Annotated in this window: 77 protein-coding genes and 2 pseudogenes (2 of these 79 running past the window's edge); 46 read left to right on the top strand and 33 right to left on the bottom strand. The window is 69.0% G+C overall.

Going from position 1 to position 115,343, the window contains the following annotated elements:
- On the bottom strand, positions 1-65 hold the start of the coding sequence (gene ribA / locus AB0F41_RS04080) for a GTP cyclohydrolase II RibA (RefSeq protein WP_357421215.1). It extends 583 nt beyond the left edge of the window; the window shows 65 of its 648 coding nt (coding positions 1-65); its start codon is at positions 63-65; its stop codon lies beyond the left edge, outside the window.
- 237 nt (positions 66-302) lie between these two features.
- Entirely contained in the window at positions 303-1,796 is a 1,494-nt protein-coding gene (locus AB0F41_RS04075; RefSeq protein ID WP_357421214.1) for a carbohydrate kinase family protein, read from the bottom strand.
- Positions 1,797-2,167: 371 nt separating this feature from the next.
- Here AB0F41_RS04075 and AB0F41_RS04070 point away from each other — a divergent pair, with 371 nt between their 5' ends.
- On the top strand, positions 2,168-2,545 hold the full coding sequence (locus tag AB0F41_RS04070) for a hypothetical protein (protein WP_357421213.1): 378 nt from the start codon (positions 2,168-2,170) through the stop codon (positions 2,543-2,545).
- A 22-nt stretch (positions 2,546-2,567) separates the two neighbouring features.
- Here the strand turns inward: AB0F41_RS04070 and AB0F41_RS04065 are convergent, their stop codons facing one another.
- Genes AB0F41_RS04065 through AB0F41_RS04055 form a run of 3 tightly spaced genes read right to left on the bottom strand, consistent with a single transcriptional unit; the run spans position 2,568 to position 4,977 of the window.
- Entirely contained in the window at positions 2,568-3,644 is a 1,077-nt protein-coding gene (locus tag AB0F41_RS04065; protein ID WP_357421434.1) for a quinone-dependent dihydroorotate dehydrogenase, read from the bottom strand.
- A 5-nt stretch (positions 3,645-3,649) separates the two neighbouring features.
- The gene (locus AB0F41_RS04060; protein ID WP_357421212.1) at positions 3,650-3,916 is read right to left on the bottom strand and encodes a DUF5703 family protein; all 267 of its coding nucleotides are present in this window, start codon (positions 3,914-3,916) and stop codon (positions 3,650-3,652) included.
- Positions 3,916-4,977 (bottom strand): hypothetical protein, encoded by a 1,062-nt coding sequence (locus tag AB0F41_RS04055; protein ID WP_357421211.1) that lies wholly within the window; start codon positions 4,975-4,977, stop codon positions 3,916-3,918. The genes AB0F41_RS04060 and AB0F41_RS04055 overlap by 1 nt, the downstream gene beginning before the upstream one ends.
- 124 nt (positions 4,978-5,101) lie before the next feature.
- Between AB0F41_RS04055 and AB0F41_RS04050 the strand changes: the two genes are divergently transcribed.
- From AB0F41_RS04050 to AB0F41_RS04040, 3 genes are read left to right on the top strand one after another with little or no spacing between them, the layout of a single operon-like run.
- On the top strand, positions 5,102-5,449 hold the full coding sequence (locus AB0F41_RS04050) for a hypothetical protein (protein ID WP_357421210.1): 348 nt from the start codon (positions 5,102-5,104) through the stop codon (positions 5,447-5,449).
- 21 nt (positions 5,450-5,470) lie between these two features.
- On the top strand, positions 5,471-6,025 hold the full coding sequence (locus tag AB0F41_RS04045) for a hypothetical protein (RefSeq protein WP_357421209.1): 555 nt from the start codon (positions 5,471-5,473) through the stop codon (positions 6,023-6,025).
- 17 nt (positions 6,026-6,042) lie between these two features.
- On the top strand, positions 6,043-8,136 hold the full coding sequence (locus tag AB0F41_RS04040; RefSeq protein ID WP_357421208.1) for an MMPL family transporter: 2,094 nt from the start codon (positions 6,043-6,045) through the stop codon (positions 8,134-8,136).
- Between the two features lie 16 nt (positions 8,137-8,152).
- On the opposite strand, the gene AB0F41_RS04035 is transcribed toward AB0F41_RS04040, so the two are convergent.
- From AB0F41_RS04035 to AB0F41_RS04020, 4 genes are read right to left on the bottom strand one after another with little or no spacing between them, the layout of a single operon-like run.
- Positions 8,153-9,049 carry a heme ABC transporter ATP-binding protein gene (locus tag AB0F41_RS04035; protein ID WP_357421207.1) on the bottom strand — a complete coding sequence of 299 codons (897 nt, stop codon included), beginning with the start codon at positions 9,047-9,049 and terminating at the stop codon, positions 8,153-8,155.
- The gene (locus AB0F41_RS04030; protein ID WP_357421206.1) at positions 9,046-10,128 is read right to left on the bottom strand and encodes an iron ABC transporter permease; all 1,083 of its coding nucleotides are present in this window, start codon (positions 10,126-10,128) and stop codon (positions 9,046-9,048) included. Before AB0F41_RS04030 ends, AB0F41_RS04035 begins: the two co-directional genes overlap by 4 nt.
- Entirely contained in the window at positions 10,125-11,219 is a 1,095-nt protein-coding gene (locus AB0F41_RS04025; RefSeq protein ID WP_357421205.1) for an ABC transporter substrate-binding protein, read from the bottom strand. Before AB0F41_RS04025 ends, AB0F41_RS04030 begins: the two co-directional genes overlap by 4 nt.
- Before the next feature lie 50 nt (positions 11,220-11,269).
- Positions 11,270-12,244: an aldo/keto reductase gene (locus AB0F41_RS04020; protein ID WP_357421204.1), complete on the bottom strand. Its 975-nt coding sequence runs from the start codon at positions 12,242-12,244 to the stop codon at positions 11,270-11,272.
- Between the two features lie 323 nt (positions 12,245-12,567).
- Here AB0F41_RS04020 and AB0F41_RS04015 point away from each other — a divergent pair, with 323 nt between their 5' ends.
- From AB0F41_RS04015 to AB0F41_RS03990, 6 genes are all read left to right on the top strand, one after another.
- Positions 12,568-13,503 (top strand): undecaprenyl-diphosphate phosphatase, encoded by a 936-nt coding sequence (locus tag AB0F41_RS04015; RefSeq protein ID WP_357421433.1) that lies wholly within the window; start codon positions 12,568-12,570, stop codon positions 13,501-13,503.
- A gap of 67 nt (positions 13,504-13,570) precedes the next feature.
- Complete coding sequence (locus tag AB0F41_RS04010) at positions 13,571-14,272, top strand: histidine phosphatase family protein (RefSeq protein ID WP_357421203.1); 702 nt, start codon at positions 13,571-13,573, stop codon at positions 14,270-14,272.
- A 123-nt stretch (positions 14,273-14,395) separates the two neighbouring features.
- On the top strand, positions 14,396-14,980 hold the full coding sequence (locus AB0F41_RS04005) for a DUF3090 domain-containing protein (RefSeq protein WP_357421202.1): 585 nt from the start codon (positions 14,396-14,398) through the stop codon (positions 14,978-14,980).
- Between the two features lie 2 nt (positions 14,981-14,982).
- Entirely contained in the window at positions 14,983-15,783 is an 801-nt protein-coding gene (locus tag AB0F41_RS04000) for an SCO1664 family protein (protein WP_357421201.1), read from the top strand.
- A 168-nt stretch (positions 15,784-15,951) separates the two neighbouring features.
- The gene (mshC, locus tag AB0F41_RS03995) at positions 15,952-17,193 is read left to right on the top strand and encodes a cysteine--1-D-myo-inosityl 2-amino-2-deoxy-alpha-D-glucopyranoside ligase (RefSeq protein ID WP_357421200.1); all 1,242 of its coding nucleotides are present in this window, start codon (positions 15,952-15,954) and stop codon (positions 17,191-17,193) included.
- A gap of 170 nt (positions 17,194-17,363) precedes the next feature.
- A complete protein-coding gene (locus AB0F41_RS03990; RefSeq protein WP_357421199.1) occupies positions 17,364-17,927 on the top strand; it encodes a TetR/AcrR family transcriptional regulator in 564 nt (187 codons plus the stop codon).
- Between the two features lie 13 nt (positions 17,928-17,940).
- Here AB0F41_RS03990 and AB0F41_RS03985 read toward each other — a convergent pair whose 3' ends face one another.
- Positions 17,941-18,519 carry a helix-turn-helix domain-containing protein gene (locus tag AB0F41_RS03985; protein ID WP_357421198.1) on the bottom strand — a complete coding sequence of 193 codons (579 nt, stop codon included), beginning with the start codon at positions 18,517-18,519 and terminating at the stop codon, positions 17,941-17,943.
- 117 nt (positions 18,520-18,636) lie between these two features.
- Here AB0F41_RS03985 and AB0F41_RS03980 point away from each other — a divergent pair, with 117 nt between their 5' ends.
- Together AB0F41_RS03980 and AB0F41_RS03975 are read left to right on the top strand one after the other, a co-directional pair.
- Complete coding sequence (locus tag AB0F41_RS03980) at positions 18,637-19,302, top strand: class I SAM-dependent methyltransferase (RefSeq protein WP_357421197.1); 666 nt, start codon at positions 18,637-18,639, stop codon at positions 19,300-19,302.
- Positions 19,303-19,397: 95 nt separating this feature from the next.
- Positions 19,398-19,754, top strand: coding sequence for a hypothetical protein (locus tag AB0F41_RS03975; RefSeq protein WP_357421196.1), 357 nt, complete (start codon positions 19,398-19,400; stop codon positions 19,752-19,754).
- 48 nt (positions 19,755-19,802) lie between these two features.
- On the opposite strand, the gene AB0F41_RS03970 is transcribed toward AB0F41_RS03975, so the two are convergent.
- Genes AB0F41_RS03970 through AB0F41_RS03955 form a run of 4 tightly spaced genes read right to left on the bottom strand, consistent with a single transcriptional unit; the run spans position 19,803 to position 23,506 of the window.
- Positions 19,803-21,413 carry an acyl-CoA synthetase gene (locus AB0F41_RS03970; protein ID WP_357421195.1) on the bottom strand — a complete coding sequence of 537 codons (1,611 nt, stop codon included), beginning with the start codon at positions 21,411-21,413 and terminating at the stop codon, positions 19,803-19,805.
- 42 nt (positions 21,414-21,455) lie between these two features.
- On the bottom strand, positions 21,456-22,706 hold the full coding sequence (locus tag AB0F41_RS03965; protein ID WP_357421194.1) for a hypothetical protein: 1,251 nt from the start codon (positions 22,704-22,706) through the stop codon (positions 21,456-21,458).
- Positions 22,707-22,711: 5 nt separating this feature from the next.
- Positions 22,712-23,263, bottom strand: a complete 552-nt coding sequence (locus tag AB0F41_RS03960; protein WP_357421193.1) for a nuclear transport factor 2 family protein — start codon at positions 23,261-23,263, stop codon at positions 22,712-22,714.
- Positions 23,264-23,302: 39 nt separating this feature from the next.
- Positions 23,303-23,506, bottom strand: coding sequence for a ferredoxin (locus AB0F41_RS03955; RefSeq protein ID WP_357421192.1), 204 nt, complete (start codon positions 23,504-23,506; stop codon positions 23,303-23,305).
- 423 nt (positions 23,507-23,929) lie between these two features.
- On the opposite strand from AB0F41_RS03955, the gene AB0F41_RS03950 reads away from it, so the two are divergent.
- The 5 genes from AB0F41_RS03950 to AB0F41_RS03930 all read left to right on the top strand — a co-directional run bounded on the left by AB0F41_RS03950 (position 23,930) and on the right by AB0F41_RS03930 (position 28,326).
- Positions 23,930-24,334, top strand: coding sequence for a carboxymuconolactone decarboxylase family protein (locus AB0F41_RS03950; RefSeq protein WP_357421191.1), 405 nt, complete (start codon positions 23,930-23,932; stop codon positions 24,332-24,334).
- Between the two features lie 73 nt (positions 24,335-24,407).
- The gene (locus AB0F41_RS03945; RefSeq protein ID WP_357421190.1) at positions 24,408-25,283 is read left to right on the top strand and encodes an LLM class F420-dependent oxidoreductase; all 876 of its coding nucleotides are present in this window, start codon (positions 24,408-24,410) and stop codon (positions 25,281-25,283) included.
- A 1-nt stretch (position 25,284) separates the two neighbouring features.
- Positions 25,285-26,553: a glycosyltransferase family 4 protein gene (locus AB0F41_RS03940; protein ID WP_357421189.1), complete on the top strand. Its 1,269-nt coding sequence runs from the start codon at positions 25,285-25,287 to the stop codon at positions 26,551-26,553.
- Positions 26,547-27,278 (top strand): class I SAM-dependent methyltransferase, encoded by a 732-nt coding sequence (locus AB0F41_RS03935; RefSeq protein ID WP_357421188.1) that lies wholly within the window; start codon positions 26,547-26,549, stop codon positions 27,276-27,278. Before AB0F41_RS03940 ends, AB0F41_RS03935 begins: the two co-directional genes overlap by 7 nt.
- The gene (locus AB0F41_RS03930; RefSeq protein WP_357421187.1) at positions 27,265-28,326 is read left to right on the top strand and encodes a prenyltransferase; all 1,062 of its coding nucleotides are present in this window, start codon (positions 27,265-27,267) and stop codon (positions 28,324-28,326) included. Before AB0F41_RS03935 ends, AB0F41_RS03930 begins: the two co-directional genes overlap by 14 nt.
- 30 nt (positions 28,327-28,356) lie before the next feature.
- Here AB0F41_RS03930 and AB0F41_RS03925 read toward each other — a convergent pair whose 3' ends face one another.
- Positions 28,357-29,223: an LLM class F420-dependent oxidoreductase gene (locus AB0F41_RS03925; protein WP_357421186.1), complete on the bottom strand. Its 867-nt coding sequence runs from the start codon at positions 29,221-29,223 to the stop codon at positions 28,357-28,359.
- Between the two features lie 85 nt (positions 29,224-29,308).
- Between AB0F41_RS03925 and AB0F41_RS03920 the strand changes: the two genes are divergently transcribed.
- The 14 genes from AB0F41_RS03920 to AB0F41_RS03855 all read left to right on the top strand — a co-directional run bounded on the left by AB0F41_RS03920 (position 29,309) and on the right by AB0F41_RS03855 (position 60,908).
- On the top strand, positions 29,309-29,776 hold the full coding sequence (locus AB0F41_RS03920) for an acyl carrier protein (RefSeq protein ID WP_357421185.1): 468 nt from the start codon (positions 29,309-29,311) through the stop codon (positions 29,774-29,776).
- Entirely contained in the window at positions 29,773-30,888 is a 1,116-nt protein-coding gene (locus AB0F41_RS03915; RefSeq protein WP_357421184.1) for an acyl-CoA dehydrogenase family protein, read from the top strand. Before AB0F41_RS03920 ends, AB0F41_RS03915 begins: the two co-directional genes overlap by 4 nt.
- Entirely contained in the window at positions 30,885-31,871 is a 987-nt protein-coding gene (locus AB0F41_RS03910) for a 3-oxoacyl-ACP synthase (RefSeq protein WP_357421183.1), read from the top strand. Before AB0F41_RS03915 ends, AB0F41_RS03910 begins: the two co-directional genes overlap by 4 nt.
- A complete protein-coding gene (locus AB0F41_RS03905) occupies positions 31,868-34,696 on the top strand; it encodes an amino acid adenylation domain-containing protein (protein ID WP_357421182.1) in 2,829 nt (942 codons plus the stop codon). The genes AB0F41_RS03910 and AB0F41_RS03905 overlap by 4 nt, the downstream gene beginning before the upstream one ends.
- Complete coding sequence (locus AB0F41_RS03900) at positions 34,693-39,057, top strand: condensation domain-containing protein (protein ID WP_357421181.1); 4,365 nt, start codon at positions 34,693-34,695, stop codon at positions 39,055-39,057. Before AB0F41_RS03905 ends, AB0F41_RS03900 begins: the two co-directional genes overlap by 4 nt.
- Positions 39,054-39,896, top strand: a complete 843-nt coding sequence (locus tag AB0F41_RS03895; RefSeq protein ID WP_357421180.1) for a 3-hydroxyacyl-CoA dehydrogenase NAD-binding domain-containing protein — start codon at positions 39,054-39,056, stop codon at positions 39,894-39,896. The genes AB0F41_RS03900 and AB0F41_RS03895 overlap by 4 nt, the downstream gene beginning before the upstream one ends.
- Positions 39,883-45,084: an amino acid adenylation domain-containing protein gene (locus AB0F41_RS03890; RefSeq protein ID WP_357421179.1), complete on the top strand. Its 5,202-nt coding sequence runs from the start codon at positions 39,883-39,885 to the stop codon at positions 45,082-45,084. Before AB0F41_RS03895 ends, AB0F41_RS03890 begins: the two co-directional genes overlap by 14 nt.
- Positions 45,081-53,948 carry an amino acid adenylation domain-containing protein gene (locus AB0F41_RS03885; RefSeq protein WP_357421178.1) on the top strand — a complete coding sequence of 2,956 codons (8,868 nt, stop codon included), beginning with the start codon at positions 45,081-45,083 and terminating at the stop codon, positions 53,946-53,948. Before AB0F41_RS03890 ends, AB0F41_RS03885 begins: the two co-directional genes overlap by 4 nt.
- Before the next feature lie 220 nt (positions 53,949-54,168).
- A complete protein-coding gene (locus AB0F41_RS03880) occupies positions 54,169-54,951 on the top strand; it encodes a GntR family transcriptional regulator (protein WP_357421177.1) in 783 nt (260 codons plus the stop codon).
- Complete coding sequence (locus tag AB0F41_RS03875; RefSeq protein WP_068035570.1) at positions 54,952-55,179, top strand: ferredoxin family protein; 228 nt, start codon at positions 54,952-54,954, stop codon at positions 55,177-55,179.
- Positions 55,180-55,190: 11 nt separating this feature from the next.
- Complete coding sequence (locus AB0F41_RS03870) at positions 55,191-56,570, top strand: ABC transporter substrate-binding protein (protein ID WP_357421176.1); 1,380 nt, start codon at positions 55,191-55,193, stop codon at positions 56,568-56,570.
- 47 nt (positions 56,571-56,617) lie between these two features.
- Positions 56,618-57,433: an ABC transporter permease gene (locus AB0F41_RS03865; RefSeq protein ID WP_357421432.1), complete on the top strand. Its 816-nt coding sequence runs from the start codon at positions 56,618-56,620 to the stop codon at positions 57,431-57,433.
- On the top strand, positions 57,430-58,194 hold the full coding sequence (locus tag AB0F41_RS03860) for an ABC transporter ATP-binding protein (RefSeq protein ID WP_357421175.1): 765 nt from the start codon (positions 57,430-57,432) through the stop codon (positions 58,192-58,194). The genes AB0F41_RS03865 and AB0F41_RS03860 overlap by 4 nt, the downstream gene beginning before the upstream one ends.
- The gene (locus AB0F41_RS03855; RefSeq protein ID WP_357421174.1) at positions 58,191-60,908 is read left to right on the top strand and encodes a fumarate reductase/succinate dehydrogenase flavoprotein subunit; all 2,718 of its coding nucleotides are present in this window, start codon (positions 58,191-58,193) and stop codon (positions 60,906-60,908) included. Before AB0F41_RS03860 ends, AB0F41_RS03855 begins: the two co-directional genes overlap by 4 nt.
- A 141-nt stretch (positions 60,909-61,049) precedes the next feature.
- On the opposite strand, the gene AB0F41_RS03850 is transcribed toward AB0F41_RS03855, so the two are convergent.
- Both AB0F41_RS03850 and AB0F41_RS03845 read right to left on the bottom strand, forming a co-directional pair.
- Positions 61,050-62,723, bottom strand: a complete 1,674-nt coding sequence (locus AB0F41_RS03850) for an FAD-dependent oxidoreductase (RefSeq protein ID WP_357421173.1) — start codon at positions 62,721-62,723, stop codon at positions 61,050-61,052.
- The gene (locus AB0F41_RS03845; RefSeq protein ID WP_357421172.1) at positions 62,724-64,082 is read right to left on the bottom strand and encodes a cytochrome P450; all 1,359 of its coding nucleotides are present in this window, start codon (positions 64,080-64,082) and stop codon (positions 62,724-62,726) included.
- 215 nt (positions 64,083-64,297) lie between these two features.
- On the opposite strand from AB0F41_RS03845, the gene AB0F41_RS03840 reads away from it, so the two are divergent.
- The 3 genes from AB0F41_RS03840 to AB0F41_RS03830 are packed head-to-tail and all read left to right on the top strand — an operon-like array spanning position 64,298 to position 67,304.
- Entirely contained in the window at positions 64,298-65,197 is a 900-nt protein-coding gene (locus AB0F41_RS03840) for an SDR family oxidoreductase (protein WP_357421171.1), read from the top strand.
- Positions 65,194-66,270, top strand: a complete 1,077-nt coding sequence (locus AB0F41_RS03835) for a TIGR03857 family LLM class F420-dependent oxidoreductase (protein ID WP_357421170.1) — start codon at positions 65,194-65,196, stop codon at positions 66,268-66,270. The genes AB0F41_RS03840 and AB0F41_RS03835 overlap by 4 nt, the downstream gene beginning before the upstream one ends.
- Positions 66,267-67,304: a phosphotransferase gene (locus tag AB0F41_RS03830; protein WP_357421169.1), complete on the top strand. Its 1,038-nt coding sequence runs from the start codon at positions 66,267-66,269 to the stop codon at positions 67,302-67,304. The genes AB0F41_RS03835 and AB0F41_RS03830 overlap by 4 nt, the downstream gene beginning before the upstream one ends.
- Before the next feature lie 68 nt (positions 67,305-67,372).
- Here AB0F41_RS03830 and AB0F41_RS03825 read toward each other — a convergent pair whose 3' ends face one another.
- Complete coding sequence (locus AB0F41_RS03825; protein WP_357421168.1) at positions 67,373-69,388, bottom strand: hypothetical protein; 2,016 nt, start codon at positions 69,386-69,388, stop codon at positions 67,373-67,375.
- Between the two features lie 134 nt (positions 69,389-69,522).
- On the opposite strand from AB0F41_RS03825, the gene AB0F41_RS03820 reads away from it, so the two are divergent.
- From AB0F41_RS03820 to AB0F41_RS03790, 7 genes are all read left to right on the top strand, one after another.
- Positions 69,523-70,158: a TetR/AcrR family transcriptional regulator gene (locus AB0F41_RS03820; protein ID WP_357421167.1), complete on the top strand. Its 636-nt coding sequence runs from the start codon at positions 69,523-69,525 to the stop codon at positions 70,156-70,158.
- Positions 70,159-70,273: 115 nt separating this feature from the next.
- Complete coding sequence (locus AB0F41_RS03815; RefSeq protein ID WP_357421166.1) at positions 70,274-71,434, top strand: LLM class flavin-dependent oxidoreductase; 1,161 nt, start codon at positions 70,274-70,276, stop codon at positions 71,432-71,434.
- A 72-nt stretch (positions 71,435-71,506) separates the two neighbouring features.
- Positions 71,507-72,040: a MarR family transcriptional regulator gene (locus AB0F41_RS03810; RefSeq protein WP_357421165.1), complete on the top strand. Its 534-nt coding sequence runs from the start codon at positions 71,507-71,509 to the stop codon at positions 72,038-72,040.
- Entirely contained in the window at positions 72,037-72,729 is a 693-nt protein-coding gene (locus AB0F41_RS03805) for a CE1759 family FMN reductase (protein WP_357421164.1), read from the top strand. The genes AB0F41_RS03810 and AB0F41_RS03805 overlap by 4 nt, the downstream gene beginning before the upstream one ends.
- Positions 72,730-72,778: 49 nt before the next feature.
- On the top strand, positions 72,779-73,225 hold the full coding sequence (locus tag AB0F41_RS03800; protein WP_357421163.1) for a helix-turn-helix transcriptional regulator: 447 nt from the start codon (positions 72,779-72,781) through the stop codon (positions 73,223-73,225).
- A 5-nt stretch (positions 73,226-73,230) separates the two neighbouring features.
- Positions 73,231-73,641: a VOC family protein gene (locus AB0F41_RS03795; protein WP_357421162.1), complete on the top strand. Its 411-nt coding sequence runs from the start codon at positions 73,231-73,233 to the stop codon at positions 73,639-73,641.
- Positions 73,642-73,773: 132 nt separating this feature from the next.
- Positions 73,774-76,167, top strand: a complete 2,394-nt coding sequence (locus AB0F41_RS03790; protein ID WP_357421161.1) for an excinuclease ABC subunit UvrA — start codon at positions 73,774-73,776, stop codon at positions 76,165-76,167.
- A 52-nt stretch (positions 76,168-76,219) separates the two neighbouring features.
- Here AB0F41_RS03790 and AB0F41_RS03785 read toward each other — a convergent pair whose 3' ends face one another.
- On the bottom strand, positions 76,220-77,815 hold the full coding sequence (locus AB0F41_RS03785) for a serine hydrolase (RefSeq protein ID WP_357421160.1): 1,596 nt from the start codon (positions 77,813-77,815) through the stop codon (positions 76,220-76,222).
- Positions 77,816-77,951: 136 nt separating this feature from the next.
- Positions 77,952-78,857 (bottom strand): phosphatidylinositol mannoside acyltransferase, encoded by a 906-nt coding sequence (locus AB0F41_RS03780; RefSeq protein WP_357421159.1) that lies wholly within the window; start codon positions 78,855-78,857, stop codon positions 77,952-77,954.
- A gap of 925 nt (positions 78,858-79,782) precedes the next feature.
- Here AB0F41_RS03780 and AB0F41_RS03775 point away from each other — a divergent pair.
- Positions 79,783-81,315: an amidase gene (locus tag AB0F41_RS03775; protein ID WP_357421158.1), complete on the top strand. Its 1,533-nt coding sequence runs from the start codon at positions 79,783-79,785 to the stop codon at positions 81,313-81,315.
- Between the two features lie 56 nt (positions 81,316-81,371).
- On the opposite strand, the gene AB0F41_RS03770 is transcribed toward AB0F41_RS03775, so the two are convergent.
- Positions 81,372-82,574, bottom strand: a complete 1,203-nt coding sequence (locus tag AB0F41_RS03770) for an epoxide hydrolase family protein (RefSeq protein WP_357421157.1) — start codon at positions 82,572-82,574, stop codon at positions 81,372-81,374.
- Between the two features lie 103 nt (positions 82,575-82,677).
- Here AB0F41_RS03770 and AB0F41_RS03765 point away from each other — a divergent pair, with 103 nt between their 5' ends.
- Positions 82,678-83,253 carry a CGNR zinc finger domain-containing protein gene (locus AB0F41_RS03765; RefSeq protein WP_357421156.1) on the top strand — a complete coding sequence of 192 codons (576 nt, stop codon included), beginning with the start codon at positions 82,678-82,680 and terminating at the stop codon, positions 83,251-83,253.
- Positions 83,254-83,301: 48 nt separating this feature from the next.
- Here the strand turns inward: AB0F41_RS03765 and AB0F41_RS03760 are convergent.
- From AB0F41_RS03760 to AB0F41_RS03725, 8 genes and pseudogenes are all read right to left on the bottom strand, one after another.
- Positions 83,302-83,920: pseudogene (locus AB0F41_RS03760) on the bottom strand (hypothetical protein).
- 27 nt (positions 83,921-83,947) lie between these two features.
- On the bottom strand, positions 83,948-84,922 hold the full coding sequence (locus AB0F41_RS03755; RefSeq protein ID WP_357421155.1) for a ketoacyl-ACP synthase III family protein: 975 nt from the start codon (positions 84,920-84,922) through the stop codon (positions 83,948-83,950).
- Between the two features lie 65 nt (positions 84,923-84,987).
- Positions 84,988-85,239 (bottom strand): acyl carrier protein, encoded by a 252-nt coding sequence (locus tag AB0F41_RS03750; RefSeq protein WP_357421154.1) that lies wholly within the window; start codon positions 85,237-85,239, stop codon positions 84,988-84,990.
- Positions 85,240-85,254: 15 nt separating this feature from the next.
- Positions 85,255-86,193 carry an acyl-ACP desaturase gene (locus AB0F41_RS03745; RefSeq protein ID WP_357421153.1) on the bottom strand — a complete coding sequence of 313 codons (939 nt, stop codon included), beginning with the start codon at positions 86,191-86,193 and terminating at the stop codon, positions 85,255-85,257.
- A gap of 52 nt (positions 86,194-86,245) precedes the next feature.
- A complete protein-coding gene (locus tag AB0F41_RS03740) occupies positions 86,246-87,946 on the bottom strand; it encodes an AMP-binding protein (protein ID WP_357421152.1) in 1,701 nt (566 codons plus the stop codon).
- A 237-nt stretch (positions 87,947-88,183) separates the two neighbouring features.
- A complete protein-coding gene (locus AB0F41_RS03735) occupies positions 88,184-89,425 on the bottom strand; it encodes a cytochrome P450 (protein WP_357421151.1) in 1,242 nt (413 codons plus the stop codon).
- 750 nt (positions 89,426-90,175) lie between these two features.
- Positions 90,176-108,220: pseudogene (locus AB0F41_RS03730) on the bottom strand (amino acid adenylation domain-containing protein); the annotation flags it as partial.
- Between the two features lie 1,051 nt (positions 108,221-109,271).
- Positions 109,272-109,634 (bottom strand): hypothetical protein, encoded by a 363-nt coding sequence (locus AB0F41_RS03725; RefSeq protein WP_357421150.1) that lies wholly within the window; start codon positions 109,632-109,634, stop codon positions 109,272-109,274.
- A 134-nt stretch (positions 109,635-109,768) separates the two neighbouring features.
- On the opposite strand from AB0F41_RS03725, the gene AB0F41_RS03720 reads away from it, so the two are divergent.
- Both AB0F41_RS03720 and katG read left to right on the top strand, forming a co-directional pair.
- On the top strand, positions 109,769-110,203 hold the full coding sequence (locus tag AB0F41_RS03720) for a Fur family transcriptional regulator (protein WP_357421149.1): 435 nt from the start codon (positions 109,769-109,771) through the stop codon (positions 110,201-110,203).
- Between the two features lie 22 nt (positions 110,204-110,225).
- Positions 110,226-112,409 (top strand): catalase/peroxidase HPI, encoded by a 2,184-nt coding sequence (gene katG, locus AB0F41_RS03715; RefSeq protein WP_357421148.1) that lies wholly within the window; start codon positions 110,226-110,228, stop codon positions 112,407-112,409.
- A gap of 350 nt (positions 112,410-112,759) precedes the next feature.
- On the opposite strand, the gene AB0F41_RS03710 is transcribed toward katG, so the two are convergent.
- The 4 genes from AB0F41_RS03710 to AB0F41_RS03695 all read right to left on the bottom strand — a co-directional run bounded on the left by AB0F41_RS03710 (position 112,760) and on the right by AB0F41_RS03695 (position 115,078).
- Positions 112,760-113,152 carry an SRPBCC domain-containing protein gene (locus AB0F41_RS03710; RefSeq protein ID WP_357421147.1) on the bottom strand — a complete coding sequence of 131 codons (393 nt, stop codon included), beginning with the start codon at positions 113,150-113,152 and terminating at the stop codon, positions 112,760-112,762.
- Between the two features lie 5 nt (positions 113,153-113,157).
- On the bottom strand, positions 113,158-113,757 hold the full coding sequence (locus AB0F41_RS03705) for a CGNR zinc finger domain-containing protein (protein WP_357421146.1): 600 nt from the start codon (positions 113,755-113,757) through the stop codon (positions 113,158-113,160).
- Between the two features lie 95 nt (positions 113,758-113,852).
- Entirely contained in the window at positions 113,853-114,392 is a 540-nt protein-coding gene (locus AB0F41_RS03700) for a hypothetical protein (RefSeq protein WP_357421145.1), read from the bottom strand.
- 38 nt (positions 114,393-114,430) lie between these two features.
- Complete coding sequence (locus AB0F41_RS03695; protein WP_357421144.1) at positions 114,431-115,078, bottom strand: DUF308 domain-containing protein; 648 nt, start codon at positions 115,076-115,078, stop codon at positions 114,431-114,433.
- Between the two features lie 197 nt (positions 115,079-115,275).
- Here AB0F41_RS03695 and AB0F41_RS03690 point away from each other — a divergent pair, with 197 nt between their 5' ends.
- Positions 115,276-115,343: the 5' portion of a TerC family protein gene (locus AB0F41_RS03690; protein WP_357421143.1), read on the top strand. The gene runs 1,150 nt beyond the window's last position; only the first 68 of its 1,218 coding nucleotides appear in the window; the start codon lies at positions 115,276-115,278; its stop codon lies off the right edge, out of view.

The raw sequence follows: 115,343 nt of genomic DNA, 5'->3' as shown, positions 1-115,343 counted from the left end.
TCCTGCCCGTTCCGGGTGAACCTGTGTCCGGTGTCGGACTCGGCGGCCCCCTCGGCTGCGGTCAAGGTCGGGACTCCTTCGATGGCTCGTCGGGATTCGCTGGTGTGGCAGGGTGGCGGCGGAGCGGCAGGGTATGCGGAGATGGTTCGCGCAGCGCTCGGCCCGCCGAGCGAGGGTGCGTTGTCCTGCGCCTCGGCGGGCCGGTAGCCGACTTTACGCCCGGCCTCCGTGTTCCGCACTCCGTGCGCGGCGCGTCGGTGAGATCGGCCGGATGGGTGGTGTGTTGCCGGTGGACGCACCGGTCAGTGTCTTTCGGCTGTGAGCCGGATGATCCGGTCCACATCGTCGGTGGTCGGCATGGCGCCGGGTACGTCGCCGGCAAAGGATTGGGTGGCGACCATGGCCGCGGTGGCCCAGCCGTAGTCCTGTTCGTCGGCGACGCGGCGGCCGGTTTCCGGGGTGGTGGGCCGGGACAGCAGCCGGTAGACGAGGGCGGCCGAGAAGGCGCCGCGGGAACCGGGGACGTCGGTGAGTGCTGCCGCCTGGACGCGGGGGATATCGAGGGCGAGCCGGTCGGAGCGGACCGTGCACCCGAAGTTCTCGACCACGCAGACCGCGCGAGCGCCGAGCATCTGTAGTTGCTCGGCGATATGGGGTGCGGATTGGGCGGGGACCTCGGGGACCATACTGTCGAGTTCTCCGGTGGATCCGATGACGTAGTCCACGCCGGACAGGTATCGGTACAGGGACTGGGGTGTCTCGGCCACCGCGGCGGCGACGAGTGTCGTCGGCCGGGACGGCAGTGCCTGTGCGGTGGCGAGAACCTGCTCGATAACGGGCATGGGTGGTTCGAGAGTGACCAGTACCGCGTCGCTGCCGGCCAGTGCGTCGCGCACCGCTGGACCGATCAGGTCGGTGGCGGCGAGGCGGATACGGTTGTCGTCGCAGAAGATGGTGCCGGTGGTACCGGTCCGGCTCACGATGAGCGCGGTGATGGGTGTTCCGGCCTGGGGTACGACGCGGATCAGCGAGGTGTCGACGTTTTCCGAATGCAGGTAGTCGAGGATCCGGTGGCCGGCGTCGTCGTCTCCGACGGCGGTGACGAGGCGGACATCGATGCCCAGGCGTGCGGCCGCGACGGCGCGGTTGAGTCCTTTGCCGCCCGGGTTGTCGCTGAAGCGGCCGCGGGCGAAGCCGCGGGCGTCGGGAATGCTGTCGACCTGATAGATGTGGTCGATCACGGCGTCGCCGACGATTGTGAGGGTGCCGACGGTGTCGTGCCGTGACGTTCTGCGGCCGATCCGGTCGTCGGTGTAGACGGCGCCGGTGACCAGGAGGGCGGCGAGGGCGGTGAAGGCCCGGCGTTCGGGGGTGGCGCGCAGGGAGCGGACGGTGGGTGCGGGGGGTATGGCGTCGGCTTCGGCGATTTCGTGGAGCCGGCGCCAGTGGGCGGAGAGGTATTCGCGGCGGGCGCCGAGGTCCTGGGAGTAGAGCCCGGTGGGTTCGATTCCGGATGGTTCGGCGTCGCGGAGTAGTCCGAGGGAGAGTTCGGCGTCGGTGATCACCCGGTGGGTGGCGGGCAGGCGGCGGGCGTGTTCGCGGACGACGGGTAGTACGGCGGCGGTGGGGGTGATGCGGTGGGTGTCGGCGTAGCGCCGGATGACCGGGAGGTCCAGTAGGGGGGTGATATCGATTTCGGTGGTGCTGAGGCGGTCGGGGCTGAGGCCGGAGCGTTTGCACAACCGCGTGAGGATATTGCGGATGGCGACGATGGCGGTGTCGTCGTGGGGGACCATGCGGCGCACCTTTCTGCTTTTCTGCCTCCGCCATGGGGTTTCGGCCGAAACGATTCTGGCAATAACCATAGTGCAAACGGCTTTTGACACGGGATTGACCCGCCGAACTGTCAAATGACACACTTGGAGCAGGTTTTTACCTCTATCAGAGGAACGGGAGGGCCTGGTGATGCCGATGACGACAGCCCGGTTCCGCGGACACCGATATCCCGCGCGTCGACCCGTCGTTTGCGCTGGTACGGACCCGGAGGCGTCCTCCGCGGTAGCGCTCTGAGCGCCCGCGTCCACGCCATTTTCCCGACGGCAACGATGCCACGCCGGCCGGCAGGTGCCGGCCCGGTCTCGGTGCCGAGCCCCCTGAGGAGGCAGCTGTGACCATCCACATCACCTACTGGCTGATGACCAGTGGTATTTCCCCCGAATTCGCCGAACGCGTGCAGACCCGTCACGGGTCGTCGTGGCAGCTGAGCTGGTTGCCGGGGCGCGCGCTGTCCTACGAGCAGGCCTACGCCGGGATGGAGATCGATCAGATCCTTTCGGCCCCCGAGCTGGTGGAGGATCCGGCCGCAATGGCGTACGCCGCGCGGCAGGTGGACCTGCTGGGCCTGCTGTGGGATCAGGTCGTGTACCTGCTCGCCAAGAGGGTGGAGGCGCGCCAGCTGGAGGCCCGGTTCCTGGACGAGCGGGGCCCGGGCCCGGTTCCCTCCCGGGAGGATCCCGGCGCGATCCGCAGCGGGTCCGCTGCCTGAGGTCGCGGCCGGACGCGCCGGATCAGCGGTGTGCGGCGTGTCCGGCACCCACGGCGTCGGACAGGGAGCGGTAGCCGCCGGCGCGGAGACGCTCGGCGATCCCCTTGTGGATGCGACGGGTCCACAAGGGCCCGCCGTAGATGAATCCGGTATAGCCCTGTAGCAGGGAAGCGCCGGCGAGGATACGTTCCCACGCCTGCTCGGGGGTTTCGATTCCGCCTACGGAGATGAGGACCAGCCGGTCGCCGACCCGCGCGTAGAGCCGGCGCAGCACGTCGAGTGAGCGTTCGGCGACCGGCGGGCCGGACAATCCGCCGGCGCCGAGGGCGGCGACTTCGCCGGGGTCACTGGCGAGGCCGGCGCGGCCGATGGTGGTGTTGGTGGCGACTATTCCGGCCAGCCCCAATTCGACGGCCAGATCGGCGACGGCGTCGATATCCTCGTCGGACAGGTCGGGGGCGATCTTCACGAGCACCGGTACCCGGACGCTGTTCAGGACCGCGGCCAGGACCGGACGTAGTGATTCCACGGCTTGGAGATCGCGCAGGCCCGGGGTATTGGGGGAACTGACGTTGACGACCACGAAGTCGGCGAGTGGGCCGAGCAGGCGGGCGCTGGTGGCGTAGTCGTCGGCGGCACGGTCGGGGGTGACGACCTTCGTTTTGCCGATATTGGCGCCGATCGGGACGGTGGTGGCGCGTCCGTGCAGGCGGGCTGCCGCGGCGGCGGCACCGTGGTTGTTGAAGCCCATCCGGTTGATCAGGGCACGGTCGGCGGGTAGCCGGAACAGGCGGGGTGCGGGATTACCGGGCTGGGCGGCGGCGGTGACGGTGCCGATCTCGGCGAAACCGAAGCCGAGTGCGCCCCAGGCGTCGGCGCCGGTGGCGTCCTTGTCGAAGCCGGCGGCCAGCCCGAGCGGTGCGGGGAAGTCGATGCCGAACGCGGTGGAACGCAGGATCGGGTCGTCGACGGCGAGTACGCGGCGCAGCAGCGCGCGGGCGGGTGTGAGGGCGGTGACGGTGCGGATGACGGCGAAGACGATGCGGTGGATCGTTTCCGGCGGCACCAGGAACATGAGGTTCAGCAGTAATCGGTACAGCACGTTCATAGCTCCGCGGCGGTGCCCGCCGGGCCGGTGAGGGCGGTTTTGCGGCGGCGTAACAGGACGCGCCGGCTCCCGTCGGTGTAGGCGCGGACCCGGGACAGTTCCCAGCCGCCGAATTCGGCCTGGATGGCGAGCCGCATCGAGGCGGTGACCCGGGTGACGTCGGGCGGTAGCCGCAGCGGTACGTACTCGTAGTCGTCGCTGCTGGTGTCCCAGGTCGCCGGGAGTGTTGTACGCGGGGTGGCCGCACGTGGAGTGGATGCCATCACTGCCCTCTCTTGCGCTGGTCCGCGGGTATCCGCTGCAGACCCGGTTCGGTTGCCGAGCCGATATAGAGATCGCCGGTGGACTCGTCGACGGTCACCGTGTTCGGCTGCCGGACGGTGGGGTAGCGGCCGACTTCGCGCGGTGATCCCGCCGACAGGTCGTAGCCGACGATCTCGTTGCTCTGCGTGCACGTCACCCATACGGTGTCAGAACGCCGGTCGTAGGCGAGTGCGTAAGGCGACGATCCTACCGGGTATCGCTGGCGCAGCACGAGCGGATCGGTGGTGAACACCAGCAGCTGGCCGCTGTCGGGGTCGGTGACGACGACCCGGTCGAAGGACGCTTCGACGAGGTTCGCGGCGCCCGCTCCGGCCCGTAGGGCCAGGCCGAGGTGTTCGTAGCCGGGTTCGATCTCGGTCAGCAGGGTCTGGCGGCGGTCCAGGACGGCGAGGGTGTCGCCGGTGAGGGCGAGCGCGTCGGCGGAGGCGAGCCCGGTCACGGTGTGGAGGCTCCGGCCGGTGCGGTCCAGGACGAGGACACGGCCGTCGGCGGTACCTGCGATCAGGGTTCCGTCGGGCCGGGACCGCACGGAGCGCAGATCCGCGCCGGCGGGGATCTCGGTGACGGCACGAGTGGCGGCGTCGATGCGCAGGATCACGCCGTCGGCGGCAGCCAGGATTTCACCGGGGGTGCCGGGGGAGAGTGCGACGGCGGGCGCGGGGAGGGCGACGCGGTGGCCGGTGGGCGGTTGGGTGGCGGTGGTGAACAAGGTGAGTGTTGTGCCGGCCGGGTCGAGCGCGGCCAGGTTGCCGCTGCCGGGGTCGGCGGCCAGGGCGCCGACGGGTGTGGGCGCAGGGTAGACCTGCCCGGCCGGTGCGGTGGTCGTTGCCGGGGAGACGGCGGGTGCGGCCGGTTCGCGGGTCGGGGCGTCGCCGGCGCCGGGTTCGGGGTCGTCCGAGCAGCCGGACAGGGCCAGCGCGGCCAGCAGCACGGCGATCAGGGCACGTGGTCGTGGGCGCCGAACTCGTGGCGCGGTGTCCGGGAACGACCGATGCTGCATTCGATTATCTGACCACGCCCGGGTAGGACGGTGTGGCAGCGGGGTATACGGGGGTGTCGACAGTGGGCGGTCCGGGCGCCGGACTACCGTACGAATCGGAAGGTGCGGAGGTCAGGAGACGACGATGCACGACGAATCGGGATTTTCCGCCGATGAGGTGACCACGGGGCCGTTCGCGCACGGGTTCGGCCGTACGGGGGACGGGCACCCGTACGCGTTCCGGACGGTGCGGGCGACGTTACGGCTGGAGATCTACCGGGCGGACCTGGATACGGAGGTGCCCGGCCCCGAGGATGTGGTGGCCGTGGCGGAAACCCGGATCACCGATATCGATCTCGACGATGCGCGCAGTGTGGTGGCGTTGGTACGGGATCTGCTGCCGGACGCGACGTCACCGCCGCGGGACCGTAATGTTCCGACCGTGCGCGCGCTGCTGGCGCGGCTGGGGTCGGTAATCGAGGGCAGGCAGTGAATGGTGGTTAACTAGTACGTGATGTGGTACACACCTGTTCTCCGGCCGTCCCGCGCGTGGCGCGCCGGCTCGGCCGCTGCGGCGCTGGTCGCGGCGGTCCTGGCCACCGGATGCGATTCCGGGGCCGATTCCGATGCGGTGGCGGCGGCGCGGTCGTCGGCCAAGGCGGCGTTGTCCGCGTCCGCGGCGGCGACGTCACAGCAGCTGGCGTCGCGAGCGCTGCCGACAGCGGCGGAGCTGGACGATCAGATCAAGCGGGCCCTGGATCCGGATCTGCCCGATTCGGAGCGCACGGCGTTGATCGAGGACGGGGAGGCGTTCCGCGAGGCGATTCCGGATATGTACCGGGCGCTGCAGGACAATCCGCGCGCGGTGTACGGGGTCACCGATCCGGTGTTCGATAATCACGACGGCACGGTGACGGCCACGTTGCGCCTGGACAAGGACGGTTCGGGTACCGCGGTCCGCACGACGGTGGTGCATTTCATCTATCTCGACGGTGCCTGGAAGTTGTCGCGGACGGATCTGTGCGGAATTCTGCGTTCGGCCGATTACCGCACCGCGGCCTGCGGGTAGGTGGCGGCCGGATAGTGATGGCCGCGCAGACCCATCGGTGGGGTCGTTTCGTGTTCCGGCACCGGATTGCGGTGCTCGTGGTGTTCTTGTTCGTGGTGGCGTTGTCCGGGCTGTACGGGCGGGATCTGGCGGATCGGCTGACCCAGGAGGGCTGGTTCGACGAGTCCAGTGAGTCGGTGGCGGCGTCGAAACTGGCCGATACCACGTTCGGCCGGGACACCGACAGTGATGTGATCGCCCTGTACACGGCGCCGCCGGGTAAGACCGTGGACGATCCGCAGGTGCGTGCCGAGGTCCGGGCGCAGCTCGCCGGGTTGCTGCGCGACCATCCCGATCAGGTGCTGCGGATCGACAGCTATTGGGACAGTGCCCTGTCCGGGCAGTTCGCCGACGATTCCCGGACACATGCGTTCGCGAGTATCGGCCTGCGGGGCGAGGGATCGGCGACGGTCGACAACTTCGCCGCGATCACCCCGGATCTGCGGGCCGGCCCGGGGGCCGGCCCTGCCGGGACGACGGTGGAGCTTGCGGGGTTGCAGCCGGTGGTGGAGGGGATCAACACCGGGATGCAGGACGATATCCGGCGCGCGGAGATGATCGCGTTACCGCTGGTCGCGCTGCTGCTGTATTTCGTGTTCGGCGGGGTGGTGGCGGCGTTGCTGCCGGTGCTGGTCGGCGGGATGACCATCCTGGGAACCCAGGGCATCATGCGGCTGCTCACCGGCCATATCGAGGTGAATGTGTTCGCCAGTGCGGTGGTGACGCTGGTGAGCCTGGGGTTGGCGATCGACTACGGACTTTTCACGGTGACCAGGTTCCGGGAGGAGCTGGCGGCGGGCCGGAGCGTGGAGGACGCGGTGGCCCGGACGGTCGCCACCGCGGGGCGCACGGTGTTGTTCTCGGCGGCGATCATCGCGGTGAGCCTGGGCGCGCTGTTCATCTACCCGAACGGAGTGCTGCGGTCGGTGCCCTATGGCGGTATCAGTTCGGTGCTCCTCGCGGCGCTGCTGTCGGTGACGGCGCTGCCGGCGTTGCTGGGGATCGCGGGTCACCGGATCGATCTGTGGCAGTGGCGGCGTTTCGCGCGGGCCAGTACCGAGGCCGAGATCGATCGCGGGATCTTCTCCCGGTTGGCGGTATGGGCGATGAAGCGGCCGTGGGCCGTGATCGTGGTGGTGCTGCTGGGGCTTTTGCTGCTGATGACGCCGTTCCGGCATATCGAGTTCGGGGGTTTGAGCGAGCGGTATCTGGCCGACGACAATCCGGCGCGGGTGGCGCAGGAGAAATTCGACGCGTTGTTTCCCGGTTTCCGGACCGAGCCGTTGCGGCTGGTGGTGACGGGCGCGGATGCCGCGCAGCTGAGCGATATCCGGGTGCAGGCGAACGCGACCCCGGGGCTGACGGGTCCGTTCGAGCCGGCGGCGCCGACCCGGGACGGGATCAATGTGCTGGAGGCCGGTCTGGTAGACGAGCGGGATGCCGATACGGCGATCGCGGTGTTGCGCTCGATCGAGGAACCGGGCGGCGTGCAGGTGATGGTGGCCGGTGTGCCGGCGCTGGAGCGCGACAGTATCAACGGGTTGCTGGACGGTCTGCCGCTGCTCGCGCTGCTGCTGATCGGGGCCGCGCTGGCGCTGATGTACGCGGCGTTCCGGTCGCTGGTGCTGGCGGTGAAAGCGGTGGCGATGTCGGCGCTGGGCCTGGGCGCCACGCTGGGCATCCTGACGTGGCTGTTCGTGGAGGGCCACGGGGCCGAGCTGTTCGATTTCACTCCGGGTCCGTTGATGTTCGCGGTGCTGGTGCTGATCGTGACCGTGGTGTTCGGGTTGTCCACCGACTACGAGGTGTTCCTGTTGTCACGGGTGGTGGAGGCTCGGGAGGCCGGCGCGGCGCCACCGGAGGCGATCCGCTACGGCATCGCACATACCGGCGGTGTGATCACCTCGGCGGCGGCGATCCTGATCGTGGTGACCGGCGCGTTCGGTTTCTCGGAGCTGGTGATGATGAAATACATCGCCTACGGAATGATCGCGGCGCTGGTGCTGGACGCGACGGTGATCCGGATGCTGCTGACCCCGGCGGTGCTGAAACTGATCTGGCGGCCGGAGTAGAGGACCCGCCTCCCGGTCAGGGCGCGGCCGCGGGATCCGGTGCGCGCACCGGCAACACCAGTTGCGCACCGGTGCCCGGGTGGTCGAGCACCTCGATCGGATACCGGTAGACGCGGCTGAGCAGTTCGCCGGTGAGCACGTCGCGGGGTGGTCCGGCGGCGGCGAGCCGGCCACCGTCGAGGACGGTGACCCGGTCGGCGTAGGCGGCCGCCGACGCCAGATCGTGCAGTACCACCACTACGGCGGCGCCCGCGGCCGCGCGGTCGGCGGCGAGGGTGAGTACTGCTTCCTGATGTCCGAGGTCGAGGGCGGCGGTGGGTTCGTCCAGTAGCAGAGTGGCGGTGTCCTGGGCGAGGACGCGGGCGAGGGCGACGCGAGCGCGTTCACCGCCGGACAGGCTGGGGAATGCCCGGTCGGCGAGATGGGTGCTGTCGGTGGCCGCCAACGCGGCCGTGATCGCTGCGTCATCGCCGGCGGCCCGGGGGGTGCGCTGCCAGGGGGCGCGGCCCATCGCCACCACCTCGGCGGCGGTGAAGGGGAAACCCACCGCGTGTGATTGCGGGAGGACAGCGCGGCGGCGGGCCATATCGATCGGCGTCCAGCCGGTGAGGGGGCGGCCGTCGAGTTCGACGGTGCCGTGTCCGGGGTCGAGTTCGCCGGCGAGGACCGCGAGGAGGGTGGATTTTCCGGCGCCGTTGGGCCCGACGAGGGCGACGACCTCCCCGGCGGTGACGTCGAAGTCGACAGCGTCGAGAACGCGTCGAGGATGCCCGCCGCCGCCGTGCCGGTCCAGGGTGACCGCGCGGGCGCGCAGTGTGACGGCGCCGGGTTCGTGGGGAGCGGGTAGCGCGTGGGAACGGTGTAGCAGGCCGCCGAGGCCGCGGCGCAGCGGGGCCGGGGTGGACGCGGTCATGCCCAGCCTCCCGCCCGGGCGCGGGTGCGCCGCAGCAGCCAGAAGAAGAACGGCCCCCCGATCAGTGAGGTGAGCATCCCCAGCGGCAGGTCGGCGTTGTCGACCAGGGAGCGGGCCGCGACATCGGCGGCGAGCAGCACGACGGCGCCGGTGACGGCGCTGATCGGGATGAGCGCGCGGTGGCCGGGGCCGACGATCATGCGGACGACGTGCGGAACGATCAGCCCGACGAACAGGATGATGCCGGTGAACGCGACTCCGGCGGTGGTGAGGATCGCGACGATCACGATCACGGCGCGCCGCAGCCGTTCCACGTCGACGCCGAGGTGGCGGGCCGCAGATTCGCCGAGTGCGAGCAGATCCAGCCGTGGGGCGACGACGATCGCGGCGGCGATTCCGGCGACGGTGAGGACGGCGACCACGGCCACGGCATCCCAGGTGGCGCCGTTGAGGCTGCCCAGCTGCCAGAACACGATCTGGTCGCGGGCCGCGGGGGAAGCGACGAACAGCAGGAACGCGATGAGGCCGCCGGCGAACGCGTTGATGGCGACACCGGTGAGGACGAGGGTCACCACTTCGGTGCGGCCGTTGGCGCGCGACAGGACATAAACCAGGACGGTGGTGATCAGTCCGGCGGCGAACGCCGCGGCCGCCACCGACCAGGCGGCGACGAAGGCGCCGCCGAATACGATCACCGCGCCGGCGCCGACGGCGGCGCCGGCCGACACCCCGATCACGCCCGGTTCGGCGAGTGGGTTGGCGAAAACGCCCTGTAGCAGGGCGCCGGCGGTGGCGAGGGCGGCGCCGACCAGGATCGCCAGCAGTACCCGCGGAAACCGCACTTCCCAGAGGGTGACCTCCCCGGCCGGGTGGGCCGGCAGCGGCCCCCAGTCCAGGCCGATGCGGTGGGCGATACTGCCGGCGACCTCCGCCGGGCCGGTGGGGACCTGGCCGATGGCGGCCGAGGCGAGGGCCAGCGCGATCAGTGCGAGCACGGCGACGGTGAGGGTGGTGAGGTAGCGGCGTTGCCGGCCGGCGGTGGCCGGGGGTGCCGGCGGACGGTCGAGGTCGGTGCTCATACGCCCGTCCGGCCGTACACCGCGCCGGACAGTGCGGTGATCACCCGGCCGGTGTTGGGACCGAAGGACAGCAGCACCGCGTCGGCCATATCGACAATGCGTTTGTTGCGGCCGGCGGGGGTCTGGGCGATGCCGGGGATCTGCGTGATGCCGTCGACCCCGCCGATGGAGTTCATTCCGTCGGTCATCACCAGCAGCACGTCGGGGGCGGCCGCGATCATCGCCTCGCTGGTGATGGCGGTGAACGGTTCGGTGAGTCCGGCTTCCTGCCCGGCGTCGTGGGCGCCGAGGGCGGCGATCAGCGCGTCGGCGCCGGAGCCCGGACCGGCGAGCATGGTGATGGCGCTGGACCGCAGGTACAGGAACGCGATGCGCAGCGGCGGGTCCTGGGCGGGGACCGCGGCCGAGGCCGCGGCGATCTCGTCGCTGGTGCGCTGGGCCAGAAGCTGTCCGCGCTGCGGGACGCCGAGGGCGGCGGCAACCGCTTCGATCTGCGGTACCACGCCCTCCATGGTGCGTTCGGGATCGAAATAGACGACGGTGATGCCGGTGGCGCGCAGTTGTTCGCGGACGGCGGGGGAGGCGCTGGTGGTGTCGGTGAGGAAGACGCTGGGACGCAGCGCCAGAATAGATTCCACGTTCAGCGCCCCGTTGCCCCCGGTGACGTTCGGCAGGTCCGAGACCGCGGGAAACGATGCGGCGGTGCTGCGTCCGACCAGGTTGTCGCCGAGGCCGAGCCCCCACACGATCTGGGCGAGGGTCCCGTACCGGTCGGCCGCGATGATACGGCTCGCGTCGGTGACGGTGACGTCGGTGCCGTCGAAGGACCGGACGGTCGCCGGCAGCGCCGGGGTGGGGGGAGGTGTGAGCGCTACCGGGTCGAGGTCGTCGAGGGCGGCGGTGGCCGGGCCCTGCTGTCCGGCGGGTTCGGAGCCGCCGCAGGCCGCGGTGAGCACGAGCAGACCGGCGGCCAGACCGGCCAGGAGTGCGCGCGCCGCACGGAGAGACCGCCCGCGATGCCTCCGGAGCCCGAGCGAGGGCCCTCCGTGGTTACGCTGCGCTACCGCCTCCGGGCCCGACTCGCTCGTCATGCAGGCAAGGCTAATCCGTGCCGCTGTGTGGGTCTCGCGCCCGCCCCCGGCTACGCGGTGGAGCTCACATCGTCGAGGGCGGCGGCGATCGCGCGTGGCAGTTCGAGGGTTTCGGCGGCCAGGACCCCGGTGAGTTGTCCCATATCGCGCGCGCCGACGAACATGCTCGCAACGCCGGGCCGGTCACGGACCCAGGCCAGGGCGACCGCCAGCGGTGAGGTCGCCAGGCCGTCGGCGGCGGTGACCAGGGCGTCGACGACGGCGGTGGCGCGGTCGTCGTCGAGCCGGCCGCGGATCTCGGCGGCTGTCGCCTCGTCGGCGGCACGGGAGTCGGCGGGCACACCGTCGCGGTATTTGCCGGTGAGGATGCCCGCGGCCAGCGGTGCGGTGGCGACGATACCGGCGCCGTGATGGGTGGCTGCCGGGACCGTGTCGTCCTCGGCGCCGCGGGTGAGCAGCGAGTACGGGGTCTGGACGGAGGTGATCGGGGTGATCGCGGCGAGGCTGGCCAGCTGCCAGGCGGTGAGGCCGCGGACCCCGGCGTAGCGGACGCGGCCCGACCGTACGGCGTGGTCGAGGGTCCCTGCGACCTCGTCGAGCGGGGTGACCGGATCCCAGGCGGTGACCTGCCACAGGTCGAGGTGGTCGGTGCCCAGTTCCAGCAGGGTGCGGTCGAGCTGGCGCAGCAGGGTACGGCGGGAACAGTCGATGCCGACCCGGGTGGGGTCGGGGGGTGGTGGGTCGCTGCCGGCGGGTACGGCGGGCAGATGCGGTACCAGCCCGGCGCCGGCGCACAGCACGAGTTCGTCGCGTGACACCAGATCTCCCAGCAGATCGGCCAGGATGCGCTGGGCCGCCCCGCCGGTGTAGGAGGGGGAGGTGTCGACGAGGGTGCCGCCGGCTTCGGCGAACGCGATCAGTTGCGCGGCGGCGGTATCGGCGTCGGTGTGGCCGCCCCAGGTATGGGTGGCCAGGCCGATCCGTGACACCCGCAGTCCGCTGCGGCCGACGGTGCGCTGTTCCATCACCGGGTCTCCGTGTCCGGTACGGGAGCGGCGGTAGCAGAGCGTGACCCGGCAGGGCCCTCGCTCCTGCGCAGAAGACACGGCACGGTTGGACGTTTCCTCACGGCGCCCAGCCTAGAGCGTGACCGCTCGGTGACCGTTCGCGGCGAACTCGTCGGTGTGGCGTGTCCGGCGGGGGAGGCGGTCCGCCGCGCGCGGCGCGCGGCGGGCATTGTAGGGTCGCTGCGGTCGATCGCCGTGCCCGTTCGCGGGCGGGATGCCGTAAGACCGAAGGCGGAGCGGGTTTTCGGCGTGGTTCAGGAGGTTGTGTGGTTGGCGAGTCGATGACCTGGGTGCAGGCGTTGGTGCTCGGGCTGGTGCAGGGTCTGACGGAGTTCCTGCCGGTTTCGTCGTCGGGGCATCTGCGGATCGTGTCCTCGGTGTTCTTCGGTGACGACGCGGGTGCTTCGTTCACCGCCGTCACCCAGCTCGGTACCGAGGCGGCGGTGTTGTTGTTCTTCGCCAAGGACATCTGGCGCATCGTCTGCGTGTGGTGCGCCACCGTATTCGAGAAGCTGACCGCGCGGTCCCGGGAGACCGTCCCGGTCAGCGAAATGGTCACCACCAAACTTCCGGTCGTCACCGGCTCGGGTCCGATCGGGTACGACCCCGGTGCCGAGGCGCAGCGCGAACTCGATTACCGCATGGGCTGGTATGTGATCATCGCCACCATCCCGATCGGGGTGCTGGGGTTCGTATTCAAGGACCAGATCCGTACCGGGGCCCGCAATCTGTGGCTGGTGGCGATCATGTTGATCGTATTCGCGCTGGTGATCGCGGCGGCCGAACATTTCGGCCGGAAAGAGCGGTCGCTGGAACAACTCACCACCCGCGACGGTCTGGTGATGGGTTTCGCGCAGTGCCTGGCGCTGATCCCGGGGGTTTCCCGGTCGGGCGCCACGTCCAGCGCCGGGCTGTTCCTCGGGTTGAAACGTGAGGCGGCGGTGCGGTTCTCGTTCCTGCTGGCGATCCCGGCGGTCACCGCGTCCGGACTTTTCAGTCTCCCGGACGCTTTCGAGCCCGCGGGTGACGGCCTGAACGCATCGGGGCCGCAGTTGCTGGTGGCGACCCTGATTTCGTTCGTGGTCGGCTATGCGTCGGTGGCGTGGCTGCTGCGGTTCGTGGAGAAGCATTCGTTCTACTGGTTCGTCGGCTACCGGATCGTGCTGGGGTTCGTGATCATCGGGCTGCTCGCGGGCGGGGTCGTGGCCGCGACATGACCGGTACCGGCGCCCGGCGCGGGTTCACCTGGAGACCGCGCGCGGCCGCGCCCATTAGGCTGGCGATATGACGGTGATCCTGCTGCGGCACGGTGTGTCGACGTCCAATACCGGTGGCACTCTTGCCGGACGATCCCCGGGGGTGGAGCTCACCGATCGCGGTGGTGAGCAGGCCCGGGTCGTCGCGGAGCGGCTGGCCGGGCTGCCGATCACCCGGATCGTCACCTCGCCGATGCTGCGCTGCCAGCGCACGGTGTCCCCGGTGGCGGCCGGGCTCGGCCTGGAACCGGTGGTCGACGACCGGCTCGCCGAGGTCGACTACGGCGAGTGGACGGGCCGCAAGATCAAGGACCTGCTGGCCGAACCACTGTGGCAGGTGGTGCAGCGGCATGCCTCGGCGGCGGTGTTCCCCGGTGGTGAGGGCTTGGCGCAGGTGCAGGCGCGGGCGGTGTCGGCGATCCGGGAACACGATCGCGCGCTGGCGGAGTTGCACGACGGTGACCGGCTGTGGGTGGCGTGCACACACGGTGACGTCATCAAATCGGTGCTCGCCGACGCGCTGGGCATCCATCTGGACGGTTTCCAGCGGATCATGGTCGAGCCGGCATCGCTCAGCGTGATCCGCTACACCCGCACCGCCCCGTTCGTGGCGCGGATGAACGACACCGGCGCGGACCTGTCGGGGCTGGCGCCCGCACCGGCGGCCGAATCCGGGACGTCCGGCCCGGTGCCCGGCGGGGAGATCGGGGCGGGAAGGAAAGACGGATAATGGGTATGCCCGATACCGGCGGATGCGCCACCTCTCGGCGGCTTCGGGCGAATCGGCGTCCGCGCCGGGATACGGCGCAGCGGAGCACCGCAGCCGAACAGGGTCACGTATCAGGAGGTGCATGTGTCACGCGCAATCCATGTTTTCCGCACCCCCGAACGTTTCGTCGCCGGAACTGTCGGTGAGCCGGGCGACCGCGCGTTCTATCTGCAGGCAGTGGAGGAACCCCGGGTGGTGAGCGTGCTGCTGGAGAAGCAGCAGGTGAAAGTTCTCGCCGACCGGATGGGGCTGCTGCTGGACGAAGTGCAGCGCCGGTTCGGTGCCGAGGTGCCGCCACAGGCCGATGCGGTCAACGACAACGACCCGCTGGTGACCCCTATCGATGCGGAGTTCCGGGTCGGCACGATGGGTCTGGGCTGGGACGCCGACGCGGGCGCTGTGGTGGTGGAGTTGCTGGCGATCACCGAGACCGAGGTCGACGAATCGGTGGTGCTCGACGACACCGAGGAGGGTCCCGACGCGGTGCGGGTGTTCCTGACCCCCGATCAGGCGCGGGAGTTCGCCTTGCGGTCCACGCGGGTGATCGCGGCCGGTCGGCCCCCCTGCCCACTGTGCGGGGAGCCGCTGTCGGCGCGCGGCCACATGTGTGTGCGGACCAACGGGTACAAACGCGGTGAACTGTTCGGCGCGAGTGATCTGGAGGAGTGAGCGTGCCCGATACCGGGGACGTGCTGTCCACCGGTGAACTGACGGTGCTGGGCCGGGTGGGGGTCGCCAGCAACGTCACCCTGGTCTGCGATCTGGCCACCGCGGAGGGGGCGGTGCGGGTGGTGTACAAGCCGGTACGCGGCGAGCAGCCGCTGTGGGATTTTCCCGATGGCACGCTGGCGGGCCGGGAGGTGGCGTCGTATCTCATCTGCGGTGCGCTCGGCTGGACGGTGATCCCGGAGACGGTGCTGCGGGACGGCCCGTACGGACCGGGGATGGTGCAGCGCTGGATCACCACCCGGGACCCGCGTGCGGCCGCCGATACCCGGCTGGATCTGGTGGATCTGTGCCCGCCGGAGCTGGTGCCCGATGGCTACCGGGAGATCCTGCGCGCCTATGACGGGGCCGGGGACGAGGTGGCGCTGGTGCACGCCGACGATCCGCGGTTGCGGCGGATGGCGGTGCTGGATGTGCTGTTGAACAATGCCGACCGTAAGGGCGGGCATGCTCTGGAGGCGGTCGACGGCGGGGTGTACGGCGTCGACCACGGAATCTGCCTGCATCAGGAGAACAAGCTGCGCACCGTGCTGTGGGGCTGGGCCGGGGACCCGGTTCCCGGGGATCTGCTCGCCGATATCGCGGCGTTCACCGAGACCCTGCCGGGCGAGTCGGCGGATCGCCTGGCCGAGTATCTGACAGACGCCGAGATCGACGCGCTGCTGCGCCGCGCCAAACGGCTGCTCGACGATCCGGTGATGCCGTTCCCGGAGACGCCGCGGCCGATCCCGTGGCCGGCGTTCTGACCCCGGCCCGGGCCGGTTCATCCGACCATTCGTTCTGCTCGAGGTGAACGGTTGCCTCCGCCGCGCGGCCGGGTTCGTGCAGGTCCAGGCCCCATCCGCAGCCGCGGTGGCGCGGCGGCGGGCGGGGCGGGCGGTGAGCGGACAGCGTCGACCTCTACTCTCGGAGGTATGCAGTCCTGGTCCGATACCCCGATTCCCGCGGTCCCCGGAGCAGGGCCTCCGTTGCGTCTGCACGATACCGCCGACTCCTGTATCCGCCCGGTCACACCGGGCACCACGGCAACCATGTACGTCTGCGGGATCACCCCGTACGACGCGACCCATCTCGGCCACGCCGCCACCTATCTGACGTTCGATCTGGTGAACCGGGTACTGCGTGATGCCGGGCACGATGTGCACTACGTGCAGAACGTCACCGATGTCGACGATCCGCTGTTCGAGCGCGCCGCCCGCGACGGCGTGGACTGGCGCGACCTGGGCAACGGCGAGATCGAACTGTTCCGCGAGGATATGGCGGCGCTGCGGGTGCTGCCGCCGCGCGACTATGTGGGCGCGGTCGAATCGGTGGACGAAGTCGTCGAACTGGTGGCCAAACTGCTGGCATCGGGCGCCGCCTACACCGTCGAGGACTCTCGCTACCCCGATATCTACTTCCGCACCGACGCCACCGATCAGTTCGGCTACGAATCCGGCTACGACCGCGCCACGATGGAGCGGCTGTTCGCCGAACGCGGCGGCGACCCGGAACGTCCTGGGAAACGCGACCCGCTGGACGCACTGCTGTGGCGCGCCGAACGCGACGGTGAACCGTCGTGGCCGTCGCCGTTCGGGCCGGGACGGCCCGGTTGGCATATCGAATGCGCCGCGATCGCGGTGAACCGGCTGGGTAGCGAATTCGATATCCAGGGTGGCGGCAGCGATCTGATCTACCCCCATCACGAGTACTCCGCCGCGCACGGTGAAGCCCTGGCGGCCGGGCGCCGGTTCGCCCGCCACTATGTGCACACCGGCATGATCGGCCTGGACGGCGAGAAGATGTCGAAGTCCAAGGGCAATCTGGTGCTGGTGTCGAAGCTGCGGGCCGGGGGCGTGGATCCGGCGGCGATCCGGCTCGGGTTGTTCGCCGGGCACTACCGCACCGACCGTTCGTGGACCGAGGATGTGCAGGCGCAGGCGCAGGCCCGCCTGGATCTGTGGCGCCGCGCCGCCGCCGCGCCGGCCGCCGCCGCGGCCACCGATACGGTGGCGCGGCTGCGCACCCACCTGGCCGACGACCTGGATACACCGCGCGCGCTGGCCGCCGTCGACGCCTGGGCGCGCGACACCCTCGACTACGGAGGCGCCGATTCCGGGGCGGGCGCCGAAATCGCCGCCGCGGTCGACGCGCTGCTGGGTGTGCGGCTACGCTGACACCGACCCGGTGGGGCGGCGGTCCGGTTCGGGCACAAGTGCTTTCGCCGCCCGGGTTCACACCGGCGCGGCTGGTGATCTCTCACCATGGTGAAGAAGCCGACGGTGCCGATGGGGTACTGTTCGATGCTCGAATTCTCCCATCCGTTCCGCGAAGAGATCGGCGCCGTATGTCTCGTATCGTCAGTAAGGACAACTACTTCGACACCGGCCTGGAGGTCCTGTCCGAGCTGGGTTTCCGCAACCTCAATATCGGTGTGCTGTGCCGCCGCCTGGGTGTGACCAGTGGCTCGTTCTACCATCATTTCGGGAGCTGGCAGTCGTATGTGGGTGCGCTGCTGGAGCATTGGGAGAACCGGCAGGTGCTCATCCTGCGGACCCTGAATTTCGATCCCTCCGCCCCCGAACAGGCGATCCGCGCCCTGTCGGATCTCACGCTGGGCCTGCATCACCGGGCCGAGGCGGCGATCCGGGCCTGGGCCGCCAACGACGAGGCGGTGGGGGTGGCCCTCAAGCGGGTCGACGAATCGCGGCGCCGGACCGTGCGCAAGACGATCATGGGGGTGGTGGCCGACGAGCGGATCGCGGCCGTGGATACCGAACTCGGTATGGCCATGCTCATCGGTTATCAGCAGATGGTGGCGGCCGGGCAGCAGGTGTGCCTGGAGGATTTGCTCGGCGAGTTCGCGCGGCTGGTGTTCTCGCATACCCGCCGCGCCGCTGTCACCGAGTGACGGGCTCGGCCGGCTATTTCAGGACGAGCAGCGCCGCTCGTTCCAGCCGGTCGGCGATATCGGCATACGATTCGTAGCCCATACCGGCGCGCACCAGCGCCCCCGCGTACAGCAATTCCAGCGATTCCACGATGTCGGGGTCGGCTTCCGGTTCCAGCGCCCGGGTGATGCGCGCGCGGATCTCCACCCCGATCCTGGTGCGCAGATGTTCGACATCCGGGTCGCGTCCGAGCAGGGCGCTGGTGACCGCGCCCGAGAGTTCCTGTTCGTCCGCCACCAGCAGGGCGATTCCGCGGAGTTCGGCGAGCACCCGCACGGTGGGGTCGGCGTCCTCGCTGACCGGGGTCTGCGAGGATCGGATCCGCCGCCAGAAGATCTCGGCGACCAGATGTTCCTTCGACGAGAAATAGGTGTAGGCGGTGGCGGTGCCCACCCCGGCCGCGCCGGCGACCATCCGGATGGTGAGTCCGGCGAACCCTTCGCGGGCCAGTACCTCCATCGCGGCCTTGGTGAGCCGGTCCACCGTGTCCGCCTGCTTTCCGCTCAGGCGGCGCCGAGTGGCCTCGAGAATTCTGGAATCGCCTTCGGACATGTGTCTAGATAGTAGTGTCGGTCCTGTGCCCGAGCAACATCGTCGCCGTTCGGCGCCCGTCCAGTAATGTCGATCACCGCCGACAGCCGCGTTCCCGGAAGTGAGCCCACAGCCCGTATGACCTCGCCAGCCCCCACGACACCGCTGACCGACGAGCAACTGTTCGATCATGCCCGCCGGGCCACCGGATTCATGCCGGAGGACGAGGGGCACGCGCTGCACGCCGCGGCAGTGAAGTACTGCCGCGGCGGGGTCGTCACCGAGATCGGCACCTACTGCGGCAAATCGGCGATCCTGCTCGGCTCCGCCGCCCGCGCCCAGGGCGGCGTGGTCTTCACCGTCGACCACCATCACGGCTCCGAGGAGCATCAGCCCGGCTGGGAGTACCACGACAGCACCCTCGTCGATCCGGTCACCGGCCTGTTCGACACTCTGCCCCGGTTCCGGCACACCATCGATTCCGCCGGGCTCAGCGATGTCGTCGTCGCCGTCGTCGGTACGTCCGCCCAGGTGGCCCGCGCCTGGCGGACCCCGATCGAGTTCCTGTTCATCGACGGCGGTCATACCGAGGAAGCCGCGGACCGCGACTACCGCGGCTGGGTCAAATGGGTCGTTCCCGGCGGCGGCCTCGCCATCCACGATGTGTTCCCCGACCCGGCCGACGGCGGTCAGGCGCCCTACGGGATCTACCGGCGCGCCCTTGACAGCGGTGAGTTCCGCGAGGTCTCGGTTACCAGTTCGCTGCGCATTCTCGAACGAATCGCCCCGAGCCCCGAACTCTGACGGCTATCGGCCCGGCGGCCGCACCCGATGTCTGCCCGGGTGCGGATCCACGCCACCGCCGGTGGACCGGCTGTCGGCAATTACACTCCTACCGCATGACTGTGCGGGACAGGGTCCTCTTCGGCGCGGCGCTCGTAGTCGCTGTGGCCGTCGCGATTCCGGCGATCGCCACCCTTTCCTGGGCGGCCATCGGGCATCCCGAATGCGCGACCATTCCGGAAGATGTGGGCCCCTGCGGATATTGGTCCCGTGTGGAGTACTTCGGACCGTTCATCATGCTGTGGGGGGCGGCCATCGTCGGAAGTTTCGGAGCCACGGCGTGGCTGGTGGTCGTCGCCCTGTTCGGTCTCTTCGCGGCGCTGAGCTCCGGCCGGAAGGACCGGTTCAGCGATGACCGGCCGTCGAGCCATACCAATTCGCAGCACGGCACAACAGAACGAGATCACCCCTGAACCGGTGCTTCGGCAGTCTCCGCACGAGGACACCGGAAGGCGGCGGATTCAGTCCGGCAGGTGGTCCGCTGCGCGGCCGGCAGCGTACTGCTTGGCCCACGTGTAATCGGGTTTCCCACTGGGCGACCGGGTGATCGTCTCGGTGATCCAGATCGCCCGCGGCACCTTGTATCCCGCCAGATGGCCGCGCACGTGTTTCTGCAGATCGGCCATATCGAGCGATCCGGCGGCGTCCGCGGTGAGACTGACGACAGCGGCGACCTGCTGACCCCAGCGGTCGTGATCCACCCCGATCACGGTCGCGTCGTAGATCGCGGGATGGGATTTCACCACGCCCTCGACCTCTTCGGCGAACACCTTCTCACCACCGGTGTTGATCACCATATTGCCGCGGCCGATGAGGCTGATCGTGCCGTCGTCCTCCAGGCGGGCGCGGTCGTCGGTCACCACGATCCGTGCGCCGTCGACCACTTTGAACAGTTTCGCGGTCTTGGCGTCGTCCTTGTAGTAGCCGAGCGGAACCGAACCGGTTTTCGCCAACCAGCCCTCCTCACCGGGCGTCACGGGTTTCCCGGCATCGTCGACGACCACCGCGCCGCGCCCGATCGACACCCGTGGCTTCCGGGCCGGATCGTCGTCCTTCTGCGCGAAACCGATGCCTCCGAAACCGGTTTCGGAGGAGCCGATGGAATCGGAGACGAACAGGTTCGGCATCAGGTCCAGCAGGGCGTTCTTCGTCGGCTGAGTGAGTAGCGCGGCGCCCGACGCGATCATGAACAGTCCGGTCGCGTCGACGGGATCGGCGCGGTAGGAGTCGATCAGCGGGCGCGCCATCGCGTCCCCGGTGATGACCATGACGCCCGGGCGTTCGGCGGTCACAGTCTTCCACACGGTGGCCGCGTCGAAATGCGGTTCGAAGATCACGCAGTTGCCCGACCACAGCGCGATGAACGTCGGCATCATGGCGGCCAGGTGCATGAGCGGCGGCAGGATCATCCAGGTGGAGGGTTCACCGGCCGCACCGGTGCGGGACTGCTGGTATTCGTCGGTGACCGGTTCGTTGCTGTAGAAGTCGATCCCGCCGCCGAGCACCCGCCACATATCCTCCTGCCGCCACAGCACGCCCTTGGGCATCCCCGTGGTGCCGCCGGTGTACATGACGAACAGATCGTCGGCGCTGCGGGCGACCTCGGGACGGGTGGTGGGCGCGGCCGCGGTGACCTCGGCCAGGCAGTCCACCCCGGGATCGGCCGCGGCCCGGTCGTCGGCGACACACAGCAGGTACTTCAGGCGGGGGGAGCGCTGCGCGGCGGCGCGCACCGCGTCCCCGTAGCAGGCGTGGTAGACGAGGTGTTCGAGGTCGGCGTTGTCGTAGAGGTAGGCGAGTTCGTCCGGGCCGTACCGGAAATTGATATTGATCGGAACGGCCGCGAGTTTGAAGCAGGCGATCAGCGTCTGCATCGTGTCGATGCTGTTGTGCATCTGGAAACCGATATGGGTGCCGTGCCCGACCCCCACCGACGCCAGATGGTGGGCGAGTCGATTGGACCGCTCGTCCAGTTCGCGGTAGGTGACGCGCCTGCCTCGTTCGATCAATGCGATCCGGTCGGGCACGGCGTCGACGGAATGTTCGAACAGGTCGGCGAAGTTATTGGCCATGTCAATCCTGCGGTGGTGCCGGATCCTCCCGTGCCGGGAGGATCAGAGGACGGTGAGGGGCAGCGGTATTCCGCGATCGGTGAACTGGAACTCCACGCCGGTGCTGAATCGGGTGATCGCCACCTCCGGGGCCTCCGCGAAGGGGGTCTCGGCGAGGGTGATCTCGGCGGTCCACCCGTCGGGCCCGGATTCGGCGACCCGGCTCGCGAAACGCGGATTAACACCCCGGACCAGCGAATCCAGTGGTCCCAGCTGATCGGGGCGGATCAGCGAGAGCCAGCCGCGGTCGGTGAGTGCCCCGCTGGTGCCGGGGAACCGCACCCGCAGAACATCGGTGCCGGGCTCGACGTCGACATCGGTGTAGTGCAGGGGATTGAGCGCCGGATGGACGCGCAGCACCGCGGCGAGGGCGTCGATATCGTCGCCGAGCCCGAGGCAGGCGCGGATCCGTTCGGAGGTGACTCCGGCGATCCCGATGAGCTGCTTGCGCCCGATCTCGAGTGCCGAATCCACATCGGTGCGTTCGTGGACGGCGACCAGGAAACCGAGTACCAGCAGATGCTGCTGCAGGCACACCTCCTCCGCGATCCGGACCAGGGCGGAATGGGAGAAATCGGGGAATCGCAGATCGCTGAGCAGTGGGCCGCTGTAGTCGGCGCGGCCCTCGTCCGCGGGGTCGATATCGGCCAGCGGCAACCCGGCGGCGACCGATCCGGCCACCAGAGGTGCGTTGCGGGGTACCTCCGGAGGGGTGTGCGATTCATCGATGACCACCGTCCACGCGCACATCGGATGCCGGTCCGCGGGTTGGCGCGGTGGCCGGTGGATCGGGCGCACCTGGGCGTATTTGTTGGTGGCGAGCGCGGTGGCGTCGAAGGTGGGGTCCTCGATGTCGTGGCACATGGCCGTCACATATTCGGGGCCCATGGGCTCGACATCGACCAGGGCGCCGCAATGGTCCAGCCAGAACTCACCGTGGTGCGGATCGTCGACCCGGAACCGGAAGTCCATGAACTGCGGCGGCGCGCCGATATCGAGCTGCAGACCCTTGAAGATGGTGACGATATCGTCGCCGGTGTAGCCGAGGGCCCGCTGCATACGCCGGGTATAGACCGGGCTCGACAGCTGCCATTCCTCGATGGCGACTTCGGCCATCCCCTCCCGGCCGAAGGCGGAGATGCAGTGCGCCATCCCCGAACGGTCGATGAGCTGACCGCACAGCAGCAGTTCGGGGACCAGGGCCGCGAGTTCCGCGCGGCCGAGCGCGTGGAACCGGCTCGTGGGTATCGTCATCGGGTTCACCATAGGGAGGCGGGCGCGGTGCCGATCCGGTACCAGCCGGGCAGCCGGCCGGCGGTGGATTTCGCGATGCGCTGGTTCATCCCGTCCGACATCGCCTTGTTGGTCATCATCTCCAGGAACAGTGACGAGACGTTGCCGAAGTCGAAGAAGTCACGCTGCCAGGACCACTGGTAGTTCCCGCCGTAGCGGAACCAGCTGCCGCCGATCCCGTCCACCGTGTACAGGCTGCCGTCTTCGCGTGGCGTCGTGGTGTAGGTCTGCTTCCAGAACCCGATGACGTCACCGCTGCGCTCGTCGATCACGAACTGCTGGTACGGGTATTCCCAGCCCTCCAGGCCCTCCATCTCCTGGCCGAGTGCCAGATCGCGGATCTCGGCGCGGCCCACCGCCATGAACTCGTCCTTGGGGCCGTAGTTCCAGCCGTAGGTGGCGTCCTCGGTGTACATCTCGGCCAGCGGCTTCCAGTCGCCCAGTTTCTCGCAGCGCTCGTTCTCGGCCACCCAGCGGCGCACCATTTCGTCGAGTTCGGCGCGATCGAAACCTGTCATCGGTGTTGTCCCTTTCGAAGAACCTGTTGCGGAGGGGGGTCAGTCGCCGTTGCCGGCGACGAGCATGAGGGCCTGGGTGGGGCAGTAGCGGATGGCGTTGTCGACATCGGCCTTGTGCTCCGGTCCGGGTTCGGAGTCGAGGATCTCGACCTGCCCGCGTTTGGGTACCGAGAAGATGCCGGGTGCTTCGGCGGCGCAGACGGCATGGCCCTGGCACAGGTCCAGATCTGCCTCGATTTTCATGATGTGCACTCCCTCGGCGTCGTATGGGCGGGGCCGCGCGGGGCGGTGCGCGCGGCGTTGCGCGGGGGCCGGCCGGCGGCGCGGGCCGGGGAGCTCCCGCGCCGGGGCCGCGCCGTCTGGTCTATCCGGTCCGAGAACGAGTTCTTCCCGCGCCGGGGGCGGCGAAGCGGTAGAAGAGACACATTGCTGGACATGTGTCTGGACGCTACCACCGAGAGATGTGTCCGACAACGATTCAGCAATTTTCCCAGACTGGATACGGTGTCCGGGTGGATTCGCGAATGTCGCCGACCGGATTCGCGCCCGACCGTGCGGCGTAGCGAAACGAGAACATGTTCTTGCGTGGTGGAGATCGTCCGAATTATATTCCGTACACCTGTCCAGACACTCTCGCCCGGCCCGGTCCGGCGTAGAAGGAGCGATATGAGCGACGACCCCACCCCGCAGCCGACCGTGCGCGAGCGCGGCCTGGCCAAGATGGCGGAGGTCTACGGATGGGAATTCCAGGACGGCCCCGGCGACCATTTCGCGGTCACCGCCGACCACCTGTTCGCCGATATCTGGTCGCGGCCCGGCCTCAGCCTGCGCGACCGCAGACTGCTGCTGCTCGGGGCACTCACCGCGCAGGGGCTGTTCGATGTCGCCGGAATCCAGATCGGCGCCGCCCTGCAGAACGAGGAACTCGACGAAACCGAATTGCGCGAGATCTCGCTGTTCCTGTGCCACTACGTCGGCTGGCCGGCCGGAACCTCCCTGGACCACGTGATCGGCGCGCAGATCGACCAGCGCAACAAAAAGGCCCGCAAGGCCGCCCAGAACGGTCGCTGACGACCGCGCTCATCCCCGCCGTGCCCGCGGGCCCATCGCGGTACGACGACCCTCACACAGACAAGGCACCGGTATGCGTTTCGGCATCGTTCTGTTCACCAGTGATCGCGGGATCACCCCCGCCGCCGCGGCCAAGGCCGCCGAGGACAACGATTTCAGCTCCTTCTACGTCCCCGAGCACACCCATATCCCGGTGAAACGCGAGGCCGCACACCCCCAGACCGGCGACGCCTCCCTGCCCGACGACCGCTATATGCGCACCCTCGACCCGTGGGTGTCGCTGGCCATGGCGGCGGCGGTCACCGAGCGTATCGAGCTGTCCACCGCGGTCGCGCTGCCGGTGGAGCACGATCCGATCACCCTCGCCAAGACCATCGCCTCCCTCGACCATCTCTCCGGCGGCCGGGTGACCCTGGGCGCCGGTTTCGGCTGGAACACCGACGAGCTCGCCGACCACGGCGTACCCGGTAACAAGCGACGGACCGTGCTGCGCGAGTACCTGGAGGCGATGCGGGCGCTGTGGAGCGAGGACGAGGCCGCCTACGACGGCGACTTCGTGAACTTCGGCCCGAGCTGGGCCTGGCCGAAACCGGTCGATCGCACCATCCCCGTGCTGATCGGCGCCGCCGGCACCGAGAAGACCTGCGCCTGGATCGCGAAGAACGCCGACGGCTGGATCACCACACCCGGGGAATCCGATATCTCCGGACGCCTCGCCACGCTGAAGAAGGCCTGGGCGGACGCGGGCCGCGAGGGCGCCCCGCGGGTGGTGGCGCTGGACTTCAAACCCGACGCCGAGCGCCTGGCGTCCTGGGCCGCCGACGGCGTCACCGATGTGCTGTACGGGGTTCCGGACAAACCGGAACCGGAGGTGCGTGCCTACCTCGAACGGCTGGCTGGCAAACTGCGGAGCATGAATTCGATCACCGAGACAGGTGAGGACAGCTAGCGTGCGCATTGCCTTGTTGTCCTACCGCAGCAAGCCTCATTGCGGTGGGCAGGGAGTCTACGTGCGCCGGCTCAGCGCCGGACTGGCCGAGCTCGGCCACGACGTCGAGGTGTTCTCCGGCCAGCCCTACCCGGCCGATCTCGATCCGCGCGTCACCCTGACCGAGGTCCCCAGCCTGGACCTCTACCGTGAGGACAATCCTTTCCGCACACCCCACCCCGGGGAGATCCGGGACCGGATCGACCTGCTGGAACTGGCCACCATGTGGACCGCGGGCTTTCCCGAACCCCGGACCTTCAGCCTGCGGGCCGCGCGGCTGCTGCGCGACCGGGTGGCCGATTTCGACGTGGTGCACGACAACCAGTGCCTGGGCAGCGGACTGCTGGATATCGCGCAACGGCTGCCGCTGGTGGCGACCGTGCACCATCCCATCACCAAGGACCGTGAGGTCGATCTGGCGGCCGCGATCTGGCGGCGCAAACCGCTGGTCCGGCGCTGGTACGGGTTCCTGGGCATGCAGCAGCGCATCGCCCGCCGGATCCCGGACCTGCTCACCGTGTCCTCGTCGTCGGCAGCCGATATCGCCGGCGATTTCGGTGTCGACCCGGCCCGGCTGAACGTGGTACCGCTCGGTGTGGACACCGCGCTGTTCGCCCCGCGCGGGCCGCGGGTGCCCGGCCGGATCGTCGCCGTCGCCAGCGCCGACAAACCCCTCAAGGGCATCACCCACCTGCTGCAGGCCCTCGCCCGGCTGCGGGTCACCCACCGGGTCGAACTGCAGCTGGTGGCGAAATTGGAGCCGAACGGGCCCACCGAGAAACAGATCGCCGAATTCGGCCTGTCCGATATCGTCACCGTCCGCCCCGGCCTGACCGATACCGAACTGGCCGAAGTGCTCGCCTCCGCGGAGATCGCCTGCATCCCGTCCCTGTACGAGGGGTTCTCGCTGCCCGCGGTCGAGGCGATGGCCTCCGGTACCCCGCTGGTCGTCAGCCGCACCGGTGCGCTGCCGGAGGTCGTGGGTGAACCCGGAGTGTGCGCCGAACTCACCCGGCCCGGCGATTCCGCCGAACTGGCCCGCGTGATCGGCCGCCTGCTCGACTCCCCGCAGGTCCGGCAGCGGATGCAGATCGCCGGCCGCGAGCGCGCGGTCTCGGTGTTCAGCTGGGAATCGGTGGCCGCGCAGACCGTCGAGGTGTACCAGCGCGCCATCGCCCGTCACGGCGGGGAACCGGCAGAACTCACCACCACAGGAGGCGCCTCGTGCTGACCGTCGATTTCGATCGCGCCGGAATCGGCCCGGGGACCCGGGTGATCGACGTCGGCTGCGGAGCGGGCCGGCACTCCTTCGAGGCCTACCGGCGCGGCGCCGATGTGGTCGCCTTCGACCAGGACGCCCCGGAACTCGCCGGGGTGGCCACCATGTTCGAGGCGATGGCCCAGGCCGGGGAGGCGCCCACCGGCGCGAAGGCCGAAGCCGTCCACGGCGATGCGCTCGACCTGCCCTACGGTGCCGGCGAATTCGATGTCGTCATCGCCTCGGAGATCCTGGAACACGTCCCCGCCGACGACGCCGCCATCGCCGAGCTCGTCCGGATCCTGCGACCCGGCGGGCAGCTCGTCGTGACCGTGCCCCGCTGGCTGCCGGAACGGGTGTGCTGGGCGCTGTCGGACGAATACCACGCCAACGAGGGCGGGCATATCCGCATCTACCGGGCCGACGAGTTGCGGGACAAGATCACCGCCCGCGGGTTGCGGCACACCCACCGCACCCACGTGCACGCCCTGCACTCGCCGTACTGGTGGATCAAATGCGCGGTGGGGGTGGACAAACCCGATCATTCGCTCGTCCGCGCCTATCACCGGATGCTGGTGTGGGACATGATGAAACAGCCGCGGCTGACCCGGATGGCGGAGAAGGCACTCGACCCGCTGATCGGTAAGAGCGTCGCCCTGTACTTCAGCAAACCGGCGGTGACCCGTGCCGCCGGTTGATCTACCGTCGGTACCTTCTGTTCTCACCCGCCGCCAATGCCTGCAGACCGCGCAGTCGATCGCCGCGGTCCAGGACCCCGACGGCGCGATTCCCTGGTTCCCGGGCGGTCATACCGACCCGTGGGACCACATCGAATCCGCCATGGCGCTGACCGTCGCCGGTCTGCGCGACGAGGCGGTCGCCGCCTACATGTGGTCGGCGCGCACGCAGCGCGCCGACGGGTCGTGGCCCATGCAGTTCCGGGACGGCGCGATCGAGGACGCCGCCACCGATGTCAACTTCTGCGCCTATATCGCCACCGGGATCTGGCACTATCTCGCCGTCACCGGTGACACCGAGTTCGCCGCCGAGCTGTGGCCGGTGGTGTCCGCGGCGATCGACCTGGTGGTGGCCAGCCAGGGTGAACAGGGACAGATCTACTGGCTGCGCGACGGGGCGAACATCCTGCCCGAAGCGCTGGTGACCGGTTCGGCCAGTATGTTCCACAGTCTGGGGGCCGCACTCGAATTGGCGCGCCGGCTCGGCGATCCGCGCCCGGAGTGGGAACGCGCGCGGACCCGGCTCGGGACGGCACTGCGCGAACACCCGGAGGTGTTCACCGAGAAGGACCGGTACTCGATGGACTGGTACTACCCGGTCCTGGGCGGCGCGCTACGCGGCCGCGCCGGGTACGCGCGGATCGCGGAACGCTGGAACACTTTCGTGGTGGGCAATATCGGTATCCGCTGTGTTTCCGACCGGCCCTGGGTGACCGGTGCCGAAACCTGCGAACTGGTACTGGCCCTGGACGCGCTCGGTGATCACGACCGCGCCCGGCAGCTGTTCGCGAGTATGCAGCATCTGCGCGAATCCGACGGCTCCTACTGGACCGGGCTGGTGTACGCGGACGGGAAACGCTGGCCGGTGGAACGCACCACCTGGACCGGCGCCGCGATGATCCTGGCGGCGGACGCGCTGTCGCGGACCAGCGCGGGCAACGGGATCTTCCGCGATCTGGCCGCCGACGCCGCCCCGGGCCGCCCGGTGCCGGTGCGGGTCACCGGATAGTCCGGGGCGGGTTCGGGCGAAACGGGCGATTCAGAGTTCGGCGAGCTGCGGCACGACCGGAGCCACCGAATCGATCCACCGCGCGGGTGATCCGCCCGGTGGCATCACGATGGCGGTATGGACGCCCATTCCGGCGTAGACGGCCATATCGCGCACGAAATCGTCGTGCGCGCCCGGCTCCGGGCTGCCGGCGAGCACGGTTTTGCGGATTCGCTCGTAATCGGTGCCCAGATCGTCGCAGTGCCCGCGCAGGACGTCGAGTTTGTGCGCGACCTCCTCCGGTGTGGAGGCGAACAGATTGCAGGCGTCGCCGTAGCGGGCCACCAGGCGCAGCGTCTTCTTCTCGCCGCCGCCGCCGATCAGCACCGTCGGCCGGTGCAGCGGCTGCGGGTTGCACAGGGTCTCCGCGAGCCGGTAGTGCTTCCCCTCGAACGGCCCGTTGTTCTGCGGATCCCACATCTGCGCGCTGATCCGCAGCGTTTCCTCCAGGCGTTCGAACCGTTCCGCCACCGGCGGGTAGGGCACTCCCAACCCGTGATGCTCGCGCTCGAACCAGGCGGCGCCGATTCCCAGCGCGGCCCGGCCGCCGGACAGGACGTCGAGGGTGGCGACCGTTTTCGCGAGCAGCCCCGGATGCCGGTAGGTCACCCCGGTGACCAGCAGCCCCAGTTCGATACTGCTGGTGTGCGCGGCCATATAGCCCAGGCTGGTGTAGCCCTCCAGCATATTGGCCTCGGCCGGGAGGCCGGTGGGTTCGATCTGGAAGAAGTGATCCATGAACGACAGCCACGTCGCCCCGGAGTTCTCCGCCGCCGCGCCCGCCCGGGCCAGTTCGCCCGCGAGTGCGGCGGTCCCGCCGTCGACCTCGAATATCGGGATGTGGAAACCGAGTTCCATACCGTCGTCCCCTTGCTGTGGTCGGTGATCTCCGTCCACCACACGCTACGACCTGGAGAGCACTCCAGGTCAATAGTGACCTGGAGTGTCGCGAACCGAATGCGGCGCCGAGCCGGAACGGGCATCACGACGGTGCGCAGGAGGCCGGGCAGGACCGGACGATCGACGCTTCGAGGTGACGCGGAGTCCCGTCGCGAGGCGGCCACCAAAGAACTACTGCCCCAATGAGCATGGGCTTGAGGCGCCCATACGGCCGTGGTCGGATCAGTGGGTGCATCAGCCAGCCGAATCCGGTGATACCGGGCCCGAACCCGTTCTCGCAGAACAGTTGCGAACGTATCTGAGCGCTATGACCGGGACCGAAGTGCGGCCGGAAGACGATATCTTCGCGCTGGGATTGGTGAATTCCCTTCGGGCGCTGGAAATTGTCGCCTACGTGGAGCGGACCTTCGCTCTCACCGTGGAGGTCGAGGATCTGGACCTGGACAATTTCCGTACCGCGGGCCGCTTGGCCGGGTTCGTCACCAGGAAAATCGGGGTCGGGCCGCGGTGACGGGTTTCGCCGGGCTGGTGGCGGCGGCCCGTGAGAACGCCGCGGAATGGGATCGGACCGGCCTGCCCGCGGACGTCATCGGCGCCGCGGCCGGGGCCGGGCTCCTCGGCCCGGACCGCCCGCGGGAGTGGGGTGGGCACGGTCTCGACGCGTACGAACTGGGCGAACTCGCCGCCGAACTCGGTGCCGTGTGCACGTCACTGCGCAGCCTGCTCACCGTCGGGGCCATGGTGAGCGCGGCCGTCGACCGCTGGGCGACCGCCGCCCAGCGCGCGTACTGGCTGCCGCGGCTGGTATCCGGAGAACTCGTCGCCGGACTGGCCGCCACGGAACCCGGCGCGGGCACCGAACTCGCCGGCGTCGCCACGGTATTCGAAGAAGACGGTACGGAACTGCGGGTATCCGGCCGCAAACTGTGGGTGAGTTTCGGCGCGGTCGCCGATGTGCTGCTGGTACTCGGCCGAACCGAAGACGGTCCGCTCACCGCGCTCGTCCGCACCGACCAACCCGGAGTGGTGGTGGAACCGGTGACCGGCCAGCTCGGTATGCGTGGTGCCCGGATCGCGCACATCACGCTGAACGGTGCCCGCGTACCGCGCGACCAGCTCATCGCTCCGCCGGGTTTCGGGCTCAGCCATGTGCTGGGCACCGCACTGGACCATGGGCGCTACACCGTCGCCTGGGGATCCGCGGGAATGGCCGGGGCCTGCCTGCACGAGGCCGCACGACATGCGGCCGAACGCACCCAGGGCGGCACCCGGCTCGCAGACCACGCGACGATCCGCGCCGCGCTGGGGCGCGGGTGGGTCGAGGTACAGGCCGCGCGGGCGTTGTGCGAACGTGCCGCCCGCGCCCGCGCGGCCGGCGACCCGGACACGGTGATGGCGACCGTCGCCGCCAAATACGCCGCCGCGGAAACGGCGGCCCGGGTCGGTGCGGAAGCGGTACAGATCTGCGGCGCCGCCGGGTGTGCGGCGGACAGCCCCGTGCAGCGATTCGCCCGCGACGCCGCGGTCGCGCAGATCATCGAGGGTTCTCGCGATATCGCCGCATTGCATCTGGGTGAGCAGGTACTCACCCGGATGGCCCGAGCCGAGGACGGTCGCGGATGATCGGGATCGGACCGGTGACCGCGGTGTTCCCCGAACAGGACCTGCGGGTCACCGACCTCCCCGAGCTCGCCGAGCTGCCCCCGCGGCAACGCGAACACGCGCTCTCCCTGGGGATCGAGCGGGTGCGCTGCGCCGACGGTGCGACCGAGGTGGATCTCGCCCTGCCCGCCGCGCGGGGGGCGCTCGCCCGCGCCGGGCTCGAACCCGGCGCCCTCGACGCCATGATCCTGGTGCAGGGCCGGGTACCGCAATACCTGCTGGCCTCCGAGGCCACCCGGCTCCAGCATCTACTGGGCGCCGGCCGCGCGTTCGTCACCGGGGTCGGTGAGCTCGGCTGTGTCTCGGTCTCGGCGGCACTGCGGCTCGCCGCCGCACTCCTGCGTGGTGATCCACGCTGCCGGAACGTGCTGGTGGTGACCGCGGCCCGCACACCCACCCGGGCCCGCTATCGCAGTCCGATGACCATCCTCGGCGACGGTGCGGCCGCGGTCCTGCTCACCGGCGCGGCCGCCGACAGCCGATACGAACTGATCGATATCGCGGTACGCAGCGACGGCCGCTACGCAGACCTGTTCCGCATCGACTACCGGGACGTTCCCAGCGCACGCTGGGTCGAGGAATGCGCCGACGAATCCACGTACAGCTTCCGCCTCGCGGTGGACAGCAGTAAACGGTTCGCCGCGCTCAATGCCGAACTGCTGGCACACAACGGCCTGCTCACCGAGGACGTCGCGGCCACCCTGATGCAGAACCTGTCCGCCGGTGCCTTCGCGTTCTGGGCGGAATCCCTCGGCCGGCCCATCCACCCCGCTTGTGCGGGCAACCTGGCCCGCTACGGGCATCTCGGCCCGGTGGACGTACTGATCAATCTGGACGATGCCGCGGCGACCCTGCCGCCGGGTGCCCCGGCGCTGCTGCTGAACAGCAGTCCGGTGGCGGCGTGGAGTACCGCGGTGTTGCGGAGAACGGATGTGGGAGTGTGACCGCTCGCGCGGAGCCCGTGAAATGCCTGGTCTGGGATCTCGACGATACGGTCTGGGACGGGGTGGTGCTGGAGAACGACCGGCCCGTACCGACCCCGGCGGCGTTGCGCAGTCTGCGTGCCCTCGACGATCGCGGCATTCTGCACGCCGTCGCCAGCCGGGGCGAACTGGCGATCGCGACCGATCAGCTGCGCCGGCACGGGATCGAGGACCTGTTCTCCGCGATCCAGGTGGGCTGGGGTCCGAAATCCGAAGCGGTGCGGGCGATCGCGGAGTCGCTGGGCATCGGCCTGGACACGGTCGCGTTCGTCGACAACGATCCGGTCGAACGCGCCGAGGTCGCCGCCGCGCTGCCGCAGGTCCGGTGTTATCCGGCCGAACAGGTCGCCGAACTGCCGGAGTTGCCGGAATTCGTTCCGGAGGTGATCACCGCGGAGTCCCGCCGTCGCCGCGACTACTACCGCGCCGAACGGGCCCGCCGCACCGGCGAGAACGAATACGCCGGTTCCGACGCGGATTTCCTCGCCTCACTCGGCCTCGAACTGACCGTGCGCCGCGCTACCGCGGCAGACCTGGACCGGGCGTACGAACTGACGGTACGCACACATCAGCTCAACACCACCGGCCGCACGTTCGATCTCGCGGAACTGCGGGAACTGTGCGGATCGCCGGACCACGAGGTGCTGGTCGCGGACCTGCGCGATCGATTCGGCGAGTACGGGACCATCGGGTTGGCGGTCACCCGGCGCCGCGGAACCGATTCGGTGCTGCTGCTGACCCTGATGTCGTGCCGGGTGATGTCGCGCGGGGTGGGTGGGCCGTTCATCCGGTTCCTGATCGAGCGGGCCCGGGCCGCGGGCTTGCGGCCGACGGCGGAGTTCGTGCCGACCACGGCGAACCGGGTGATGCTGGTGACCCTGCGGTTCGCCGGATTCGCGGTGGCCGCCACGGACGGCGATCACGTGCTGCTCGCCCACGACCCGGAACACCGGGACCCACCGGCGCCGCATGTCCGGGTGGTGGGCGAGATCTCCGCGGCGGACCTGCCGGGCGCACTGTTCGGCCAGGTGCACCGGGTACCGGACCGCACGGCAGTGGTGGTGGGCGATCGGTGCGCGACCTACCGCGAACTCGACGAGACCACCACCGTCCTGGCTCAGCGGTTGGTGGCCGCGGGAGTACGGCCGGGCACCGTGGTGCTGGTTCATCTGCCGCAGAGCCTGGAAACCGTGACAGCGATGCTCGCGGTGCTGCGGGCGGGAGCCGCGTGGTGGGTCGCGGAGCCGGACAGTGCGGTCACCACCCTGAGCGCCCTGACCGCCGACCTCGATTGCACGGTGGCCGTGGTCGCCGGCCCGGTTCCGCCGGGATTTCCGGAACAGCTCGTGACCGTGGATATCCACGACACCACGCCGGTACGAGCCGATCTCCCCGCCACCGTCCCCGACGGCGCCCCGGCCTATGTGATCACCACGTCGGGGTCCACCGGAATTCCGAAGGCGGTCACCGTGTCCCGGGCCAACCTGGCCGCCATGATCAGCGCCCGCGACTACTACCGGCGGGGCCCCGAACCGGTGATATTCACAGCGATGCGCGTGCTGTGGGACGGCTGGCTGATGGGTTTCGCCTGGGGCCTGACCGTCGGCGCGACCAATGTCCTGCCCGATACCGCGACCCTCGGTAACGTGGCCGCCCTGGGCGATCTCGCCGCCCGATGGCGCCCGACGCATCTGGTCGCGACTCCGTCGATGTACCGTCTGCTGCTACCCGGGCTCGCCGGGCTGCGGTCGGTGCTGCGGCTGGTCGCACTCGCCGGTGAGCAGGTCCCGGCGACCGTGATCGCACGCCACCGGGAGTTGTTGCCGGAGACCGGTTTCGTCAACGAATACGGTCCCACCGAGGCGACTGTCACCTGTATCGCCCATGAGGTGGTTGAGTCACCGGCGGGTCGGGTACCGATCGGTACCCCGCTGCGCGGGTCCACCGCGTACGTGCTCGACCCGAGCCTGCGACCGGTTCCTCCGGATACGCTCGGTGAGCTCTACCTCGGCGGTCGCCAGGTGGTGCCCGGATACGCGGCGCGGGCCGCGCTCACCGCGGGTGTTTTCGTCCCCGACCCGTACACAGCGGCGCCCGGGTCCCGGATGTACCGGACCGGCGACCTCGCCGTCCGTGGCAGCGACGGCGCGATCGAATTGCACGGCCGCGCCGACGGACAGGTCAAGGTGCGTGGAGTGCGGGTGGAGCGATCCGGTGTGGAGGCCGTACTCGAGAGTCATCCGGCGATCCGGGAGGCGGCCGTCGTCGACTCCGTGGGACCCGACGACGCGATCCGGCTGACGGCCTTCTGTGTAGCCGCCCACCCCGGAGTGGACCGTCCCGCTGCCCGCGACCTCATCGCCCATTGCCGGGGCGGTCTCGTCCCCCAGGCAGTACCGCACCGGTTCCGGTTCCTCGACGCGATCCCGATCGCGGCGGCGAGCACCAAGCGGGATGAGGCGGTGCTGCGGGCGCTGGCGGCCACCGGCGCCGCCCCCGTGCCGGTTTCCCGGGACGGCTGGTCCGAGACCGAGCGGGAGCTGGCGGAGATCTGGCAGCACACCCTGGGGCACAACGATTTCGATCGCACCGATGGCTTCCTCGATATCGGCGGCGATTCCCATCTCATCGTGCGGCTGCACCTGAGCCTGGACGCGCGGTGGCCGGGCGCGATCCGGGTGGGCCGGCTGTTCGATCTGGCCACCATCGAAGCCCAGGCCACCGCCCTCGACGCCGCCCGCGAAACCGAGGACGAAACCCCTACGCCGCTGGCGTTCGAGCTGTGAGCGGAGCACCCGTGTACACCTACCGTGACGACGATATCGCCATTATCGGCATCGGCGCCCGTTTCCCGGACGCCGATGATCCGGACCGATTCCATACCAACCTCGCGGCCGGCCGCGACAGCGTCGGCCCGATGCCGGCCGACCGCAGCGCCGCCACGGGACTCGGTGCGCCCGCGGACTTCCTGCCGATGGGCTATCTCGCCGATGTGCACGGTTTCGACCACGACTTCTTCGGGCTGTCCAGGCGGGAGGCGGCGCTGATGGATCCGCAGCAGCGTCTGGCCCTGGAACTCGCACACCGAGCCGTGGAGGACGCCGGGTACGACCTGGCAACACTGCGGGAAACCGATACCGCGGTGGTGTTCAGTTCGCCCACCCCCGCCTACCACGGGATGGTCGCGGATTCCGGTCCGCTGGGAATGCTCGGTAATCTCGGGTTCGGCACGCCCGCCCGCATCGCTCATCTACTCGGCCTCAGCGGCCCCAGTTATGCGGTCGACAGCGGCTGCAATGCCTCGCTGATCGCGGTACATCACGCATGTCGTGAGCTGCGTTCCGGCGATGCGCACTACGCGCTGGCCGGTGGCGCCAGGGTTGCGGCGTCCGGCGCGCGGGCCACCGGGCCCGGGCTCTTCTCCGAGATCGTCTCGCCCAGCGGCCGCTGCCGGGCCTTCGACGCCGCGGCCGACGGCGCCGCCGGCGGTGAAGGCGGCGCGGCCCTGCTGCTGACGACCCTGGCCCGGGCGCGTGCCGACGGGGCGGCGGTGTACGCGGTGATCGCGGGCAGCGCCACCCTGCACAGCGGAAATACCGCCGCGACCATCAGCGCACCGAGCGCTCCCGCGCAGCAGCGGGTGATCGAGCGCGCGTGGCGGCAGGCCGCCGCGGCGCCGGCGACGGCGGGGTACCTGGAAGCGCACGGTTCCGGGACGCGGCTCGGCGACGCGGTGGAGCTGGAGGGTATCGCGGCGGCCTTCGGTGCCGGGCGGGCCGAACCGCTGCCGGTGGGGTCGGTGAAAACGAATATCGGGCACCTCGATCACGCGGCCGGTATCGCCGGTCTGGTGAAGGCGGTGCTCAGCCTCGCGCACGGGCAGCTGTACCGGTCCCTGCATTTCGAGCGGCCCACCGATGCTCTCGACCTGGCGGCGTCCAAGATCGAGGTGGTCGCCGGGACCAGGCCCTGGCCTGCCGGGGCGGCACCCCGCCTGGCCGGCGTCAGCTCGTTCAGTCTCGGCGGCGCGAACGCGCACTGTGTGCTGGCGGAACCCCCGGCCGAGCCCGCCGGGGGTTCCGCACCACCGGATTCGCCGTCGCGGCTGGTACGTGTCTCGGCCCGCAGCGCCACCGCCCTGGCCGAACTCTGCGGCGCACTCGCCGAGAAACTGGGCGGCGGCGACTACGCCCTCGACGATGTGGCGTTCACCCTGAACCAGGGGCGGACCGGTTACGAGCACCGATTCGCGGCAGTGGTCCGCAGTACCGGTGAACTCGTGGTCGAACTCGCCGCGCGGGCAGGCCGGCCGGCGAGCGTCCGGGCCCCGGAACCCGCGCCCCGCGTGGCCCTGCTGCTCGCACCCGATACCGTGCCCGCCATCCACGCGCCCGGCCCCTTGCCGGACGAGCTCCCCGCCCACGGCACCACCGCCGAGGTGCTCGCCGCTCAGCTCGCGGTGCATCAGGAGCTGCGCCGGTGCGGGATCGAGATCGCGGCCGTGCTCAGCGCGGGAACCTCCAAATATGCTGCGCGTCACCTGCTCGGCGCCGCGCCGGGCGTCTCCGCGGGCGAGCTGGCCGCCACCGAGTTCACCGTCGATACGGAACGGCTCACCACGGCGGCGACCTCGCTGCGATCCGCCGGTCCCGTGGTGTTCTGCGAACCGGGGGTGGGCGGACGGCTCACCACTGCGCTGCGGGAACGGTCCGGCGCCGACGATATCGATATCGTGTGCGCCGCCGAGCCGCTACACCTGCTGGCCGCCCTGTACGAGCGGGGCGTCGACATCGATTGGGCAGCACTGTCGCCCGGTGGCGGTCGCCGGCTCCGGCTGCCCGGCCACCCGCTCCGGCGGACCCGCTGCTGGATCGACCTCCCCGGAGCCCCCCAGCCCACGTCGTCCCCTGTCCCGTCCGCGGCCCCGGCGGTGTCGGATCCGCAAAGCTGGCTGCGTGCGACGCTGCGCGAACTGCTGTACACCGAAACCGATATCGATTCCGACGCGGACTATTTCGAGCTGGGTGGAAATTCGCTCATCGCGGTGCAACTGGTGGACCGGGTCGAGGAGGCGTACGGCTTCCGGCCCAAACTGCTGGATGTCTACGAGCACCCGAAAGTGGCCGATCTCGCGGAACTGCTCGCCGCCGGGCCGCGGTCCGCGCCGCGACCGGACGTTCCCGAACTGGTCGCGCACGAGGAGCCGGTGCTCTCGTTCGGGCAGGAGCGGATGTGGTTCCACCATCAGTTCGACCCGGGAACGACCCTCTACAACTACCCGTACGTGAACCGCCTGCGCGGCCCGATAGATGTCGAAACGCTGCGCGGTGTGTTCGCCGATCTCGCCGAACGGCACGAATCGCTGCGCTACAACATCGAAGCGCCCGACGGTCTGCCCGAGCTGCGTATCCGCCCCGATCTCGGTGATTTCTTCCGCGCGGCCGACGTGTCGGCGGCGCCGGATCCGGTGGCCGCGGCCCGGGAACTGGTCCGGACCGCGGCGGGGGCTCCGTTCGATCTGGCCACCGACCCGCTGCTGCGCGTCACGCTGATCACTCTCGGGCCGGCCGACCATGTCCTGCAGATCACCTGCCATCACATGGTGACCGACGGCGCCACCCCGGTGATCCTGGCCCGGGAACTGCCGGAACTGTACGCGGCCCGCAGCGAAGGCCGCCCGCATCGCCTGGCCCCGCTGCCATTCCGCTACCGCGATTACGCCCGGTGGCAGCGGCGCCTGCTGGCGAGTTCGGCCCTCGATCACGAACTCGACTACTGGACCCGGACACTGACCGGTGCGCCACGGCTGGAGCTGCCCACCGATTTCCCGCGCCCCCCGCGCAAGGGTTTCACCGGCGACCTGCTGCCGTTCACCCTGCCCGCCCCGCTGCTGACCGAGCTGCGGGCACTCGCCCGCCGGGAATCGGTATCGCTGTTCGTGGCGCTGCTGGCCGGGCTGTATCTGACCCTGGCCCGGTACTCCGGGCAGCGCGATATCGTCGTCGGCACCCCGACTTCCGGGCGGAATCGCCGAGAACTCGACGGCATGCTCGGCTTCTTCAACAGCACAGTCGCGCTGCGCGCCCAGCTGTCCGACGACCTGCCGCTGCCGGATTTGCTGACGCAGGTACGGGCCGTGGTACTGGGTGCGCTGGAGAATCAGGAAATCCCGTTCGAACGGGTGGTGAATGCGCTCGGCGAACACCGGGAATTGAGCCGTACCCCGGTATTCGACGTCATGTACGTGCACCAGGAGATCCCGGAGATCACCCCGCTCGCGGATACCGTCGGATCCGGTTTCGACACCGACCACAGCCCGGCCAACGCGTTCGGCGGGCTCCCCGCGGGCACCGCGAAATTCGATCTCACCCTGGTCACCTACGCCAACACCCGGGGACCGGCACACGATATCGGCGCCTGCGTGGAGTTCAGTACCGAACTGTTCACCCGGCAGACAGTGGAGGGGCTGGTCACGACCTATCTGTCCGTACTGACCCGGATGGTGGCGGCCGCCGCGCCGACCGTGGGTGAACTGCTGCGGGAAAAGGCATCTCCCGGCGAACGTATTTGCCTCGCGGATCCCGGAACCACCACCACTGTGGCGACGGAAGACGACCGCGCGGTGGCCGCAGGCCGCGGCACCGGTATTCCCGGCGACCGTCCACGGCGACCGGGCGGATACGGAGTGGACCGGGTGACCGGGCCGCTACCGGACACCACGGATCCCGCCACTCTCCTCGCCGCCTGGGTGAGTCTGCTCGCGTGGTACTCCGGCCGGGACGAGGTGCTGGTGGGTGTGGTACGCCCCGGACGAGCCCGGCCGGAACCCGCGCTGATCGATATCTCCGACGAACCCGGCTGCGCCGTGCTGGTCGCCCGGGCGCGGGCCGTCTGGGCGGCGGAACCCGGTGCGGAAACCGGATTCCCGCCCTCGGCGTGGTACGGGGCGCTCCCCGGCGCCGGTACCACGACCGAACTCGCGCTGGCCCCGTCCGGGGCCGGCGAAGAGCCGGAGTTCACCCTGGGGTACGCGCCGGAGCTGTTCGACCGGGACACGGTGGCGGAGATGGCGGCCGATCTGGTCCGGTTGCTCGAAGCATGGTCCGCCGAACCGTCCGCGTCGGTATTCGAGGTGATGGCGCGATGAGATCCATCGGTGTGGTCGGCGCGGGCACCATGGGAATCGGTATCGCGCAATGTCTGGCGGTGGCGGGCCACCATGCCGTGGTGGTCGACACCGACGACGCGGCCCTGGCGCGCGCGGATACCGCCCTGCGGCAGGCGGTACGGCTCGCCCTGCTGCTCGGCAGGGGCGACCGCGCGGCGCTCACCCGTGCGCCGGAATCCGTCGAGTGGACGACCGATATCGCGGCATTGCACGACGCGGAGTTCGTCATCGAGTGCGTGACCGAGGAACCCGGGCTCAAAACCTCCGTATTCCGTGACCTCGACCGAGTCTGCGGGGCCGCCACGGCGCTGGCGTCCTGCACGTCCGCGATTCCCATCGGGCGGCTCGCCGCCGCCACCGCGCACCCCGAACGGGTTCTCGGCCTGCACATCATGAACCCGGCGCCGCTCACCGGCACGGTGGAGGTCGTGCGCGGCGCGCAGACTTCCGCCGCCGCTCTCGACCTGGCGCTGGCAGTGGTCGGGGAGATGGGTAAGGACGGGATCGTGGTGCCGGACCGGCCGGGATTCGTCATCAACCGGGTGCTGATGCTGTCGATCGTGGAAGCCGCGGCCGCGGTCGCGGACGGCGTGAGCGCGGCCACCGTGGACACGCTTTTCGAGGGCTGTCTCGGGCACGCCACCGGGCCGTTGCGCACCGCCGACCTCATCGGGCTCGACAACGTCGCCGACACGCTGACCGTGCTCCGTACCGAACTGAACGACGACCGCTACACCGCGCCGCCCGTGCTGACCGCGCTGGTCGCGGCGGGGCAGTACGGGCGCAAGACAGGGCAGGGTTTCCATGACTATCGCTGACCGGACCGCCGAGCCGCGGATGCGGGACGAATCCGCGGATCGTGCGTATTGGGCCGGCCTGTTGCACGACGCCCCCCGGCCGGAGGAACCCGCGGTCGCCCCGCCGGGGGAGGCCGTGCTCGCGCTCCCGGACTCGGTCGCCTTCGCCCGGCTGGCGCGGTCGGGCGGCGGCACCGACGCGGTCGTGCTCGCCGGACTGGCGGTCCACGGACAGCGCTTGGGCGGCGCCGCGGAACTGATGGTCGCGCACCGCGCGGAATTCGTGCTCACGCCCATCCGGTTGCGGGTGAACCCGTACACGAGTTTCGCGGCACTGGTGCGTGACGCCGGGGTCGCCTTGCGCCGGGCGCGCCGGCATCGCTTCCAGGATGCCGACGATCCTTGGCCGGACCGATCCGACCGGCGGTGGGCACTGGCAGCCGAACATTCGGGCGGGCAATGGCGCATCGCGGTTCCCGGTCCCGGCGAGGAGTGCGTGCGTTTGTTCGAACAGCTCGTAGCCGACCCGGCGCGCGCTGTGGGCGGTGTCGGCGCGCCCGCGGTCCTACCGGACCGGAATGCACCCGCACCCGATTCGGGCAACGACGATCCCGCCGCGCCGGCCACACTGCTCGACGACTTCCGGGAAACAGTGCGGCGTACACCCGAGGCCGTCGCTGTGCGCAGCACCGACGGGGCGGTGTCGTACGCCGAACTCGAGGCCCGGGCCAACCGGTGGGCACACCGGCTGGTCCGGGCCGGTGCCGGGCCGGAGACCGTGATAGCGCTGGCCGTCCCCCGATCGGTGGATGCCGTCGTGGCCGTCTACGCGATTCTGAAGGCCGGTGCGGCCTTCCTCCAACTGGACCCGGATCTGCCCGCGCACCGCCGCGACCGGATACTCGATACCGCGCGACCCCTGGTGCTGCCGCAGCTCGCCCGGCCCGGTGAGCCCCCGGTCCGGGTGCTGGAAATCGGGCATATCGGCGTACTGGATCGGGTGTCCGCCGGCGAACCGGCGACCGACCCGGGGATCGCTGTCCGTGGCGACAATCTCGCGTACGTCATGTTCACCTCCGGTTCGTCCGGTCACCCCAAAGGTGTCGGTGTCGGGCACGCCGCACTGCGCAACCAGCTCGCTTGGATGCAGCACCGATTCGGCTTGGACACCGGCGATACGGTGCTACAGAAGACGCCCGTCACCTTCGATGTATCACTCTGGGAAGTGTTGTGGCCGTTGCAGTGCGGTGCCCAGCTGGCAATTCCGTCATCGGACGGGCCACTCGCCCCCGGGGCTCTCGCCGAGCTGATCCGCCGGTTCTCGGTGACCACGGTGCATTTCGTGCCCACCATGCTCCGCCTCTTCCGGGAGACCGAACAGCTGCCGCCCACTGTGCGCCGGATACTGGTGGCCGGTGAGGCATTTCCGCGGGACCTGGCCCAGCGGTGCGCGGGCGGACCGGCCGAGGTGGTCAATTTGTACGGCCCCACCGAGGCATGTATCGCTGTCACCGAACACCGGGTGGTCCCCGGTGATCCAGGCCCGGTCCCGATCGGCACGCCGGTCCACCGGGTGGGCTGCCGGATACTCGACGCCGTCCTGCGGCCGGTTCCGGACGGCGTCGCCGGGGAGCTGTATCTGACCGGAGTCCAGCTCGCCCGCGGCTATCTGAACCGTCCGGCGGAGACCGCCGCCAGGTTCGTCGCCGACCCGTACAACCCCGGTGCGGGGCGTATGTACCGCACCGGCGATCTCGTGCGCCGCCGCGACAGTCAACTGGAATATCTGGGCCGCAACGATTTTCAGCTCGAGATCCACGGCCTGCGGATCGAGCCTGCCGAAATCGAGGCGGCGCTGCTCGCCGACGAGACAGTGGCGGCGGCGGTGGTGATCGCGGATACCGACCGGCTGCACGGTTACCTGGTCGCGGCGCCCGGATACCGGATCGACCCCGCGGCTGTCCTGGCCGGATTGGCCGATCGCCTTCCCGGCTCGCTGCACCCGCACACACTCACCGTGCTCGACTCCTTGCCGTCGACGACGGCGGGGAAGATCGATCGCGGTGCACTACCCGAACCCGTCGTACCGGAAGCGGCCTATCGGGCGCCGGAAGACCCGGTGGCGGAAACCCTGGCCGGTGTCTACGCGGAGGTGCTGGGCCGGGAACGAATCGGCGCCGACGATTCGTTCTTCGCTCTCGGTGGTGACAGCATCATGTCGATCCTGCTGGTGGCGCGCGCCAAAGCCCACGGCATCGCGATCACCGCCCAGCAGGTTTTCGAGCATCGCACCCCCGCCGCCCTGGCCGCCGCGGCGGGCACCGCGACCGCGCCCGTGCTCGCGGAGCTGCCCGGGGCGGGTATCGGCGAGATGCCGCTCCCGCCGGCGGCGGCCTATCTCGTGCACCGTGGCGGCGGCTGGCGACGCTTCGTACAGGCGCTGGAACTGGAATTGCCGGTGGGCATCACCGCCGGTCAGCTGGCCGCGACGCTGTCGGTGGTGCTGGAGCGCCACGATATGCTCCGCTCCCGCCTGTACCGGGATGCCGGTGGGCAATGGCGGCTGTTCGCCGATGCGACCGCGGCGGTGCGTATCGAGGACCTGGTGGACCGGGTGCCCCTTGCTCCCGGACTGGACGCGGAGGCGCGCACCGCACTGGCGGCCGAGGCCTTCGACAGCGCGCTGAGCCGACTCGACCCGGCCGCGGGTGCGGTGCTGCGGTTCGTCTGGCTCGACCCCGGAACGAGCCGGGATGAGCCGGCGGGCCGGCTGATAGTGGTCGCACACCATATCGCCGTGGACGGTGTCTCCTGGCGGATTCTGGTGCCCGACCTCATCGCCGCCTGGACGCAGGTCGCGGCGGGCCGGATCCCGGTGCTGCCGCCCGTGGCGACCTCCATGCGCCGCTGGACGCATGCGCTGGCCGCGGAGTCCCGGCAGCCCGCACGGATCGCGGAACTGGAGCACTGGCAGGAGGTCACCGGCGGGGAGGATCCGCCGCTGGCCGGCCGGCCGTTCGACCCGGCCCGCGATCTCGCCGCCGCCGTGCGCTACACCACCTTCGAGTTCGACGAAAAGCGGACCGCCGCCGTGTTGTCCACCGTCGCCGAGCGGTACCACACGGGCGCCAACGAGATCTTGCTGACCGCGCTGGTGCTCGCGGTCGCGACGTGGCGGCCGCGTGAGGAGGTCCTGGTGCGCCTGGAAGGCCACGGACGCGCCCCGGATATCGCGCCGGGCGCCGATATCTCCCGCACCGTCGGCTGGTTCACTGCGCTGTACCCGGTACGGTTCCGGCTCGCCGGAATCGATATCGCCGAGGCGGCGGCCGGTGGTGCGAGCCTCGGGCAGGCCGTCAAAGCGGTCAAAGAGCAGATACGGTCCGTTCCCGGCCACGGGATCGGTTACGGGCTGCTGCGGTATCTGAACCCGGACACCGCGCCGGCCCTGCCCCGGGCGGAACCGGGCCAGATCGTCTTCAACTACCTGGGCAGCGTCGCTGCCACCGCGATCCCCGATGAACTGGCCGGTCTCGGCTGGATTCCGGCCGCCGACGCGGCCGCGCTGCCGCGTACCCCGGACCCCGATATGCCGGCCGCGGGTGCCCTGGAACTGGATATCATCGTGGTCTCCGGCCGCCTGCATGTCACCATCGGATATCCGGAGACCCTGCTCGACCGGGCCGCGGGGGACGCGTTCGTCGCGCAGTACGAAACCATGCTGGGGCTGCTGGCCGACCATGCCGAGACGGCGCGCGGCGGATATACCCCCTCGGATTTCCCGCTGGTTCAGGTCGGGCAGCCCGATATCGATCGGTGGGAGCGACGGTATCCCGGGCTCGTCGATATCTGGCCCGTGGGGCCGATGCAGGGCGGCCTGTTCTACCACGCCGTGCACTCCGGCCGGTCGGTGGATCCCTACGTGTTCCAACTGGTTGTCACACTCGCGGGCGCTGTGGATGCGGGAAGGCTGCGTGCCGCCGCCCGCGCCGTGCTCGCCGCGCACCCGAGTCTGCGGACCGCATTCCACGCCGCCGACTCCGGGATCCCGGTAGCGGTGGTCCCGGCGGCGGTATCGCTGCCGTGGTCCGAGATCGGCGTGGAAACCGACAGCGATATCGGCGCCCTGCTGGCGGCCGAGCGCGGTGCCCGGTTCGATCTCACCCGCCCGCCGCTGATCCGTTTCACCCTGGTGCGTTACGGACCGGAACGGGCGAAACTGGTGGTGACCAGCCACCATATCGTCTTCGACGGCTGGTCGGTTCCGCTGCTGATGCGGGATCTGCTGACCCACTATGCCGATCCCGGCCGCGAACACACCGGCCCGCGCCCTTCCTACCGCGACTACCTGCGCTGGCTGACCCGGTGGGACCGGACCGCCGCGGAACAGGCCTGGCGCAGTGCCCTGTCGGAGGCGACCCCCACACAGATCGCGGCGCCGGCCGCCCCCGCGCCACCCGGCACCCAGCCGTTGGAGGAAGAGCTGCTGCTTTCCGAGGAGGTCAGCCGCCGGATCGCGGAAACCGCGGCCGAATCCGGGGTCACCGTGAACACCGTGATGCAAGCGGCCTGGGCGCTCGTCCTCGGTGAGTACACCGGCGCCGGCGATATCGTCTTCGGCGCCACCGTATCCGGCCGGCCACCCGACCTGCCGGGAATCGAGTCCATCGTCGGCCTGTTCATCAACACCGTCGCGGTGCGGGTACGCCTCGACCCCGTCGAACCGGTGGCGACGCTGCTCACCCGGCTGCACACCGAACAGTCCGAGCTCGCCCGTCACCACCATCTGAGTCTCGCCGAAATCCAGGCGTGTGCCACCGGCGCGCGGCAGGAACTGTTCGACACCCTGCTGGTGTTCGAGTCGTACCCGTTCGACCCCGGCCTCGCCACCGCCGCGAGCCTGGACGGCCTGTCGGTGACCGGGTTCGAATCGTATGAAGCCACCCACTTTCCGCTCGCGCTCACGATCTGGCCCGGTGTGGGGCCCGTACCGCGGGTGGGGGTGGCCAACCGTATCCGCGTCGTCGCGAGCCACTGGCCGGGCGGGTTCGCCCCCGCGGCGGTGCGCTCGCTGCTCACCCGGTTCGGCGCCGCACTGGCCGCCGTCGGCACGCAGCCGGAGACCGTGGTGGGGGAATGGGCGCTCACGCCCGGCGCCCGGTCCGCGGATAACACCGAATCGAACGAGAACCGGAGGGACCCGCAGTGACCGCCTGGCCGCTGACCGCCGCCCAGCAGGAGATCTGGCTGGCGCACGAACTCGACGCCACCGCCGCACGCCTGATCGTCGGTGGGTACGTCCACATTCACGGACGGATCGATCCCGGGCTGTTCGAACGCGCACTCCGGGCGGTCGTCGCCGGTTCCGAGACCCTGCGGGTGCGGATCGCCGACGATACCCAGATCGTGGCGGAGCTACCCGATTGGCCCCTGGCGCACCGGCAGTTCGAATCGGTGGCGGCGGCCGAGCAGGCCCTGTACGCCGAACTGGACCGCCCGTTCGATCTGGGTATCGCTCCGCTGTTCGAACATCAACTGATCGACGTGGGCGCGGCCGGTTACCTGTGGTTCGTGAAAGCGCACCACATCGTGCTGGACGGTGCCGCCTTCATGGCACTGCTGCGGCGAGTGGCAGCGGTCTACACCGCGTGGTCCGCGGGGAACGCACCCGGCACCGGAGTGTTCGACACCGTGCGGGCCCTGGTCGAGGAAGATGGGCGCTATCGCGCCTCGGAACGGTTCCGGACGGACCGGGATTTCTGGTCGGCCCGGCTCCGGGATATGCCCGACGCACCGATGTTCGCCGAAGGGCCCGCCGGTACGGGCCCGGCCGGCCATCCGCGCTTCACCGGCGACCTCGCCGCAGGCGACTGGCAGGCGTTGCGGGCACAGGGTGACCGATGGGCGGCCGGCTGGCCCGCTCTGGTACTCACAGCTGCCGCCGCCCTGCTGCACGCGGACACCGGCGCACGCACAGTGGGTCTCGGGCTCACCGTCCCGGCGAAACGGTCCCGCAACGCCCTGGGGATGACCGCCAATGTCGTGCCGCTGCGGCTCGCGCTCGACCCCGCCGGCGGGGTGGCCGAGCTGGCGCGAACGGTCCGGGCCGACTCGCTGATCGCCCTGCGCCACCAGCGCTACCGGCTCGCCGATATGCACGCGGATGTGGCCGCGGCCGGCGGGGAGCGACGCCTGGTGGGCCCGGTGGTGAACATTCTGCCCCGGCAGCGGAGCGTGCAGTTCGGTCCCCATCCGGCGACCCTGCACGATATGTCCGCCGGGCGCACCGACGATTTCACCCTCAGCGTGTACGAGGGTGAACCGCGACTGCGCATCGCCCTCGACAGCACCACGGCACGTTTCGGCTCCGGCGACCTGGCCGCCCAGCACGACCGGCTGTCCTCCGCACTGCGCGCATTGGCCTACGCACCCGACGACCTGACCCTGGGCAGACTGCGTTTCGACACGGCCGCCGCGGCCACCGAGCCGGCCCGGGCGCTTCCACAGAGCCCGGAGGCCGTCGTCCCCGCCCGAACCATGCCGCCGTCCGGGCGCACCGGATCCGCCGCGGTACCGTCCACTCTCGTCTCCTGGTTCGCCCACAGCGTTCGTTCGTTCGCCGACGATCCGGCGCTCACCTTCGGCACCGAATCGCTGACCTACCGGGAGCTCGACCGACGCTCCGAACTGCTGGCCCGGCGGATCGCCGCCGCCGGCGCCGGGCCCGGCGAATACGTGGCGCTCGCACTCCCACGGTCGATGAATCTGGTGATCGCCGTCCTGGCGGTCCTGAAGACCGGGGCGGCCTATGTTCCGGTCGCCCCGTCCGACCCGGCAGACCGCGTGCGGTCGATCCTCGACGATTGCGCACCCGCCCTGGTCCTGGTCTCCGAGCCGGCCGCGCTGCCGGGCATCGAGATCCCGGAACTGGTCGTCGACGGCGCACCGGCGGTCGATCTCCCACCCGTACCGGACCGGGCAGCGCGACCCGGGGACACGGCGTATGTCATCTACACGTCGGGTTCCACGGGGAAACCCAAGGGCGTCGTCGTCACCCACGCGAACGTCGTCCGCTTGTTCACCACGACCGGCGAGTGGTTCGGATTCGGTCCCGACGATGTGTGGACACTGTTCCACTCCGTCGCGTTCGACTTCTCGGTATGGGAGATCTGGGGCGCGTTGCTCTACGGCGGGCGGCTCGTCGTGGTCGATCCCGATACCGCCCGTTCACCCGCGGATTTCCGGGAGCTGCTGGCCGTCGAACAGGTCACCGTGCTGAACCAGACACCCACGGCCTTCGGCACGCTGGCGGAGGCCGGCACCGACCCCGCCGCTACCGATCTCGCGGTGCGCTGGGTGATCCTCGGCGGCGAGGCGATCGAACCGCACCGTGTACAGGACTGGTACACAAGACATCCCGGCAGCGCGGTCGTCGATATGTACGGTGCCACCGAGACCACGGTATTCACCACCGGATATCTGATGGACCCGCGACCGCAACGGAACCTGATCGGCGGGGCTCTCCCCGATCTCCGGGTCTACCTGCTGGATGCCGCGCTGCGCCCGGTGCCGCCGGGGATACCGGGGGAGATGTATGTCGGCGGGCCCGGGGTCGCCCTCGGGTATCTGAATCGGCGCGCGCTCACCGCGGCCCGGTTCGTCGCCGATCCCGCCGGCCCGGCCGGAGCGGTCATGTATCGCAGCGGTGATCTCGCCCGCCGGGTCGACGGGGTGCTCGAATATCTGGGGCGGGCCGATCGGCAGGTGAAGATTCGCGGATACCGGATCGAACGCGGTGAGGTGGAAGCGGCATTGTGCGCGCTGCCGGAGGTCACCGCCGCGGCCGTGCTGGTCGACGACCGGACCCGGCTGGCCGCGTATGTGGTGTCGGAGCTGGACCCCGCGGTGATCCGGGACCGGATCGCGGCGAGCCTCCCGGCGCACGCGGTGCCGTCGGTGATCATCGCAGTTCCGGAGCTCCCGCTGACCGGGAACGGCAAACTGGACGAACGGCAGCTGCTCGCGATCGCACCCGCCGGTCCGTCGGGCGAACTCGACCGGGCCGGCAGCGACCACGAGACCACCGTGCACCGGTTGTTCGCCGAGGTGCTCGGCCGCACCGACTTCGGTCTCGACGACCGGTTCTTCGCCATCGGCGGCGACAGTATCCTGGCGATCCGGCTGGTGAACCTCGCGCGCATCGCCGGACTGTCGATCAGCGCCAAAGATATCTTCGAACATCAGTCCGTCCGCGCTGTGGCCGCGACCGCGAGCCCGGTCTCGGATACCGTCGCGCCGGGGGACCCCGGTGCGGCCTACGGCGCGACAGCGGCCACCCCGATCATGGACCGATTCGGTCGCGCCGGCGTGGTCACCGACGATTTCGCGCAGTACGCCATGGCCCGGCTACCCGCGTCGGTGACCGAACCGCAGCTCCTCGGCGCCCTGCAGACCCTCCTCGACCACCACGACGCGCTGCGGATGCGCGCCGAGTGGACGCCGCAGGACCGGTGGCAGGTCGAGATCCCCGAACCCGGTGCGGTGCGCGCCGAGAACGTGTTCCGCCGGATCGGTTCCGGAGGTGGTGCCGCGCAACGGGAGATCGAGCGGCTCGCGGCGCACCGCCGGCTGTTGCCGCGTGACGGCGTCATGGTGCAGCTCGTGGTCATCGACGAACCCGATGCCGCCATGCTGCTGCTGGTGATCCACCACCTGGTCGTGGACCATGTCTCCTGGCAGATCCTGCTACCGGATTTCGCGCGGGCACTCGCCGGCGACCCGCTGCACCCGGTGCCCGCATCCCTGCGTACGTGGTCGAATACCCTGGCACAGCAAGAACTCCCGGAAGACGAGGTGCGCTGGTGGCTCCGGTCCACCGCCACCGCCACCGCCACGATCGGCCGGCGCCCGCTCGATCCGATGCTCGACCGGATGGCCGATGCCGTGGCGGTCACGAGCCGGCTCGAACCGCAGTCCACGCAGGCCCTGCTCACCGCGGTACCGGAACGGTTCCGGGCCGGTGTCACCGAAATCCTGCTCACGGCGCTGTCGGTGGCGATCATGCGCTGGCGCGGTACGGAACCGGTCCTGATCGATATCGAGGGCCACGGTCGCGACTGCGTCCCGGAGCTGGACACGTCCCGCACGGTGGGCTGGTTCACGGTGGTGTACCCCGTGCCGATGGACGTCGCGGTCGCGGACTGGGAAGAGATGGTGGCCGGCGGCGAGGCACTCGCCGACGCCGTACAGCTGGTGCGGGAACGGTTGCGCGAGGTACCGAACAGCGGCATCGGTTACGGGCTGCTGTATCGCACCGGCCGGATCGACGCCCGGGCCCCGATCGGATTCAACTATCTCGGCCGGTTCGATGTGCCGGGCACGGCGGAACTCGAAGGATTCGGTAGCGCCCGCGGCCCGGAAGCGGCGGTTCTGCACGAGCTGGACGTCCAGGCCCATATCGACCCGTCGGGTGCTCTCGTCACGCAGTGGGCCTGGCCGGACGAGCTCTTCGACCGGGACGCCGTCGACGAACTCGCCCGGCTCTGGACCGTCGCGCTGACCGCATTCGCCACACACCACAGCCAACCCGTCCACGGCCGATACGAACCGTCGGACTTTCCGCTGGTACACGTCGACGAGGCCACACTCGAACAGCTCGGCCGCGAGCACGGCGCGCTCGGCGATCTGCTGCCCGCCACCTCGATGCAGGCGGGCATGCTGTTCCACACGCTGTACGAGGCCGAATCCGATCCGTACGCGGTGCAGGTCGTGCTCACCCTGCACGGGGAGGTCGATCCGGACCGGTTGCGGCACGCGGCCGCGACCGTCCTGCGCCGGCACCCGCAGCTCGCCGGCGCGTTCGCCGTACGCGGAGTAGACCGGCCGATCCTCGTGATACCGGCGGATCCGCCGGTGCCCGTGCGAGTGGTCGAGACCGGTGACACGCCCGTCGCGGAAACGGTGGAGCAGGTGGCCCGGGAGGATCTGCGCGCGCTGGACACCGGCATCGCGCCGGTGTTCCGGGTGACGCTGGTACCCGCGGAGCCCGGTAGCTACCAGCTGGTGTTCAGCTTCCACCACGCGCTGCTCGACGGCTGGTCCACCCAGGTGTTCCTTCGCGAACTGTTCCAGGTCTATCACCGTGTGCCGCTCGGTCCGGCGCCCTCCTACCGTGCTGTGCTCGCCCGCGCCGCGAACTCGGACCGGGCGGCCGCCCGCCGGGCGTGGGCGGAACTGCTGCGCGACGCCGAACCGACCCGGGTCGGCCGTACCGGCGGCGACCCGGCCGACCCCGCCGAGCTCCATACGTTCGCCCTGGATTCCGCGGTGTCCGCCGCGCTCACCGAATCCGCGGCGGCCCACGGCCTGACGCTGAATTCGCTGGTGCAGGCGGTGTGGACGCTGGTACTCGAATACCTCACCGGTAGCCGCGAGGTGATATTCGGTGTCACGGTGTCCGGCCGCGACGCCGGATTCGATACCGAGCAGGTGATCGGAATGCTGATGAACACCGTCCCGCTGCGGGTCCGGATCGATCAGGCGCACTCCACACTCGAACTGGCCGCCCACATCCAGTCCCAGCGGACCCACCTGCTCGAACACGATCATCTCGGTCTGAACGAAATCCTCGGCACCGTCCCCGGGTCCGGTGAGCTGTTCGACACCGCACTGATCTTCGAGAACTATCCGATCGACACCGCGACCTTCACGGATCCGGCGGCGGAGTTCTCGGTATCGGCGGCCGAACATCGCGATCGCACGCACTATCCGCTGGCGGTGACGGTGTTTCCGCAGCCGGTCCTGACCTTCCGGCTGGCGGTGCGACCCCAGCTTCTGGCCTGGTTCGGGACCGCGGCCGATATCTGGTCGGTGCTGTCACGGTTGTGTAGTGCGGTGGCGGCACAGCCCGCGAGACCGGTGGGACAGTTGCGGTTGCAGGCCGCGGATGTGCTCGGCCGGAGCCGGGGGCCGGCCCGGAACACCCCCGGCCTCTCGGTGCCCGACGTGTTCGAGAAGGTCGCCGCCGAGCACACCGATCGGGTCGCCCTCTGGTGGTCCGGAACCGAGATCACCTACGGCGAGCTCGACGCGCGCGCCAACCAGGTCGCCCACCTGCTGGCGCGACAGGGGATCGGTGTGGGTACCCCGGTCGGGATCGCCCTGCCACGGTCACCGGAACTGGTGGTCACCTTTCTCGCGGTGCTGAAACTGGGCGCGGTCTGCCTGCCCATCCACGACGGATACCCACCTGAACGTGTCGACTGGCTCCTGCGGCACACCGGGGCCGAAACCGTGCTGCGCGACCCGGCTTTCGCCGCGGCCGCCGCGGAGCTACCGCCGACGAATCCCGGCCCGCCCGTGCCCGCCGCGGCGACCGCCTGGCTGATGTTCACCTCGGGCTCGACCGGAACCCCCAAAGGGGTGCGGATCACCCACCGCAACATCGTGGCACGTGCGCTGGACGAGATCGGCCGGGGCGGCGCGCACGCCCGCTTCCTCCTGCATTCGCCGTACACCTGGGACATGGTCGTGTACGAGCTGTGGCTGCCGCTGCTGACCGGACGCAGTGTGGCCATCGCGCCACCCGGACCGCTCGATACCGCGGACTACCGCCGGGTACTCGGCGCCGCCGACATCACGTCGCTGCTGCTTTCCGCGGGCCTGTTCCAGGTACTTGCCGAAACCGTGCCCGCCGAGCTGGCTCGCACCGAGGATATCGCGGCGATCGGCGATGTGCTGGCGCCCGCGGCGGTGGCCCGGCTGCGAGCCGTGGCCCCGGAACTCGCGGTGACCAACCTGTACGGGCCGGTCGAGGCGACCGCGTTCGCGCTCGCCCACCGGATTCCGCCCGGAATCCCGGAGAACCGTCCGGTCCCGATCGGGGTCCCGGTCGACAACACCGGAGTCGCTGTGCTGGATACCGCGCTGCGGCCGGTGTCACCCGGGGTCGGTGGGGAGATCTATCTGTCCGGCGCCGGGGTCGCCGCGGGATATCTGCGTGAACCGGGCCTCACCGCCGCGCGTTTCGTCGCCGATCCGCACGGTGACCCCGGTTCGATCATGTACCGCACCGGCGATATCGGTACCTGGGACCCGGACGGCCGGTTGCATTTCCTCGGGCGTGCCGACCGGCAGCAGAAGATCAACGGTTACCGGATCGAACCGGGCGAGGTCGAGGCGGCTCTGCTGCGGCAGCCGGATATCGCCGCGGCGGTGGTCACGGCCCGGCCGGGGAAAACCGGGAAGATACTGATCGCCCACGTGGTGGCCCGCGGCGAACGCCCCGACCCGGCGGAGTTGCGGGCCCGCCTGTCCCGGACGCTGCCCTCCTATCTGGTGCCTGCCTCGATCGTGCCGATCGATGAACTGCCCCTCACCGCGAACGGCAAGGTCGATGTCGCGGCATTACCGCACCCAGGACGCGCCCCGGCCGGTGGCCCGGGAACGCAGCGCCAGCGGTTGCTGGCCGAGGTGGTGGCGGAGGTGCTGGCCGTGGACGAGGTGGGTGCCGACGACGACTTCTTCGAGCTGGGAGGCGACTCGCTGTCGGCGATCCGGCTGGTCGACGCCGTCAACACCGCATTCGCCGCGACGATTTCGGTCCGCGACGTCTTCGACGCGTCGACGGTCGCCGAACTGACCGAGCGGCTGGAAAACGGTGGACCGCACACGCGGCCGGCAGCGCAGCGCGAACCGGCGGCGCCCGCGAACCGGACATCGTCCGAACCGATTCCGCTCACGCCCGCCCAGCAGCGGCTGTGGACCATCAATTATCTCTCCGACGGAGCGCCCGGGTACCTGCTCCCGCAGGCAGTCGAGATCACCGGCCCGCTGGATGTGTCCGCACTGCGGGCAGCTGTCGCGGATGTGATCGAGCGGCACGAGATCCTGCGCACCGTGCTCCCGTACACCGAGGCCGGCCCGGTCCAGCGCGTTCTCCCCGCTTCCGGGGCCGATCACCCCGGTAGTGATCTACCACTGGTTGTGGAGCACTGTGCCCCGGAAGAACTCGACGCGGCCCTGACCGCGGAACTCGGCCGCGGTTTCGACGTGCGGGTGGAAGTGCCGATACGCGTCCGGCTGTTCCGCCTGGGCGAATCCCGCCATATCTTCGTGTTCGTCCTGCACCATATCGCCGGCGATGTCGAATCCCTGGTGCGTCTGGCCGAGGAGTTCGGATTCGCCTATGCCGCACGTGCCGCGGGCCGCGCCCCGGAATGGCAGGCGCCCGCCGTGCAGTTCGCGGACTACACCCTGTGGTTGCGCGACCGGATGGGCTCGGAATCGGAACCGGGCACCCGCGCCGCCGCCCAGGCCCGCTACTGGCTGACCGAACTCGCCGGAATACCCGAGACACCGGTACTGCCCACCGACCATCCGCGTACCCGGCGCGTGGAGAACCGCGCCGGCAGCGTGCCGCTGAACTTCGACGCCGAAACCCATCGGGCGATCGCGCGGACCGCGCAGGAATGCTCAGCGAGCATCTACCTGATCCTGCACGCCGCATTCGTCTGCGCGCTCGCCGAATTCGGCGCCGGAGCGGATATTCCGGTCGGCGTGGCGGTGAGCGGCCGTGACCACGAATCGCTCGATGCCATGATCGGCTGCGCCGTGCACACCGTCGTGGTCCGGGCGCGGACCGGACGCGCCGCCACCTTCCGTGATCTGGTGAGTCAGTTGCGCGAGGGCCTGATCGGCGCCACCGAACACAAGGAATTCCCGTTCGATCGTTTGGTGGCCCTGCTGAATCCGCCGCGTTCGCGGCACCATTACCCGCTGTTCCAGATCGCCTCGACCTTCTATCGAGAACTCGCTGTGGGCCATCCGTCCGGCTCGGTCACGATCCAGCGGAAGCAGCTCCCGCTGCAGCACACCGAGTTCGAACTGCTGTTGCAGTTGCACGACGGGTACGGCCCCGGCCGCCGTCCCGCCGGTATCGGCGGCGAGCTGGTCTACGCGGCCGAACTGTTCGACCATTCGACGATCGAGGCGCTGGCTGCCCGGATAGACGACCTGGTGTCGGCCCTGTGCCGCGATATCGACGCACCGATCGTGCCGGCGGTCCGGGTGTGAGCGGCGCTCCACGTCCCGGCCGGGGTACGCGGCGCCCGCCCAGCATTCGAATCGGGGTGATCTCAAAGCGGGCGGCCACGATGCGGGTGGCGCAATAGCCGCGCCGGAACGCATTCGCCCAGGTCGCGCCACCATCGGCCCGGCGAATTGCCCGACCGCCGGATGCCGGCCGCTCAGGGCCGTCCGGGGGCGCCGCGAAACGCCACTAACGTCACCGTTCATGCAGGTCAGCGATACGAACACCGAACGGGCGGCCGCCCCGGCCGCGGTTCGCCGGTCCCGCGCGGATCAGGCCCGGCGCATCGCCGATATCCTGCGCCAGCAGATCCACGCGGGCACCCTCGGCGACACCCTGCCCAGCGAACAGCAGCTGGCCGCCGAACACGAGACTTCCCGCAACACCATCCGCGACGCGCTCGCCCTGCTCCGCGACGAACGGCTCATCGACCGGGCGCCGCGGGTCGGTACCCGGGTGGCGTCGCGGAAATACGATCACGGACTCGACGCGCTGCTCGGGTTGCAGGAAACCCTGGAGGGCCGCGGCACCGTCCACAACGAAGTGCGGGCCGGCCAGCTCATCGCCGCCCCGTCCGCGGTGGCGCGCCGCCTCGGCCTCGCCCCCGGGGAACAGGTGGTGTATCTGGAACGGCTGCGCTACCTCGGAGACCGCCCACTCAGTCTCGATCTCACCTACCTCACCCCCGAGATCGGCATTCGCGTCCTCGACCACGACCTCGCCCACACCGATGTGTTCGTGCTGCTCGAACAGCTGTCCGGGCGTTCCCTGGGCTCCGCCGACCTCACCGTGGAGGCGATCCCCGCCGACCGGCACACCGCCGCCACCCTCGACACCCCCGACGGGGCGCCGCTGCTGATGCTGGAACGCCTCACCCGCCTCGACGACGGCACCCCCGTCGACCTCGAATACATCCGGATGCGCGGCGACCGGATCACGCTGCGCGGCAGCCTGTCCCGCGGTATCCCCGAATGGAAGGTCCTGTAGATGGCACTCGCCGATCAGCGTACCGATATCCCCGTCACCATCGACGAATCGCTGTGTATCGAGGGCTGCACCCTGTGCGTCGAGATCTGCCCGCTCGACTCCCTGGCCATCAACCCAGACAACGGGAAGGCCTTCATGCACGTCGACGAATGCTGGTACTGCGGCCCCTGCGCCGCCCGCTGCCCGACCGGCGCCGTCACCGTCAACATGCCGTATCTCCTGAGATAGAGACCACCACCATGCCCGCACTGAAACGCCTGGCCGCGCTCGCCGCCGTCGCTGCCCTCGCCCTCACCGGCTGCTCGCTGCAAGACGCCGCCGACGGCGGAACCGTCCGCGTCGTCATCGGCTACCAGTCCAAAACCATCAACACAGTCACCGCAGGGACCCTGCTGCGCGCACAGGGCTATCTGGAGCAGCGCCTGCAGCGGATCACCGCCGACGGCGGGCCCGCTTACCAGGTCGAATGGCAGGACTACGACACCGGCGCGCCGATCACCGCGCAGATGGTGGCGGAGAAGATCGATATCGGTTCGATGGGCGACTATCCGTTGCTGATCAACGGCTCCCGCACCCAGGCCAACGAGCGTGCCCGCACCGAGTTCATCTCGGTCACCGGCTACAACCCCAAAGGCGCGCTGAACATGGTCGTCGTACCGCCGGATTCCCCCGCCACCGGGCTACCCGATCTGGCCGGGAAGAAGGTCTCCGCCAGCGTGGGGTCGGCGGGTCACGGAACCCTGGTCCAGGCGCTGACCCGGGCGGGAATCGACCCGGTCACCGGAGTCGAGGTGCTCAACCAGCAGCCGCAGGTGGGGGCCTCGGCCCTGGAATCGGGTCAGGTGAGCGCCCTGTCGCAGTTCGTGGCCTGGCCGGGACTGCTGGTGTACCAGGACAAGGCGAAACTGCTCTACGACGGCGCCGAACTGGATGTACCCACGTTCCACGGCGTCGTCGCCCGGGAAAGCTACACCGCCGAACATCCGGAAGTGGTGGACGCGTTCCTGCAGGCCCAGCTGGATGCCACCGAATTCCTGTGGAGGGAACCGCTGGAGGCGGCACGGATCGTGGCCGAGGGGTCGGATCTGCCGCAGGAGGTGGTGTATCTGTACAACGGTCCCGGCGGCACCTCGTTCGACACCACCCTCAAACCGAGCCTGCTCACAGCGTTCGGAGACGATGTGCAGTATCTGAAATCGATCGGCGACTTCGCCGACCTCGACACCGGCGCCTTCGCCGACGACCGGCTGATCCGCGCCGCCTACGCCGCCCGCGGCCTCGACTACGACGCGGCACTCGCCGACGGCACCAACCACACCGCCGGTTCCGGTACCGAACTGTGGCTCGACGGTCAGGACACCACCCGCCCCGCCGGTAACCCCACCGAGCTGCTGCGTGCGGTGAAAGCGGCCCGCGCACAGGGCACCGCGATCCGCGCCGCCTACGTCGTCGATTCCGAACTCGGCACCCGCTGGTTCGCCGACAAGGCGATCTGGTTGCGCGACGGCGACAACTATCTGGCGTTCACCACCCAGGCCGCCGCGCAACGCCACCAGCGGGCCCATCCCGGCGCCCGCCCGGTGAGTTACGACCAGGCCGTCACCGGGGTGCGGCCGTGACCGCGGCCGTCACCGCCGACGCGGGCACCGCCGACGCGGGCACCGCCCTGCACAGCGACCGGGCCCGGGTGCGGCAGACCCGTTCGGTGTGGCCGGGCCGGTTGCTGCGCCTGGGTTCGGTGGCCGGCGCGGTGCTGATCTGGCAGCTGCTGACCGCCTCCGATACCCGGATCTGGTTGCGGTTCGACACCCTGCCCACCGTCACCGAGGTCGTCTCCGCGCTCGGCCGGCAGCTGGGCACCGACGTCTACTACCTGGACCTCGCGCAATCGCTGCTCCGGATCCTGTCCGGATTCGGGATCGCCACCATTCTCGGTGTGGCCAGCGGTATCGCCTTGGGCCGCTCGCGCCTGTTCGCCGGAATCCTGGGCCCGCTCACCGAACTGGCGCGCCCCATCCCGGCGATCGCGGTGGTACCGATCGCGATCCTGCTGTTCCCCGATGACGAGACCGGCATCGTGTTCATCACCGGCCTCGCCGCCTATTTCCCGATCATGGTCAGCACCCGGCACGCGGTACGCGCCCTGCCCACCCTGTGGGAGGACTCCGTCCGCACGCTCGGCGGCAGCCGCTGGGATGTGCTGGTGCGGGTGGTGTTCCCCGGTGCGCTACCAGGCATCTTCGGCGGGCTCTCGGTGGGTATCGGGGTCGCGTGGATCTGCCTCATCTCCGCGGAGATGATCTCCGGGCGCCTCGGCGTCGGCTACCGGACCTGGCAGGCCTACACCATCGTCGACTATCCCGGTGTCTTCGTCGGGATCATCACCATCGGGGTCCTCGGATTCGGCACCTCGGCCGCGATCGAACTCCTCGGCCGCCGGGCCACCCGCTGGCTACCCAGGGGAGAGGAGAACAACCGATGACCACCACGCTCACCACCCGCGAGCCGCGCCCGGACACCGAACACGGGATGAGCCTGCGCCTCGACGCGGTCGCACTGTCCTACACCGGCGAGCCGGTGATCAGCGATCTGTCCCTGGATGTGCGGCCGGGCGAAATCCTGGTGCTCACCGGACCGTCGGGCTGCGGTAAATCCACCGTGCTGCGAGCCTTGGCCGGTCTGCTGACCCCCGATTCCGGCCGGGTCCTCGCCGACGGTGAATCGGTGACCACCACCTCCCGGGACCGGGCGGTGGTGTTCCAGGACAACGCGTTGCTGCCGTGGCGCAGCGTGCGCGCCAATATCGAACTGGCGCTGACACTGCGCGGCGAACCGAAAGCGGGCCGCCGCGCCGCCGCCGACCGCTGGATCGAGGAGGTCGGGCTCACCGGATTCGCCGACTATCTGCCCAAAAGCCTGTCCGGCGGGATGCGCCAGCGGGTGCAGCTGGCCCGCGGGCTGGCAGGCGCGCCGCGCGCTGTGATGATGGACGAACCGTTCGGCGCACTGGACACCCAGACCCGCGCGACCATGCAGCGCCTGCTGATCGAGACCTGGCGCACCCACCCCACCACCATCGTGTTCGTCACCCACGATGTGGACGAGGCGCTGCTGCTGGGGGACCGGGTCGCGGTCCTCGGCCGCGCCGGCCGACCCCTGCGCGCCCTCGTCGACGTACCGACTCCGCGCACCCCCGCCGACCGGCAGGCCCAGCGCGACCGACTCGTGGAGGCCCTGTCGTGACCGCACCCACCCTCTTCGCGGCGCCCGAACTCGCCGACACCGTCCGCCTCGACTGCGATGTGCTGGTCATCGGCGGGGGCACGGCCGGGACGATGGCCGCACTCACCGCCGCCGAGCACGGCGCGAACGTCCTGCTGCTGGAGAAGGCGCACGTCCGGCACTCCGGCGCGCTCGCCATGGGGATGGACGGGGTCAACAACGCCGTCATCCCGGGCAAGGCCGAACCCGAGGACTACGTCGCCGAGATCACCCGCGCCAACGACGGCATCGTCGACCAGCGCACCGTGTACCAGACCGCGACCCGCGGTTTCGCCATGGTGCAGCGGCTGGAACGGTACGGCGTCAAGTTCGAGAAGGACGAGTACGGCGAGTACGCGGTACGCCGGGTGCACCGTTCCGGCTCCTACGTCCTGCCGATGCCCGAGGGCAAGGATGTGAAAAAAGCGCTGTACCGGGTGCTGCGGCAACGTAAGAACCGGGAGCGGATCCGGATCGAGAACCGTTTGATGCCGGTGCGGGTCCTCACCGACGGCGGCCGCGCCGTCGGCGCCGCGGCGCTGAACACACGCACCGGGGAATTCGTCACCGTCGGCGCGAAAGCCGTGATCCTGGCGACCGGCCCGTGCGGCCGGCTGGGACTGCCGGCATCGGGTTACCTGTACGGCACCTACGAGAACCCCACCAACGCCGGTGACGGCTATTCGATGGCCTATCACGCGGGTGCCGAACTGTCCGGGATCGAATGCTTCCAGATCAACCCGCTGATCAAGGATTACAACGGCCCGGCCTGCGCCTATGTGGCGAATCCGTTCGGCGGCTACCAGGTGAACGCGCAGGGGGAGCGGTTCGTGGACTCCGACTACTGGTCGGGGCAGATGATGTCGGAGGTCAAACGGGAGATCGACTCCGCGCGTGGACCCATCTACCTGAAGGTCTCCCATCTGCCGGACGAAACCCTGAGCACCCTCGAAGGGATCCTGCACACCACCGAACGTCCCACCCGCGGCACCTTCCACGCCAACCGCGGCCACGATTACCGCACCCACGATATCGAGATGCACATTTCCGAGATCGGTTTGTGCGGCGGCCATTCCGCGTCGGGGGTGTGGGTGGACGAGAACGCCCGGACGACGGTTCCCGGCCTGTACGCGGCCGGTGACCTGGCCTGCGTTCCGCACAACTACATGATCGGCGCCTTCGTATTCGGCGAGCTGGCCGGCGCCCATGCCGCCGGCACCCTCGCGGAGGTGACGGTCCCGCAGGCGCTTCCGGCCGAGCAGGTCGCCGCCGCCCACGAACTGGTCTATCAGCCGCTGCGCCACCCGGACGGACCGCCGCAACCGCAGGTCGAATACAAACTGCGCCGTTTCGTCAACGACTATGTGGCGCCGCCGAAAACCGCCGCGAAACTGTCGCTGGCGGTGGAGACCTTCGAACGGATGCGCGTCGATATCGCCGAGATGGGTGCCCGCACCCCGCACGAACTGATGCGGGCGGTGGAGGTGTCGTTCATCCGGGACTGCGCCGAGATGGCCGCCCGCAGTTCACTGACACGCACCGAATCCCGATGGGGTCTCTACCACGAACGCGCCGACCTGCCCGAACGCGACGACCAGCAGTGGCGCTACCACCTCAACCTGCGCAAGAACGCCGGCGGCGGGATGGAATTCCTGAAACGTCCGGTCGCACCGTATCTGGTACCGGTGCCCGGGCTCGACGATCTGCCCTCGGTCGGGGAACCGGCTGTCGTCGCCCAACCCGAGCTGGTCGGGCATCGTCGTGCCCCGAACGCCCCGGTCGCCCCGGACCTGCCCGCCACCCCCGCCGCGGCCCCGGTCGTGTCGCCGCGGCTGGTGGCCCTGCTGGCACTCGACGCTCCCACCGCGCAGCAGTTGTCGGAGTACCTGGCCGATGACGAGGACCGCGTGCGGGTCGCGGCGATCGCGGCGTTGACCGAGAACACCCCCGACGGTTTCGCGCCCCTGCTGGTGCGTGCGCTCGACGACCCCGCGGCCACTGTTCGCGGTGCCGCCGCGGCCGCGCTCCGTGAGCTGGTCGAGGTTCTGCCGTCCGCGGAGGGGCTCGCGACGCGGCTCACCTCACCCGATCCCGTGGTCCGCGCGGTGGTGGTGGATCTGTTGCGCGCCACCCGCGCGGGTTCGGCCGCCGACTACCGCGCGGCCCTGACCGATTCCGACCACCGGGTGCGGATCGAGGGTGTCCGCGCCCTGGTATCGCTCGACGAACGCGACGCGATCGCCACCGCCGCTGCCGATCCCAGCCGTGAGGTCCGGATCGCGGCCGCACAAGGGCTGGCGACCGTGGGCGATGGCGGCGCCGACACCATCCGGATACTGGCCGGTGACCGCGACCCCCTGGTCCGGGCGGCGGCCCTGGCCGCGTTCGCCGATACCGGCGCCACCGCCGCCGATCTGGACAGCTGCGTGACCGCATTACGCGACACCGCCTGGCAGGTGCGGGTCGGCGCGAGCCGCGGCCTGGCCGCCGGAGAACCCGATCTGGTGGTGCCCGCGCTCACCGAAGCGCTCGGCGACCGGCATCTGGATGTGCGTAAGGCGGCGGTCCTCACGCTGGCGCGGTGGTCCGGGCACGACGCGGCCCGGACCGCCCTGAAGGAAGCGACAGCCGATACCGACGCCGACGTCCGCGCCTACGCCCGCCGCGCACTGCCGGGGCCGGAAGGTAGGGCGTAGGTCTCCGGTTTCTCAGCGCACCGGGTGCCAGGTCCCGCACACCGGCGATGCCCGGGGCGCGGTTCGATCAGCAGCGGAGCCTCGGTGGCGTCCGTCGCGACGCGTGGTGAGCATCGATCCGGCGCCGGTCAGCCTTGCCGGTCAGCCTTTGCGGGCGGTGGCCAGCAGCTGCTCGACGGTCGCCAGCTTCACCCGCGGCCGCCCGGCCGCCGCCCCGGCCGCCCGTTCGGCACGATCCACCGCCTGCCAGGCGGTGCGGTCGAGCATGTCCGGCTGTCGTTCCCGGACCAACTCGGAAAGCGCGGTGCGATCCCGGAGTGGGGCGATGAGTGCGCCCGACCGGAAGTCGTCCAGGATCGCGGTCACCGTTTCGGCGGCGTCGGCGCGGTTGGAGCCGATCACCCCGCGGGGTCCGCGTTTGATCCACCCGGCCGCGTACACACCCGGGATCGGCGCGCCGGAGGTGTCGATGACCCGGCCCGACTCGGTGGGCAGCACCCCGCGCTGTTCGTCGAAGGGCAGACCGGGGATCTGCTGCCCGCGGTAGCCCACCGCCCGCAGCACCAGCGACGCGTCGATCACGCTGTGGTCGGAGGTGGGGCGGGCGGACGGTGAACCGGCCGGGCCGGTGAGTTCGTTGCGCACGCACCGCACCGCCCGCACCCGGTCGTCACCGGTGATCTCGGTGGGCGATACGCAGTACCGGAACCGGATCCGCTTATGTCCTTCGCGTGGTGGGCGGGCCGCGTATTCACCCGCCGCCGTGATCTTGAGCCCGAGTTCGTAGGCCGAATCCGGCCCGTCCAGGAATGTCTGCCCGGCCTCGTCCAGCATGACGTCTGCCGGGTCGACGACGATATCCACCCCGTCCAGCCGCCCGAGGGCCCGGAACTCCGGTGCGCTGTAGGCCGCTTGGAGCAGCCCGCGCCGGCCCAGGATCACGACCTCCCGGATGGCGCTGCGCCGCAGCGCCGCCAGTGCGTGATCGGCGATATCGGTGCGAGCCAGTTCGTCGGGCTCCATGGTGAGCACCCGCGCGATATCCAGGGCCACGTTGCCGTTGCCGACGATCACCGCGCGCTCCCCGGACAGATCGAATTCCCGGTCCGCGTAATCGGGATTGCCGTTGTACCAGGCCACGAATTCGGTGGCGGAATGGCTGCCCGGCAGGTCCTCGCCGGGAATATCGAGGCGGCGGTCGGACGGGGCGCCCACCGCGTAGATCACGGCATGCGCGCTCTCGCGCAGTTCGGTGTGGGTGAGGTGGGTGCCGATCTCGGTGTTCAGATACATCTGCAGGCTGTCGCGTTTGAACGCGGCCGCGAACATCTCGGTGACACCGCGGGTCTGCGCATGGTCCGGGGCGACACCGTAACGGGCGAGCCCCCACGGGGTGGGCAGCCGGTCGAACATCTCCACCTCGACCGATCCGATGCCCATCAGTTGCTCGGCGGCATAGCATGCGGCAGGTCCGGTTCCGACGATCGCGACCCGCAGCGTCCCGAGGTCCTTGGGGAGCCGCTGCACGGGCGCCGGTGGCGACATATCCGGCTCCAGCGGATGCCGTTCGAAGTAGCCCGCGTTCACCGCACGGAAGCCGTCCAGATGCGGGGGCAGATCCTCTTCGGCGTAGATCGCGTCCACCGGGCACGCCTCGTAACAGGCGCCGCAGTCGATGCAGGTGTCCGGGTCGATGTAGAGCATCTCCGCCGTCGCGAACTGCGGGTCCTCGGGGCGCGGCCGGATGCAGTCCACCGGGCATTCGGCCACGCAGCTCGCGTCGTTGCAGCAGCGCTGCGTGATCACGTAGGCCATCTAACTCTCCCGCTGCCTGCGGCGATACCGCACCCGGCACGGCTGCTGCAGCTGGACCACCATTTTGGAGTGGTCGTTACGGTAGGTCTCCGAGGGCTGCAGCATCTCGAACTCCCAATCCCGCAGCAGCACCGAGAAGATCGCCTTCAGCTGCATCAGCGCAAACGCGGCACCCACGCAGCGGTGCCGTCCGGCGCCGAAGGGGATCCAGGTCCACCGGTTGATGAGGTCTTCCTGGTTGGGGTCGATATAGCGTCCCGGGTCGAAGCTGTCGGGGTTGGGGAAATCCTCCGGCAGCCGGTTGGAGATCGCCGGGGTCGCCGCCACATGGTCGCCCACCGCGATGGTGTGCCCGCACACCTCGAACTCGCCCTGGGCCACGCGCATGAGGATGATCAGCGGCGGATGCAGGCGCAGCGTCTCCTTGAGCACCGCTTCCAGCTGCGGGATCTGGCGCAGCGCGTGGAAACTCACCTCCTGGCCGTCGGCGTACAGCTCGTCGAGTTCCTTCACCACCCCGGACAGCACCTCCGGATGGCGCAGCAACTCGATCACCGACCAGGCGGCGGTACCGGAGGTGGTGTGGTGCCCGGCGAACATCATCGAGATGAAGATGCCGGTGACCTCACTGGCGCTGAAATGCGGTGTGCCGTCCTCCTTCTTCACCGAGACGAGCACGTCGAGCAGGTCGCGATCCTCTTTGTCCGCGGGCGGGTTCGCGATCCGCTGATCCATGATCTCCTGGACCAGTTCCACCAGCTGCGCGCGGGATTCGTCGCGGATGCGGAAACTCTCGATCGGCATGTACGGGTCCACGTACGCCAGCGCGTCGGTGCCGCGCTCCAGATTGTGGTAGAGGTGCGCGAACCGGCTGTCGAGTTCCTCGCGGAACTTGGTCCCGATGAGGCAGGCCGAGGAGGTGTAGATGGTGAGTTCGGCGAAGAAATCCAGAAGATCGATCTCGCCCTCGTCGCCCCAGCCGGCCAGCATGCGATCGACTTCGCGTTCGATGGTGGCCGCGTGCCCGCGCATCTGGTCACCGCGCAACGCGGAGTTGTGCAGCATCTCCTTACGGCGTTCGGGGCTGGCGTCGAACACCACGCCCTCACCGAAAATCGGTTTCATGAACGGATACGCGGCGGCCTGGTCGAGGTCCTCGTCGGCGGCGCGGAAGAAGAATTCGTTCGCCTCGGCCCCGGTGAGCAGGATGACATGGCGTCCGGCGAGTTCGAACTGACCGACGTCACCGCATTCCTCCCGTACCCGGCGCATGAGCGCGATCGGGTCGGTCCGGAACTCTTCGAGGTGGCCGTGCTCGTGTTGGCCTCCGGACACCCGCGGCGGTTTCACCGAAGTCATGTGGAAATCCTTCCCCAGATTACTGTCCAGGATCTATGGTAGACACCTGTCTGGACAGTACTACGGGTGGTTGCGGGCAAGCAAGATGTGTGCGCGTGCGCAACGCCCGATCGGCCACCTTCACCGAGGTCAGAATGCCATACTGTCCGGACACCTGTACGGAGAAGTGTTCGGCCGAGGCGTGGCCCGGTCCGGAAAATAGCGAGAGCAGGTCCATGAGCGGTCAGCAAACCTTGCAGGGTCGCGGCGCGGTCGTCGTCGGCGCCACCAGCGGAATCGGGCACGCGGTCGCCCACGCCCTGGCCCGCCACGGCGCCGGAGTGGTCGTCAACGGCCGGAACGAGGCCGGTGTGGAACGCACCGTGAAATCCCTGACCCTCGCCGGCCGCCGCGCCATCGGCGTTCCCGGCAGCGCCGCCGACGAGAAAACCGCCACCGAACTGGTCGCCGCCTGCACCCGCACCTTCGGCGCCATCGATATCCTCGTCAACTGCGCCGGAACCGCCGAACCCGCCGAATCCTCCATCCTCAACGTCACCGCCCGCCAATGGCGCGATCTCCTGGACTCCCACCTCACCACCACCTTCAACACCTGCCGCGCCGCCGCGCCGGTCATGGTCGAACAAGGCCGCGGCAGCATCGTCAACACCAGCTCCTTCGCCTACCTCGGCGACTACGGCGGCACCGGCTACGCCGCCGGCAAAGGCGCCGTCAACAGCCTCACCCTCGCGATCGCCGCCGAACTCGCCGAACACGGCGTCCGCGCCAACGTCGTCTGTCCCGGCGCCAAAACCCGGCTGTCCAGCGGATTCGCCTACGAAGCCAAGATCATGGAACTGTTCCGGCGCGGCATGCTCGACGAACTCAGCAAAGACGCCGCCCTCGACGCCCCACCCGCCGACTACGTCGCCCAGCTCTACCTCTACCTCGCGAGCCGGGAAGCCGACCAGGTCACCGGACAGATCTTCGTCGCCGCCGGCGGCTTCGTCGGCCGCTACGACCGGCCCGCCCCCGCCATCCTCGGCTTCCGCGACCACAACGACAGTCCGCCCTGGTCCCAGGACGAACTGCACGCCATGATCGCCCGCGACACCGCCCGGGCCGGTAAGAAATGACCGAATACCCCGAACTCGGCTGCTACGGCCTCGCCGGGCACGCCGACGATCCGCACGCCCTGCTCGGCGAAGCCCGCGACGCGGAGCGTCTCGGGCTCGGCACCATGTTCCTGTCCGAACGCTTCAACACCAAGGAAGCATTCACCCTCGCCGCCGCCGCGGGAGCGGTCACCGAGGAGCTCACGCTCTGCACCGCCGCCACCAACCACAACACCCGCCACCCGGTGGTCACCGCCGCCGGCGCGGTCACCCTGCACCGCCTCACCCGGGGCCGCTACAGCCTCGGGCTCGGCCGCGGCTTCGACCTCCTCTTCGACGTGCTGGGGCTACCCCGCATCACCTCCGCGCAGATCCGCGATGCCGTCGACCTCTACCGCCGGCTGTGGCACGGCGAAACAATCGTCGGCCACGACGGCCCCGCCGGAAAATACCCGCTGCTGCGCCTGGACCCCGGCTACGACGAGAACATCCCCGTCACCCTCACCGCAATCGGCCCCAACACCTTGCGGCTGGCCGGGCAGATCGCCGATCAGGTCGTCCTGCACACCTTCTTCACCGACGACACCACCGCCCGCGCGGTCGACACCATCCGCTCCGCCGCCGAAGCCGCCGGACGCGACCCGGCCGCCGTCCGCATCTGGTCGGTGCTGGTCACCGTCGACGACACCCAGGGTGAAACCGCCCGCTTGCGCAAACTCGTCGGCCGCCTCGCCACCTACCTGCAGGGGTACGGCGACATCCTGGTCCGGGTGAACGGCTGGGATCAGCGCGTCCTCGACGAATTCCGGGCTCATCCGCTGGTCACCGGCGCCGGGGGAGCACTCGACGCGGTCGCCGACCCCGACACCCTCACCGCCGTGGAGAACCTGCTGCCCGCGCAATGGCTCGCCGCCTCCGCCACCGGCAGCCCCGCCCGCTGTGCGGCACGAATCGCCGACCAGTTCGGGACCGGTGTCGACGGCGTCATCCTGCACGGCAACACACCCACCGAACTGGCACCGCTGCTCACCGCCTGGCGGAACCATCGCAACCCTGCCGGCACCACAGCGGATCCCGAAGGAAATAACGGATGACCCCCCCGATCACTCTCGCCGACCTCACCCCCGCATGGCTCACCACCGCCCTCGGCGCCCACGTCGAAGCGGTCAGCGGCGAACCGGTGGGCACCGGGCAGATCGGTTCGGTGTACCGGCTGCGCCTCACCGGTGACGACGTCCCGCAACGGCTGCTGGCCAAACTCCCCGCCGCCGACCCCGGCACCCGCGGGATGCTCGCCGGGGCCTACCGGCAAGAGGTCCGGTTCTACACCGAGGTCGCCGCGACCGTAGCCGTGCGCACACCGCGCTGCCACTACGCCGAAATCCACGGTGACGGTAGCGAATTCGTACTGCTTCTGGAGGACCTCGCGCCCGCCTGCCAAGGCGACCAGATCGCCGGGTGCCCGGTCACGCACGCCCACCGGGCCGTCGCCAATCTCGCCGGTCTGCACGCGCCCCGCTGGTGTGACGACTCCCTGCTGGACCTCGAAGGATTCAGTCGCAACGGACCCGAGGAAGCGGCCACGCTGAGGGAACTCTACGGACCGACCACCGATATCTTCTTCGATCGCCTCGGTGATCGGCTCACCACCGAGGACCGGGCCACGGTGCGCGCCTGCGGTGAGGTCATCGCCGACTGGCTGGTCGCCCGGCCGGAACGGTTCGGGCTCGTCCACGGCGACTACCGCCTCGACAACCTCCTGTTCGGCGCGGGCGAACCGGCGGTCGTCACCGCCGTCGACTGGCAGACGGTCAACCTCGGGCTCCCCGCCCGCGATCTCGCCTATTTCGTCACCACAGCACTCGACCCCGGCACCCGCCGCGCCGCCGAGAAGGATCTGGTCACCACCTACCATCAGCGCATCGAGGAACTCGGGGTCACCGGCTACAGCTTCGCCGACTGCTGGCAGGACTACCGGTTCGCGGCTCTGCAGGGCCCGCTCGTCGCCGTGTTCGGTGCCGCCTACGGCACCCCCAGCGCACGCGGCGACGCCATGTTCGCCGCCATGACACAGCGCAGCTGTGCCGCCATCCGCGACCTCGACTCGTTACACCAGCAGCCCGCCTGACCCACCGCGGCCGCGGCGCGGGGCGAATGACGCCCCGCGCGCACCCGCCCGTTGCCGCACCACGAGTCTCACGAGGGGGCGACGACTACCCGGACCCGCGCCACATTGTCCATGCGGGCGTAGGGAGTCGTGGAGTCGCCGTCGGGGTGTGCCGATACCCGGACTGTGACGAAGTGCGTGCCGGGATCGGTGAAAACGTGCTCACGTGCGATGGTCACCGCGGCGGCCGGATCGAACTCGGCGGTGTCGGTGAAGGCGCCGGTGCCGTCGAAATCCCAGGCGAGGGCGACGATCAGGCCGGACCCCGGCGGTGTTTCGGCGACGACCTCGAACCGGACGCAGCGGCCCGCGGTGATCTCGGCGCGCTGAGCGCCGTCGGCGGTGAGGGTCACCACCGGCTGAACACCCAACCGGTCGGCGGCGTGGGCGGGCACGTGGACCTGCCCGTCCTCGACGGCGTAGCGGGTACCGGCAGCGGGTGCCCGACCCGTCTCCACCCAGGCGCTGACCTGGCGTAACGCCTCGTGCAGGACACCGAGGTAGGAGACCGTGCGGGTGGGATGCTCCTGGATTTCGTCGTCACCGTGCAATGCGTGGTCGACGAACCAGAGCCGGAAATGCTCATCGGCATCCGCGCCGTGGTGTTCCCGGACCCGGTCGCGGTACCAGTCGGCCTGCCAGGGGAAGGCCTCACGATCCAGCAGGCAGGAGACGACGATCATCTTGCCGGCGAAACGCCCGGTCGGCAGGTGACCCGAGGCCGCCGCGGTGAACAGTGGGCCCAACAGGAGCGGTCGCTGCGGATAGCGCGGATTCCCGGCCGCGTCGCGGAACTGATCCCACACCGGATACCCCTCGGCCGGCACCTGGTGCCGATGGTAGGTCTGGGCGGCCAGGAACGCGCTGTTGTCGATTTCGACGGTGTCGCCGGGTTCGAGACCGGTCAGCGCGCCGGAGTCGGGTGTGTCGAGAACCGCGATATCACCGTGGAAACCCGAGACGGTCGCACGTGCGCCCGCTGCCGCACCGGAGATCACCACCAGATCGGCTCCCCCGACCGGAGGCTCGATAGGAGACCCGGCTACCCCGACCGCGACGATGGCATCCGTTCCTGTCCCGTCACCCCGGAACGCCTCGTCGACACCGCCGCGAGGGGTTCCCGGCGCCCGGTGGCCCGGTACACCCCCGGCCGCGGCCTGCGCGGAGGTCAGTGCGCCGGAGGTCCGGCAGCGGTATCGGACCCGGTCGCGATGGACCGATGCGGCGGGGTCGGCGCCAAGGTACCCGGGGACGGTCCAATAATCCTCGAAATACCCCGGATCCACGGTCACGATATGCGGGTACAAGGTGCCGAAGGCATGGAAACCCATGGTGCGGTGGCCGAACCAGGAGCGAACCGGAAAACCCATCCGGGTGACTTCCCGCAGGGCGCCGGCCTCTTCCGCGCTGAGCCCGGAGCCGATCGCGCGCGCCGAACCGGCGTCGACGGCGTCGGCGATTGCGTCGAGGCGGTCGCGCAGGACACGCTGGGCGTGCATCCGGGCGGAGAATACGTTCGGGATGGCCATGGGACTGCCGATGACATACGGCACGAAACCATCCCACACCCCTTCGGTGCTCTCGGCAGCGCCGATGGTGCGGTATCCGCCGCCGCTGCCCCCATAGGCGTAGCCGTAGGCGCGATGCGCGCCGTAGAGCCTGATGGCAACCTCGCGCGAATGCGTCGCGGCGGCGGCATTCGCGCGATAGGCGGTGACGGTGGGGTCGGCGGCCGGGTCACCGGGGGTCGCGGGCGCGCCGCCGCCGTTGGTCTCCAGGAAATAGGCCCCGCACGAGAACGCGAACCCGATCTTGTCCTCCTGCCCCACCGCGCCGGGTGCGAGGTTCTCGCTGTCGGGTACCGGGGTGATGTGCTGGAAGAAGCGTCCCCGGTAATCCGCGGCAGGTGGGAAGTACAGCGAGAAGCGGGTGTCGGTGCCCGTGAATCCGCCATGGACATACCGATGGCGGACCGGGGTGTCGCGCCATTCATCGATATCCAGGTAGGGGGAAGCGAAGAGTGGATCGGTGGCGTCGTCGTGCACGGTGGCTCTCCGAGATAATTAGAGTGCAGATGGGTATATGGCCGGGAGTCTAGAAGCCCGAAACGGCATCTTGGCTCGATTACCGGAACAAACTCGAGTGACACTCTGATTATCCGGATGCGTAGAGTCGCGGCATGCCGACACCATCGGGACGGAGCCGCGGAAGCTACTCCGGAACTGCCGAACGACGCCGCACGATAGCGCGCGCCGTACTCGATCTGGTCCTGGAGAAGGGGCATGCCGGCGTGACCACGGCCGAAACCGCCGCTCGCGCCGGTGCCGGCGAAGCGACCGTCCTCTACCACTTCCCCTCTCGCGACCATCTGCTGGTGGCGGCGCTGAGCTGCGCGTTCGACGAGGACGACGAGCGGTCTCCGGCCGGAGACGACGTCCTGGACATCGAACGACTGCGGGAATACGCCACCGGAACCCACCGGCAGGTGACACTCCTCTACACCGCCCTGGCGGGTCATATCGGCACCCCCGGACATCCGGCCCGGGACTTCTTCGCCGCGCACCACGCCGCGGCGCTGCACCGATGGACGGCGATCATCGTCGCGCGCCAGCAGGCCGGACTGGCCCATCCCGGCCTGGACCCCGCCGAGGTCGCCCGTCAGTTCCTGGCCACCTGGAACGGGCTACGCACACAATCGCTGATCGATCCGGCATTCGACCTCGGGGCCACACTGATCTCGGCGCTCCGGCGGCTCACCCTGCAGAACTGGATGGAAACCCGCGAGAAGCTGCTCGACCCGGCCGCCGGACTATGAGACCGGACACCACGACCGGAGAGAGCCGCCCCGCCCAGGGCACGGAATAACCCACCCCACCCACCCGTTCAAGTAGATGCAAACGCATAGAAACGAACGGTGGGAGAGACAACAGATGCAATTCGGAATCTTCTCGGTCAGCGATATCACCCGCGACCCGGTAACCGGCACCACCCCCAGCGAAGCCGAGCGCATCGACGCGATCGTGCAGATCGCGCGCAAAACCGAAGAGGTCGGACTCGACGTGTTCGCCATCGGCGAGCACCACAACCCGCCCTTCTTCTCCTCCTCGCCGACGACCCTGCTCGCCCATATCGCGGCCACCACCGAGCGGCTGATCCTGACCACGGCCACCACCCTCATCACCACCAACGACCCGGTGAAAATCGCCGAGGACTACGCCATGCTGCAGCACCTCGCCAAAGGCCGCATGGACCTGATGCTCGGACGCGGCAACACCGGACCCGTCTACCCGTGGTTCGGCAAAGACATCCGGGCCGGGCTGCCCCTCGCCCTGGAGAACTACAACCTGCTGCACCGGCTCTGGCGCGAAGACGTCGTCGACTGGGAAGGCGAGTACCGGACCCCGCTCCAAGGTTTCACCGCCACCCCTCGGCCCCTCGACGATGTGCCGCCCTTCGTCTGGCACGGCTCCATCCGCACCCCGGAAATCGCCGAACAGGCCGCCTACTACGGCAACGGTTTCTTCGCCAACCACATCTTCTGGCCCACCGTCCACTCGCTGCAGCTCATCGAGTTCTACCGGCAGCGCTTCGAACACTACGGCCACGGCACCAAGAAACAGGCCATCGTCGGACTCGGCGGCCAAGCCTATATCGCGAAGAAATCCCAGGACGCCTGGAACGAATTCCGGCCCTACTTCAACGAAGCACCCGTCTACGGCCACGGCCCCTCCCTGGAGGACTTCGCCGAAATGACCCCGCTCTCGGTCGGCAGCCCGCAGGAAATCATCGACAAAACCCTCACCTTCCACGACACCTTCGGCGACTACCAGCGTCAGCTGTGGCTGATGGACCACGCCGGACTGCCGCTGAAAACCGTCCTGAACCAGCTCGACCTGCTCGGCGAGGAAGTCGTGCCCGTCCTGCGCAAAGAACTCGACACCCGCCGCGACCCCGAATCGGCGGCCGCCCCCACCCACCAGGCGCGGGTCACCGCCAAATACGGCGACACCGCACCGCGCCAGGCACGACCCAACGCCAACCAGGGCAACAACCTCGCCGGCGCCAACCCCTACCAGGACGCCACCGCCTGACCGAGCCGGGCCCTGAGACGGTAGCGAAGCGTCACCACGCCGGGCCCCCGCTCATACGAGATGGATACAGCCATGACCGAACCTGATCCGCACGGGGCGGCGGGGGACAGGCCCGCGCCGCCCCGCGGGCACCGGACCGCAGACCGCGAAGCCACCCGCACCAGCAGCCGTCTGGCCAACGACGCCTGGGAACAGCTGCTCACCGCACACGCCGTACTGATGAAACAGTTCGCCGCCCAGGACGTCTGGCACGGGCTCACCATGCGCGAATACGACGTCCTCTACACGCTGTCGAAATACGCCGAACCCCTCCGCCCCGCCGAACTCAACCGGCACGTCCTGCTCACCCAGCCGGCCCTGTCCCGCATGGTCGACCGGCTCATCGACCGCGGCCTGGTCCGGCGCACCCCCGACCCGGCCGACGGGCGCGGCGTGCGGCTGTCCCTCACCCCCGAAGGCCGCACCCGGCAGCGACGGATCGGCGGCCGCCACGCCGTCGGGGTCGCGCGGGCCCTCACCGCCGTCCTCGACGACACCGACCTGCACGCACTCGAAACGATCTGCGCCAAACTCGCCGACACCGCGAACACCAAGGAGCAACCATGAACACCACCGGCGAACGCACCACCTACCGGCTGGTCGTCGTCAGCGGCGGCACCAGCAACCCCTCCTCGACCCGTATGCTGGCCGACCGCGTCTCCGCCCGCATCGGCGCCCGCACCGACCGGCGCGACGCCACCCTCACCGTCGACGTCATCGAACTGCGCGAACTCGCCGGCGAGATCAGCACCGCCCTCGTGTCCCAGCTCATGGGCCCCAAACTCACCGCGGCCGTCGCCACCCTCGCCGCCGCCGACGGACTCATCGTCGCCGCACCCGTCTACAAGGCCGCACCCAGCGGACTGCTGACCTCCTTCTTCCACATCCTCGACAACGACCTGCTCATCGCCAAACCGGTGATCCTCGCCGCCACCGCGGGCACCGCCCGCCACGCCCTCGTCGTCGACGAACAGATGCGCGCACTGTTCGCGTTCCTCCGCACCATGACCGTGCCCACCTCACTGTTCGCCGCCTCCGAAGACTGGAACGACACCGACCTGAACAAACGAATCGACCGCGCCGCCCTCGAACTGGTCCTGCTCATGGAGAGCGGCTTCGCGCACAAGGTCAAAAACGAATCCTGGAACAGCTACCAGCACTCCTTCGGCAGCGCCGGCGGCAGCGAAACCACCGTCGACCTCGACACCGACCTCATGCGGCTGGCCGCCGGCGGGGGAGCGGCCCACGCCCGCTGACCCCGATATCACTGGGCAACCCGCCCCGCCCTATGGGACGATCACCCACGTGACCAGCACACCCGCGACAACACAACACCTGCGCGACCTCGCGCTGTTGCGCCGGGTACGCGACCGGATCGACCGAGACTACGCACAACCCCTCGACGTCGAAGCGCTCGCCCGCGGCGTCAACATGTCCGCCGGCCACCTCAGCCGGCAATTCCGCAACGCCTACGGCGAATCGCCCTACAGCTATCTGATGACCCGCCGCATCGAACGCGCCATGGCACTGCTGCGCCGCGGCGACCTCAGCGTCACCGAAGTCTGCTTCACCGTCGGCTGCGCCTCACTCGGCACCTTCACCACCCGCTTCACCGAACTCGTCGGCATCCCTCCCGGCGCCTACCGCCGGGAGGTCGCCGCCGCCGCGGGCATCCCCTCCTGCGTGGAAAAACACGTAACCAGACCGATCAGGAATCGAGAAGCGCAGGTCACCGGCACGCAACTAGCGTGAGCGGCATGGACATCATCATCCACTCCAGCTACCTGCCCCAGGACGACCCCGACGCCGCCCTCACCTTCTACCGCGACACCCTCGGCTTCGAAGTCCGCAACGATGTCGGCTACAACGGCCTGCGCTGGATCACCGTCGGCCCGCCCGAACAACCCGGCACCTCCATCGTCCTGCACCCGCCCGCCGTCGACCCCGGCATCACCGACGACGAACGCCGCACCATCAGCGAAATGATGGCCAAAGGCACCTACGGCGGTATCAACCTCGCCACCAAAGACCTCGACGCCGCCTTCGAACGCCTGCAGACCGGCGACGCCGATATCGTCCAGGAACCCACCGAACAGCCCTACGGCATCCGCGACTTCGCCGTCCGCGACCCCGCGGGCAATATGATCCGGATCCAGGAACTGCGCTGACCCCGCTGCCGGCCCGCCCCATCCCGGCGGCACACCGCGGGCCGGCAGCGGGCGGCGAACCTGTCACACGAAACTGATTGGATCGACCGAGGCGCCGGCGACCACACGGCCCGCACAACAGATGGAGAAACGATGAGCACGGCCACCACAACGGGAACCCGGTCGGAGTCCGAACCGCATATCGCCGACACCCACGACCTGATCCGCGTCTACGGTGCCCGCGAGAACAACCTCAAAGACATCAGCGTCGAGATCCCGAAACGCCGCCTCACCGTTTTCACCGGAGTCTCCGGATCGGGCAAGAGCTCCCTGGTGTTCAGCACCATCGCCGCCGAATCCCAGCGCCTCATCAACGAAACCTACAGCGCGTTCATCCAGGGCTTCATGCCCAGCCAGGCCCGCCCCGACGTCGACGTCCTCGACGGCCTCACCACCGCCATCATCGTCGACCAGGAACGTATGGGCTCCGACCCGCGCTCCACCGTCGGCACCGCCACCGACGCCAATGCCATGCTGCGCATCCTGTTCAGCAGGCTCGGCACCCCCCATATCGGATCACCGCAGGCGTTCTCCTTCAATGTCGCCTCCCTCAGCGGCGCCGGCGCCGTCACCGTCGAAAAAGGCGGCCAGACCGTCCGCGAACGACGCAGCTTCAGCATCACCGGCGGCATGTGCCCACGCTGCGAAGGCCGCGGCTCGGTCTCCGATTTCGACCTCACCGCCCTCTACGACGACACCAAATCCCTCAACGACGGCGCCCTCACCATCCCCGGCTACAGCATGGACGGCTGGTACGGGCGCATCTTCCGCGGCTGCGGCTACTTCGACCCCGACAAACCCATCAAGAAATTCACCAAGAAACAACTCAACGACCTGCTGTACAAAGAACCCACCCGCATCAAGGTCGAAGGCATCAACGTCACCTACGAAGGCCTCATCCCCAAAATTCAGAAATCGTTCCTGGCCAAGGACCGCGAAGCCATGCAACCGCATATCCGCGCCTTCGTCGACCGCGCCATCACCTTCGACCTCTGCCCCGATTGCGGCGGCACCCGGCTCAGCGCCGAAGCCCGCTCCTCCAAGATCAACGGCATCAATATCGCCGACGCCTGCGCCATGCAGATCAGCGACCTCGCCGACTGGGTACGCCAACTCGACGAACCCTCCGTCGCCCCGCTCCTGACCGCCCTCGGCGAAACCCTCGACTCATTCGTCGACATCGGGCTCGGCTACCTGTCCCTGGAACGACCCGCCGGCACCCTCTCGGGCGGCGAGGCGCAGCGCACCAAAATGATCCGCCACCTCGGCTCCTCACTCACCGACGTCACCTACGTCTTCGACGAACCCACCATCGGCCTGCACCCGCACGATATCCAGCGCATGAACGAACTACTGCTGCAGCTGCGCGACAAAGGCAACACCGTCCTGGTCGTCGAACACAAACCCGAGGTCATCGCCGTCGCCGACCACATCATCGACCTCGGCCCCCGCGCCGGAACCGAGGGCGGCCAGGTGATGTTCGAAGGCAGCATCGAAGGACTGCGCGGCAGCGGCACCATCACCGGCCGCCACCTCGACGACCGCGCCACCCTCAAACCGTCGGTGCGGCCGTCCACCGAAGCACTGGAAATTCGCGGCGCCGACTCCCACAACCTGCGCGACGTCGACGTCGACATCCCGCTCGGCGTGCTCGTCGTCCTCACCGGGGTCGCCGGATCCGGCAAGAGCTCCCTCATCGACAGCTCGGTATCCGGGCTCGACGGGGTGGTGTCGGTCGACCAGACCCCGATCAAGGGCTCCCGCCGCAGCAACCCCGCCACCTATACCGGGCTGCTCGACCCCATCCGCAAAGCCTTCGCCAAGGAGAACGGGGTGAAACCCGCCCTGTTCAGCTCCAACTCCGAAGGCGCGTGCCCCACCTGTAACGGCGCCGGCGTCATCTACACCGACCTCGGCGTCATGGCCACCGTCGAATCCCCCTGCGAAGAATGCGAAGGCAGGCGATTCCAGGCCCAAGTCCTCGAATACACCTTCGGCGGCCGCAATATCGCCGAAGTATTCGAGATGTCGGTCGCCGAAGCCGAGACGTTCTTCGGCGCCGGCGACGCCCGCCTCCCCGCCGCGCACAAGATCCTCGACCGCCTCCTCGACGTCGGCCTCGGCTACATCAAACTCGGCCAGCCACTCACCACCCTCTCCGGCGGCGAACGGCAACGCCTCAAACTGGCGACCCGGATGGCCGACAAAGGCGGGATCTACGTCCTCGACGAACCGACCACCGGCCTGCACCTCGCCGACGTCGAAAACCTGCTCGGCCTGCTGGACCGCCTCGTCGACTCCGGCAAATCCGTGATCGTCATAGAACACCACCAGGCCGTGATGGCACACGCCGACTGGATCATCGACCTCGGTCCCGGCGCCGGCCACGACGGCGGCACCATCGTCTTCGAAGGCACCCCCGCCGAGCTGGTCGCCGACCGCAGCACCCTCACCGGCAAGCACCTGGCCGAATACATCGGCGCCTGAAACGCCGCAACAGGGGAGTGGCCGGGCGGGGTGACCCCGCCCGGCCCGCCGATCACCGAATGAACGTGCCGAGACCGCCCGTATCGTAGAACTCCAGCCACAACCGGTCACCCTCGAAACGGGCCTGCGACACCGTACCCGGGTTCGCGCTCTCACCACCCGGCGAGAAGACGAACGTATCGCCCTCCCGGTGCCGTAGCGGCACCGTCACCCGCCCGGGCCCCAAGGTCAGCAGCAGGGCACCGGCGTCATCGGCAGACACCGTCGCCGGACCGTAATAGTCGTTCCCGTACACACCCGTATATGTCTCCGACGGTTGCGCAGGCGCCGCATCCCGCGGCGGCGACACATCCACCAGCTCGCCCGTGGGTGCGTCGATCTGCGCGAACGCCTCCCGATACAGCTCCCACCAGTCCTGGCGCACCTCACCGAACTGCACCAGATCCGCGAACTCGGCATTCAATGTCTCCGGCACCCCGATCGGCGCCGCATTCGTCAACGTCACGATCCCCACGTCCGCCGACGGGATCAGCGTGAACGCGGTCGCCGCGCCCGCGTTGAACGCCCCCGAATGACTCAGCACCACCCGGCCCGCCGCCGAATCGTTCACGTTGAACCCGAAACCGTAGGAACCGGCCCGCGCGTCCGGCGCGGACGGCGGAACCGATACCGCTTGCGGCGACACCGCCGGTAGCAACGCCTCCGGCGCCACCACCTGCTTCCCTTCGAACGAGCCGCCCGCCAGGACCATCGTCATCCATCGGGCGATATCGCGCACCGACGAATTCACCCCACCCGCGGGCGATTGCGCGTCCGGCTGCCGCCCCTGCTCACTGCGGCGATACGCACCGTCCACCAGCACGTGTCCGTTCGCCCGATCCGGGGTCGCCAGGAAATCGTCGTACCGGGAACTGGTCGCACCCATCCCCAGCGGCCGGTACAGCGACCGCTCCGACAGTTCCGCCCAGTCCGTACCCGCCGCGTCCGCGACCGCGGTGGCCGCGGCGGTCACCCCGAAATTGGTGTACTCGTAGGAATCCCGGAAAGGCCCCAACGGCAGCAACCGCAGCCGTTCGAGGATCTCCGCCCGATCGAACCCCAGATCCTCCAATTCGTCCCCGGCATGATCGGGCAACCCGGACCGATGCGAGTACAGATCACCGATGGTCACATGATCACTGACATAAGGATCGTTCAACGCGAACCACGGCGCCGGCTCCCGCATGGGCGTATCCCAATCCACCACGCCCTCCTGCACCTGCCGCGCCACCACCGTAGCCCCGATCGGTTTGGACATCGACGCCAGCTGAAACACCGTCTCCGGATCCACCGGCAGTCTGCTGACCACATCCCGCACGCCGAACCCCTTCTGATACACGATCTTGCCGTCGGATACGACCGCGACCGCCATCCCCGGAATCTCGGTGCTCCGCATCAGTTCACCGGCCCGCTGATCGATCCGATCGAGAATATGTTCGACCCGGCCGTTCGGTATGGCGACGCCCGCCTCCTGCGCAGGCCCGGCCGATTCGGCCTCCGGCGTCGCGGTCCGCGCCGTCGGCACCGGCTCGTCGCCCCCGCATGCCGCGACGAGTCCCGCGGCCGTCACCACCGCGATACCCATAGCTACCAGCGGACGTCTGCGCATAGCTCGCCTCCGGAGGTCGTCGCTGACACGAGCCCAGTCGGTCCGAGCCTAGCCCCAGCGCTCGGCCCCACCCGAGAACCGCACAAATACCGTGTCGGTCACCGGGACACCCGCCATGACCTGCCGGAACACCCGATCAGTGGTCCGGATTGCTACGCGCCCGGTCGCGGGCACGACGATCGGCGGTCCACACCGGCTGCAACATATGCCAGTCGGCCGGGTGTGCGGCGATACCGGCGGCGAACCGGTCGGCCAAGGACTGAGTCGTGCGCTGCACACCGCCGGAGGTGTCGATCGGCGCGTCGATGTGGAACCCCCAGCCGTCAGGGGTGAACCAGCAATGCACCGGTAGCAGCGGCGCCCCGGTATCGATCGCCAACCGGGCCGGACCAGCGGGCATGCAGGCCGCTTCACCGAAGAAGGTCACGGGCACACCCGCACCGGACAAATCGCGCTCACCGAGCAGCCCCACCATCCGCCCCTGCCGTAACCGCGCGGTCAGCTGCTCGAACGGTGGCGCCGCGCCGCCGGTGAGCGGAATGATCTCGAAACCCAGACTCTCCCGGAACCTGACGAAGCGGCGGAACAGCGACTCCGGTTGCAGCCGCTCGGCGACGACGGTCGGTGTGCCGACCCGCTGGACCAGCCACACTCCCGCCAGGTCCCAGTTGCCACTGTGCGGCAACGCCAGCACGGCCCCGCGCCCGCGCGAGGCCGCCTCGTGGATATGTTCGACCCCGGTGGCCACGGAGTCGATGGTCGCGGCCAGCCGCACCGGATCCATCGACGGCAGCCGGAACGCTTCGCACCAGTAGCGCGCATAGGAGCGCAGGCTCGCGCGCATGAGTTCGTCGGGCACCTGCTCCGGTGCTGTCGACAGCACGCGGGCCAGATTCCGCCGTAGCTGCACCGGCCCACCGCCACGGGCCGCGCGATCGGCCGTGACCTCGAACAGCCGCATGGCCCACCGCTGCGGCATGGCCCGCACCAGCCCCCAGCCGGCCGCGTACCCGAGGTCCCATACGCGAGCCTGCAGAGTCACTGTCGACCCCCGGTGCGCGATCCGGCGTTGCCGAACACTGCAGGGCAGGTCGCGGCGGGATACGGCTGCGCCCGCGTGCCGGCGGGTTCCCCGAGACGACCGAGTGGGTTCCGCGGCAGCGGATTATCGCCATTCACCCCTTGATTGTCCTCCAAGTCCAGCGCCAACAGCGGTACCGACGAGCCCGACACAGGACACAGCCAACAGCCTCCTGGACAACGGCGCGGCAACGACGAGCTGATCCGTCGCCCACGCCGGCCTGCGGTGGTTGGATCATGTGTTCAGCCAAGCCTCTTCGGCCACTCACCCAATTTCGTCACTGTGACAGTTCTGGTCGAGATGGGGGAGACCGGCCAGGGGGGAGGGGCGAACTTCGCTGTGGCGGGCCGGCCTCGATTGCGGGTAGAACGCCTCTCGGACAGCAGGGCGTCGCAGGGCGGAGGCCATGGGTGTCGATCGCATGCCTCAGTAGGCGATGACAGGAGGCGCCGAGGCGCGGGTGGTCGAGTTGACATAATCACGCGCGCAGAAATTGCACGCACCGGGGGCGTGTCGGTGGCCGGGCTCGGCGTAATTCCCGCCCGCGCCAGGCCGGGCCCCGAAGAAATGTAGTCCGTTCCGCAAGCAGATCGCCCGAACCCCGAATCCCCGGAACCGCGTCGCCCAAGAACGCCGATAATCTACATTATGTAAAGTAGTGCTGCGGCGTCACGGGATCTCCTCGTCCCCCTCGCGGGCGTGGTCGATTTCGGGTGTCGGTCGTTCGGTGTCCTGTCCTGCGGGTCCCCGGAGCAATGAGATATCGCTCCCGTTGTGTGACGCCGTGTTTCATGCCCTGCGCTGACGGAGTCGGCCCCTGCCGGACGCTGTGACCTGCGGTGAGCAGCCTCGATGGCGCAACGAGTGCCTGACTTCACCGAAGTAGGTGGTCCCGTTCGACTTTCCCATTGTGCGGAGCAGTATTTTATGGCCTCTGTGGCGGACCAATAGCGTCGGATTCATGGACATGGAGTGGAATTTTCGGTCGGCCGAAGAGCTCGCGGCAGCCTTGCGTGCCGGTGCGGTGACCTCGGTGGAACTGACCGACGAGGCGATCGCCCGTATCGAGCGGGATGACAAGGCGATCAACGCGATCTGTGTGCCGGACTTCGATAATGCGCGGGCCGCCGCGCGCGCTGCCGACCGGGCGCGCGCTCGCGGCGAGGACCGGCCGCTGCTCGGTATCCCGGTGACGGTCAAAGAGTCCTACAACATCGCCGGGCTGCCCACCACCTGGGGCATGCCGCAGTACGCGGGCCATGTGCCGGCCGAGGATGCGGTGCAGGTGTCGCGGTTGAAGACCGCCGGTGCGGTGCTGCTCGGTAAGACCAACGTGCCGTTGATGCTGCGAGATATCCAGAGCTTCAACGAGATCTACGGCACCACCAGCAATCCGTGGGATCACAGCCGCACATCGGGTGGGTCGTCCGGGGGTTCGGCGGCGGCCCTGGCGTCCGGATTCGGCGCGCTGTCCATCGGCTCCGACCTCGCCGGTTCGTTGCGCACCCCCGCGCATTTCTGCGGCATCTACGCACACAAACCGACACTCGGGCTGGCGCCCACCCGCGGCATGGTCGCGCCGCCCGCGCCTGCGCTGCCGATCGACCTCGACCTCGCCGTCGTCGGCCCGATGGCCCGCACCGCCCGCGACCTCACGCTGCTGCTGGACGTGATGGCCGGACCGGACCCGCTGACCCACGGCGTCGCTTACGATTTCGCACTGCCGCCCGCGCGCCACGAGCGGCTGTCGGACTTCCGTGTCCTGATCATCGAGGATCATCCGCTCATTCCGACCGGATCGGCGGTGCGGGCGGGCGTGAACCGGGTCGCCGAGGCGCTCGTCGACGAGGGCGCCCGCGTCGAACGGCGTAGTCCGCTGCTGCCCGATCAGGCCGAAGCGGCGCGGCTCTACATGCTGCTGATGCTGTCGAACGCCGCGGCAGGTCTTCCCGCCGACGTCTACGAACAGTTGCAGACCCACGCCGCCGCCCTGAGCACGGACGACCGGAGTCTCGATGCGGCGCGGCTGCGCGGCATGGTGCTCGGCCACCGCGGCTGGGTCGAGGCGAACCACCGTCGCGAACTCCATCGCCACGGCTGGCGGCAGCTCTTCGCCGAGTTCGATGCCGTGGTGTGTCCCATCACGCCCACTCCCGCCTTCCCGCACGATCACAACGGCGGGCTGGAAGACCGGTATATCGATATCGACGGCGTCGAGTACCCGTACTTCGACCAGCTCGTCCTGGCAGGTGTGGCCACCATGCCCGGCCTGCCCGCAACGGCCATCCCGGCAGGCCGGTCGCCCGAGGAGCTGCCGGTGGGAGTACAGCTGATCGGTCCGATGTTCGAGGACCGCACCTCGCTGCGGCTGGCCGAACTGCTCGAGCAGAAGATCGGCGGCTTTCAGGCACCGAAGTAGGGCGCACTCCCCTGTGTCCGTCGGGGACGAGGTGCGGATATGCATCCGGCCGGGGTTCACCGATCGGCGGCCAGCACTGCCGCGAGACCTTCTTGCAGGTCTCTGACGAAATACTCGGGAACCTCCAGCGACGGGAAATGTCCCCCGGTCTCGGGCGACTTCCATCGGACGATCCGCCGGTACCGCTCCTGCGCCCAGGGGCGCGGACACTTCTCGACGTCGCGGGGATACATGGTGAGTGCGGACGGCACGTCGACCCGGAGGTCCGGGTCCAACGAGTTGTGGCTTTCGTAGTAGATGCGGGCCGCTGATGCGCCGGTACGGGTCAGCCAATACAGGGTGACATCGTCGAGAAGCCTGTCCATGGAGATCGTCTCGAACGGGCTGTCCTCGGTATCGGTCCACTCGGCGAACTTGTCGAGGATCCAGGCGAGCAGCCCGACCGGTGAGTCGACGAGCGAGTAGCCGATGGTCTGCGGCCGGGTCGCCTGCTGTTTCGCGTACGCCGCGCGGTGGCGCCAGAAATCGCGGGTGTCCGCGATCCATTCGCGCTCGGTCGCCGTCAGCCCGTCTGTCGTCAGTCCGGGCGGTGCTTCCGCGAACGTTGTGTGGATGCCCAGCACGTGCGCCGGGAACCTGCCGCCGAGAACTGTGGTGATGTTGCCTCCCCAGTCGCCGCCGTGGGCTGCGAACTGGTGGTAACCGAGCCTGCCCATCAGTTCCACCCATGCGGCCGCGATCTTTTCGGTTCCCCATCCGGTGGTGGCCGGCTTGTCGCTGTAACCGAAGCCCGGCAGCGAGGGAACCACGACGTGGAACGCCGGCGCGCCGGCATCTTTCGGATTCGCGAGCTCGTCTACTGCATCGATGAACCGGGCAACGCTGTCCGGCCAGCCGTGCGTCAGGATCAGCGGAGTGGGATCTGCGCGCGCGGATCGTCGGTGCAGGAAGTGGATCCCCAGATCGTCGATGGTCGTGCGGAACTGGCCGACCCGGTTGAGCCGCTCTTCGAACGCCCGCCAGTTGTACCCGGTGTGCCAGTAGTTCACGACATCGACCAGGTCGGCGAGAGGAACGCCCTGTTCCCATCGGCGAGGGTCGGGCGCGGCGCGATAAACCGTCTCGGCCTCCGGTAGCCGGGCCGCAGCCAAACGCGCGCGCAGATCGTCGAGGTCGGCGTCGGGTGCGTGGGCTTCGAATGCCTGTACGTCGACGGGGTCCGGCGTGAATGCCGGAATGAGGCGGCCGAGCGTGGGCATGAGACCTCCTGGTCATCGTGGAACCGGGCACGACTTCCCGCGAACCGGCTAAGACGGTTCTAACATGCTGCTGCATCGCTGAGCAACCGGCTAAGGTGGTTCCATGCCTGCTGGGTTTCCTGACTTCCGCCTCGGTAGCGTGCTGGCGACCAGCTTCACGGCGACCCTGACGGAGCGTTGTGGCGACGCTGTGGAGCGCATTCCCACACCACAGCGACTCGTCGACTGGCTGACGGTGAACGGCCTCGCCGTGGACTCCTGCACCACCGCCCAGCACGAACTCGCACGGGAGCTGCGGGAGTCCATTCACGCCGCCGTGACAGCGGCCGCGATCCGAGACGCTCTCCCCACGTCCGCTGTCCAAATCATCAATGACCGCAGCATGCAGGGTATGGCAGCGTCTGTCCTGACGCCCGAGGGCAATCGGCAATGGCGACTCGGCTCGGCGTCCCGCGTAGAAGACGCCCTGGGTGTGATAGCCGCCGACGCGATCGGCATCATCGCGGGCGAGCGGGACGGAAGATTGGCCTTGTGCGCATCGCCGACCTGCCGGGCCGCCTTCTTCGACACCAGCCAGAGTCGCACCCGCAAATGGTGTGACATGAACACCTGCGGAAATCGGCAGAAGAAGGCGCGCTTCAATGCCAGCCAGCGCAATAACACCAGGCCGGCGAAGTGATCGTCACCTTCGATCCAGCGCGGGCCGTCGCACCGCACGGTAGAGCGTTCACGGCTGCCAACTGTCGGGGATACGGCCGTCGATATCGGTGAACCCATACTCTCTCGCCAGCTCGGCCGAGGTTACCGATCGCTGATTCCAGCGGGCGCGATGCGGATCCCCGGCCATCGCCGCCACGGCGCGGCCGATGAACCCCGGCGACTCCGACGACGCGAACCCCGGCGCCGCCGTGGGCAGGCCGCCGGGGCGCTGCTCGATCAGTGCGTCACGCCAGTTCTCCTCGGTGACGTGATAGTTGTCCAGCATCATCTCCGAGCGCAACCAGCCGGGCGTGAGGGCTACGGCGGTGCCGCCGTACCCGGCGAGTTCGTGCCCCAGCGCGAAGCCGCGCGGCCAGCTGCTCCACCTGTCCGGTGTCCAGGTGGTCGATCTGAACCGGCACTCCCCTGCCGCCCAGCCGGGTGACCAACTCGGCGGTTTCCTCGATCGTCTCCGGGCGGTCGTAGTCGGACGCCATACCGCCCCGGCGGCTGCTCCGCCCGGTGCAGACCACCGTCGCGCCCGCTTCCCCGAGCCCGGCGGCGATCCCTCGTCCCGCACCCCGGGTCGCGCCGGCAATCACCGCGACCCGGCCCCGCAATGCCCCGTGATCAGCAGATCGGACCATCGTTCGAGCGTGGCCGCGCGGGATCCTTTACGCCGCGTCCGCACGCACGATCGCGGCGGTCACATTGAAACCCATACCGACATTGACCAGCAACCCGTACTCACCGGGCGACATCAGCCGATTGTCCTGGATGTGCGCCAGGTTGGCGAGCAGGTCTCCTGCGCCGAGATGTCCTGTCTCACTGGACAATTCGAGTGGTCGTGGCAGCCCTTTGGGTAGCGCGGGATAGTAGACCCGGCGTAGCAGGGTACGACCCAATCTGCTGAATGCGACCAAACAGATCCGGGGATCATCCGGTTCGAGTCCGGTGGTGCTCAGGACGTCGGCGACGGCGGTTGATATCGCACTCCGCATAGCGGGAACCGCGGCAGGGTTCAGGACCCGTTCCACGGGTTCCGAACCAGACCTCGCCGACGGCTGGGAGAACTGCAACTCGGTATCCGGCCGACCTGCCGAGGCGACGGCCTGGACCATCAACGGACGCGGGCGCCGGTCCAGTACCGCGGCTGTCGCGCCATCGCCCAGCAGGATGCCCTGGCTGCCGTGGCGCACCCACCTCGTGTGCGGGTCGTGGTCGAACACGTCGCCGGTTGCCACCAGCGCCGTCCGGTACCGGCCGCTGTTCAGCAATTCGGAGGCCAGTTCGAGCGCGATGGCGCCGCCGCCGGATTTCTGCTGGATACCGATCGTCACCGCCTCATGGGAACCTATCAGCCGTGCCAGCCGGGTATGCGGAATGGGCATGGCGTCACCCTGATCGTCGAGCCACGCATAGATCACGAGATCGATCTCGGATGGTTGATGACCACTACGCCGCAGGGCGTCTATCGCGGCGGGTACGGCGAGATCCGTCACGGGATTGCCGTCGGAGACGGGAATCCGACGGTAGCCTTCCAGGTCGCATATTTCGGCGTCGTCCTCGGCGATACCGCTGCCCCGTGCGGTCTCGCGCCGGTCCGGGAGGCAGGTGGTCGCGGCGGCGATCCCGACTTGAAGCGCCATGCTCGCAGGGGGCTGCGTGGCGGGTTCGGTCTGCGTGCTTCTGGTTATCGCAGCGAGTATTCCCATTAGACGTGCGTGCCCGACGATGGTTGCGCGACGATCTGCGCCAGCTCGCCGACTGTCGCTGCCCCGAAGACCGCTTCGTCGTCCAATTCGATCTCGAAGTGGTCTTCGATACGGGTGAGGATCCGCATGAACCGTACGGATTCGATATTGGGCAGCTCCTCGATGACGTCATCGAGCTGAACTGGCGTCTTCAGTTCCTGGGCGAACAGATCGCACACGGCGGCGCCAGCTGTTTCGGTGGGGTTTGGCATAGTCGACTCCCTCGATCAGTTCGTTTGCAGCTGTGGGTCCTGGCGCATGGACTCGAAGCGGCGGCAGGCCAACTCGATCCGGTTGACATAGCGGCCGATCCGGTCCTGTGCTTTCCGTGCGGCCGGGCCCAGGTCCGTCCGGTCGAGCAGACGCAGATGGCGCACATATGGGTTGATTACGGAGTCGATATGCATGCGGCTGGTGTAGACGCCGGCCTTCATGAATTGGCGCGACAACGCGGTGAAGTCCGGTATCTGCTGGGCGGGGCCGCCGAAGACTGTGATCACATCGCAGAGCGCGACCATCGCGTCCTCGGGATCGATTTCGAGTGCGGCTTCCACCAGATTCCGGTAGAAGATCATGTGCAGATTCTCGTCGGCTGCCAATCTGGCCATGATGCGGTCACAGATCGGGTCGTTGCTGAGCATTCCGGTATTGCGGTGAATCACCCGAGCTTGTAATTCCGACATGCTGAGCATCATGATGGTGCGCAGCACCCCATCGCCCTCATGCGCGTTGACGTACCCATTCGCCATATGCGCCATCCGCGCTCGTTCCAGCGCGATAGGGTCCACCGCCCGGGTGGTATGCAGATAGTCCCGCAGCACCACGGAATGCCGGGCTTCTTCGGCGCACCATTGACGAACCCATTCAGCCCAGGCGCCGTTGTTTCCGTGAGCGGACAGGATGGTGAAGAAATAGCTCGGCAGGTTGTCTTCGCCGAGTAGCCCCACGATCAGTGATGCTCGTGCGTGTTCGGACAGCTTGCTTTGCCCCGGTTCCCAGGCGTCGCCACCAAGGGGCCCGTCGAAATTGGAGCCTTCGCTCCACGGGACGAACTGATGCGGGAACCATTCCTTGGTGAGGCTGAGATGACGGTTCAGATTATCCTCGACGACCGGCGCCAAATAGGTCATTATGCCGAGGTCGTGCTTTTCTGTCGGACTTGTCATTATGGCCACTCCTACTACCTGGTCGAGCGTCTTCGTCCACTGGATAAGCGGATTACTCTGTCGGCACGTAGGTGTGACCCTCGTCGGCGAGTCGTGCCGCAGCCGCGAGGCGCTGCCATTTTCCGCTGGTTGAACGGGTGAGAAAGCCGGGCGAAACGGGATGTACGCGAACTGCGGAAAGGTCGAGCTCTGCGGTCACCTGCTTGCGAACCCGCTCGATCAGCATGGGGTAATCGGTTTCCGGACAGTCGGATTCGACTATCAAGCCGACATATTCCCCGACCCGGCCATCCCCGGTTTGCTCGGTGTCGGCGAAAGCTATCGCTCGGCCCCGGTAAACACCCGGCACCGTGCGAGCAACCTGTTCGGCGTCGGACGGAAAGTAATTGCGGCCATTCACGATCACCATTTCCTTACGTCGGCCACCGACGTAGAGCTGCCCCTCGTGCCAGAACCCGAGATCACCCGTGCGCAGCCAGCTGTCGTCGAATAGCTCGGCGGTGGACACGGGATCTCGGTAGTAGCCGGCCGTCACCGCGGCGCCGCGAATCTGGATCTCACCCAGTTGATCCTCAGCACACCGGGAACCATCACCGGCGGTGATACGCACTTCCAGACCGGCCACGGGCCGCCCGGAGGAGACGAGACCGGTAGCCGCAGGATCTCCAGCGGCAAGTTCACGCACCACACCGGCTTCCGCCAGAGTATTGCGGTCGGCCCACAGTGTGACGGGTCGGCTGCCGGGCTGCGAGAATGTGATGGCCAGGGTGGCCTCGGCCATTCCATAGGCCGGAAACATCACCGACGGCGCGACACCCGCTGGTGCGAGGGCGGCGTCGAAGTCCTCGAGAGTTTGCGGCGAGAGCACCTCTCCGCCGTTGATGGCCAGTCGCCATCGGGAAAGGTCGAGGCTCGCGACCAGATCAGGGTTGGCACGGGCCACGCGGGCGATCAGGTCATAGCTGAAATTCGGGCCGGTGGTGATGGTGGCGCCGGTATCGGCGAGAACCTGCAGAAACCGCTCCGGCCGGCGGATGAAAGTCTGCGGGGAGACGAGATTGATCTGCATCCCGGACAGCAGCCCGGACATCATGCCGAAGAGGCCCATATCGTGATAGAGCGGAGTCCACTGCGCCCAGACGTCAGCGGCTGTCATCTCTCCTGAGCGTACGATCCCCGTGAGTCCGGCCATGATGTTCGCGTGGGTCAGCAGGACGCCGCGCGGCGCCCGGGTGCTGCCCGATGTGAACTGCACGAATGCGGCGCTGTCCGGCTGCAGGGTCGGCAGCGCTCCGTCGCCGGGCGTGCTCTCCGCGACAGTGATGAGCCGCAGTTCTGGGCAGATCTTCCGCAGCTCGCTCGCCACGGGTTCGTACTCCGGCCCGGTCACTACGGTTTGCAGACCTGCCACGTCAACGAGCTGTCTGAGGTGTAAGGCCTGCTTCGCGGGATGGACCGCAGTCACCGGGAGGACGGTCGCTGCGCTCCCGGCGCGCAGGATGCCGAACCATGCGATGAGGAACTCGGGACCCGGCGGAAGCAGAATCCCCACCACACCGCCGGGTTCAGGACCGGACAGTAGCCCATGAGCAAAACGCTTCGAGGCGTCTGTCAGCTCGACCAGGCCGATCCGTTCATCACCGCCAGGCCGATCGGGAAAGCGAATTTCCTGGTCGCGTGATACAGCACTCGCGGCGAGCGAATCCAGCGCCCCACCCAGGGTGGAATTGGTCCAGACCGATGGTATAGTCATGTCATCGCCACCCGAACCAATTCCGTTGTACCGCGGGCCCGTCGGTAACCGACGGGACCACGCCTGGCAACTTCGCTGTCGATCTGCTGAACTGCCCCACAACGACCACCTCGAGCACGCCAAGCCGGCCCCGGCTTGGCGGCTGGCTTCAGATTGAGTGGCTCGATCGTACCACTGTTTGTCCAATGACCCTGGATAACAGTATATTTCGGCCCCGAGCTGGCCGTATATGCGCAGCTAGAGCTTCGGGGTGGGCGGGAAGACGACCGGCAGCGACGCCAGCGCGCGATGGAACGGGCCCGGGCGCCAGGCAAGTCGTTCCGGCGGGACCGCCACCCGGAGTTCCGGCAGGGCGTCCAGCAATTGGTCGATCGCATCGGCCGCGATCAGCATCGTCGGCGACTGCGCGGGACAGGAGTGGGGGCCCGAACCCCAGGCGAGATTCCAGCGATTGTTGAGATAGTCACCGTTATTGACCGCCGGATCGTTATTACAGGCGGAAATACTGATGAGCACCGGCTGATTCGGCGGCAGCCAGACATTGTCGATCAGCACGGGCTGCCGAGGATAGCTCATGCAGTAGTTCGCGAATGGCGGGTCCTTCACCAGTATTTCGTCCAAGGCTGCCCGGGACGAGGGCGGGAAACCGGATTGCCCAATTTCATAACGGGGGTCGGTCAGCATCATCAGCAGCGCGTTGCCGATGAGGTTGCGCGGTGGCTCGATGCCGGCGCCGTAAAACGTGATCAGCGCGTGAATCAATTCCTCATCGGTGAGACCGGCTTCCTCATGTTGCAGCAGCCGGGTGGTGATGTCATCGCCGGGTTCGGCGCGCTTCATCGCGATGAGTTCGATCATCGCCTCGCCGATCATCGCATTGGCCATTTCGGCATCAGTATTCGTCGAGTCGAATATCATCACCATCCCCTGCGTCACCCGCGCACCGATATCAGGTGAACACCCCAGCAGGCCGTTGAGCACGCCGAACATCAGTGGCAGTGCGTACTGGCCGATGACGTCGGCTCTTCCGTCCTCGCAGAATGAGTTGATGATCGGGCGTGCGGCTTCCGCGATGATCACCCGCAGTGCATGCAGGTCAACCCCGTCCAGCGCGGCGACGGTCGCCGAGCGGTACCGGGCATGGGCTACTCCGCTGGAACGCACAGCGTTCGGGCGCCACTCCAGCATGGGCATGATCGGCGAATCCGCGGGGGCGGAGGCCTGCCATACCCTGGGATCCGCCGGAAAACGGTCGGGCTCATTGAGGATCTTGACCGCAGTGTGGTAGCCGAGAACCAGTGTCGCGGGGATGCCCGGCGCGATTTCGACAGGCGCCAGGGTCCCGTAACGCTGACGCATACGCTTGTACGCACCTTGGGGATCCGCGGCGAACTGCTCGCTCCAGAGTAGCTCGCGAGGGCCGTCGATAGTACTGGCCGGATGGATCGCAGCGTCGGGCGGGGCCTGCTGAGATTGCACCGAAGATCTCCTTTGAGTCTAACTTACTGCATGTTCGATAGGGAGCGGCCGAGAAGGTTGTCGGCAGCGTCTCGGGTACTCGGTGGGTGCCGCCGGGACGGCATTCTAGCCGTTCGGTGGGCGCCGTAAATTTCGGTTCAGGCACTTGATCCTGCGACGACAAGTGGATGAGTGGTTGCCGGAAGATCTGCTGCGCCGATTCGAATTGTATTGTACACAAGGCTAATTCGCTGTTCGAGCGAACGGTTCGCGTGGGCGGAACCACGGGGATTCCCGACGAGGCCGGGCTCGCGCCCCCGCCATATCCGAGTCGCTGTTCGCGAGAAAGCGCGGAGTCGAGTTTCGCGATCACGTCTTCTACCCACCCGCGACCATCAACGCACGGGATCGCCCGGGATCAGACGAGAAGCCGGTGATGTCCGAGTTGAGGCTTTGCGAACACGAAGTCTCCTCCGGTCGGACGCCGATACCTCGCGGACTCTGTACCGGGGCGGGCGTCGACGATGGTTGCGGCCGCCATGGAGGCGCCGACCGGCCGTGCCGGTCAAAAGCGTCGCATGAACCGAGTTGGGCACCGCGAGGACTGTACTCGTTACCTCCCGAACCCGCAGGCCCTGGCAACTCGTTACTGTCCAGTAGTTCGATCGTTGCCCGGCGGCGGCGAATCAGGCGGTGATCATCATCCACTCACCGGCCTGCCCACCTCACCGGGAATGACTCCGTCACGTAAGGGTCGATGCCGTCTCGGGATCAGTGAGCGAGCATTGCATTGAGGAATCCGGCGATCCGGGCGACCGCCGCGGGTTCGGTCATCTCCAGGTGGGCGGCGTCGATCTCGACGTTGGTGACATGGCCGCGCACGAGGGGTGCCCAACCTTCATGACCGGCCGCGTCGGAACGCCGGTCCCGGGTCGCGGTGAAGTACAGCAGGTCGGTGTCGACCACCGGGGGCCGCCAGTCGGCGGCGGCGCGCATCGACAGGTTGTAGGCGGCCGTCATCCGTTCGATCATCGCGGCGTCCACCCCGAGGGCCCCGCCGAAATGTTGCTCGATGAGCTCGGCGGCCTCCTCGGCCGTCGCGTCGGTGTCCACGAAGTCGATACCCAGGACCGGGCCCAGATTGCCGACCAGTTCGCCGGCGGTCACGGTGGTGACGGCGGAGGCGTCGAAACCGTCGGCTTCGGAGTCCAGCAGGGCCAGCAGGGCGACCTCCTCCCCTACCGCCCGGATTTCCGCCGCGATCGCGTGGGCGATCTGGCCGCCGAGCGACCAGCCGAGCAGATGGTAGGGACCGTGCGGCTGGATGGCGCGGATTTCGCCGAGGTAGCGGCGCGCGGTGTCCTCGATGGTCGCCGGCCCGGGTTCGGTGCCGCTGATCTGCGGGGCCTGGATACCGTAGATCGGCCGGTCTCCGGACAGGTATTCGTCGAACGGCCGGTAGCACCAGGACAGGCCCGACGCGGGGTGGATGCAGAACAGCGGTGGCCGGTCGCCGCCGGTACGGATCGGGAGCACGACATCGAAGCCGAGGCCGCCGGCGTCGGATTCGCTGTGCCCGGACCGCATCCCGGAGTCGATCCGTTTGGCGAGATCGGCGGGACGTGGGTCCGACAACATCCAGCCGACGGGGACCTCGTAGTCGAGTTCCTTCTTCAGGTCGCTCACCACCTGCACCGAGCGCAGCGAGTTACCGCCGAGTGCGTAGAAGTCGTCGTCGACACCGACCCGCTCGACGCCCAGGACGTGCTGGAAAGCGTAGGTGACCTCGGCCTCCAGCCACCAGGACGGCGCGCGGTACTCCCCTGCCGTGAACTCGGGTTCCGGGAGCCGCGAACGGTCGAGTTTGCCGGAGGCGGTGAGGGGCACCGTGTCGAGGACCATCACCGTGGTGGGCACCATATAGCCGGGAAGTTCGGTGGCGGCGTGCTCGAGGACCGCCCCGGTGTCGAGTGTGGCACCGGCGGCGGGCACGAGGTAGCCGGCGAGATGGTCGCCGCTGTGGCCGCTGTGCACCGACACGATCGCCCGGGCAACGGAATCGTGTTCGGCGAGGACGGCTTCTATCTCGCCCAGTTCGATGCGCAGACCACGGAGTTTGACCTGGAAATCGGTGCGGCCCAGATATTCCAGTTCTCCGCTCGTGTGCCGCCGCGCCAGATCGCCGGTGCGGTAGAGGCGGCCGCCCGCGGTGAAGGGGTCGGGTACGAATCGTTCGGCGGTGAGGCCGGGGCGGGCCTGATAGCCGCGCGCGATCTGCGGGCCCGCCAGATACAGGTCGCCCGCCACCCCGGGCGGCACCGGGCGCAGCCGGGCGTCGAGTATGTAGGCGCGGACATTCCAGACCGGGGTCCCCATCGGAATACTGCCCCGGTCGGCGTCGGTCACTTCGTGCGCGGTGGCGTGCAGGGTGAATTCGGTGGGCCCGTAGAGGTTGTGCAGAGTGGCTCCGGGCAGAACGCGCCGGGCCGCGGCGACCACTTCCGCGCCGAACGCTTCGCCGCCGACGAGCAGCGCGCGCAGCGTGTCCAGTGCCTGTCCGGGTGCGGCGGCAGAGAATGCCGCCAGCATGGACGGGACGAAGGAGGTCATGGTGACCCGGTGTTCGGCGATCGCCTCGGCGAGGTAGGCGGGGTCGGTGTGACCGTAGGGGGTCGCGATCACCATGCGGGCGCCCACGGCCAGGGTCGCGAAGAGTTCCCACACCGAGACGTCGAAGGTCGCGGGAGTCTTCTGCAGGACGATATCGTCCGCGGTGAGGTCGTAGTTTCCGATGATCCAGTGCAGCTGGTTCAGCACGGCCGCATGCGAGACGGCGACACCTTTCGGGCGGCCGGTGGACCCGGAGGTGAACAGAACGTAGGCGGTGTTGTCCGGCCGCAATGGGAAGATCCGGTCGCCGTCGGTGACGGGGGCGTCGTCGTATCCGGTGAGGTCGATCCCGTCGAGGGTGGTGAGGACCACTACCGGTTGCGCGGTGGCCAGCATGTAGTCGATCCGCTCGGCGGGATGATCCGGATCGACCGGTACGTAACCGCCGCCGGCGGCGTGTACCGCGTACATCGCGGTCACCTGGTCCAGTGATCGCGGCATCTGGAGTGCGACCAGCGATTCCGGTCCCACGCCGCGGGCGATCAGCCAGCGTGCCAGCCGGTTGACGCGGGCGGAGAACTCGGCGTAGGTCAGCGACCGCGGACCGGATACGACGGCCGTGTGGTCGGCGTGTTCGCGGGCGGCGGCCGCGAACACCGAGGGGAGGGTTTCGGTGGAGTCGAGAGCGTGTTCGGTGGCGTTCCAGCGCACCAGTTCGGTTTCGCGTTCGGCCGCGGTGAGCAGGTCGACCTCGTAGACGGGCTGGGCGGGGTCGGCCACCATCGCGTCGAGCAACCAGTGCAGGCGGTCGACGAGCGCGGTGACGGTGCCCTCGTCGAACAGGTCGGTGGCGTAGGTGATGCCGCCGGTGAGTCCCGCGGGCCGGCCGGCGGGGTCGTAGGTGTCGGAGACGGTCACCTGCAGATCGAACAGGGAGGTCCCGGTATCGGCTTCGACGGCCGAGACCGACAATCCGGGCAGTTCGAAATCGGTGGCGCCCAGGTTCTGGAATGCCAGCAGCACCTGGAACAGCGGATGGTGGGCGTGCGAGCGGACCGGGTTCAGTTCCTGCACCAGCCGTTCGAACGGGACGTCGGCGTGACCGAAGCCGGCCAGGTCGGTGCCACGCACATGGTCGATGAACCGGGTGAACGACATATCGGGTTCGAGGCGGGTGCGCAGGACCAGGGTGTTGACGAACATGCCGATCAGATCGTCGAGTTCGGGTTCGCCGCGGCCGGCGTAGGGGGTGCCGATCGCGACATCGGGGCTGTCGGCGAGCCGGGACAGGGCGGCCGCGAGGGCCGCGTGGAACACCATGAACAGGGTGGCGTTGTGGGCGCGTGCGAGGCGGTCGAGCGCGGCATGCAGGTCGGCGCCGATGGTGAGTGGGACGGTGGCGCCCGCATACGTCTGGACCGCGGGGCGGGGGCGGTCGGTGGGCAGTTCCAGCACCGCCGGCGCACCGGACAGCTGGGTGGTCCAGTAGTCGATCTGCGCGTGCAGCAGCGAATCCGGTTCGTATTCCGAGCCCAGGACGGCGCGCTGCCAGATCGCGAAATCGGCGTACTGCACGGCCAGGGGTGACCAGTCGGGGGCGTCGCCCTGCATCCGGGCGGCGTAGGCGGTCATCATATCGCCGGCCAGCGGCGTCAGCGACGATCCGTCACCGGAGATGTGGTGCATGGCGACAGCGAGGACCCATTCGTCGTCCCCGAGGTCGAACAGCCGCACGCGGAAAGGTACTTCGGCGGTGACGTCGAACGGTTGTGAGACGAACGCCGTGACCGCCGCGGGCAGGTCCTGTTCGGCGGTGGGTGTCACGGCCAGGCGCGGTACCGATTCGGATCCGGGCAGCACCAGCTGGACGGGTTCGCCGTCCCGCTGCGGGTACACGGTGCGCAGTACTTCGTGCCGGGTGACCACGTCGTCGAGGGCCGCGTGCAGGGCGTCGAGGTCCAATGCCCCGGACAGCCGGATCACGATGGGGATGCTGAACGCGGCGGAGTCGGGTTCGAACCGGTTGAGGAACCACATGCGTTGCTGCGCGTAGGACAGCGGGATGGTGTCGGGGCGTGCCAGACCGGTCAGCTTGATCCGGCCGGTATCGGCGTGCGATTCGACGCGGGCGGCGAGCCGGGCGACGGTCGGGGCCTCGAACATCATGGCCACCGGCACCGATACGTCCAACGCGGCGCCGATCCGCGCGGCGACCCGGGTCGCGACCAGGCTGTTGCCGCCGAGTTCGAAGAAGTCGTCGTCGGCGCCGACCGCGGCGGTGAGGCCGAGGACTTCGGTGAACACGCCGGCGACGACCTCCTCCACCGGTGAGGACGGCGCCCGGAACGGGCGGGCCTGGAAAACGGGTTCGGGCAGGGCCCGGCGGTCGAGTTTGCCGTTGGGTGAGAGCGGCACCTCGTCGAGCAGCATCACGGCGGCGGGCACCATATAGGACGGGACGTCCGCGGCGAGCGCGGCGGTCAGGTCCTCGGGGGTGAGGTCGGCGTCGGCGGTGGGGACCACGTAGGACACGAGTTTCACCGGTCCGGCGTCTTCGCGCAGCGGCACCGTGACGGCGAACGAGATATCCGCGCGGGCGCCGAGCCGGGCGTCGATTTCCCCGAGTTCGACCCGGAAACCGCGTACCTTCACCTGGAAGTCGTTGCGGCCCACGAACTCCAGGTTGCGCTCGGAGTTCCAGCGCACCACATCGCCGGTGCGGTACAGGCGCCGGCCGGGCTCCCCGGAGGGGGCGGCCACGAATCGTTCCGCGGTGGTGTGCGGCCGGTTCAGATAGCCGCGGGCCAGCGCCGGCCCGGCGAGATACAATTCGCCGGCGACGCCGGCCGGTACCGGATGCAGCCGGGTGTCGAGGACCAGCGCCTGCATACCCGGCAGGGGGGTGCCGATGGTGGGGCGTTCTCCGGGTTGCACCGGTTCGGTACCGGTGGCGACGATCGTGGTTTCGGTGGGTCCGTACAGCACCCGGAATTGGCGAGTGCCGGCGCTGTCGGTGCCGGCCCACCGGTTGATGAGATCGGCGGGAACCTCGTCGCCGCCGGACATCACGAGCTGCAGATCGTCGAGACCCGCGGGGTCCACCGAGGCGAGCGCGGCGGGAGTGACGAAGGCATGGGTGATCCGCTGGGTGTGCAGGAATTCGGCCAGTTCGCCGCCGCCGTACATACGGGCCGGGGCGATCACCAGGGTCGCCGCGCGGCCGATCGCCATGAAGATCTCCAGCAGGGAGGCGTCGAACGAGGGCGAGGCGAAATGCAGCACCCGGGAGGTGCGTCCGAGGGTGGTGCCGGTGCGCTGGGCGGCGAGGAACCCGGCGACCCCGGCATGGGTGATGGCCACGCCTTTAGGGACGCCGGTGGATCCGGAGGTGAAGATCATGTACGCGGTGTTGGTGACACGCAGCGGCCGCACCCGGTCGCGGTCGCCGACCGGTCCGTCGGACAGTCCCGTGAGCTGGTTCTCGGTATCGGGGTCGTCGAGTGCCAGCCAGTTCACGGTGTCGGGCATCTCGGCCCGCGCGGAGCGGACGGTGACACCCAGGGCCGCACCGGAATCGGTCACCATCTGCTCGATACGGGTGCCGGGGTAGCGCGGATCCACCGGCACGTATACGGCGCCGGATTTCACGATCGCCCACCAGCCGAGTACCGATTCCACCGATCGGGTGGCGGCCATCAGCACCGGGGTCTCCGGCCCGGCGCCGCGCTCGATGAGCAGCCGCGCCAGCCGGTTGGAGCGGGCGTCGAGTTCGGCGTAGGTGAGGGCGGTGTCGCCGGAGACGACGGCGTCGCCGTCGCGGTTGGCGCGGACGGCGGCGGCGAAGACGTCCGTGAGCACTTCGGGCCGGGCCGCGACGGGTGTCCCGACCCGCGAGGTCAGTGAGGACAGTTCGCAGGCGTCGAGCCAGTCGATATCGCCGACCGCGACGCCCGGGTCGTCGGCGACGGTGTCCAGGATCCGGATGAACCGCTGGATGAACCCGGCGGCGGTCGCCTCGTCGAACAGGTCGGTGGCATACATCATGGTGCCCGACAGGCCCTGGGGCGCACCGGTGTCGCCATAGGTGTCGGAGACGACGAGCTGCAGATCGAATTGCGACATACCGGTGTCGACATCGGCGCGGGAGACCACGACATCGGGCAGCACCACATCCACGGTCGCCAGGTTCTGGAACGCCAAAGCCACCTGGAACAGGGGATGCTGGGCGGCGGAGCGTTCGGGGTTGAGTTCCTCGACGACACGTTCGAACGGGACGTCGGCGTGCTCGAACGCCTGCAGGTCGGTTTCCCGGGTCCGGGTCAGCAGGTCGGCGAAGGGTTCCGCGGCGTCGATGGGGGTGCGCAGCGCCAGCGTGTTGACGAACATGCCGACCAGATCGTCGAGTCCGGGTTCGCCGCGGCCGGCGACCGGGGTGCCGACGACGATATCGTCGCTGCCGCTCAATCGGCCCAGCAGCGCCGCGAGGGCCGCGTGCAGCACCATGAACAGCGACGATCCGCGGGATCGGGCCACGGCTTGCAGGCGGGTGTGCAGGCCGGCGCCGATCTCCACCGGGACCCGGCCGCCCGACAGGGAGGCCACGGCGGGCCGCGCCCGGTCGGCGGGCAGGTCCAGCCGGTCGGGCGCACCGGCCAGGGTGGACCGCCAGAAGTCCAGTTGGGCCGACATCAGCGAATCCGGATCGTCGGCGGCGCCCAGCATCCGGCGCTGCCACAACGCGAAATCGGCGTATTGCACCGAGAGTGGCTCCCAGGCCGGGGCCTGCCCGGCCACGCGGGCGGCGTAGGCGACCATCACGTCGCGGGCCAGCGGCCCCATCGACTGCCCGTCACCGGCGATATGGTGCACCACCAGCACCAGCAGGTAGTGTCCGTCTTCGCCGGCTCCGGGGCCGATATCGAACAACCCCACCCGCATCGGCACCTGCGCGGTGACGTCGAATCCGCGGCGCACGAATCCGCCCACCACTTCGGGGGCGTCATGGGCGGTCACCGGTACCGGTACGACCGGGATCCGGGGTTCGTCGAGCACCTGCTGGCGGGGTTCGCCACCGGTTTCCGGGTAGATGGTGCGCAGCACCTCGTGCCGGGCGATGACATCTTCCAGCGCGGCCGCCAGCGCCCGGGTGTCGAGCTGGCCGGACAGCCGCAGCATGACGGGAATGTTGTAGGCCGCCGATCCGGGTTCGAACCGGTTCAGGAACCACATCCGCTGCTGGGCCAGCGACAGCGGGACCGGGTCGGGTCGGATGCCCGCGGTGAGGGGCACCCGGCCACCGGTGGTGAGGGTCCCGACGTGTTCGGCGAGCCGCGCGACGGTCGGCGCTTCGAACACCGCCCGCACCGGCACCCGGATGTCGAGGGCCGCGCCGACCCGCGCCACCACCAGCGACGCGGTGAGCGAATCACCGCCCAGGGAGAAGAAGTCGTCGTCGGCGCCCACCCGTTCCACCGCGAGCACCTGCTCGAACGCTTCGGCGACCGTTTCCTCCACCCACGACGAGGGTGCTTTGAATTCGCGGGCGGCGAATACCGGTTCGGGGAGCCGGTCACGATCCAGTTTGCCGTTCGAGGTGAGCGGCACCTCGTCGAGCACCATCACCGCGGCGGGCACCATATAGGTGGGCAGCGCTTCGGCGAGGGTCGCGCTCAGTTCGTCGCCGGAAAGGTCCGCGCCGGGCGCGGGCACCACATACGACACCAGCATCGCGGGGCGGCCCTCGGCGCCGCGCGGCACCGTGACCGCGAACGCCACATCGGGCCGGTCGGCGAGTACGGCGTCGATCTCACCGAGTTCGATACGGGTACCGCGCACTTTCACCTGGAAGTCGTTGCGGCCGACGAATTCGAAATCTCCGGTGCCGGTGCGGCGCACCACATCTCCGGTGCGGTACATGCGGCCGCCGGGAGTGCCGAACGGGCAGGCCACGAAACGTGCGGCGCTCAACCCGCCGCGGCCGGTATAGCCTTCGGCGAGGCCGCTCCCGAACAGGTACAGTTCGCCGGCCACGCCCACCGGCACCGGCCGTAACCAGGTGTCGAGGACGGCGGCGGCGACGGGCCCGGCGGGGGTGCCGATGGTGATGGGCGCACCGGGGGTCATCGGATCGCTCGCGGTGGCCCAGATGGTGCATTCGGTGGGCCCGTACAGGTTGACCATGGTGCGCCCGGGCGCCCACCGGTCGACGATTTCCGGGCCGACCGGCTCACCGGCGGTGGCCAGCACCCGCAGCCCGTCGAGACCTTCCTCCGGGACGGTCGCCAGCGCCGAGGGGGTGATGACGGTGTGCGAAACCCTCAGGTGCCGCATCAGCGCGGCCAGTTCACGGCCGCCGTAGACATCCGGCGGGGAGATCACGAGGCGGCCACCGGAACCGTGCGCCATGAGCAGTTCGAAGATCGAGGCGTCGAAGCTGGGCGAGGCCACCTGCAACACGATCGATTCCGGGTCGAGGCCGAGTAGCCGGCGTTGCGCCGCCACGACCTCGGACAGTCCGCGATGGCCGACCACCACACCCTTGGGTGTGCCGGTGGACCCGGATGTGTAGATCAGGTACGCGGCCCGGTCGAGCCGGATCGGGCCGCCGCGTTCGGCGTCATCGACCGGCGCGTCGGAGTACTCGTCGAGGGCCCGCAGCGTCTGCGGATCGTCGAGGACCAGCCAGTCGACGCCGCCCGGCAGCCGCGGCCGGGATGCGGTATCGGTGAGCCCGAGCAGGGCGCCCGAATCCGACAGCAGGAATTCGATCCGTTCGGCCGGAAGGTGGGGGTCGACCGGGACGAACGCGACCCCGGCCTTCGCGGCGGCCCATATGGCGACAACCGCTTCCACCGACCGCGGCAGCGCGGAGGCGATCACGGTGGCGGCGCCGCCGGTGTGCCGCAGCAGTTCCCGGGCGAGACGGTTGGACCGGTCGTCGAGCTGCCGGTAGGTCAGCCGGGTGTCGCCGAATTCGAGGGCGATCGCCTCGGGTGCGGCGGCGGCCGAGGCGGAGAGGATTTCGGCGAAGGTCGCGGGGCCGGCGGGTTCGCTGCCCGGAGCCGGGCGGGCCGGACCCGGTTCGTCGTTGAGGGCCAGTTCACCCAGGCGCACGGCCGGATTCCACGTCATCCGGTACAGCAGTTCGACGAACCGGTCGATGATGCGGCGGGCCCGCACGGAGTCGAATTCGTCTTCCAGGTAGCGGAGAGTGATCTGCAGTCCCGGCGCGCCGTCGGCGTCGGCGTAGCGGGGCGCCACGACCAGGCTCAGCGGGTACGGGGTGGCGTCGACGCCGGTGATCTCGTCGATGTGCAGGCCCGCGGAGTCGACGAGCCGCTGCAGGGCCGGGCGGTCGACGGGGAACGACTGGTAGGCGACGGCGGTGTCGAACAGTTCGGCGACTCCGGCGGCGCGGTGGATATCGGGCAGACCGACGTAGTGGTGGTCCAGCATGCGGGCCTGCTGCGCCTGGATGCGGGCCAGCAGCTGCCGCATGGATTCGGCCGGGTCGAGGCGGACCCGCACCGGGATCGTGTTCAGGAACATGCCGAGGGTGCGGTCCACCGACGGCAGTTCCGGCGGCCGGCCGGAGACCGCGGACCCGAAGACGATATCGGTATCGCCGGTCAGGATCCGCAGATTCAGCGCCCAGGCCGCCGCGATGGCCGTGTTGACGGTGACGGCGGCGTCCGCCGCGACCCGCGACAGTTCCCCGAATCGTTCCGGCGGCAGTTCGGCGCGCACTTCCCCGGCGGTGGCGGTGCCCGGTACGCCGCCACCGCGGGTGACGCGGGTGGGGGCGTCCACATCCGCATACTCCCGCGCCCACGCCTCCTTGGAGGCCGTATGGTCCTGGCGGCCGAGCCACGCCAGATAGTCACGATAGGAGGGGGCGGGTTCGGCGAGCTCGATCAGCTCGGGCGCGCCGTAGAATTCGAGTAGTTCCCGCATCAGCAGCGGCATCGACCAGCCGTCGAGGATCACATGGTGATTGGTGACGAACAGCTGGTACACACCGGATTCGACGCGCAGCAGGGTGAACCGGAGCAGCGACGGGGCGGCCAGATCGAACGGCGTTTCGGCGTCGGCCGCGGCGATCCGCTCGGCCTCGGCCGGTGCGGCGCCGTCGGCGGGCAGATCGATCTCCCGGAACCGGACCTCGACCTGCTCGGTGACGATCTGGCAGGGGCCGGCGGCGGTTTCGACGAACGCGGCGCGCAGGATGTCGTGCCGGTCGACCAGAGCCTGCGCGGCCCGGCGCAGCCGCTCACCATCGACCGCGCCGGAGAACCCGATCACCGTCTGGACGGTGTAGTTGTCACCGGCATCGGGATTGTAGGTGGAGTGGAAGTGGATACCGGATTGCATCGGCGACAGCGACCACACATCGGAGAGTGCATGCCGGTCGCGGTCGAGCCGGTCGATATCGGGCTGGGTGAGCGCGACGAGCGGGAAATCGGAGGGCCGGAAGGCGCGGCCTTCGGAGCGGGCCGCCGGCAGCCGGGTCCAGGTCTCCCGTCCGGCTTCGATATCGGTGCGGGCCAGCGCGGCCAGCGCGGTGACCGTTTTCGCCTCGAACACCTCCCGCGGGGTGAAGACCAGCCCGGCGGCGCGGGCGGCGGCGACCAGCCGCATCGAGACGATGCTGTCGCCGCCGAGGGCGAAGAAGTTGCTGTCGGCGGAGACGGTGTCGAGGTCGAGGACCTCGGCGAACAGGTCGGCCACGATCTGCTCGGCCGGGGTGGACGGCGCACGTCCCGGGGCGCCTTCCGCGCGGAAGGCGCGCTGCCGCAATGCGTTCAGGTCGATCTTGCCGACGGGGGTGAGGGGCATCTCGTCGAGTTCGACGATCGCCGCGGGGTTCATGTAGTGCGGTAGCGACTCGGCGAGCTCGCCGTGCAGGGCCGTCACATCCAGTGCCGAACCCGTCGCCGGGACCACATAGGACACCAGCACCGGTTCCCCGGCCGGGCCTTCCTGTGCGACGGTGGCCACCCGCGAAACGGCCGGATACCGCGCCATCCGGGCGTCGATCTCCCCCGGCTCGATCCGCAGACCGTGGATTTTGACCTGCTGATCACCGCGCCCCAGATATTCCAGGGCCGGCCCGTCGTCGGTCCGGATCCAGCGCACCGAATCGCCGGTACGGTACAGCCGTTCACCACGAGCGGAGTGCGGATCGGCGACGAACCGGGACGCGGTGGTGGCGGGCCGGTCGTAGTAGCCGCGGGCCAGACCGGGGCCGCCGATATACAGTTCACCGGCCACCCCGGCCGGTACCGGTCGCAGCCACATATCGAGAACGGTCACCGTGACCCCGCCGATGGGCCCGCCGATGGTCACCGGTTCACCGGGGCGCAGCGCGTCGGAGCCGGTCGCCCAGATCGTGGTTTCGGTGGGGCCGTAATGGTTCATCAGCCGCCGGCCGGGCGCCCACCGGTGCACGGTGTCCGGGCCGGTGGCCTCGCCGACGACCGCCACGGTCCGCAGCTGCGGCAGCCGCGCCGGGTCCATCGTGTTCAGCACCGACGGCGTGATGATCGCGTGGGAGACGTCCTCGGACCGCAGCAGATCCTCCAGATCGATACCGCCGTACACCTCCGGCGGTGCCACCACCAGGCAGGCGCCGGCGCTGTGCGCCAGCAGCAGTTCCGATACCGAGGCGTCGAAACCCGGCGACGCGACCTGCAGCACCCGGGAACCGGTATCGGCGCCGAAGGCGGCCGCCTGCGCGGCGACGAGCGCGGCCAGGCCGTGGTGGGCGATATGGACGGCCTTCGGATTACCCGTCGACCCGGATGTGTAGATCACATACGCGGCGTTCGCGGCCCGCGGCGGAGGCACTGCGCCGGCCGCTCCGGCCGGGAGTTCGGTGGCCGAATCCACCCGCAGCCAATCGACGGCGTCCGGGAGGCGTTGTGCGACAGCGTCGACCGTCACACCCAGAGCGCAATGGGAATCGGCGAGCAACTCCGCGAGACGTTCGGCGGGGTTCGCCGGGTCCAGCAGGACGAACGCGGCCCCGGTTTTCGCAACCGCCCAGATCGCCACGGCCAGTTCCGCCGACCGCGGTACCGCCACCGCCACGAACGATTCGGGGCGGGCCCCGCGCGCCGTGAGCACGCGCGCGACGCGGTCGGCACGGTCGTTCAGCTCCCGGTAGGTCATGGGCAGGTCGCCGGACCGGACCGCCACCGCGTCCGGGTGCGTCCGCGCGGTGCGGGCCAGGATATCGCGGAGGGTGAGTTCGGGCGCCGGGGTCTCGGCGGCGACGATGCGCGGCAGGACGCGGTCCTGCTCCCGGGACGGGGCGACGGCCGCGATCCGGCGGGCGGGGTCGGTGATGATCTGGGTCAGGATCAGCTCGAAACGGTCGAGCAGGGTGCGGGCCTGCGCGTCGTCGAACCGGTCGGTGGCGAAACGCAGTGTCACCGTGTGGGTGCCGGACGCCTCGGTGTCCGATACCGCGTCGCGGTCGGCTTTGGGTGGGCTCACCTGCAGGCTCAGCGGATACGGGGTGGCGTCCTGGGCTTCGAGATCGACCAGCCGCAGCCCGGCGGCGGTGAGATCGCCTGCCAGCAGCTCCCGGTCCAGCGGATAGGACTCCAGCACCGTGACCGTGTCGAACATATCCGCGATCCCGGTGGCGCGCTGCAATTCCGCCAGTCCGATATGCCGGTGGTCGAGCATCGCGGCCTGCTCGGACTGCACCCGTTGGAGCAGGCCCGCGACCGTTTCGTGCGGGTCGAGCCGCACCCGCACGGGCAGCGTGTTGATGAACAGGCCGATCATCTGGTCGACGCCGGAGATCTGCGGCGGACGATGTGACACCGTATTGCCGAACACCACATCCGACCGGCCCGTGAGGGCGGTCAGCAGCAGCGCCCACGCCACCTGGATCGCGGTGTTGGGGGTGACTCCGTGGGAGCGGCCGAGGGCCAGCAGCGCGGCGGTCGCCGTGGCGTCGAGATTGCGCCCGACCTCCCCGTTGTGGGCGGTGACGGCACGATCCGGGCTGCCGGTGACCCGGGTCGGGGTCTCGATTCCGGCGAGCGTCTGCTGCCAGGCGGTGAGCGCGGTGTCGCGGTCCTGGGTGTGCAGCCACTGCAGGTAGTCGCGGTAGGAGCGTGAGGTGGCGATATCGGCCGGTTCGTCGCCGGCGGTGTAGAGCGCCAGCAGCTGATGGACCAGCAGCGGCATCGACCAGCCGTCGAGCACGATGTGATGGTTGGTGACCAGCAGCCGGTATTCCGCGGAGCCGGTGCGCACGAGGTGGAATCGCAGCAGCGGCGGCCGGGCGGGATCGAACGGCAGCGCGGCCGCCTCGGCGAGGCCGCGCAACGCGTCGTCGCGTTCGGTGTCACCGATCCCGGTGAGGTCGGTGTACCGCCAGTCCACCGGCACCTGCTGCTCGACGAGCTGACGTGGCCCGTCCGGGCTCTCCACGAACGCGGTCCGCAGGCTGTCGTGCCGGTCGATCAGCGTCTGCGCGGCCCGCCGCATCCGGTCCGGGCGTACCTCCCCGGCCAGCGTCAGCGTCGCCTGCACGATGTATCCGTCGTCGCTGTCGTCGTAGATGGCGTGGAACAGCAGCCCCGATTGCAGGGCGGTCAGCGGCCACACATCGGTCAAGGTGGGGTGATCACGCAGCCAGTGGTCGATATCGTCCTGCGATACCGCCACGAGCGGGAAATCCGACGGTGTGAATCCCCCGGCGAATTCCGACCGGACGTGCCCGGCGAAGCCGCGCAGTGCCCGCACCCACAATTCGGCCAGCTCGTCGACCTCCGCGGCGCTGAGCACCTGGGCCGCGAATTCGAACGTCGCGTCGAGTTCGAGCCCGCGCGGGCCGTGTTCGGCGATCGCGTTGATATCGAGTACCGCGGGCAACGCCATCCGCGGGTCGCTGGTCGAGGTCAGCGACGCGAAGTCACGGGTGGGTGTCCACGCCCCCGAATGTTCGCGGACACCCACCCGCCCCAGATAGTTGAAACTGATCTGGGGGTCCGGTGCACCGCCGAGTTCGGCGTGGCCCAGCGGGTCGAGCCGGCGCAGCATCCCGTAGCCGATGCCGTTGTCGGGCACCGCGCGCAACTGCTCCTTCACCTGTTTGATCGCCAGACCCGCGGCGGCCCCGCCGCCGAACGCGTCGGCGGGGTCGATGCCGGACAGCCCGATCCGGATCGGGAACCGGTTGGTGAACCAGCCCACGGTGCCGCTGAGGTCCGCGCCCGGCACCGCCTGTTCTTCGCGGCCGTGGCCCTCCAGCGAGATCAGTTCCCCGGTATCGGGCATACCGCGCCGGCGTCGCCATTCGCCGAGCGCCAGCACCAGCGCCGCCAGCAGCGGATCGTTGGGGCTGCCGTGGAAACGGGCCGGGATCGTGGTGAGCACCGCCTCGGCGATATCGGCCGGGATACGGGTCTCGATCCGGCCCGCGGTGGCAGCGACATCCCGTTCGGGGTCCAGCCGCCGGGAACCCAGCAACTGTTCACCCTGCCCGACCATGTCCTTCCACAGGTCCAGTTCCGGCGCGCGCCGGCTCGCCGCTTCTTCGACCAGCCCCTGCACCCAGCGCCGGAACGAGGTGGTCGTCGCGCCGGCGGCAGGTTCCGCGCCGTCGGCTATCCGCGTCCACGCCTGCGCGAGGTCGGTGAGCAGGATCCGCCACGACACCGCGTCCACGGCGAGGTGGTGCACCACCAGCCACAGCAGATCGGGGCCGGTGCCGGCGGGGCCGCGCAGGAGGACAGCCTGGACCAGCGCGCCCTCGCGCGGGTTCAGCCGGTCCGCGGCCGCCTGCAGATGCGCGTCGACCTCGCCGGGGTCGCGGCGGTCGAGCCGCACATCGACCAGGGCGGCACCCGCGTCGGCCGAACCCGGTTCCCGGGCTTCGATATTGCCGTGCACCGGGTCCCGCAGCACCGCGCGCAACATATCGTGGCGGTCCATGACGGCCTGCAGGGCCCGCACCAGATCCGGGTGCCGCACGCCGTCGGGAAGTTCGATCAGGGTGGCCTGCGCGAACCGGTCGAAATGGCCGCGGTCGAGCATGGCGTACACGATCGGCGACAGCGGCATCGGGCCGATACCCCCGCCGGCCGGTTCGATCAGCAGCGGAGTATCGGTGGCGTCCGTCGCGACCGCCGCCAGGCCCGCCACCGTCTTGTACTCGAACACATCCTGGGTGGAGAACGCCAGACCGGCGGTTTTGGCGCGAGCCACCAGCTGAATGGACAGGATACTGTCGCCACCGAGGGCGAAGAAACTGTCGTCGGCCCCGATCTCGGGCACCCCGAGCACGTCGGCGAACAGACCCGCCATCAGGCTCTCTCCCGGAGTGGCCGGAAGGCGGCCCGTCGACGTCGCACCGAACACCGGTTCCGGTAACGCGCCGCGATCGAGTTTGCCGAACGCGTTCACCGGCAGACTCTCCAGCGGCACGATCACGGCCGGAACCAGATGCGGCGGCAGGCTTTCGCGGGCGAAGCGCTGCACGTCGCCCGGGTCGAGAACGCGCTCCCCGACCGGTACGACGTAGGAGGCCAGTACCGTCATGCCCGCGTTGTTGCGCACCGGCACGGTGACCGACAGATCGATATCGTCGTGACCGGTGAGCGCCGCGTCGATCTCGCCCGGCTCGATGCGGTACCCGCGGATCTTCACCTGGAAATCGGTGCGGCCCAGCAACTCCAGCATCATCGTGCCGTCGGCACCGGTCCAGCGCGCGATATCGCCGGTGCGGTACATCCGCTCACCCGGATCGCCGTAGGGGTCGGCGACGAACCGGGCGGTGGTCTCGCCGACCCGGTGACTGTAGCCGCGCGCCAGCCCGGGCCCGGCCAGATACAGTTCCCCGGCGGTGCCCTTCGGCACCGGCTGCAGGGTGCGGTCCAGCACCATCGCCGACACGCCCCGGATGGGCCCGCCGACGGTCGGGTCGTGGTCGGCGCGGAGGGGGGCGCCGGAGGCGGTCACCGTGGTCTCGGTGGGCCCGTATTCGTTGTACATCGTCCAGTTCCGGGTCCACCGTTCGATCACATGCGGCGGGCAGACATCGCCACCGACCACCACCACTCGCAGATCGGTCAGCGGTTCCGGATCCACCGTCGACAGCATCGCGGGGGTCAGCGTCAGGTGGGTGACGTGCTCACCTTCGAGGAGCCGGGTCAGTCGTTCGCCGCCGATCACTCCGGGCGGCACGATCACCAGCGTCGACCCGTTCGCGAAACAGGTCAGGAATTGTTCCAGTGAGGCGTCGAAGCTGGGTGACAGGGCGTAGGACACCCGCGATGTCGCGTCCACACCGTAGGTTTCGGTGCGGTCGGCGATCAGGTTGGCGAGCCCGCCGTGGGTGACCTGCACACCTTTCGGCAATCCGGTGGATCCCGACGTGTAGGTCATATAGGCGAGGTTGGCCGGCCGCAGCGGACGAATCCGCTCCTCGTCGGAGAGGGGCCCGTCTGCGGCGTTCTCGCCACCGCGCAGGGTGGCAGGGTCGTCGAGCACCAGCCGGTGCACGTCCTCCGGCAGGCTTTCCCGATGGGCGTCGACGGTGATCGCCACCGCCGCGCCGCTGTCGGAGATCATGTGCTCGATTCGCTTCGGCGGATATTCGGGGTCCACCTGCACGATCGCGGCACCGCTCTTCGCGACGGCCCACGCCGCGCTGATCGACTCGGCCGAGCGTCGCAGCAGAATCGCCACCGCGGTATCGGGCCCGCAGCCGAGGGCGACGAGCTGCCGTGCGAGCCGCGAGGATCTGCTGTCCAGCTCGCCGTAGGTCACGGTACGCCCGGCTTCCGAGATCGCGATCGCCTCGCGATGCCGCCGCGCGCTGTCGGCGAGGATATCCGGCAGCAGCCGCGCGGCCCCGGCGCCGCGGGGTCCCCGCACCGGCAGCAGTTCGGCGCGTTCGCTGTCCACCAGCAGCGGCAGGCCGCTCACCGGGTGGTCCGTTCCGCCGGCGAGGAATTCGTGCAGGAACATCAGGAACCGGCGATGGTGACCGGCGAGTTCGTCCGGCGTGTAGACGTTCGGGTTGCCCTGGAAATCGATATGGGTGCTCTCTTTGCCCGCACCCGGGTAGATGTTGACGAACAGGTCGGCGGTGGGACCGGAGGTCAGCACGTGCAGGCGTCCCGTGGTGGATCCGAACACGACCTCGTTCTCGACCATCATCAGGTTGACGGCCGGACCGAACGAGGCCGCTTCGTCGCGCGCGATACCCATATCGCGGAAGATGTCCTCCTGGCGGTACCGCTGGCGGCGCAGCGCGCTGGTCAGCTCCCCCTGTGCGGCGTCGATCAGCTCGCCCACACTGTGCGTGGCCACCGGCACCCGCAGCGGCACCACATTGGCCACCATGCCGCCGGAACGCCGCAGCACCGCGGAATGCCGGCCCGAGACCGGCAGGCTCAGCAGCACCTCATCACTGTCGGTCATGCGGGCCAGGTAGGCGGCGAACGCCGCCACGATGATGGGAGTGACGCTGGTACCGCGTTCCAGCACCACACCGTCGAGGAGCCGCGCGGTGTCCTCCGGCAGCGACGCGCTGATCAGCGTGGGGTGGATGGTCGGTTCGGCGACCCGGCCGGCGAGGCTGACCACCGGCGGTGCGCCCGCCAGGTGCTCGGTCCAGTGGCGGCGATCGTTGCCGAACCGTTCCGAATCACGATAGGCCGCGTCCTGATCGACGATTTCCCCCAGATATTTCGCCGTCGCCGGCGGCGCTTCTTCACCGGTTACCCAACAGTTGTAGAGCTCGGTAATCCGGTGCAACATCGTTACCGCGGCGAATCCGTCCAAAGCGATATGGTGCGCACGCTGATACCACAGGAAATGGTCCGCGCCGATCACGAATATAGTGCTGGCCATCAAATAATCCGTGAGCAGGTCGAGCGGAGCGGAATAATCCTCGACCATCAGCCTGTGTGCCGTCCCCACCGGGTCGTCGTCGCGGCTCAGGTCCACGATCGCCACCGGTGATCCGGTGGTCGGGTCGACGTACTGACACGGTTCGCCGTCGACCTCGACCAGTCGCGTATACCCGGCGCCGAATTCTCGGTCGGCGGTTTCGCATGCCTCGACAAGCAAATCCGGTTTCAATTCGCCGACGATTTCGACGTATTGTGCAACGGAAATCGGCGACGAGCCCGCGAGGTGCTGCGCGAACCAGATTCCACGCTGCGCAGCGGTCAACGGGAAGATATCCGCAGGCCGCCGGTCGGGAACAGTGTTTCCATTGATGCGTTCCGCGGCCGAACCGTTACCCGGAGCGGTCGGTGCGGAAAACTCGGAGGGACGGTTCCATATTGAACCCGACTGCGGAATACCCCTGTCGGCGTTGCGCTTGGACTGGGTCACCTGACCTCCATTGAGTTCGTTATTCCAGACGCCGCCCGGAGAACACCGGCGGCACCCGACCTCTTACGCTTCGTGTGGACCTTCAATACTCGAAGAAATAGCACCGCGCGCCGGCAGGCACAAATATTTCGATTTCGTCTCGCATGAATCCCGCCGTTCCCGCCGGAATAACCGACAAAGAAGCCGACTGCCCTGACTCATCGAGACCCGACGGTGACGAAAACCCATGGGCGCCGACCTCGGCTGCCCCTGCGGTATCCGCCCACGAGCCGCCCCGGGCGGGTCACGGAGTGCCGTGTTTGCGCCGGACGCTGCGGCCATGACACCGAGTATCCGCAGGTACAGCACGGATCGGCACTTCTGAATGACTATCGGGAGCGTCGCCGTCCCCTGGGCAGATCCGGCCCGAGTCGGGTTCGGCGAGCAGGAAGCGAACATCGTTCGAATTCATCGGCAGCACCGATCGCCTTCTGGAAGTGGCTTACCTTCATCGCAGTTCGTTCCAGCAGAATTCTGCGACCACAGCGTCCCAGAATTCGTACTGCGGACCCTCCACAACCCCGACAATCGGAAGGATCCTTCTGTTTTTGCCGATCTGCCGTCGCGGCAATCGGATCGGCAGCCGTCCGAGCGTATTCATCCATACTCTCCGACCGGCGTGAGAACGCAATCGTAAACGAGAGCGAGCAGACTCCGCAACGTGCATTGTTGATACACGTTCCAGGACGTCACCAAAGATCGAACAGCGCGCCGAAGTGAGGTATTCCGCCGGGAAGAAAAATGATCACCGACGATGATTCGCGTTCGTCGATGAAGGCGGCGGACGCTCTGACGGGGTCCACGCGTGCGGGCCGCGTTCCCGTCGAGGAAACCGGGCTCCGGCGCGGGATCAGCGACGCTGCGCCGCGTCCGGGATGCCGGTGGTGAACACGCTGTAGAAGAAGTGGCCGGGTATCAGTTCGTTCATATCGTGCCAGGCGCCGCCCGGGTCACGCTGGTAGTAGTCGGCGACGCCGGTGCCGTTGTCATAACAGACGATTCCGGTCGCACCGAACGGGCTCCAGTAGGTCCGGCCGCCGGGACGAGGAGCGTCGAGCGGGGTGCGGAAAAGATGGTCACACGAGGTGATCTCGGGGGCGTAGTAGGACGGCTCGGCCGCGGCGATCGGAGTCGTCGCGGCAAGCGCCGGGCCCGCGCCCAGCAGTAGCGCGCCGAGGGCGGCAGTTGCCGTGCGAAGAGCCGTGGGACGCATTATCGTGCTCCTTCCGACGGGGTCGGTCCGCTTCCGTCCGGCGCGTGATCCTACCGCTCGGTCATCGATTCCGACGCTTTTCTGGAGACAGACCGAGACTTGATTGATTCAAGAAAATAGGTAAGCTGCGTCCCGTGACCACCACCGCGGAGTTCGAGAACATGTTGCGCGATGCCGCGCTGCGTGTGACCGCACCGCGGCTGGCGGTTCTGAGAGCTGTCCACGACGCCCCGCACTCCGATACCGACACGATCATCGGCCGGGTGCGTGACACCCTGGGCGCCGTCTCCCACCAGGCCGTCTACGACGTACTACGGGCCCTGACCACCGCGGGCCTGCTGCGGCGTATCCAGCCCACCGGATCCGTGGCCCGCTACGAGACCCGGGTCGCTGACAATCACCACCACCTCGTCTGCCGCTCCTGCGGTGTCATCGCCGACGTCGATTGCGCCGCCGGCCCCGCACCGTGTCTCGACGCCTCCGACGACCACGGCTTCACCATCGAAGAAGCCGAGGTCATCTACTGGGGCCTGTGCCCCGCCTGTTCCACCACACCCAGCCCGAAATGACCACGTAACCGGAAGGAATGCAGTGTCCGAGACCTCCACGGGCCAGTGCCCGTTCACGGCCAAACACCCCACCACGGGTGCCGGCAACCGTGACTGGTGGCCCAACCAGCTCAACCTCAAGATCCTGCGCAAGAACGCGCCCGCGTCCGATCCGATGGAACCCGGTTTCGACTACGCCGCCGCGTTCAAAACCCTCGACCTGGGCGAGGTCCGCAAGGACATCGCCGAGATCCTGACCACCTCGCAGGACTGGTGGCCCGCCGACTTCGGGCATTACGGCCCGCTGATGATCCGGATGGCCTGGCACAGCGCCGGCACCTACCGCACCATCGACGGCCGCGGCGGTGGCGGTGGCGGTATGCAGCGCTTCGCGCCGCTGAACAGCTGGCCCGACAACGGCAACCTGGACAAGGCCCGCCGCCTGCTGTGGCCGGTCAAGAAGAAGTACGGCAAGAAACTGTCCTGGGCCGACCTCATGATCTTCGCCGGCAACGTCGCGCTGGAGACCATGGGCTTCGAGACCTTCGGCTTCGCCGGTGGCCGCGCCGACGTGTGGGAGCCCGACGAGGACGTCTACTGGGGCCCGGAATCGGTCTGGCTCAACGACGAGCGCTACACCGGCGAACGCGATCTGGAGAGCCCGCTGGGCGCCGTCCAGATGGGCTTGATCTACGTCAACCCCGAAGGCCCGAACGGTAACCCGGATCCGCTTGCCGCGGCCGTGGACATCAAGGAAACCTTCAGCCGGATGGCGATGGATCACGAGGAAACCGTGGCCCTCATCGCCGGCGGCCACACCTTCGGTAAGACCCACGGCGCCGGCGACGCCGACCTGGTCGGTGCCGAACCCGAGGCCGGACTCATCGAGCAGCAGGGTTTCGGCTGGAAGAGCACCCACGGCACCGGTAAGGGCGGCGACGCCATCACCAGCGGTCTGGAGGTCACCTGGACCACCAAACCGGCGCAGTGGACCAACGACTTCTTCGAGATCCTGTTCGGCTACGAATGGGAGCTCACCAAGAGCCCGGCCGGCGCCAACCAGTGGGTCGCCAAGGATGCCGAGGAGATCATCCCCGACGCCCACGACCCGGCCAAGCGCAAGAAGCCGATGATGCTCACCACCGACCTGGCGCTGCGGTTCGACCCCGAATTCGAGGTCATCTCGCGCCGGTTCCACGAGAACCCGGCCCAATTCGCCGACGCGTTCGCCCGCGCCTGGTACAAGCTGACCCACCGCGATATGGGCCCGGTCGAGCGCTACCTCGGCGCCGAGGTCCCCGCCGAGGAACTGCTGTGGCAGGACCCCATCCCGGCCGTCGACTTCGAGGTCGTCGGCGAAGCCGATATCGCCGCGCTCAAGGAGCAGGTGCTGGCCGCCGGGCTCACCGTCGGGCAGCTGGTGTCCACCGCGTGGGCCTCGGCGTCCACGTTCCGCTCCAGCGATAAGCGCGGCGGCGCCAACGGCGCCCGGATCCGCCTGGAACCGCAGAAGAGCTGGGATATCAACGAGCCCGAACAGCTGGCGACGGTGCTGAACGCGCTGGAGAAGATCCAGGAATCGTTCAACGCCGCGCAGACCGGCGGCAAGAAGGTCTCGCTGGCCGACCTGATCGTGATCGCCGGCGCCGCCGGAGTCGAACAGGCCGCCAAGGCGGCCGGGGTCCAGGTCACCGTGCCCGTCGCCCCCGGCCGCAACGACGCCCGGCAGGAGCAGACCGATATCGACTCCTTCGGTGTGCTCGAACCGCGCGCCGACGGGTTCCGCAACTACATCGGCAAGGGCCACCGGCTGCCGTCGGAGCACCTGCTGATCGACCGCGCGAACCTGCTGGGTGTCACCGCACCGGAGCTGACCGTGCTGATCGGCGGTCTGCGGGTGCTCGGCGCCAACTACAAGCAGTCGAAGCAGGGTGTGCTCACCGACAAGGTCGGCACACTGACGAACGATTTCTTCGTCAACCTGCTCGATATGGGTGTCGAGTGGAAGTCCACCGACGAGTCCCAGGAGACCTTCGAGGCCCGCGGTACCGCGACCGGCGAGGTCAAATGGACCGGCACCCGCTACGACCTGGTGTTCGGCTCGAACTCCGAACTGCGCGCGGTCGCCGAGGTATACGCCGCCGACGACGCGAAGGAGAAGTTCGTGCACGACTTCGTGTCGGCGTGGAACAAGGTCATGAACGCGGACCGGTTCGATCTGGTCTGATCCGGATCCGGTCCGGGTGACCGGATGACCGCAGCGCCCGGGAGTCCTCCGACTCCCGGGCGCTGCGTCGTGTACCGGTCGGCATCACGACAGACGGATCGGTCGGCAGCGCCACCTACGACGACACCCTCGAACGGACCGACCTCGGCTGGCGAATCGCCCACCGTGTCGTTCGACCCCGCCGTGTACCGCTGCAACCGTGACCGATGGGCCCGGCACCGGCTGGGACCTACACGACCTCCAGCACTCCGGTCTGACACACCTCGGCGAATCCGGCGCAAGCCTGCTCGAACCGACCAGCGGTTACGCCATATCCGCCCGAAATTCGGCCGATACCGCGGCGACCCCTATCAGCCTGCCTCCAGAGCTGCCGCGACCCGGTCCATAACCTGCTGCCAATGCGTCCGCTGCTGTTCGCGCTGATTCGCGCTCGACAGCCGTTCCTGGTGGAAACGCAGATGGGTACGGTCCGCGGACGCGGGGGTGAGGGCGAGTTGGACGGTGGAGGAACCGTAGGTGAGGCGTATGCGGTCGCCGGGACGGAAGCTGCGCACTTCGCCGGTCGTTCCGGCACCGGTGCGGTACTGCGTACCCGGTTCGGGGTCGAGTTCGGCGCCGGGGCCGAGCCAGCAGGCCAGTCCGGCTGTGCTGGTGAGATAGCTCCAGACCACCTCCGGTGAATGCGGCAGGGTGCGGGCGACACCGATCTGCCAGCCGGCGTCCTTCGTGAGTCCGGTGGGCATGGCGGTCATCCTTTCTCGGGGTTGCGCGCGCGGTGCGCGCGCACTTTGCTGCGGTTACCGCAGTGCTCCATCGAGCACCACCGGCGTCGGCCGGGACGTGAGGTATCGACGTAGATCAGTTGACAGTCGGTCGCGGCGCAGGTGCGGATGCGGCGGGAATGCGGGCCGGTCAGCAGGTCGATCGCGTCCCGGGCCACGGTCGACAGCAGCGCGGTGCCCGAGCCGGGTGACCAGGTGCGGGCACCCGCCGGGGTGAGACCGGGGGTCAGCGGTGGTGCGGCGGCGAATGCATTCAGGACGTCCAGGTCGCGGGCGGTGGGAGTTTCGCCGTGGGAGCGGGCGCGGGCGACTTCGAACAGGGTGTCGCGGAGCTCGCGGGCGGCGGTGACCTCGTCGGCGGTCACCGCGAGCCGGGGGGTGGGGGTGAGCCGGGATCGTCCGGCCCAGGAGACCAGATCGGCGGGCGTGTGCAGGATTTCGTAGACCTGATAGGGGCCGGGGCCTCCGGTGGGAAGTAGTTCCAGGCACAGCGCGCCGGGGTCGAAGACGTAGTCGACGCCGGTATGGGAGCGCAATATCAAGCCGGGACCTGCTCCGGTAGTCATGTAACTAGTATAAGCGGTTACATGACTCTGGGCGAACCGGTTGAATGTTCCGGACAACTCCGGGGCATCCGCGCCACGGAAATGAATCGGATCCGCTACCAGACCAGCGTGAACTCCGGGATCCGGACCCGGCCGAAGAACCGCTTGTCGATATCGCTGCCGTCGCGGTTGTAGCCGTTCATGATCTCCGCCAGCTCCATGGCCAGCTCCTGCAACAGCGGACTCACCTGCTCGATACCGTCCTCGACCACCCAGCCCCACTCCCGCGGCACACTGTCGATCGTGATGTCGATACACCCGTGGTGCGGCAGATCCACCCGGATCTCGATCTGGACGGGAGCGTCGCCGAGCGGATCCCGTAAGGCCGGCTCACCCACCCTCGTCTGCGGCGCGAACATGATCCGCCCCAGCGCGATATCGGCGCGGATCATCTCCGCCACCGCCGGCAGATCGGCATGCTTACCCACCCGATGATGCCGGTTACCGTACGTTCGGTCGCCTGTTTGCGAGTCGCCGGAACGCATCAGCAGCCGGTCCAGCATGCGTTGCGCGGTGGCGCGTTCGTCGGCGCCGGTGTTGGGATGCTCGATCAATGCGCGCAGGCGCATGATCCGATGGCTCGCAATGATCGCCATGACAGGAAGACTAGCGAAATCCGGACCGATCCGGCGTCTCACTCGCGGGTACGCCCTCCCGAACCCCCCGCATTGGCGATCACCGAGGTCAGATGGTCATCCGGGGACAGTGATCCGTCGAAACCGGAGGACACCGCCAACGGCGAACGCACCGCCGTCCACACCTCCAGCACCCCGAACACCGTCATACAGCAACCGGCCGCCGCGGCCAACGCCTCGATACTGTCGAACGGCGCGATCGCGATCACCAGACCGGCCGTGAGTGTCACCAGACCGAACAACTCCTGCCGGCCGCTGCCGGTCACCTCGTCGTCGTCCCACACCCCCGCCACCGCATGCGCGATCCCCCGCACCGACCATGCCAGCCCCAGCCACATCGCCAGCAGCAGCGTCCAGTTCCCCGCCCGGAAACACAGCGTCGCCGTCACCAGCGACACCACCGCCGCAAGACCCAGCAGTGCCCGCGGGAACCGGCCCAGCCGGCTCCCGAACGCCACCGCCGCCAAGGTCACCGCATTGCACAGCAGCGAAAACATGAACAGATTGCCGACCGCGCCCAGCGATTTATCCGGCCACGCCACCGTCGCGATACCGATCACCGCCGAACAGACCCCCATCGACGCCATCGTCTGGCGAACTCCGCGACCGAACACCGGAGGATCATCCGGTTCCTCGTAGGACGGCATAGCTGAATGATATGGGTAGAGGCCGCGGATTGCCGCACAGTTGCCGCGAGTGTCCGTATACGCCCCCATCCCGGGCACACCACCCACCGGCTGAGCCCGCACCCCTCCGACACCACCTGCGCAAACTCCTGAGACGCGCCGCCACGGGACTACAGTCGCCCCAGCGACGCATCCGCCCCACCCGTCAGGAGGCTGCCGTGACCGTTCCCGCCCTGGCCTGGGCGTGCACCCTCGCGCTGATCGCCGGCCTCCTGCTGTTCGACTT

This window comes from Nocardia sp. NPDC024068, from assembly GCF_040638875.1.
GTDB lineage: Bacteria > Actinomycetota > Actinomycetes > Mycobacteriales > Mycobacteriaceae > Nocardia.
The sequence above is the reverse complement of the archived record's forward strand: the minus strand, read 5'-3'. Positions and strand labels throughout refer to the sequence as shown.

Bases quoted from the DNA above. Each gene is read 5' to 3' on its own strand.
- AB0F41_RS03805 (WP_357421164.1), top strand. From the start codon at position 72,037: ATGAACACCACCGGCGAACGCACCACCTACCGGCTGGTCGTCGTCAGC.
- AB0F41_RS04015 (WP_357421433.1), top strand. From the start codon at position 12,568: ATGACCTGGGTGCAGGCGTTGGTGCTCGGGCTGGTGCAGGGTCTGACG.
- AB0F41_RS04060 (WP_357421212.1), bottom strand. From the start codon at position 3,916: ATGGCATCCACTCCACGTGCGGCCACCCCGCGTACAACACTCCCGGCG.
- AB0F41_RS03745 (WP_357421153.1), bottom strand. From the start codon at position 86,193: ATGACAAGTCCGACAGAAAAGCACGACCTCGGCATAATGACCTATTTG.
- AB0F41_RS03710 (WP_357421147.1), bottom strand. From the start codon at position 113,152: ATGCCCACCGGACTCACGAAGGACGCCGGCTGGCAGATCGGTGTCGCC.
- AB0F41_RS03795 (WP_357421162.1), top strand. From the start codon at position 73,231: ATGGACATCATCATCCACTCCAGCTACCTGCCCCAGGACGACCCCGAC.
- AB0F41_RS03925 (WP_357421186.1), bottom strand. From the start codon at position 29,223: ATGGAACTCGGTTTCCACATCCCGATATTCGAGGTCGACGGCGGGACC.
- AB0F41_RS03875 (WP_068035570.1), top strand. From the start codon at position 54,952: ATGGCACTCGCCGATCAGCGTACCGATATCCCCGTCACCATCGACGAA.
- AB0F41_RS03860 (WP_357421175.1), top strand. From the start codon at position 57,430: ATGACCACCACGCTCACCACCCGCGAGCCGCGCCCGGACACCGAACAC.
- AB0F41_RS03960 (WP_357421193.1), bottom strand. From the start codon at position 23,263: ATGACAGGTTTCGATCGCGCCGAACTCGACGAAATGGTGCGCCGCTGG.
- AB0F41_RS03750 (WP_357421154.1), bottom strand. From the start codon at position 85,239: ATGCCAAACCCCACCGAAACAGCTGGCGCCGCCGTGTGCGATCTGTTC.
- AB0F41_RS03980 (WP_357421197.1), top strand. From the start codon at position 18,637: ATGACCTCGCCAGCCCCCACGACACCGCTGACCGACGAGCAACTGTTC.
- AB0F41_RS03870 (WP_357421176.1), top strand. From the start codon at position 55,191: ATGCCCGCACTGAAACGCCTGGCCGCGCTCGCCGCCGTCGCTGCCCTC.
- AB0F41_RS04045 (WP_357421209.1), top strand. From the start codon at position 5,471: ATGTGGTACACACCTGTTCTCCGGCCGTCCCGCGCGTGGCGCGCCGGC.
- AB0F41_RS03975 (WP_357421196.1), top strand. From the start codon at position 19,398: ATGACTGTGCGGGACAGGGTCCTCTTCGGCGCGGCGCTCGTAGTCGCT.
- AB0F41_RS04075 (WP_357421214.1), bottom strand. From the start codon at position 1,796: ATGGTCCCCCACGACGACACCGCCATCGTCGCCATCCGCAATATCCTC.
- AB0F41_RS03985 (WP_357421198.1), bottom strand. From the start codon at position 18,519: ATGTCCGAAGGCGATTCCAGAATTCTCGAGGCCACTCGGCGCCGCCTG.
- AB0F41_RS03830 (WP_357421169.1), top strand. From the start codon at position 66,267: ATGACCCCCCCGATCACTCTCGCCGACCTCACCCCCGCATGGCTCACC.
- mshC (WP_357421200.1), top strand. From the start codon at position 15,952: ATGCAGTCCTGGTCCGATACCCCGATTCCCGCGGTCCCCGGAGCAGGG.
- AB0F41_RS03810 (WP_357421165.1), top strand. From the start codon at position 71,507: ATGACCGAACCTGATCCGCACGGGGCGGCGGGGGACAGGCCCGCGCCG.
- AB0F41_RS03790 (WP_357421161.1), top strand. From the start codon at position 73,774: ATGAGCACGGCCACCACAACGGGAACCCGGTCGGAGTCCGAACCGCAT.
- AB0F41_RS04010 (WP_357421203.1), top strand. From the start codon at position 13,571: ATGACGGTGATCCTGCTGCGGCACGGTGTGTCGACGTCCAATACCGGT.
- AB0F41_RS04035 (WP_357421207.1), bottom strand. From the start codon at position 9,049: ATGACCGCGTCCACCCCGGCCCCGCTGCGCCGCGGCCTCGGCGGCCTG.
- AB0F41_RS03845 (WP_357421172.1), bottom strand. From the start codon at position 64,082: ATGACTTCGGTGAAACCGCCGCGGGTGTCCGGAGGCCAACACGAGCAC.
- AB0F41_RS03695 (WP_357421144.1), bottom strand. From the start codon at position 115,078: ATGCCGTCCTACGAGGAACCGGATGATCCTCCGGTGTTCGGTCGCGGA.
- AB0F41_RS04030 (WP_357421206.1), bottom strand. From the start codon at position 10,128: ATGAGCACCGACCTCGACCGTCCGCCGGCACCCCCGGCCACCGCCGGC.
- AB0F41_RS03970 (WP_357421195.1), bottom strand. From the start codon at position 21,413: ATGGCCAATAACTTCGCCGACCTGTTCGAACATTCCGTCGACGCCGTG.
- AB0F41_RS03765 (WP_357421156.1), top strand. From the start codon at position 82,678: ATGCCTGCTGGGTTTCCTGACTTCCGCCTCGGTAGCGTGCTGGCGACC.
- AB0F41_RS03945 (WP_357421190.1), top strand. From the start codon at position 24,408: ATGCGTTTCGGCATCGTTCTGTTCACCAGTGATCGCGGGATCACCCCC.
- AB0F41_RS03700 (WP_357421145.1), bottom strand. From the start codon at position 114,392: ATGGCGATCATTGCGAGCCATCGGATCATGCGCCTGCGCGCATTGATC.
- AB0F41_RS03990 (WP_357421199.1), top strand. From the start codon at position 17,364: ATGTCTCGTATCGTCAGTAAGGACAACTACTTCGACACCGGCCTGGAG.
- AB0F41_RS03965 (WP_357421194.1), bottom strand. From the start codon at position 22,706: ATGACGATACCCACGAGCCGGTTCCACGCGCTCGGCCGCGCGGAACTC.
- AB0F41_RS03820 (WP_357421167.1), top strand. From the start codon at position 69,523: ATGCCGACACCATCGGGACGGAGCCGCGGAAGCTACTCCGGAACTGCC.
- AB0F41_RS03955 (WP_357421192.1), bottom strand. From the start codon at position 23,506: ATGAAAATCGAGGCAGATCTGGACCTGTGCCAGGGCCATGCCGTCTGC.
- AB0F41_RS03895 (WP_357421180.1), top strand. From the start codon at position 39,054: ATGAGATCCATCGGTGTGGTCGGCGCGGGCACCATGGGAATCGGTATC.
- AB0F41_RS04020 (WP_357421204.1), bottom strand. From the start codon at position 12,244: ATGGAACAGCGCACCGTCGGCCGCAGCGGACTGCGGGTGTCACGGATC.
- AB0F41_RS03705 (WP_357421146.1), bottom strand. From the start codon at position 113,757: ATGACTACCGGAGCAGGTCCCGGCTTGATATTGCGCTCCCATACCGGC.
- AB0F41_RS03835 (WP_357421170.1), top strand. From the start codon at position 65,194: ATGACCGAATACCCCGAACTCGGCTGCTACGGCCTCGCCGGGCACGCC.
- AB0F41_RS04040 (WP_357421208.1), top strand. From the start codon at position 6,043: ATGGCCGCGCAGACCCATCGGTGGGGTCGTTTCGTGTTCCGGCACCGG.
- AB0F41_RS04025 (WP_357421205.1), bottom strand. From the start codon at position 11,219: ATGACGAGCGAGTCGGGCCCGGAGGCGGTAGCGCAGCGTAACCACGGA.
- AB0F41_RS03850 (WP_357421173.1), bottom strand. From the start codon at position 62,723: ATGGCCTACGTGATCACGCAGCGCTGCTGCAACGACGCGAGCTGCGTG.
- AB0F41_RS03755 (WP_357421155.1), bottom strand. From the start codon at position 84,922: ATGGCGCTTCAAGTCGGGATCGCCGCCGCGACCACCTGCCTCCCGGAC.
- AB0F41_RS03950 (WP_357421191.1), top strand. From the start codon at position 23,930: ATGAGCGACGACCCCACCCCGCAGCCGACCGTGCGCGAGCGCGGCCTG.
- AB0F41_RS03880 (WP_357421177.1), top strand. From the start codon at position 54,169: ATGCAGGTCAGCGATACGAACACCGAACGGGCGGCCGCCCCGGCCGCG.
- AB0F41_RS04055 (WP_357421211.1), bottom strand. From the start codon at position 4,977: ATGCAGCATCGGTCGTTCCCGGACACCGCGCCACGAGTTCGGCGCCCA.
- AB0F41_RS03740 (WP_357421152.1), bottom strand. From the start codon at position 87,946: ATGACTATACCATCGGTCTGGACCAATTCCACCCTGGGTGGGGCGCTG.
- AB0F41_RS03725 (WP_357421150.1), bottom strand. From the start codon at position 109,634: ATGCGTCCCACGGCTCTTCGCACGGCAACTGCCGCCCTCGGCGCGCTA.
- AB0F41_RS03890 (WP_357421179.1), top strand. From the start codon at position 39,883: ATGACTATCGCTGACCGGACCGCCGAGCCGCGGATGCGGGACGAATCC.
- AB0F41_RS03840 (WP_357421171.1), top strand. From the start codon at position 64,298: ATGAGCGGTCAGCAAACCTTGCAGGGTCGCGGCGCGGTCGTCGTCGGC.
- AB0F41_RS03910 (WP_357421183.1), top strand. From the start codon at position 30,885: ATGATCGGGATCGGACCGGTGACCGCGGTGTTCCCCGAACAGGACCTG.
- AB0F41_RS03770 (WP_357421157.1), bottom strand. From the start codon at position 82,574: ATGCCCACGCTCGGCCGCCTCATTCCGGCATTCACGCCGGACCCCGTC.
- AB0F41_RS03815 (WP_357421166.1), top strand. From the start codon at position 70,274: ATGCAATTCGGAATCTTCTCGGTCAGCGATATCACCCGCGACCCGGTA.
- AB0F41_RS04050 (WP_357421210.1), top strand. From the start codon at position 5,102: ATGCACGACGAATCGGGATTTTCCGCCGATGAGGTGACCACGGGGCCG.
- AB0F41_RS03785 (WP_357421160.1), bottom strand. From the start codon at position 77,815: ATGCGCAGACGTCCGCTGGTAGCTATGGGTATCGCGGTGGTGACGGCC.